Raw genomic sequence first — 88,039 nt, 5'->3', positions numbered from 1 at the left:
GCCGGCGTCGCGCACGCGGCGCTCGACCTTTCCGACGGTCTCGCCGGCGACCTGCAGCACATCCTGACGCGCTCGAACGTGCGCGCCGAGATCGACGCCGACGCGGTACCGCGCTCCGCGGCGCTCGCGACGCTGCCGGCCGACGTGCAGCGCCGCTGCACGCTGGCCGGCGGCGACGACTACGAGCTGTGCTTCACCGCGCCGGTCGCGGCCCGCGCGGCGGTCGAGGCAGCCGGCGCAAGCGCCGGCGTACCGGTCACGCGAATCGGTACAATACGCGCGTTGTCCTCGCCGGCGGAGCAGCCCGCGATCGCGTGGCGCGATGCCGCCGGCGCGCCCCTGACCCTCACGTTGCACGGTTTCGACCACTTCCATGCAGACTGACCCGACGCCCGCGCAACCCGCGGCCGCGCCCGACGCCGCCCGCAACACGCCGCCGCGCGTCACTGCGCGCTTCATGCTGTCGCACCCGGCGCACATCGTGTCGCTCGGCTTCGGCAGCGGGCTCGCGCCGTTCATGCCCGGCACGTTCGGCTCGCTGTTCGGCTGGCTGACGTTCGTCGTGCTCAACCGCTACCTGACGGTGCCGCAATGGTGGGCGCTGATCGCGGTCGGGTTCGTCGCCGGCACGTGGGTCACCGGTTTCACCGCGCGCAGGATGGGCACGACCGATCCGGGCCCCGTCGTCTGGGACGAAATCGTCGCGATCTGGCTCGTGATGCTGTTCGTCACGCCGGCGACCTTCGTCGGCCAGCTGTGGGCCTTCGTCGTGTTCCGCTGCTTCGACATGCTCAAGCCGCCGCCGATCCGCTATTTCGACCGCCGCGTGAAAGGCGGGCTCGGCATCATGGTCGACGACCTGATCGCCGCGTTCATGACGCTGCTCGTGATCGCCCTGTGGCGCTCCGTCATCGGCTGACCGATTTCCCGACTCCCGTTTCCCGACGCGCATGCCAACCGATTCCGTCGTCCACCAGCTTGCGATCCGCGCAGGCAACAAGCTGCGTGACGAGCACCTGTCGCTCGCCACCGCCGAATCCTGCACCGGCGGCATGATCGCCGCCGCGATCACCGACATCTCCGGCAGCAGCCAGTGGTTCGAGCGCGGCTTCGTCACCTATTCGAACCAGGCCAAGACCGAGATGATCGGCGTGCCGCCCGACCTGATCGACAAACACGGCGCCGTCAGCGAACCGGTCGCGCGCGCGATGGCCGAAGGCGCGCTGCGCAACAGCCGCGCGCAGGTCGCGCTATCCGTCACCGGCATCGCCGGCCCGGCGGGCGGCAGCGAGAAGAAGCCGGTCGGCACCGTGTCGTTCGGGTGGAGCAACCGGCTGCATACCGACGTCGAGACGCTCGTGTTCAAGGGCGACCGCGAGCAGATCCGCACGCAGGCGGCCGCACATGCGCTGCGCGGGCTGCTGAAGCTGCTCGACGAGCGCGAAGGCTGATCCGCCGCGGCCACGGCGGGGGCGGCCAGCGCCCCTGGCCGCTTACTGGATCGCGTCGGGCTTCACGACGATCCAGTTCTTGTCCGCCGTGACCGGCAGGCCGAGCGCCTTCTGCTGCGCGGCGGATTCGTCCGACCACGCGCGGATCTGCGCCATCTGCTTGTCCTTCTTGTTCACCCACACGCGCACGCCGCCGCGCGCGACGTCGGTCGCGTTCAGCAGCATGTAGCCGTCGGATTTCGGCGTGTCGCCCGCGACGAGCACCGGCTTCTTCCACTGATCGATCCAGCCGGCGATCGAGCCGAGCTTGCCTTCGTACCACGTCATCGGGTTCATCAGGAACGGCGTGATCACGAGCTCGCGGTTCGCGGCCTCGTCGTACTTGCCGGCCTTGATCTGCAGCCGTGACGTGGTCAGCGCGCCCGTCGCCGGGTTGCGCAGCAGCGTCGTCACGCCGATCACGTTCTGCGGCTTCACGTTGTAGCCGTATTTCGGATCGGCCAGCACGAGCCGCGCGAGCTCCTCGTGCGCGGCCGTCATCACGTAGACCTCGATCCCGTTCTCGCGCAGCGCGTTGTACAGCTCCTGCATCCCGCGGAAGAAGCGCGGCGGGTTCGCCGTGCCGTCGACGACCTTGTCGCCCTGCCAGTAGCGGATCGGCACCGGCTTGCCGTCGGCGAGCATCGCGTCGACGTGGCGCTTCAGGTCCGCGAGCGACAGCCCCGCGAACGCCTGCGCGATCCACGGGTAGCAGACCAGGTCGTCGATCTCGCAGAGCCGGTAGTAATAGCTCGTCAGCGATTCCTTGTAGTCGGCGGAATCCTTGAACGGGATCAGCTTCAGCGACGGGTCGAGCGACTCGCGCGTGAGCACGCCGTGGTTCTCGAGATACGGCAGCAGCGATTCCTCGAGGTCGTAGCGATAGGTCGTGTTGTCGGCGTCGAACACCGCGTAGTCGCCGCGATGCGCGTGCTCGGCGAGCATCGCGTTCAGCGCCTTCGCGCTGTCCGCCGGCCAGTGCGACAGGTCCGCCGCGTGGGCGAACGTCATGCACAACGACGCGGCAAGCGCGCTCAAAAGACGTCGGGACAGCTTGGGCATGGCGTCGCTCCCTTTCTTGACATTTTGGTTACGGATCGATGACAAACGGGAGCATCGCGCGACCAAATTGCCGACATGCGGTACGGAAGCGACGGGAAGTTGTTCGCGTGCGCCAGGGCGGCAAACACGCGAGGAAGGCGCGCGGCCCGCGAGCGCGGGCGCGGCGAGCGGCCACCCTGACGGGCGGCCGGTAGGTCAGCGATGCGCGTTGATCGTATCGCGCGTCTTCTGCGCGGCGAGCGCCGCGGCTTCGGCGAAATCCTCGCCGTTGCTCGCGTACAGGATCGCGCGCGACGAGTTGATCATCATCCCGGTGCCGTCAGCCGTGCGGCCCGCGTTGACGGTCGCCTGCACGTCGCCGCCCTGCGCGCCGATGCCGGGAATCAGCAGCGGCATGTCGCCGACGATCCCGCGCACGATCTCGATTTCGTTCGGGAAGGTCGCGCCGACCACGAGGCCGAGCTGGCCGTTCTTCGCGTTCCACTTGTTCGCCGCGAGATCCGCGACGACCTGGTACAGCGGCCGGCCGTTGGTGTCGAGGAACTGCAGGTCCGAGCCGCCCGGGTTCGACGTGCGGCACAGCACGATCACGCCCTTGCCGTCATGCTCGAAGTACGGCTCGACCGAGTCGTAGCCCATGTACGGGTTCACGGTGACCGCGTCCGCGCGATAGCGCTCGAACGCTTCGCGCGCGTACTGCTCGGCGGTGCTGCCGATGTCGCCGCGCTTCGCGTCGAGGATCACGGGCAGGCCCGGATGCTGGAGGTGGATGTGTGCGATCAGGCGTTCGAGCTGATCTTCCGCGCGATGCGCGGCGAAGTACGCGATCTGCGGCTTGAAGGCGCTCGCATACTGCGCGGTCGCGTCGACGATCTGCCGGCAGAATTCGAAGATCGCGTCGGGCTGGCCGTCGAACTGCACGGGAAAACGCGACGGCTCGGGATCGAGGCCGACGCACAGCAGCGAATTCGTGCGCTGCCACGCGGCGCGCAGCGATTCGATGAAAGTAAGCGGGGAAGACATGGCGGGTTCTCGCGGCAAACCGTTGGTAGACCGCGTATTTTACCCGCGTCGCCGGCGTCCCTCGCGCGCGGTCGCATCGACGCGCGCATCGGCCCGCTCGACGGTGAACGCGAAACGCCGCGTGAGCCGCTCGCCCGGCGCGAGCAGCGTCATCCCGTGCGCGGCCGCGCCGCCCGGCAGGTTCACCGCATTGATCGGATGATCGACCGGCTCGAAACAGAAGAACGCCTCGCCGGGCGGCGTATAGAGCACGTACGCATCGGCGTCGGCCGCGACCGTCAGCGACAGCCCGCGGCGCGGCCAGCTCACCGTCGCATGGCCGCCCCAGCCGGTGAATGCATGATTGACGAGCGTCGCCGGCAACGGATACGCGACGCCGAACTGCCAGGCCGGCGGCACGCTCACATGCCGCACCGGCAGGAAATCGGCGCCGGACAGCCACAACCCGCCGGCGGCCGCGGCCAGCTCGGTCGCGTCGTCGCGCACCAGGAACGGATGCACGCCGAGCCCGAACGGCAGCCGCGCGCGCCCCGCGTTCTCGATCGTCAGCGCGATCGACAGCGTCGCGTCGTCGAGCGCGAACGACTGGATCGCGCGGAACGCATGCGGCGCGCCGCTCGTGCGATCGAGCGACAGCTGCAGCGTCGTGTCGGTCGCGTCGTCCACCTGCCACGGCGCGAGCCAGCCGTCGCCGTGGATCGGCAGCGGTTCGTCGCGGCGGTTGCGCGGCACCGCGATACTGCGCCCGTCGCATTCGAAGCGGCCATTGCCGATCCGGTTCGAGTAAGGCAGCAGTGGATAGCACGCGAGCTCGTTCGGGTCCGTCGCCGTTTCCGGGTGCTCGCAGCGGCGGAACACCGGCTGCAGCGCGCCGTGGTCGCCGCGCCAGTCGAAGCGCGCGATGCCGCCGCCCAGGTGCGGCAGCACGTCGAGCCGCAGCGACGCGTTCGACAGCGTGACGGCCGCCGCATGCGCGGCGCCGATGCCCTGTGCGAACGACGCGGTTTGCGGGCCGGCGCTGACCGGCTGCGCGGCGGCGGCCAGGCGCGCGCGGCGCGACTGGCTCGTGGACGACGCGCGCGAGGACGTAGCGGTCATGGTGAGCTCCTTTCCTTCGTCGATGAAACGATACGGGTCGTCGCGCGGCTTCGCGCGAACGCGAACAGTCAGTCAGGCCCAGCCGCCGTCGACCACCACGTCCTGCGCGGTGATCATCCGGCTGTCGTCGGCCGCGAGAAACAGTGCCATGCGCGCGAGATCGTCCGGCAGCAGCTCGGCGTCGAGGCACTGGCCGGCCTTGATCGCCGCACGGCCCGCGTCGTCGAGCCACAGCCTGCGCTGCTTGTCGGTCATCACCCAGCCGGGCACCAGCGAGTTCACGCGAATCCCGCACGGGCCGAGATCGCGCGCGAGGCCGCGCGTGAGCCCCTGCACGGCCGCCTTCGCCATCACGTAGACGGGATAGCCGCCGTTCTTCAGCATCCAGCTGATCGAGCCGAGATTGATGATCGCGCCGCCGCCCTGCTGCTTCATGTCGTCGATCACCGCCTGCGCGGCGAAGAACTGGTGGCGCAGGTTCACCGCGATGCCCGCGTCGAACGAGGCAGGCGTCACGTCGCCGATCGCATGGCGCGTATCGTTCGCCGCGTTGTTCACGAGCACCGCGATCGCGCCGATCCGTGCGCGGATCGCGTCGATCGTGCGGCGCAGCGCGTCGATGTCGGTCAGGTCGCACGGGAGGAACAGCGGCGCATGGCGGACGTCCTGCTCATGCGCGAGGCGCTCCGCCAGCACGGCGCCCGCGTCCGCGTCGAGGTCGACGAACGCGACGCGCGCGCCCTGCCGCGCGAAATGCGCGACGAACGATGCGCCGATGCCGGTCGCGCCGCCCGTGATCAGCACCGCGCGATCCGCGAGGCTCGGGTAGCGCGCATAGCGCGCGTCGCTCGCGGCGCGCGGCTCCTGCGCGGAAGTTTCGATGGTCATGCGAATCGTCTCCGTGGAATCGGTCAGTCGCGTACGCCGCGGTTCTTCAACTGGTCGAGCAGCACGGCCGCGAGCAGGATCGCGCCGCGCACCAGGTACTGGTAGAACGCGTCGATGTTCAGCAGGTTCATCACGTTCTCGACGGTGCCCATGATCAGCACGCCGATCACGACGCCCGAGATCGTCGCGCGGCCGCCCATCAGCGACACGCCGCCGAGCACGCACGCGGAGATCACGTTCAGCTCGAAGCCCTGCGCGGCGTTCGGCTGGCCCGACGTGATGCGCGATGCGAGGATCACGCCGGCGAGCGCCGTCACCGCACCCTGGATCAGGAAGATGACCACGCGCGTGCGTTCGACGTTGATCCCCGCGAGCCGCGACGCCTCGGGGTTGCCGCCGATCGCGAGCGTGTTGCGGCCGTACACCGTCTGGTTCAGCAGCACGCCGAACACGATGAAGCACAGCAGCGTGACCCAGATCGGCAGCGACACGCCGAAGAGCGTGAGCCCGCCGAGCGCAATGAACGTATCCGACGACACGCCGACCGCCTGCCCCTTCGACACGATGAAGCCGAGCCCGCGCACGATTTCCATGGTCGCGAGCGTCGTGATCAGCGCGTTGATGCGCAGGTACGCGATCACCGCGCCGTTCACGAAGCCGATCGCGGCACCCGCCGCGACCGCCGCGACGATCGCGACGAAGGTGTTGTCGGTTGCGTTCAGCACCATCGCGCACAGCACGCCCGAGAACGCGACGGTCGAGCCGATCGACAGGTCGAAGTCGCGCGAGGCCAGACAGAACATCATCGTGCACGCGACCATGCCGATCTGCGAGATCGACAGCGCGAGGCCAAGCATGTTGTCGATCGAGAAGAAGTGATCGACCGTCAGCGACATCGTCAAGAACATCACCGCGAAGATCGCGATCAGGCTGTATTCGGCGAGGTGCTGCCACCACTTCTGGCGGTCGCTCTGCTGCGGAACCAGCGCGTCGGCCGACGGCTTCACGACTGCGCTGGCGAGGTTTTCCCTGACTTGCATGGTTGTGTCTCCTGCTCCTGCATCGCGCGGCCCGCGCCGCGCGTGATCGATTCGAATGTCGTGCGTCGCGCGGGGCGACCCAAAACCGCGTCAGGCCGCCTCGACGGCGCTCGTCTGCGGCAACGCGAGGCTCAGCACCGCGTGCTCGTTCGCCTGATCGCGCGGCAGCTCGCCCGCGATCCGCCGTTCCCGCATCACGACGATGCGGTCGGACACGCCGAGGACCTCCGGCAGTTCCGACGACACCATCACGATCGCGCAGCCGCGCTCCGCGAGCCGGTAGATCACGTCGTAGATCTCGTGCTTCGCGCCGACGTCGATGCCGCGCGTCGGCTCGTCGAGGATCACGACCTTCAGGTCGGGCTCCGCGAGCCAGCGCGACAGGATCGCCTTCTGCTGGTTGCCGCCCGACAGGAAGCGGATCTTCTGCCGCCGGTTCGGCGTCTTGATCTTCAGCCGCTGGATGAAGCGGTCGGCCGTTTCGCTTTCGGTCTTGCGGTCGATAAAGAGCCCTGCGCGCAGCGAATGACGGCGGCAGCTGATGTTGATGTTCTCCGCGACCGACGCCATCGCGATGATCCCTTCCTCCTTGCGATCCTCCGGGCACAGCACGATGCCGTGGCGGATCGCGTCGCCGGTGCGCTTCACGTCGATGCGCCGGCCGTCGAGCATGAGCACGCCCGCGCGCCGGCGGTCCGCGCCGTACACGAGCTGCATCAGTTCGCTGCGCCCCGCGCCGACCAGCCCGAAGAAGCCGACGATCTCGCCCGCGCGCACCGAGAAGCTCGCGGGTTCGCGCAGCGCGGCGCCGTCGACCCCTTCGGCGGAAAACCGCACGTCGCCGAGCGTGCGCGGCGCGTAATGGTAGATATCCGAGATCTCGCGCCCGACCATCTCCGCAACCAGCCGCTCGCGCGGCACGTCGTCGAGCGACGCGTGCGACGCGATCTTGCGCCCGTCGCGAAAGATCGTGCAGGCATCGCACAGCCGGTAGATCTCGTCCATCCGGTGCGAGATGTAGATCAGCGCGCGGCCCTGCGCGCGCAGGTCATCGACGAGCTTGAACAGCACCTCGGTCTCGCGATGCGACAGCGAGCTGGTCGGTTCGTCGAGCGCGATCACGCGCGCGTTGCGCATCAGCGCCTTGCAGATTTCGACCATCTGCCGCTGCGCGATCGACAGCCGCCCGAGCTTCGCGTCGGGATCGAGATCGACGCCCATCGCGGCCAGCCGCTCGCGCACGTGGCGCTTCGCCTCCCCCTTCCTCACCCAGCCGAGCGCATTCGGCAAGCGGCCGAGCAGCAGGTTCTCCGCGACCGTCAGGTCGGGCACGTACTGCAGCTCCTGGTGAATCACCGCAATGCCGGCCGCGATCGATGCGGCCGCACTCGAGAAATGCACGGGCTGGCCGTCGACCAGCACGCTGCCCGCATCGGGCTGGTATTCGCCACCGAGAATCTTCAGCAGCGTCGACTTGCCCGCGCCGTTCTCGCCCATCAGGCCATGCACCTCGCCCGCGTGCACGTCGAACGAGATGCCGTCGAGTGCGCGCACGCCGGGAAATACCTTGCCGATATTGTCAAAACGCAGTGCCGCTGACACGTCGTCTCCCCCACTTCCGGATCGATCGACCGCCGGCCGCCGCATCGCCGCGGCAGCCGGCGGGCCGCTTACTTCGATGCGAGCCCCATCTCGTCGCGCACCTTCGACACGTTGTCGCGCGTCGCGAGCATGCCCGTCGTCAGCGTCAGCGGCGCCGGTGCCTTGCCCTGCGTGATCCACGCGTACATCAGCTCGGAGGTTTCCTCGCCGTGGCGCTTCGGGCTGATGATCACGGTGCCGTAGAAGCCCGTCGGCTGCGGCTTCTTGAACTCGTTCAGCGCCGATTCGGAACCGCCGATGCCGATGCCGATCATGTTGTCCGCCTTGAAGCCGCGCCCTTCGGCCGCGCGCACCGCGCCGAGCACGGCCTCGTCGTTCAGGCCGTACGCGACCCAATGCTTGAACTGCGGGTTCTTCGTGAGCGCGATGTTCGCCGCGTTGAATGCGTTCTCGGTATCGGTCTTCGCCTGCGGCGCCGCGATCACGTTCGCCTTCGGGAAGCCGGCCGCGACCAGCGCGTCGGTCGCGCCGCTCGTGCGGTCGTGCGCGGTCGGCAGCTGCTCGTAGGTGATGTCGATCGCGCCGACGTCCTTCATGTTCCAGCCGCGTTTCTTGATCTCGGCCGCGATGCCGTCGCCGACCTGCTTGCCGATGTTGTAGGCGGAAATCCCCATGTGCGGGACCGCTTCGATCGGCTTGCCCGTGCCGTCGACAAGGCGGTCATCGACCGTCATCATCTTCAGGTTGTGCGACTTCGCCTTCGCGACGATGCCCGGCCCAAGCTTCACGTCGGGCGTGCAGATGATGAAACCCTGCGCCTTCTGCGCGGACAGGTTGTCGATCGCGCTCATGACCTTCTCGCCCGACGGCGCACCGATCTTCACGAGTGTGAAGCCCTTGTCCTTCGCGGCCATCTCGGCGAATTTCCATTCGTCCTGGAACCACGGCTCTTCCGGCTGCTTCACGAGGAAACCGATCTTGACCGGATCGGCCGCGTGCGCAACCGGGCTGCCCATCACCACCGCGGCCGCGGCGGCCAGCGTTACGAACGTTCTGCGTTTCATCTCCAGTGTCTCCTTGTCTTCATCGAACAGGATGCAGCCGCTTGTTGGTTTCGACGCAGCGTGCGCGCGGCCGTCGCACGTGCGGTCTTTCGAATCGTTGCGTCAGTCGTGGTACAGCGCCGCGCGCCCGCCGTCGACGGTGATGCACGCGGCATTGATGAACGGCGCCTCGTCGGACGCGAGGAACACGGCCGTCATCGCGACCTCCTCCGGCTTGCCGATCCGCTTCATCGGCTGCAGCGCGAGCGTCTCGGCGCGCGCCGCGGCCGGATCGGCCTGCGCATCCCACCAGTCGCGCGTGAGCTGCGTCTCGATGTAGCCCGGCGCGATCGCGTTCACGCGCACGTTGCGCGCCGCGTATTCGATGCCGAGCGCACGCGTGAGGCCCAGCACGCCGTGCTTCGCGACCGGGTACGGAAAGCAGCCCGGGATGATCCGGAACGCATGCGTCGACGCGATGTTCACGATGCTGCCGTGACCGCGCTCGACCATCCCTTCCAGCGCCGCGCGGCAACCGTGCCACACGCCGTCGAGATCGACCGCGAAGCAGCGGCGCCAGTCGTCGTCCGTCATCGTCAGCGGATCGGCGAACACGTTGATGCCCGCGTTGTTCACCAGCACGTCGAGCGGGCCGAACGCCGCTTCGGTCTGCGCGAGCGCATCGCGCACCGACGCCTGCCGCGCGACGTCCGCATGCAGCGCCAGCACGCGCGCGCCGTCGATGTCGCGCGCGATCGCGGCGGCCGTGTGCTGCGCCTGCGGGAAGTCGAGGTCGACGAGCGCGACGGCCGCACCCTCGCGCGCGAACGCGTGCGCGATCGCGGCACCGATCCCGCGGCCCGCGCCCGTCACCATCGCGACCTTGCCCGCGAGGCGTCCCATCATGCGACTCCGCCGCGCGCCGCGCGCAGGCCGGCCTGGAACGCACGCGCGTTCGCCGCGGTCGCGTCCGCCGACTGGCCGGGCCGGTACAGCGCCGAGCCGAGCCCGAAGCCATTGGCACCGGCCGCGAGGAACGGCTGCATGTTGTCCGGCGAGATTCCGCCGACCGGGATCAGCGGCACCGCACGGTCGATCACCGCGCGCCACGCCTTCACGACGTGCAGGCCGAGCTGCTCGGCCGGGAACATCTTCAGCACGTCGGCACCGTTCGCGAGCGCCGCGAACGCCTCGGTCGGCGTCGCGACGCCCGGCGAGCTCGCGAGGCCGCGCTCACGTGCGCGGCGGATCACGGCCGCGTCGCTGTGCGGCATCACGATCAGCGTGCCGCCCGCGTCCTGCACGCGATCGACGAATTCGGCGCGCAGCACGGTGCCCGCGCCGACGATCATGTCGTCCGGCAACGCGCGACGCAGCGCCGCGATGCTGTCGAACGGCTCGGGCGAGTTGAGCGGCACCTCGACGATCCGGAAGCCGGCTTCATACAGCGCATGGCCGTGGTCGGCCGCGTCGGCGGGCGTGATGCCACGCATGATCGCGATCAGCGGGCACGCGTCGAAGGCGCGCATCAATGCGGCGTGCGGCGTGTACGGCGCGGGCAGCGTAAGGTCGGACGACATCGGCAGTTCCTCTTCAAGCAGTTCATTGGTCGGCGCAGACGGGTTCGCCGTCCGCGCGCACGAGTCCGGCGCGCGACGCGATCCACCACATGCCGCGTTCGGTCGCCTGTGCGACGACGCGCGCATGCGTGCAGCCGAACACGCGCAGCGCGTCGACGTAGCGTGCACACAATCCGTCGTCGCCGATCAGCAGCAGCGGCTGGTTCGCGAGCGCGACGCCGCGCTCCGCGAGCATCGCGTCGAGCGCGTTGAGCTCATGGCCGATCAGCAGGCCGGACAGGTAGTCGCCCTGCGCATCGGGCGCGAGCCGGTCGGTCAGGCCAAGCGTGCGCGTGCTGAAGATCGTCGCGAGCAGCCCCGTGCGCTGCGCGCCGCGGGCTACCGCCACGCCGCGCGCGAATGCCGCTCGGTCGGGCGACGCGCTCGCCCGCATCGTGCGGCCGAGGATCGTGTGGTCGCGCAGCGCGGCGTACAGCTCGCCCGTCATGAAAGTCTGGAAGCGCTCGATGAGCCCGTCCTTCAGCCACGCCCACTTCGCATGGGTGCCCGGCAATCCGATCAGTACCCCTGAATGATCAGCGCCAAGCATGGGATCGTTCGCGAGTGCGCCGAATATCTGCGTTTCTTCGCCGCGCATCACGTCGGGCAACTCGCCCGTCACAATCACGCCGGGCACGATCGACACCGTCGTGCCACGCGACGTCGTCACCGTGACGAGGCCCGCGACCAGCGCGTCCGCGCCGGCCGGCACCGCGACGTACGGCGCCTCGCGCCAGCCCTGCGCGCTGCCGACCATCCCGGCGGCCAGCACCGGCACGCCCGGCGCGCGGTCGAGCCAGTCGCCGCACGCTTCCTCGAACACGACCTCGAACGCACGCGCGCCGCCGGCCGGCACGTGCATCACGCCCGCCGCGCGGCTGCGCGTGTCGATCAGCGCGCCGTGCGCGTCGAACAGATAGGCGCGCAGCGACGTCGTGCCCCAGTCGAGCGCGATCAGCGACGGGGCGGCGGAGTTGGCATCCGGAGCGAGCCGGGTCGAATTGGTCATCGTTTGATCCTGCGGGTACCCTGCGGCGGGCTCCAGCCCAGTTCCGCGGAAATGGCTCGCGCTTCGCGCTGCACGAGCGGAATCAGTTCGTCCATCCGGTCGTGCGGCATGTACGGAATCGTGCTCGCGACCGACACGGCCGCGACGACCGCGCCCGATGCGTCGCGGATCGGTGCGGCCACGCAGCGGATCGACGCTTCGTTTTCCTCGAGATCGAACGTGTAGCCGCCGGCCGCGTAATGCGCCATGCGCTGCAGGAACGCGCTCGTCTCGGGCCGGTTGTCCGGCTTGAAATTGACGCCGGCCAGCGCGCGCCGCGCGGCCTCGAACAGCGAGCGCCACAGGTCCGGATCGAGGTCGAGCATCATCGCCTTGCCGATGCCGGTCGACGCGAGCGGCATCCGGTGGCCGACCCGCGAACGCATCTCGAGGCCGCGCGTGCCGGGAATCTTGTCGATGTACAGCACGTCGTCGCCGTCGCGTACGCCGAGGTGGATCGTGTCGAGCGTCGCTTCCGCGAGCGCTTCGAGGTGCGGCCTCGCCACCGCCGTGAGCGGCATCTGTTCGAGCGCGATGGTGCCGAGCTCGATCAGCTTCGGGCCGAGCAGGTAGCCGCCCTGCACCTGGCGCAGGTAGCGCGCCTGCACGAGGCTGCTGACGAGACGGTGCGTCGTGCTGCGCGTCGTGCCGAGCGCGGCGCCGATCGCACGCATGTCGCGCGCACCGTTCGCGATCGCTTCGAGGATCGCGAGACCGCGCAGCAGCGTCTGCGTGCCGGCCTGCTGCGCGGCAAGGTCGAGCGGCGTGCTGGTCGCGCCGATGCTGTCGGTGAGCGGCGCATCGTCCGGCGTCGCGCGCCGGGCGTCGAAGGCAAGGGAATCAGGCATCTTGGTCATGGAACAGGCTGCTTCAACGGAATCGGTGAAGCCGCTGTCGCGAGGCCGGCACGGTGTCCGGCGTCGCGGCGAGGCGGCGGTCGATGCACCGAGGAAAGCGCCCGGCGAATTTCATGGAATGTGTCTCCGTGTGCGTCGGGCGCCGCGCGATGCGTGGGTCCGAAGCGGTCGATGTGCTTCGGATTGTAGGAGCGCACGCACTCGTCTCCAATATTTGAGTGCACTGTCCAGATAATGAGAATTTGGCGGAAAGCCGCGACAGCCACGGGAAACGGCCGCGCCATGTGCACGGGGGCGGAACCCGCCGCGTCGCAGGTTCCGCCCCCGTTTGCCCGCATGCGCCGCGCTTACTGCTGGTTCGTGCTGCGCGCCTGCATGTAGCGCTGCACGTCGGAGAACGACACGCGGCCGCTGCCGCTCGCGTCGATCTGCCGGAAGTGGTTCGCGACATAGCCGAGGCCGGCCGCGCGCGCCTGCGCTTCGGTGATCGAACCGGTGTTCTTCGAGTCGGCCGCGCCGAACTGCTGCGCGAGCTTGCGCACCACCTGCGCGTGCAGCGCGGCGCCGGTCGTCTGCGTGCCGGCAGTCGGCTTGCGCGCCGCCGGCGGCACGTACGGATCGCCGAGCTGCGCCTGGCGTGCGCGCGCCGGTGCGGCGGCGTCGCTCGCCTGCGCGAACGCGGACACGGATGCTGCAACGCCGGCGCATGCGAGCGCCGTGGCAACGACGATGAAACGTTTCTTCATGTCAGGCTCCAGTCTGGAATGAGGTCGTCGACGGCCGGCGACCGGCACCACCACGGGCGCGCGTCGCCAGGCCCGCCTGTCGCATCAGTGCGCGGCCGCGTTGTAGAAGGTCACGAGGTCGGCCTTCTCCTGCGGACGCGACGTATCGTCGAGATAGACCATGTGTCCACCCTGATAGTCCTTGATCGTCAGGTTCGGTTGCGACCCGAGCCGCGCGAGGTCGAGCTCGGTCTGGTAGAACGGCGTCGCGATGTCGTGATACCCGTTCAGCGACAGCACCTTCAGCGACGGATTCAGCGTCAGCGCCGCCGCGAGATCGGGAATCGTGTCGGGCATTGCGAGGCCGTCGTGCGTCCAGTCCCAGGTCTGGATCGCATTGCTGCTGAGCGAGTACGCCGTCTGCGCGCTGTACTTCAGCACGTTCGGCAGGTAGCTGCCGATCGTGTCGGTGAACGGCTTCGTGATGAACGTGCTCGACGGGTCGCCGTCCGCCGCGAGCGGGCTCGACGACGGCACGTTCACGCGCGCGTCGTAGCGGCCGATCAGCGTGCCCGGGATCAGCGCCACCTGGAAGCTGTTGTCGAAGAAGGTCGGAACCACGTTGAAGTCCGCATTCCACAGCGACTGCTTCACGCCGGTCGAATTCACCATCGTCGTGACGAGCGTCGGCGACGGCGGCGTGTGGCTCGCGAGATACGCGTTCACGGCGGGCGTGTAGCTGCCGGCCGTCAGCAGGCGCATCTGGTCCGCATACTGCGGCAGGCTCGACGGGTTCGGATTGTCGAGCTGGTAGTACGCGCCGACGGTGCCGTAGGACGGCACGAAGCCCGCGCAGCTCACCGGGCTCGACCCGTTGTTCGAGTTGCCGATATAGTCGCTCGCCATGTCGCAGTTCGCGTTGTAGTTCAGGATCGACGACTGCAGCACGATGCCGGCGAGCTTCACGCCGGCCGTCTCGAGCAGGTTCGCGAGCACGTCGGTGCGCGGCGTGCCGTACGATTCGCCGAACAGGTACTTCGGCGAATCGTTGCGCTGGTTCGCGGCGAGGTAGCGCGTCACGAAGTCGCGGAACGCGCCGCCATCCTGGTCGACGCCCCAGAACGTCTGGTTCGTGTTCGGCGCGATCGCCTCGGAGAAGCCGGTGCCGATCGCGTCGACGAACACGAGGTCGGTCGTGTCGAGCAGGCTCTCCGCGTTGTCGACGAACGGGAACGTCGACGCGTTCGCGTTCGGGTCACCGGTCTGGATCCGCTTCGGACCGAACGAGCCGAGATGCAGCCATACCGATGCCGAACCGGGGCCGCCGTTGTACAGGAACGTGACGGGTCGTTTCGCCGCAGGCTGGTTGTCGGCCGTGTAGGCGACGTAGAAGAACGATGCTTCGGGCGCACCCGTCTGCGGATTGCGTGCGACGAGATGGCCGGCGGTGGCCGTGTAACGGATCGTCTTGCCGTTCAGCGTGATCTGGTGATGGGTGATGGCGGCCTTTTCAACCGCGGCGGACGCGTCGAGCGATGCGGTCGCACTCGACGAATAACTGTTGGGATCGTTGTACGGCCTGTCCACCTGTGCGGCGGGATCGGCTGAATTGTCGGCACCTGCCGCGGCGGACGACGTCACGTCGTCGTTGCAGGCCGTCAGAATCAGCGAAGAGAACACAACCCCCAACAACAGCTTCGCTTTGCTCGCTGGCATCGTTGCTTTCCTTCTCTCGTATGTTTTTTGTGTCGAGCAGCCGGGTAAGCCGCCCCCCGCCTCGAATGCGGCCGATAAGCCGAGGCGCTGGCCAATATACGCGAGCGGGTGGGCTTTGAAAAATTTGGAAATATTTGATCGGCGCTCGGTGCAGTGCACACCTTTCAGGAATGCTTCGATTCACGAACCGTTGCATTTCACGTTGCTTTCAGCGGCTTTTGCGTTTACCCGGCAACACTAAAACCCCGCGATTTTCGCGCCATATCGGCAAACAAAGCCGCGCGGCCGCGGGCATTGCTCAGCAAACCGAAATAGACGATTTCGTCTAATGGATGCGACCCGAAACGGGGGCGGCGTGAATGCGCTGCAGCGCACCATCGGCGCGCCGGCGACAGAACGGACAATGCGACGGCGCGAGCGCGCCGCTCACTGCGATTGCGGAAGCTCGGCCGCGCCCATCCGGCGGGCAATCACGGCCGCGCGCTGCGCCTGGTAGGCCGAGCCGCGGTGCGCGTCGAACCAGCGCGGCTTCGGCAGCATCACCGCGAGGCGCGCCGACTGCCACGCGCCGAGCCGGCTCGCGGGAATCCTGTAGTAATAGCGTGCGGCGGCCTCGGCACCGTACACGCCGCGCCCCCATTCGACCGAATTCAGGTAGATCTCGAAGATCCGCTCCTTGTCGAGCACCGTCTCGAGCATCCACGTGATGATCAGCTCCTGCCCCTTGCGGATGTAGCTCTTCTCGCGCGACAGGAACAGGTTGCGCGCGAGCTGCTGCGTGATCGTCGAGCCGCCCGCGACGATCCGGCCGCGCGCCTTGTTCTTCTCCCACGCCTGCAGGATCGCGTCGACGTCGTAGCCGTTGTTGGTCGCGAAGGTCGAATCCTCCGATGCGATCAGCGCGCGCTTCAGGTTGCGCGAGATCTGGTCGTACGGCACCCACCGGTGCTGGATCTGCGCGGGCGGCTTGTCGCGCGACAGCCACCACGCATCGGTGCGCATGAACGCGGTCGAACCGGGATTCACGAACGACCACAGCGCGATCTGCACGAGATAGAACAGCTGCGTCGCGAGCCATGCGCCCGCGAACACCGAACCCGCATAGACGATCCAGCGCGTCGGGCTGATCGTCCGCGCGTGCTGCGTGCCGCTTACCGCCACCACCTGCCGTGCTCCGCTCAGGTCGCCGCGAGCGCCTGACGCAGCGCGGCCAGCACCGGTGCACCATCCGGCCGCACGCCGCGCCAGATGAAGAACGATTCGGCCGCCTGCTCGACCAGCATCCCCAGCCCGTCGGCCGTGCGCGCGCCGAGCGACGCCGCATGCTGCATGAACACGGTCGGCTGCGCACCGTACATCATGTCGTACGCGAGCGTGCCCGCGCCGAACGCGGCCGCGTCGCACTCCGGCAGCGCCGCATCGAGGCTGCCGGCCGTCGCGTTGATCACCACGTCGTACGGCTCCGCGCGCACCACGTCGGGACCGCCGCCCGCGAGCGTGCAACCCGCATCGTGCGCGGCCTGCGTGAACTGGCCGACGAGCGCCTCGGCCTTGCTCGCGGTGCGGTTCACGATCGTGATCGACAGCGGCGCGCGGTCGAGCAGCGGCAGCACGACGCCGCGCGCGGCGCCGCCCGCGCCGAGCAGCAGGATGCGCGCGCCCGCGAGCGACACGCCGAGATTCGACTCGATGTCGCGCACGAGGCCGACGCCGTCGGTGTTGTCGCCGTGGATGCGGCCGTCGGCGTCGATGCGCAGCGTGTTCACCGCGCCCGCCGCCGCCGCGCGCGGCGACAGTGTGTCGGCGAGCGCATGCGCGTCGAGCTTGAACGGCACCGTCACGTTCGCGCCGCGGCCGCCTTCGGCGATGAACGCGCGCACGGCGGCCTCGAAGCCGTCGACCGGCGCGAGCCGGTGCTCGTAGACGATCGCCTCGCCCGTCTGCGCGGCGAACTGCGCGTGGATGAACGGCGACTTGCTGTGCGCCACCGGATTGCCGAACACCACGTAGCGGTCGGCACCGCTCGTCGACGCGACTGCGCTCATGATGCGCGCCCCTCTTCGCTTGCCTGGCTGTTGGCGTTCGCGGCCTCGCCGCCTTCGGCCGTCACGCCGTCCGACTCGGCCAGCGCTTCGGCCTCGGATTCCGCCGACGCGTCTTGCGCATCGACCAGCGTATCGTCGCCGCCTTCAGTCTCTTCTTCTTCATCCGCCGCATCGCCACTCGTCACGGTCGGCGCGTCGAGCACGTTCAGCAGCCGCACCGACGCCTCGATCGTCAGCTCGTCGAGCGACATCACGTCGAGCAGAACGCGCGTGCCGCGCGCGTGCACGCCGAGGCCCGGCACGTGCAACAGCAGCGGAATTTCCTCGAGGCGCACGAGATCGCCCTTCACGACGCTCGCGACGACGTGCTTCTTCTGCTCCTGCGCGAGCCAGCGCAGGCACCAGAAATACTCCATCCGGCGCTGATAGTCGGCGTACGCGGAATAGGTGTCGTCGAAGCCCTGCACGACCGCGTACAGATCGGCGTCCTTCGGCTTGAACGGTGCGGCGAGCTTCGCGGTGACGCCGTGCTGCACGCACGCGAGCAGCTGCCACTGGTTCACGAGGTCGACATAGCGGCGCAGCGGCGATGTGCTCCATGCGTACTGCGCGACGCCGAGACCTTCGTGCGGCGCGGCCGACGTCTGCATCCGCGTGCGCTTCGGGCCCGGCGCGCCGAAGCCGCGCTGCGAGCGGTAGATGCCGGGCACCGTGTGATCGTGCAGGAACGCGCCCCACGTCGAGTTCGCGAGGATCGCGAGCTCCGACACGATCAGGTCGAGCGGCGACCCGCGACGGCGCGGCGTGATCGACACGCGCTCGCCTTCGACGTAGAAGTTGTAGTCGGTGTTGCGCTGCACTTCGCGCTTCAGCCCGTAGCCCGCGCGTGCGACCTGGCGCTTCTCGAACAGCGCCTGCGCGAGCGGCCACAGCACGGCGATGTCGTCCTTGTGCGGATAGTCGCCGGTGCCGGCCGCGAGCGTCTCTTCGTTGACGAGCTCGTCGAGCGTGTTGTGGCGCAGGTTGTTCTTCACGAACACGAGTTCGGCGCGCGTCTCGTTCGCGACGATGTCCTGCGTCTCGCGGTTGACGATGATGTACAGCGACAGCGCCGGGCGGTAATCGCCCTCTTTCAGCGTGAATACGTCGACGACGTCGTCCGGCAGCATCGTGATCTTGTCGCCCGGCATGTAGACGGTCGACAGGCGCGCGCGCGCGATCGCGTCGACCGCATCGCCGCGCACGACGCCAAGCGCCGGCGCCGCGATGTGCACGCCGATCCGCACGCGACCGTCGGACAGGTGCTCGACCGAGAAAGCGTCGTCGATTTCGGTCGTCGTGATGTCGTCGATCGAGAACGCCTCGACGTCCGCGCGCGGCAGGTCGTCCGGCAGCGGGCCGACCGTGACGGCCGGGAAGCCCGTGCCGTGCGGGAAGAATTCCGCGAGGAAGCGCGCCTCGTGCAGCGCACGCGGCGACTCGATGCCGCCGCAGTCCAGCATCAGCCGCGCCGGCGACACGCCGCGCGCGCCGGCCGCGGCCTCGAGCGCCTTGTATTCGATCGCGTTCTTGTCCGGCCGCGTCAGCATCCCGAGCACCTTGCCCGCGAACGCTTCCGGCAGCTTGCCGGCCTTCAGTTCCTCTTCATACTGCGCCTGGACGAGCGCCTGCTGACGCTTGCGCTCGAGCGACGCGAGCGCCATCTTGAGCTGCTCTTCCGGCGCGCGCTGGTACTGGCCACGCCCCTTGCGGCGGAAGTAGACGGGCGAGCCGTGCAGCCGCAACACCAGCGCCGCGCGCTCGACCGGGCCGTACGTCGCGCCGAAGTACTCGGCGGCCAGCGCCGTGTACGCGAACTCCTCGGCCGGCGCGCATTCCCACAGGAAATCCAGGTCGATCTGCTGCGCGGCCGTATCGGCTTCCTGCATCAGCTCGCCCGCGGCCGGCTTGTCGAATTCGATCAGCACGTCCTTTGCGCGCACCTTCGCCCGCCGCCCGCCGGGCAACTCGACCTGAAACGCGTCGCCCTGGCGCGACAGCACGCTGCCCGCCTTGAAACTGCCCGATTCCTCGAAGAAAACGTTCACTCAGTACTCTCGTTCAGACTGCCGGGCGCCGCGTCGGCGGCGCCGGATGATGATGGGAATTCGATCGGCATGACGCCGGGTTCATGACGTCGTTTCGTCGCAAAAGGCGAGAACGTCGTCGACATAGTCGGCAAATTCGCTGATTCCGTGATCGCTGCCGTCGATCACCCGCGTTTTCGCGCCCGGGTAATGGGCGAGCATCTCGCGGTAGTCCAGCACTTCGTCGCCGGTCGCCGCGAACAGATAGTAGCGTTCGGGGCGCGAAATCGCCGGCACGCGCAGCGCATCGAGCTCGCGCAGGTGATGGCGTTCGACGACGATCGACCCGCCGCCGTGCCACAGCGGCTGTTCGCCCAGATATTGTTCGAGATCGCGCTGCGGCACGATCGCCGGATTCAGCAGCACCGCCTTCCAGCCGTGCTTTTCGGCGAGCCAGGTCGCGTAGTAGCCGCCGAGCGAGCTGCCGATCACCGTCACGTCGCGCGCACCGGCCACCTCCGCTTCCGCGACGGCGATCGCGTCGAGCGGCGACACCGACAGCGACGGGCATCGCCACTCGTGCATGCGGCCGAGCTCGGCCATGCGCGCCGCGAGCAGCCGCGACTTCTGCGACTCCGGCGACGACCGGAACCCATGCAGGTACAGGATCACGCGCGGCTCCCGAGCGCGTCGAGCAGCTTCTGGTGCACGCCGCCGAAACCGCCGTTGCTCATCACGAGCACGTGGTCGCCGGGGCGCGCCGCCGCGACGACCGACTTCACCAGCAAGTGGAGATCGTCGAACGCGCGTGCCTTGTCGCCGAGCGGCGCGAGCGCGTCGCCCAGGTTCCAGCCGAGCGCGTCGCGCCCGGTCGGCGCGCCGTAGCCGAACACGAGATCGGCGTCGGCCAGACTGGCCGGCAGTTGCGCCTTCATCACGCCGAGCTTCATCGTGTTCGAACGCGGCTCGAGCACCGCGAGAATGCGGGAATTTTGGCGGCCGATGCGCGCACGAAGGCCGGCGATCGTGGTCTCGATCGCGGTCGGGTGGTGCGCGAAGTCGTCGTAGACGGTCACGCCGTCCACGCTGCCGCGCACTTCCATGCGCCGCTTCACGTTGCGGAACGCCGCGAGGGATTCCGCCGCCTGCGCGGGCGGCACGCCGACATGGCGCGCAGCGGCGATCGCCGCGAGCGCGTTCATCCGGTTGTGGTCGCCCTGCACCTGCCACGCGACTTCACCGACGCGCTCGGCCTGCGAATACACCGCGAACCGTTCGTCGACCGGCACGCCGTCCTCGGCCGGCAGCGCCTGCCAGCCGCCGTCGACGCCGAAACGCTCGACCTCGCTCCAGCAGCCGCGCGCGAGCACGCGCTCCAGCGCGTCCGAGCGGCCGTTCGTGACGATCCGGCCGACGCCCGGCACGGTGCGCACCAGATGATGGAATTGCGTTTCGATCGCGGCGAGATCCGGGAAGATGTCGGCGTGATCGAATTCGAGGTTGTTGAGCACTGCGGTGCGCGGCCGGTAGTGGACGAACTTCGAGCGCTTGTCGAAGAACGCCGTATCGTATTCGTCGGCCTCGATCACGAAGAAGCTCGAATCGGTCAGCCGCGCCGACACGCCGAAATTCAGCGGCACGCCGCCGATCAGGAAGCCCGGGTTCAGGCCGGCATCCTCCAGCAACCACGCGAGCATCGACGACGTGGTCGTCTTGCCGTGCGTGCCCGCGACCGCGAGCACCCACTTGCCGGCCAGCACGTGCTCGCCGAGCCATTGCGGACCCGATACATACGGCAGGCCGCGATCGAGGATCGCCTCCATCAGCGGGTTGCCGCGCGTGACGACATTGCCGATCACGAACAGGTCGGGCTTCAGGTCGATCTGCTCGGCGCCGTAGCCTTCGATCAGCGTGATGCCCTGCGCCTCGAGCTGCGTGCTCATCGGCGGATAGACCCCCGCGTCGCAACCCGTCACCGTGTGGCCCGCCTCGCGCGCGAGCACGGCGAGACCGCCCATGAAGGTGCCGCAGATGCCAAGAATGTGGATGTGCATAGATGAATGCTTTCGCGCCGCCGGGCGCCGTCGATTCGGAAAGGAAGGTCTGCGGCTCGCCGGACAGGCCGCCCGGCCAACGACTTTCGCCGCGACACAAAGACCGTCATTGTAACTGACGGCCCGTCGTGCCCGGCAGCCCGAACGATGCGCGCGGATGCCGCCGGGCGCGGCGGGCGGCGCGCAGCCGCACCGCGTTCGGGCGCTGCGGCGATCGAGTATGATTGCCGGATCATGTCTCGCAAATCTCTTGTCGACCCGCGGCGCGCCCGCGAGGAAATCGCCCAGTCCGCCGCCCGCCTGATCGCGGAGGACGGTCTCGATTACGCCGGCGCGAAGCGCAAGGCTGCGCGCCAGCTGTTCGGCGATTCGCGCGTTGCCGGCGAATGGCTGCCGGATAACGACCTGATCGAGGAAGAACTGCGCGAGTACCTCGCCTTGTTCCAGAGCGACACGCAGCCGGACGAACTGCGCCGCCTGCGCGAGATCGCGCTCGACTGGATGCGCCGGCTCGCCGAGTTCAATCCGTATGTGACGGGCGCGGTGCTCAATGGCACCGCGAACGAGCATTCGGACATCCATTTGCAGATATTCACCGACAACCCGAAGGACGTCGCGATCTACCTGCTGAACCAGAACGTCCAGTACGACGTCTCCGAGACGCGGCATTTCGCCGGTCGCGCCGACGTCGAGACGCTCAGCTTCCTGTGGCGCCCGCGGCGCGACGTGGACGCGATCGGCATTCATGTCGCGCTCTACGCGAGCGACGACCTGCGCGGCGCGGTCAAGGCCGACGCACGCGGCCGGGTCGCCCGCGCGGACGCCGCCACATTGCGCGCGCTGATCGAGGCAGGCAACGCCCCTTCCGAACCGGAATGATTCAACGATGATGATGAAACGCATGTTGGCGCTCGCGGTCGTCGCGGCCGCCGCCGTCGCCGGCGGGATCGCCGCCGGCCATTGGTTCCGCGTCGGCAGCGCCGACGACGGCGTCGCCGTCGCCGCTCCCGCCACGCCCGCCGCACAGGGCAGCCCCGTCGACCAGTTGTGGGCCGCGTCGCTGACGGGCCTCGACGGCAAGCCGGCCACGCTGGCTTCCTTCAAGGGCCAGAAGGTCGTGGTCAATTTCTGGGCATCGTGGTGCGGGCCGTGCGTCGAGGAAATGCCCGAGCTCGTCGCGCTGTCGCATCAATACAAGCAAAAAGGCATCCGCTTCATCGGGATCGGCGTCGATTCCGACCAGAACGTGAAGAATTTTCTGCAGAAGGTGAAGGTCGACTATCCGGTCTTCGTCAGCGGTTATGCGGGCGCCGATCTGGCCCGCAATTTCGGAAATACGGCCGGCGCGCTGCCGTTTACGGTCGTCATCGACGAAACCGGCAAAATTCGCGAGACAAAATTAGGACAAATCCAACCGGCCGAGCTGAAAAAGACCCTCGACGCGTTGTGATCGCCCTGAACGGTCGCCCGCACGTTGGCGGTGATTTATGCGTCGATCGCCGCAATTTCACGTGAATTCGCCGATACTTTGGATCCGCACCGGTAATTCTTGCAGGTCCGGCGCGTACGGCCGTTCGGCAAAACTAGACAAATTTCTCTAAATAGCGCTAAAGTTCGCGCAATTCCGCAGAAATAGAAGCGACCATGACACGATTGCTGGTGCTGCACGGCCCCAACCTGAACCTTCTCGGCACCCGGGAACCGGAGGTGTACGGCCGCGTCACGCTCGCGCAGATCGATCAGGCGCTTGCCGCGCGGGCGCAGGAAGCCGGTGCCGAACTGTCGTCGTTCCAGAGCAATCATGAAGGCGCGCTCGTCGACCGCATCCAGGCCGCGCGGGAGGAACAGACCGATTTCATCCTGATCAATCCCGCCGCGTATACGCACACGAGCGTCGCGATCCGGGACGCGATCGCCGGCGTTGGCATCCCGTTCGTCGAGGTTCATCTGTCGAACGTGCACCGCCGCGAAGCGTTCAGGCACCACTCCTACTTTTCCGACCAGGCCGAAGGCGTGATCTGCGGGCTCGGCTGGAAAGGTTATCTGTACGCGCTCGAGTACGCGCTGGACAAGCTGCAAAGCACGTCGCGCGGCTGATTTCGCGATCTAGATTCAGCGCCGGTCTCACCCGGCGCTTTCACGTATTGAAAGGGGAATTCCCGATGGATCTTCGTAAGCTGAAAACTCTGATCGACCTCGTTTCCGAATCCGGCATCTCCGAGCTGGAAGTGACGGAAGGCGAAGGCAAGGTGCGCATCGTCAAGAACGCACCGCCGGTCTACGTACAGCCGACGGCTGGGTATGCCCCGCAAATCAGCGCGCCCGCTCCGTCGGCCGCGCTGCCGACCGAAGGCGCCGCCGCGCCGGCAGCTGGCGCTGCCGCACCGGCCGTCCCGCAGGGCCACGTCGTGACGTCGCCGATGGTCGGCACGTTCTATCGCGCACCGTCGCCGGGCGCGGACCCGTTCGTCCAGGTCGGCGACACGGTCAAGGAAGGCCAGACGATCTGCATCATCGAAGCGATGAAGCTGCTCAACGAGATCGAGTCGGACAAAGCCGGCGTGATCAAGGAAATCCTCGTCGAGAACGGCCAGGCAGTCGAATACGGCCAGCCGCTTTTCGTGATCGGCTAAGTCCGCCGCGCGGCCTGCCGGCCGCGCGCCGCCGATGCTCGCCAGGCGCCGTTCGCGCGCCCCTCGAAGAGACGAATACTCGCTATGTTTGAAAAAATCCTCATTGCCAACCGCGGTGAAATCGCGCTACGCATCCAGCGTGCGTGCCGCGAGCTCGGCGTCAAGACGGTGGTCGTCTACTCGGAAGCCGACAAGGAAGCCAAGTACGTGCGCCTCGCGGACGAAGCCGTCTGTATCGGCCCGGCCCCGTCGAACCTGAGCTACCTGAACATGCCGGCGCTGATCAGCGCCGCGGAAGTCACCGACGCCGAAGCGATCCACCCCGGCTACGGCTTCCTGTCGGAGAACGCCGATTTCGCGGAACGCGTCGAGCAGTCGGGCTTCACGTTCATCGGCCCGCGCCCGGAAACGATCCGCATGATGGGTGACAAGGTCACCGCGAAGCAGACCATGATCAAGACCGGCGTGCCGTGCGTGCCGGGTTCGGAAGGCGCGTTGCCGGACGATCCGAAGGAGATCGTGAAGATTGCGCGCGCGATCGGCTATCCGGTCATCATCAAGGCAGCGGGCGGCGGTGGCGGGCGCGGGATGCGCGTCGTGCACACCGAGGCCGCGCTCGTCAACGCGGTCAACATGACCCGCGAGGAAGCCGGCCGTGCGTTCGGCAACCCGCAGGTGTACATGGAGAAGTTCCTCGAGAACCCGCGCCACATCGAAATCCAGGTGCTGTCGGACGCGCACAAGAACGCGATCTGGCTCGGCGAACGCGACTGCTCGATGCAGCGCCGTCACCAGAAGGTGATCGAGGAAGCGCCGGCACCCGGCATTCCGCGCCGCCTGATCGAGCGCATCGGCGACCGCTGCGCCGACGCATGCAAGAAGATGGGCTACCTCGGCGCGGGCACGTTCGAATTCCTGTACGAGAACAACGAGTTCTACTTCATCGAGATGAACACGCGCGTGCAGGTCGAGCATCCGGTATCGGAGCTGATCACGGGCGTCGACATCGTGCAGGAACAGATCCGCATCGCGGCCGGCGAGAAGCTCACGCTGCGCCAGCGCGACATCCAGTTCCGCGGACATGCGATCGAATGCCGGATCAACGCCGAAGATCCGTTCAAGTTCACGCCGTCGCCGGGCCGGATCACGTCGTGGCATACGCCGGGCGGCCCCGGCGTGCGCGTCGACTCGCATGCGTACAATGGCTATTTCGTGCCGCCGAACTATGATTCGATGATCGGCAAGCTGATCACCTACGGCGCGACCCGCGAGCAGGCGATCAGCCGGATGCGCATCGCGCTGTCGGAAATGGTCGTCGAAGGCATCCAGACCAACATCCCGCTGCACCGCGAGCTGATGATCGACTCGAAGTTCGTCGAAGGCGGCACCAGCATCCACTACCTCGAAAACCGGCTCGCACAGAAGCAGCAGGTCGCACCGGAAGAAGCGTAAGCATGAGTTACCGCGAACTCGTCGTCGAACTGGCCCGTGAGCATGCGGAGGCGCTGTCCGACGCGCTGCTCGAACTCGGCGCGCTGTCGGTGTCCGTCGAGGACGCCGACGCCGACACGCCTGACGAACAGCCGCTCTTCGGCGAGCCGGGCCTCGTGCCGGACCGCACCGCGTGGCAGCACTCGCGCGTGGTCGCGCTGCTGTCGCCCGATCACGAACCGGCCGTGCTGCTCGCGGCGGCCGCGAACGAGATCGGCATCGCGGAGACGCCCAGGTTCGACGTGCGCGAAGTCGAGGAACAGGACTGGGTGCGGCTCACGCAGTCGCAATTCGAGCCGATCCCGATCGGCGAGCGGATCTGGGTCGTGCCGTCGTGGCACGACGCGCCCGATCCCGACGCGCTGATCCTCGAACTCGACCCCGGTCTCGCATTCGGTACCGGCAGCCACCCCACCACGCGTCTGTGCATGGAATGGCTCGAGCAGTCGGTAAAGCCCGGCCAGTCGGTGCTCGACTACGGCTGCGGCTCCGGCATTCTCGCGATCCTCGCGAAGAAATGCGGGGCGAACCCCGTGGTCGGTATCGACATCGATCCGCAGGCGGTCGAATCGGCGCGGCAGAACAGCGAGCGCAACCACGCGGAAGTCACGTACGGGCTGCCCGATGCGTGCCCGGCCGACGAATTCGACATCGTCGTCGCGAACATCCTGTCGAATCCGCTGAAGCTGATGGCATCGATGCTCGCGTCGAAGGTGAAGCCGGGCGGGCGCATCGCACTGTCGGGCGTGCTCGCGCGCCAGGCGGACGAAGTCGCGGCCGTCTATGCACGCTACGTCGACATCTCGGTCTGGCGCGAACACGAAGGTTGGGTATGCCTCGCCGGGACCCGGCGGGAAAGCCATTAGAATAGCGCTGTCCTTCACTCTGGCCAGCAGGCCGCCCGGCTCGACATGCTTCTTGCGACGCGCTGCCCTCATTGCGAAACCGTCTTCCGGCTGCAGCAGGAACAGCTCTCGCTGCATGACGGGCTCGTGCGCTGCGGACACTGCCAGCAGGTCTTCAACGCGTCGCAGTCGCTCGTTCCCGAACTCGCGCAGCAGCCCGAGCCGACGCTGACCGAGGCGGCCGCCGCCGCCCCGCAACACGAGGGCGCGCCGGCCCGGCTCTTCACCGCCGACCTGCCGGCCACGCCGGCGTCCGATGCCGACTACAAGCCCGAAGGGTGGGACATGTGGGCGCCGTGGCTCGACGCCGGCGTCGATCCGTCCCTGCAGCACAACGTGCAGACCGTGCGCACCGAGCCGCTGGTGCCGCTGGCGCTGCCGGCCACGGAGGCTGGCGTCGTTCACCTGTCCGGCACACCCGCGCCGATCGCATCCGCCCCGGCCGAGCTGCACGCTACCGCCGCGCAACCGGCCGAACCGGAAGCGACACCGCACGAAACCGACGCATCAGCCACGCCGCCCGCCGAACGCGACCTGCGCGAACCGCGCTTCGTCGCGCACACGCCAGCGAGCGAAGAAGCCGCTGTCGATGGCGCCGAACCGGTCGGCAACGCGCGCTTCGCCGTTCCTGATGACGATCACGCGCCACGCGAACCGCGCTTCGCATTCGCGCCGGCGCAAGCCGCATCCGAACCCGACACCGAGGAACGCGCCCCCGCACCGGCCGCGGCCGCCAGCGAACCCGCCGCACCATTCCCTGCCGCACTCACCGACGACGACCGCCCGCACTTCGCCGTCACGCGCGAGGCGCGCGAACCGCAGCGGCGCGGGTTGCTCGGCGGCTTTTTCGGCGGCCTCGTCGCCGCCGCGCTCGCGGCGCTGCTCGTCGCGCAACTCGCGTGGTGGCAGCGCGAAACCGTGATGATCTACTGGCCCGTCACGCAGGGCTGGTTCCGGCAGGCATGCGCGCCGCTCGGCTGCACGGTCACGCCGCCGCGCGCGATCGACGGCCTGCGGCTCGACGCGACCGACCTGCGCCAGCTCGACGGCCCGCGCGTACTGGAACTGAAGGTGCCGCTGACGAACCGCTACCGCGTCGCGCTTGCCTACCCGTCGCTCGAGCTGACGCTGCTCGACGACACGAATCACGTGACCGTGCGCCGCGTGCTCGCGCCGCGCGACTACGTGCGCCCTGGCACGCCGATCGACGCCGGGCTGCCGCCCGGCACGACGCAGACGATGGTCGTGCGTCTCGAAACCAATGGCACGCCCGCCTCGAATTTCCGCGTCCAGATCTTCTATCCGTGACGCACCGCGGCGCGCGCATGCGCGCCGTCTCAACCCGCGCGCCCGAGCGGCGCGCTATTTCGGAGCACGAACATGAGCAAAGTTACGCTGGGTGGCAACCCGATCGATCTCGCCGGCACGTTCCCGGCCGTCGGCTCGCAAGCCCCCGACTTCACGCTGGTCGGCAAGGACCTCGCCGATCTGTCGCTTGCCAGCTTCGCCGGCAAGCGCAAGGTGCTGAACATCGTCCCGAGCCTCGACACGCCGACCTGCGCGACGTCGACCCGCAAGTTCAACGAAGCCGCGTCGTCGCTCGACAACACGGTCGTGGTCGTCGTGTCCGGCGACCTGCCGTTCGCCGCCACGCGCTTCTGCACGACCGAAGGCCTCGCGAACGTCGTGACGGCTTCGACGTTCCGCGGCGCCCGCGCATTCGCGAACGCGTACGGTGTCGACGTGACGAGCGGCCCGCTGAACGGCCTGACGGCCCGCGCGGTCGTCGTGCTCGACGCGCAGGACAAGGTGATCCACGCGGAACTCGTCGGCGAGATCAAGGACGAGCCGAACTACGACGCAGCGCTCGCCGCACTGAAGTAACCCGCTGGCGCCCGGCCCTGCCGCGCGAGGCCCGACGGTCTCCGCGCGTCGGCCGGGCGGCCACCTCCCTTTGCTCTCTACAGGAACGCACGCCTTGACTACGCTGATTTGCGGCTCGCTCGCCTACGACAACATCATGACCTTCGAAGGCCGGTTTCGCGAGCACATCCTGCCCGACCAGGTTCACCTTCTGAACGTGAGCTTCCTCGTGCCGACGATGCGTCGCGAATTCGGCGGTTGCGCGGGGAACATCGCTTACGCGCTGCACATGCTCGGCGGCGACGCGCGCATCATGGCGACGGTCGGCGCGAACGACGCCGACCGCTATCTCGAGCGTCTCGACAGCCTCGGCCTGTCGAAGGCGAGCGTATGCGTGGTGCCCGAATCGCACACCGCGCAGGCGATGATCACGACCGATCTCGACAACAACCAGATCACCGCATTCCACCCCGGCGCGATGATGCAGTCGCACCTGAACCGCGCGGACGAAGTGCCGGGCGTGAAGCTCGGCATCGTTGCGCCGGACGGCTTCGACGGGATGGTCCAGCACGCCGAGCAATTCGCGAAGGCCGGCATCCCGTTCATCTTCGATCCGGGCCAGGGCCTGCCGCTGTTCGACGGTGCGACGCTGCGCCGCATCATTGAACTCGCGACCTTCGTCGCGGTCAACGATTACGAGGGCAAACTCGTCAGCGACAAGACGGGCTGGTCCGAACAGGAAATCGCCAGCCGGGTTCAGGCGTTGATCATCACGCGCGGCGAGCACGGTTCGACCATTCTTCACAAAAACGGCGAAGAACAGATTCCGGTCGTGCAGGCAGAACGTGTCGTCGATCCGACCGGCTGCGGCGACGCCTTCCGGGGCGGCCTGCTGTACGGCATCGAGAATGGCCTCGACTGGGCAACCACGGGCCGCCTCGCGAGCCTGATGGGCTCGATCAAGATCGCCCATCAGGGGCCCCAGACTTACGCACTGACGCGCGCCGATATCGATGCGCGCTTCGAGGCTGCATTCGGTTACAGTCTCAAATGAATATTGTGGGAGAGCACAGATGTTGACCAACAAAACCCTCACGCTCGCGGCCATGCTGACGGCCACGCTGACGCTCGCCGGCTGCTTCACCGCGCCGGGCTCGGCGGATGTCTATAGCGTCGGCCAGGCGCAGCGCGAACAGACGGTGCGCATGGGCACCGTCGAAAGCGTCCGTGCAGTGCGCATCCAGTCCGACGGCGGCGGCAGCGCGATCGGCACGCTCGGCGGCGGTGCGATCGGCGCGGTCGCTGGCAGCGCGATCGGCGGTGGCAAGGGATCGATCCTGACGGCCATCGCGGGCGGTCTCGTCGGCGCGGTCGCAGGCAATGCGGTCGGCGAAAACCTCAGCACGGCGAACGGTGTCGAAATCACCGTGCGCCTCGATAACGGCGACCTGCGCTCGATCACGCAGGCGGCAAGCGGCGAAATGTTCCGCGCCGGCGAGCGTGTACGACTGCTGTCGAGCGGCGGCGTCACGCGCGTCACGCACTAACCTGCATCCTCAGCACGCGGCGCAAGCCGCGGTCAAACGCATGTGCGAAGCTGCACATGCGTTTTTTTTCGTCCGGGCTCGCCGCCGGCCGGCACCTGGATGAATCCGGACGAAAAAAATCCCGCCACCTGAGCCAGATGGCGGGATCGATTGAGTAGCGCTACTCAACCCGCGGACACCACGTAAGTGTCCGGGTAGTACGGGTCAGCCGCGATTACGGACGGCTGCCGGTCGGGAACGGCCATGCCGCTGCCGGGTTGAGCGCGGTCTTCACGCCCGATGCCGGCGCAACCGATGCGGTCGACGCGGTGGTTGCCGGTGCGGCCTTCTTCACGACGGCCTTCTTCGGAGCAGCAGCCTTCTTGGGAGCAGCAGCCTTCGGTGCAGCCGCCGGCTTCGCCGGTGCAGCAGCCGGCTTCGCAGGAGCAGCAGCCTTCTTGGCGGCAGGCGCAGCCTTCTTCGCAGCAGCCTTCTTCGCGGGCGCAGCCTTCTTCGCAGCAGGCGCAGCCTTCTTCGCAGCAGCCTTCTTCGCCGGCGCGGCCTTCTTGGCAGCAGCCTTCTTCGCCGGTGCGGCCTTCTTCGCAGCAACCTTCTTCACTGCGACCTTCTTGGCTGCAACCTTCTTCGCAGCGGCCTTCTTCGCCGGTGCTGCCTTCTTCGCGGCAACCTTCTTCACTGCGACCTTCTTGGCTGCGACCTTCTTGGCTGCAACCTTCTTCGCAGCGACCTTCTTCGCCGGTGCTGCCTTCTTCGCAGCAACCTTCTTCACCGCGGCCTTCTTCGCCGGTGCTGCCTTCTTCGCGGCAACCTTCTTCACCGCGACCTTCTTCGCAGCAACCTTCTTCACTGCAGCGGCCTTCTTCGCCGGAGCAGCAGCCTTCTTCGCAACGGTCTTCTTGGCAGCAACCTTCTTAGCAGCCGGTTTTTTCTTGGCAGTAGCCATGTTGTTCTCCTTCAGGTTCAGATGAGAGTCAGTTCAAACTACACCCTTCGTCAAAACCCGCTTCCCGCGGACGCTGTTCAGGACGTGCGCTTCGAAGCGGGCTATTCATCGGCGTACGCGGATACCACGCGCTTACGCTAATGAATACGGTATGGCGCGCGTGACCCCATGGCCTCGCGCGCCAAATCAAGTCGGTAGCCGGCGCACCTCGCACCGCCACCCCTAATCGCTTGATCAAGCGGACCGCCACACGGCCGTCCGCTTTTTCCGGAGGGAAGTTTGCCCATCCCACTGAAGGGTTCGCAAAGTGCCGATCATGTCGTTGGGCCGTTAAGGCACCGGGCATACTTTGCATCAGGCGTTCTTGCTCCTAAACCTTGGGCCGGGGCCGAGAGGCCGCCGGCTGCTCCATCATGTGACGGGTTCGCTGCTGCGGGTTATTCCCAGGACAGCGCGCCGCCCGTCTGATACTCGATCACACGCGTCTCGAAGAAGTTGCGTTCCTTCTTCAGGTCGATCATCTCGCTCATCCACGGGAACGGGTTTTCCTCGTTCGGGTACAGCGGGTCGAGGCCGATCTGCTGGCAACGGCGGTTGCTGATGAAGCGCAGATAGCTCTTGAACATCGACGCGTTCAGGCCCAGCACGCCGCGCGGCATCGTGTCCTCGGCGTAGCGGTATTCGAGTTCGACAGCCTGCTTGAACAGCTCGCGGATCTCGGCGCGGAATTCCGCGGTCCAGAGATGCGGATTCTCGAGCTTGATCTGGTTGATCAGGTCGATGCCGAAGTTGCAGTGCATCGACTCGTCGCGCAGGATGTACTGATATTGCTCTGCAGCACCCGTCATCTTGTTCTGGCGGCCGAGCGCGAGGATCTGCGTGAAGCCCACATAGAAGAACAGACCTTCCATGATGCAGGCGAACACGATCAGCGACTTCAGCAGCTTCTGATCCGCTTCGAGCGTGCCGGTCTTGAAGGCCGGGTCCGTCAGCGTATGAATGAACGGGATCAGGAATTCGTCCTTCGCGCGGATCGACGTGACCTCATGGTACGCGTTGAAGATCTCGCCTTCGTCGAGACCGAGCGATTCGACAATGTATTGGTACGCGTGCGTGTGGATCGCCTCTTCGAACGCCTGGCGCAGCAGGAACTGCCGGCACTCGGGCGCCGTGATGTGGCGGTACGTGCCGAGCACGATGTTGTTCGCCGCGAGCGAATCGGCCGTCACGAAGAAGCCGAGGTTGCGCTTGACGATGCGGCGCTCGTCCTCGGTCAGACCGTTCGGGTCCTTCCACAGTGCGATGTCGCGGGACATGTTGATTTCCTGCGGCATCCAGTGGTTCGCGCAACCCGCCAGATACTTTTCCCACGCCCACTTGTACTTGAACGGCACCAGCTGATTGACGTCAGTCTGGCCGTTGATGATGCGCTTGTCGGCGACATTGACCCGCGCTTCCGAACCGCCGGCGGGAACAGCCGATGCTTGCGGCGGCACCGCAAGATCGCCTTCGAAAATGTCACGGACCTGATGGGCGGCAGGCGCTGCAGCCTGCATTCCGACAGCCATCCCAGCGGAGGTGCGCATCGCGTTTTGCTGCGCTCCGCTCGCGGGGGTTACGGCAGTCTTCTCGTCATCCCAGTTGAGCATAAATTCTCACCATCAATTTAGAACGGTTTGTACCATCTTTTCCTGAGCGATAAAAGGGTTCGCTCACGAAAAATCCTTTTTTCGATTCGCGTTGCGACCTCGATACAACACTTTGAGCAACGCATCGTCGTTCATGCAGAGCGCGACGCGTGTCGCACATGTATCGCGAGGTGCGCTCGACGCATCGAACGCTGATCGAAACGCGACGTCGTCGGGGAAGTTTCGATCGCTTGTCACTGCCTGCAACGCGAGTGCCGCGTTACAGATTCCTTATCATTTTTTTAGTTGAGAGCGGCGCACACTTCAACCTCGATCGGTTGTCGTGCGCGCCGCCCGAACCTTCTTCAGGTCATGCGCGCCGCGTTACTGGCAGGCTTCGCACTCGTCGAAGCCAGGATCGCCCGGACGCATCGTGCACACCGGACCGTCTGCTTCGACCGGCGCCAGCGCCGCTGCCGCATTGACCGCACCCGACGATGCATCGCCGCCCGCTGCACCGAAGCCGCCTGCCGCGCCTTGCGCGCCGCCGCTGCTCGAGCCACCGCTCGTCGGCACTGCGTTCAGCGCGCCGTGTGCGACCGTCGACTTCTCGACGTGCGTCGCCGCCATCGTGCGGAGGTAGTAGGTCGTCTTCAGACCACGCAGCCATGCGAGCTTGTAGACCTCGTCGAGCTTCTTGCCCGACGCGCCGCCCATGTAGATGTTCAGCGACTGCGCCTGGTCGATCCACTTCTGGCGACGCGATGCCGCTTCGACCAGCCACGTCGGGTCGACCTCGAACGCCGTCGCGTAAATCGCGCGCAGGTCGGCCGGGATGCGATCGATGCGCGACAGCATGCCGTCGAAGTACTTCAGGTCGGCGACCATCACTTCGTCCCACAGGCCGCGCTCCTTCAGGTCGCGAACCAGGTACTCGTTCACCACCGTGAATTCGCCCGACAGGTTCGACTTCACGTACAGGTTCTGGAAGGTCGGCTCGATGCACGCCGACACGCCGATGATGTTCGAGATCGTCGCCGTCGGCGCGATCGCGACGCAGTTCGAGTTGCGCATGCCGTGTGCGGCGATCCGCGAACGCAGCGACGTCCAGTCGAGCGCCTCGGACGTGTCGACCTCGACGTAGCCGCCGCGCGCTTCCGTCAGCAGCTTCAGCGTGTCCTGCGGGAGGATGCCGCGATCCCACAGCGAACCGCGGTAGCTCGAGTAGCGGCCGCGCTCTTCCGCCAGCTCGGTCGACGCGTAGTACGCGTAGTAGCAGACCGCTTCCATCGAGCGATCGGCGAACTCGACTGCCGCTTCCGACGCGTACGGCGTGCGCAGCAGGTGCAGGCAGTCCTGGAAGCCCATGATGCCCATGCCGACCGGACGGTGCTTCAGGTTCGAGTTACGCGCCTTCGGCACCGCGTAGTAGTTGATGTCGATCACGTTGTCGAGCATCCGCATCGCGACGCGGATCGTGCGCTGCAGCTTGTCGTGGTCGAGCGCGTAGCTGCCGTCGGCCTGCTTCACCAGGTGGGCGACGAGGTTCACCGAGCCGAGGTTGCACACCGCGATTTCGGTGTCGCTCGTGTTCAGCGTGATTTCCGTGCACAGGTTCGACGAGTGGACGACGCCGACGTGCTGCTGCGGCGAGCGCACGTTGCACGGATCCTTGAACGTGATCCACGGGTGGCCCGTTTCGAACAGCATGCCGAGCATCTTGCGCCAGAGCTGCTGCGCCGGAATCTTCTTGAACAGCTTGATCTCGCCGCGCGCGACCTTGTCTTCGTAAGCCGTGTAAGCCGCCTCGAACTCCGCGCCGAACTTGTCGTGCAGGTCCGGGCAGGTCGACGGCGAGAACAGCGTCCAGTCGGCACCTTCCATCACGCGCTTCATGAACAGGTCGGGAATCCAGTTCGCCGTGTTCATGTCGTGGGTGCGGCGGCGATCGTCGCCGGTGTTCTTGCGCAGCTCGAGGAACTCCTCGATGTCGAGGTGCCAGGATTCGAGGTACGCGCACACCGCGCCCTTGCGCTTGCCGCCCTGGTTGACCGCGACGGCCGTGTCGTTGACGACCTTCAGGAACGGGACCACGCCTTGCGACTTGCCGTTCGTGCCCTTGATATGCGAGCCGAGTGCACGCACACGCGTCCAGTCGTTGCCGAGACCGCCGGCGAACTTCGACAGCAGCGCGTTTTCCTTCAGCGCTTCATAGATGCCGTCGAGGTCGTCCGCGACCGTCGTCAGGTAGCACGACGACAGCTGCGAGCGGTGGGTACCCGAGTTGAACAGCGTCGGCGTCGAGCTCATGAAGTCGAAGCTCGACAGCACGTTGTAGAACTCGATCGCGCGCGTCTCGCGGTCGATCTCGTTCAGCGACAGGCCCATTGCGACGCGCATGAAGAATGCCTGCGGCATTTCGATGCGGCTGCCTTCGACATGCAGGAAGTAGCGGTCGTACAGCGTCTGCAGGCCGAGATAGCCGAACTGCAGGTCGCGATTCGCGTCGAGCGCTTCGCCGAGACGCTTCAGGTCGAACTGCAGCAGCTTGTCGTCGAGCAGGCCGGCGTCGACGCCGCGCTTCAGGAACTGCGGGAAGTATTCCGCGTAGCGGGTCGACATCTCTGCCTGGACCACTTCCTCGCCGAGGATCTCGCGACGGATCGTGTGCAGCAGGATGCGGGCCGTGACCTGGCTGTATGCCGGATCCTTTTCGATCATCGTACGCGCAGCGAGGATCGCCGAGTCGTAGACCTGGCTCATCGGCACGCCGTCGTACAGGTTCTTCACCGTTTCCGCGACGATCGGGTCAGGGTTAACCGCAGCGCCGAGATCGTCGCATGCCGACACGATCAGCGCGCGCAGTGCATTCAGGTCGAGCGGGCGCGTGACGCCGTTGTCGACGACGTTGATGCCGGTGCTCGACTCGCCGCCCGCTGCCGCTGCTTCCTCGCCCGCATGCTGGCGCTCGAGGTGACGCTTCTCGCGATACAGCACGTACGCGCGCGCGACGTTGTGCTCGCCGCCGCGCATCAGCGCGAGTTCGACCTGGTCCTGGATGTCTTCGATATGGAACGTACCGCCGTTCGGACGGCTGCGCACGAGCGCGCGCACGACGTTGTGCGTCAGTTGCTCGACGAGTTCACGTACGCGCGCCGATGCCGCGCCCTGCCCGCCGTTGACGGCCAGGAAAGCCTTGGTCACCGCGATCGCGATCTTCGAAGGCTCGAACGACACTACGCTGCCGTTGCGGCGGATCACCTTGTAGTCGGCGAACGTGGCCTGCGGCGCGAGCGCCTGCGCGCCCTGTTCGGTCCCGCCGAGCGGACGGCTCGAGGCGCTCTCGTACTGGGACGTCGCGTTGTCGGTGGTTTGCATGTGCAAAGCTCCTGGTGTTGGATGGTGCGGAGAGAACCGCGGATTAAAACGAACGCTGCGCAATGCGGTGCGCGAGCGGTAAGAGGCGAGCGATGCGTCGGGGAAGCCGGTTCGGTCGATGCGCGACAACCGATCCGGTCGTGTGCTTCGTCATGTGTACCCTGCCCCGTCGAAGTTCGCTGCGCTTGATCGCGACGCCCGGACCGCCCGGCCTGGCGCGCCGCCCTGAGAACCCTGTCCGCCGGCGTTGCCCGCCGGCCGGTGCCGCTCGGGTTTCCCCTGCGACACACACTATATCTAGTGCAGAACCGCTCAACTGGCACCAAGTATAGTGGACATTCGGACGAGGTCAAAACGGATAATTTGCGATCGAGGTCTTGACATCGCTCGCGCGCAGGCACGGCAAGGCATTGGTCGGAGAAAAAACTTTCCCCGCTCAAAAAACCCTGCGCTCAGTGCTGACGGAAAGGAAAGTATCCGGCGGAAAGGCCGGCATCGCCTGCGAAGCGTTGCCAATCGAAATGCGGCCCGGGGTCGGTCTTGCGGCCCGGCGCGACGTCCGAGTGCCCGGCAACGGCATCGATCGGGTACCGCGCGGCGAGCGTGCGCGCGAGCACGCCGAGCGTCGCGTACTGCGCGGCGTCGAACGGCACGTCGTCCGCGCCTTCGAGCTCGATGCCGATCGAGAAGTCGTTGCAACGCGGCCGGCCGCGGAACTCGGACGCACCCGCATGCCATGCGCGCTCGTCGCACGACACGAACTGCACGAGCTCGCCGTCGCGGCGGATCAGGAAGTGCGCGGACACGCGCACGCCGCGCAGGTGGCTCTGGTAATAGGGGTGCGCATCGCAATCGAGGCGATTCAGGAACAGCGCTTCGATCGCGTCGCCGCCGAACTCGCCGGGCGGCAGGCTGATGTTGTGGACGACGACGAGCGTCGGCACCGCAGCCGCGGGCCGCGCCTCGAAATTCGGCGACGGCGCATGGCGCGCTTCGCGCACCCAGCCGTTCACGTCGACCGACAGCAACGTGGGTGCGCCGCTCATCGTGCGTCGTGGCCGCTCGCGCGTGCGCCGTGACGCTGCGCATGCTCGACGCTGCAGAAGTACTCGCCGCCGGCGGCGATCGCGTCGCCCTTCGGCGCATGCACGCCGCATTCGGCGCAGCGCACCATCGGTTCGGGCAGCGACCGCGCGTCGTCGTTCGGGCGTGCCGCACCGGCGCCGCCGTGACCGGGCGCACCGTCGTGGCCGGCGCCGCGGCCGGTGCGCGCCTGCGCGTGCTCCTGGGCCTGGCGTAGCTTGCGCGCGGCCCACGAACCCACGAAGAAAAGGAGAATCAGGAGAAGAATCTGTCGCATCGGAAACCTGCGTTCAAACCACGGAGCGGTGCAGCAGCACCTCTAAAACGAATCGGCTGCCGACATACGCGAGCAGCAGCGCGACAAACGACACGAGCACCCAGCGCGCCGCGCCGCGCCCGCGCCAGCCCGAGGTCTTGTGGGCGACCAGCAGGCCGCCGAACATCAGCCACGACAGCACCGCGAACACGGTCTTGTGGTCGAGCCGCAGCGCGCGCGCCTCGACCTGTTCGCTGAACAGGATCCCCGACGCGAGCGTCAGCGTGAGCAGCACGAAGCCGGCGCCGATCAGGCGGAACAACAGCTTCTCGAGTGTGAGAAGCGGCGGCAGCGTTTCGAGCCAGCTCGCGATCCAGCCGGTCGAGCCGTCGCGCCCGCCGCTCCGCAGCGACTGCAGGCGCCGCTCGACCATCAGCATCAGGACCGCGTGCAGCGCGGCGATCGCAAAGAGGCCGTACGCGATGTTCGCGATCAGGAAGTGCATCTTGAACAGCGGGGCTGCGGCATATGGCAGCACCCGCACGCCGCCGAACCCGAGCGGCAGCAGCGACGCGCCGCACGCGAGCGGCAGCACCAGCAGGCGCAGGCTGTCGAGCGGGAAGAAGAAGCTCTCGATCCAGTAGATGCCGGCGCCGAGCCAGAACATCGCGGACAGCGCGAACGCGAAGCCGAAGACCATCGCGTCGTGCGGGAAGATCGTCATGTGGAGCAGCACGCCGTGCGCCACGAGTGCCGCGAACAGCAGCGCGCGGCCGGCCCCGCTCATCCCCGACGCGGCGGACGCCGGAACCGGCACGGCCGGCACGCTCGCGACGAGCGGCGCCGCGCCCTGACGGTGCGTGCGCCAGCCTGCGACGGCGAGGCCGCCGTACAGGAATGCGGTGAGGGCATACAGTACAATATCCATGTTCGAAGTTTACACTAGGCCCCCTTCCCGCGACGGCTCCCTTTGTTCGGTTCCGTCGCGCCTTCGGGCCCCACTGTCCATCGCTCCCCATGCTCGACAATCTCACTCAACGGATGGCGCGCGTCGTCAAGACGCTGCGCGGCGAGGCCCGGCTTACCGAGGCGAACACCCAGGAGATGCTCCGCGAGGTGCGTCTCGCGCTGCTGGAGGCCGACGTCGCACTGCCCGTCGTCCGCGAATTCATCGCCAAGGTCAAGGAAAAGGCGCTCGGCGAGGAAGTGATCAGCAGCCTGTCGCCGGGTCAGGCGCTCGTCGGCGTGGTCCAGAAGGAACTGACCGCCGTGATCGGCGGCGACTACGAAGGCAAGGCCGCCGAGCTGAACCTCGCGGTCACGCCGCCCGCGGTGATCCTGATGGCCGGCCTGCAGGGCGCCGGCAAGACCACGACCGCCGGCAAGCTCGCGAAGCTGCTGCGCGAGAAGTACAAGAAGAAGGTGCTGACGGTGTCGTGCGACGTGTATCGCCCGGCCGCCATCATGCAGTTGAAAACGGTGAGCGAACAGGTCGGCGCCGACTTCTTCCCGTCGACGCCGGACCAGAAGCCCGTCGATATCGCGCTCGCCGCGGTCGACTGGGCGAAGCGCCACTACCATGACGTGCTGATCGTCGACACGGCCGGCCGCCTCGGCATCGACGAGGCGATGATGCAGGAAATCGCCGCGCTGCACGGCACGCTGAAGCCGGCCGAAACGCTGTTCGTCGTCGACGCGATGCTCGGCCAGGATGCGGTCAACACCGCGAAGGCGTTCAACGACACGCTGCCGCTCACCGGCGTCGTGCTGACCAAGCTCGACGGCGATTCGCGCGGCGGTGCCGCGCTGTCGGTGCGTCACATCACGGGCAAGCCGATCAAGTTCGTCGGCGTCGCCGAGAAGCTCGACGGCCTCGAGGTGTTCCACCCGGACCGGATGGCGAACCGGATCCTCGGCATGGGCGACATCCTCGCGCTCGTCGAGGAGGCACAGCGCGGCGTCGACGTGCAGGCCGCGCAGAAGCTCGCCGACAAGGTGAAGAAAGGCGGCGACTTCGACCTGAACGATTTCCGCGCGCAGATCTCGCAGATGAAGAACATGGGCGGCCTGTCGTCGCTGATGGACAAGCTGCCCGCGCAGTTCCAGCAGGCGGCGGCTGGCGCCGACATGGGCCAGGCCGAGAAGTCGATCCGCCGGATGGAAGGGATCATCAGCTCGATGACGCCCGCCGAGCGCGCGAAACCCGAGATCATCAAGGCGACGCGCAAGCGCCGCATTGCAGCCGGCGCGGGCGTGCCGGTGCAGGAAGTCAACCGGATGCTGAACCAGTACGATCAGATGCGTACGATGATGAAGAAGCTGAAGGGCGGCAACATGCAGAAGATGATGCGCGGCCTGAAGGGCATGATGCCCGGCATGCGCTGATTCCGCCCGTCGGCCGGCGCGCGGGTTTTTGCCGTAGCGCGCGCCGGCCGTTCTGCTTCATTCTTGTTTGTATACCGACTGTCCGCCAGAACACATGAACCGCGAAGAAGCCCTCCACATTTTCGACCACTCCGAAGAGATCGTCTCGGCAGATGCCGTCAACGCATCGATCGCCCGGATGGCCGACGCGATCCGCGCCGAGATCGGCGACGCGTTCCCGCTCGTTCTCTCGGTGATGGGCGGCGCCGCGGTGTTTACCGGGATGCTGCTGCCGCATCTCGATTTCCCGCTGGAATTCGACTACATCCACCTGACCCGCTACCGCAACACGACGCAGGGCAGCCCGGAGATGCACTGGCGCGTCGCGCCGCGCGAATCGGTGAAGGACCGGATCGTGCTCGTGCTCGACGACATCCTCGACGAAGGCGAGACGATGGCCGCGATCCGCGACCGCATCCTCGACATGGGCGCGAAACGCTTCATGTCGGCCGTGCTGTGCGAGAAGACGCTCGCGAAGGCGAAACCGCTGCACCCCGACTTCTGCGGCTTCTCGGTACCGGACCGTTACGTGTTCGGCTGCGGGATGGACGCAAAGGGCTACTGGCGCAACCTGCCGACGATCCGTGCGCTGACCACGAACGTCTGATCGCCCTGCCCGCCATACAAGAAAAAGCGGCGCTCCGGTTTCCCGGAGCGCCGCTTTTTTCGTCGGCCCGCGCCACCCGTGCTACAGCTGGTGCACGAACGCCCGGATGCCGGCCAGCAGCATCTCGACCGAGATCGCGACGAGCACGAGGCCCATCAGCCGCTCGAACGCCGCGACGGTCCGCTCGCCGAGCCACTGCTGGATCCGTTCGGCCAGCACCAGCGTGATCGCGCAGACGATCATCGTGACCGTCAACGCGCCAACCCACTCGAACATCTTGCCCGGCGCCTGCGACGTCAGCAGCATCACCGTCGCGAGCGCCGACGGCCCGGCGAGCGCCGGGATCGCGAGCGGCACGATGAACGGTTCGCCGCCCGCGCGCGGATCGCTCCCGAGCGCGCCGTCCGGATGCGGGAAGATCATCCGCAGCGCGATCAGGAACAGCACGATGCCGCCGCCGAGCCGCAGCGACAGGTCCGTGAGGTTCATCATCCGCAGGAAGCGGTCGCCGACCACCATGAAGAACAGCAGGATCACGAACGCGATCCCCACTTCACGCAGGATCAGCTTCACGCGCCGCTCGCGCGGCACCTCCCGCATCGCCGAAATGAACAGCGGGATGTTGCCCAGCGGATCCGTGATCAGCACGAGGAGCACGGTGGCCGACAGGAAGGTGTATTCCACCGTGTCCCCCGGTCGCAGTGTTTAGCGCGCGAGCGCGGCGCGGATCTTCTCCGCCACCGTCGCCGCCGCCGTGTCGGCCGGCAGCAGCGTCGCTTCGGCGTCGCGGCGGCCCTGGTACTCGATCTTGCCATCCTTCAGGCCGCGCTCGCCGATCACCAGGCGATGCGGCACGCCGATCAGCTCCCAGTCGGCGAACATCACGCCCGGGCGCTCGCCGCGATCGTCGAGGATCACGTCGATGCCGGCGGCGGCCAGTTCCGCGTACAGCTTGTCGGCAGCCTCGCGGACCATTTCGCTGCGATCGTAGCCCATCGGGCACAGCACGACCTCGAACGGCGCGATCGACTCGGGCCAGATGATGCCGCGGTCGTCGAAGTTCTGTTCGATCGCCGCGCCGAGAATCCGCGTGACGCCGACGCCGTAGCAGCCCATCAGCATCGGCTGCGGCTTGCCCGACTCGTCGAGGAACGTCGCGCCCATCGCTTCCGAGTACTTGGTGCCGAGCTGGAACACGTGGCCGACTTCGATGCCGCGGCAGATGTCGATCACGCCCTTGCCGTCCGGCGATGGATCGCCCTTCTGCACGTTGCGCACGTCGGCGACGTCCGGTTCCGGCAGGTCGCGGCCCCAGTTCACGCCCGCGATGTGATAGTCGACCTCGTTCGCGCCGACGACGAAATCGCTCATGTTCGCGACCGTGCGATCGGCGATCACCTTCACCGGTTTCTTCGTGCCGACCGGGCCGAGATAGCCCGGCGGCGTGCCGAACCATTCGACGATTTCCTGCTCGGTCGCGAAGCGATGGTTCTTCAGCCCCGGCAGCTTCGACACCTTGATCTCGTTCAGGTCATGGTCGCCGCGCAGCATCACGAGCCAGATGGTCGGCTCGGCGCCTTCGTTCTCGGTGGCAAGCACGATCGACTTGATCGTGCGCTCGAGCGGGATCTCCAGCAGCTCGGCGACGGCTTCGCACTTCGCCTTGCCGGGCGTCGCGACCTTTGCCATCGCTTCGGCCGGTGCGGCACGCTCCGCGATCAGCGGCAGCGCTTCGGCCGCTTCGATGTTCGCCGCGAATTCGGACGACGGGTTGTAGGCGATCGCGTCCTCGCCGGTATCGGCGATCACGTGGAATTCGTGCGAGAAGTTGCCGCCGATCGAACCGCTGTCGGCCGCGACCGCACGGAACTCGAGGCCAAGGCGCGTGAAGATGCGCACGTACGCGTCGTACATCTTGCGATACGACTCGTTCAGGCCCGCCGCGTCCTTGTCGAACGAATACGCGTCCTTCATGATGAATTCGCGACCGCGCATCACGCCGAAGCGCGGACGGATCTCGTCGCGGAACTTCGTCTGGATCTGGTAGAAGTTCACCGGCATCTGCCGATAGCTCTTGATCTGGTTGCGCGCGATGTCGGTGACGACTTCCTCGTGCGTCGGCCCGATCACGAAGTCGTTGTCCTTGCGGTCCTTGAAACGCAGCAGCTCGGGGCCGTACTGTTCCCAGCGGCCCGATTCCTGCCACAGCTCGGCCGGTTGCACGGCCGGCATCAGCAGCTCGATGGCGCCTGCCCGGTTCATTTCCTCGCGCACGATGGCTTCGACCTTGCGAATCGAGCGCAGGCCGACCGGCAGGTAGTTGTAGATGCCGCCGGCGACGCGACGAATCATGCCGGCGCGCACCATCAGCTTGTGGCTGACGATCTCTGCGTCGGCCGGTGCTTCTTTGAGGGTGCCGATAAAGAAACGGGAAGCTTTCATGCGGACGGTTCCAAATACGGCGCCCCCAGGCGGGGCGCCCGAAAAAGTTTCAAGGTGAAAAAGCTGCGCGCGACGAACGACGATGGCGCAGATGACGTAGCAGACAAATCAGGGACAATTCAGTCGGTGCACCCGCGCGGATTCGCTCCGTCACGGTGCGCAGCGCCCGTTATCTGTTTATAATCAAAGCAATTTTAAAGGATTCGAAGGTGGTTGTATGCTGGATCGTGAAGGCTTTCGCCCGAACGTCGGCATCATCCTCTTGAACGCGCGCAACGAGGTGTTTTGGGGCAAGCGGCTCCGCGAGCATTCCTGGCAGTTTCCTCAAGGTGGGATCAAGTATGGCGAGACCCCCATGCAGGCGATGTACCGGGAACTGCACGAGGAAACGGGCCTGCATCCGGAACACGTCAAGATAATCGGCCGCACTCGCGACTGGTTGCGTTACGAGGTGCCTGACAAGTTCATCAAACGCGAAGTACGCGGTCATTACCGCGGCCAGAAGCAGATCTGGTTCCTGCTGCGGATGGTTGGACGCGATTGCGACATTTGCTTGCGCGCGACCGATCACCCGGAGTTCGATGCGTGGCGCTGGAACGAGTACTGGGTGCCGCTCGATGCGGTGATCGAGTTCAAGCGGGATGTCTATCAGTTGGCGCTGACGGAACTGTCGCGCTTCCTGCGCCGCCCGGCGCAGCGAGCCGAAAAGCCGCGCGGGCCGCGTCTGTCGCGCTATCCGCGCGTCATCGGCGTACAGGCCCAGCAGACGCTGACGATTGTCGACACATCGGTAGTCTGTTCGGAGATCGAAGTGGAGGCGAGCACGCTCGACGAGATGCCGCCCCATGTGATCGTCGGCAAATGACGAGTCGGACTGCATGACCGGGCGCGACCTTGGTGTCGCGCCCTTTTTTTACGAGGAATGCATATTGAAAGCGATTGCTCTCGCGCTCGCATCGATTGTCGCGGCGGCCACGCTGGCTGGTTGCGCGAATTCGAAGACGCCGACCAACAAGGATGACAGCGAGTTCGTATATCTGCTCGACCGCCAGGGCAGCTGGAAGGAAAACGCGGTCGACACGCTGCCGCCGCTGCCCGAAGCAGGCAACCTCCTGCCGTTCAACGTCTCGCAGAACACCCCGCTCAAGTTCTCCGTCGATGCGAAGTCGCTCGCGGTCGGCACCGACGGCGTCGTGCGGTACGCAGTCGTGATCACGAGCCCGGCCGGCGCGCGCAACGTGAACTACGAAGGCATCCGCTGCGACACCTACGAATGGCGTCAGTATGCGGGCCTGAATTCGGATCACGACGGCTGGGACCGCACGGTCGAGAACGACTGGCGCCGCATCGAGAACGGCGAGCTGAACGCTTACCACTCGGCGCTGTACCAGGACTACTTCTGCTCGAACAAGATGCCGCAGGGCACGACCCAGCAGATCCTCGAGAACATCCGGTTCCACCGCACGGCGATGAGCCAGCTGCGCTGACCGTGCGACGCGGGCCACCTGCCCGCCGCAATGAAAAAAGCCCGCGCAATGCGGGCTTTTTTCATTGTCGTTCGACGTCTCGCCGGACGCTTACACCAGCACGAGGTTGTCGCGGTGAATCAGTTCCGGCTCCAGCATGTAGCCGAGCACCGTCTCGATCTCGCCGCTCGGCTTGCGGTGAATCAGCTTCGTTTCCGCGCTGCTGTAGTTCGTGAGGCCGCGCGCCACTTCACGCCCGTCGGGGCCGACACACGCGATCACCTCGCCGCGCGCGAACGCACCCTGCACACCGGTCACGCCGATCGGCAGCAGGCTCTTGCCGCCGGACGTCAGCTTCTCGACCGCGCCCGCATCGATCACGACGTGCCCGCGCACCTGCAGGTGATCGGCCATCCACTGCTTGCGCGCCGCCATCCGCGCGGTGCGCGCGATCAGCTGCGTGCCGATCGCCTCGCCTGCCGCCAGCCGCACCAGCACGTCGGATTCCCGACCGCTCGCGATCACGGTGTTCGCGCCGCTATGCGCCGCGCGTTTCGCCGCGAGGATCTTCGTCAGCATCCCGCCGCGGCCGAGGCTCGAGCCAGCGCCGCCCGCCATTGCCTCGAGTTCCGGCGCACCCGCGCTGGCCTCCGCGACCAGCGTCGCGTTCGGGTCCTTGCGCGGATCGGCGGTGAACAGCCCCGACTGGTCGGTCAGGATGATCAGCGCATCGCCTTCGATCAGGTTCGCGACGAGCGCACCGAGCGTGTCGTTGTCGCCGAACTTGATTTCATCGGTGACGACGGTGTCGTTCTCGTTGATGATCGGCACGACGCCGAGCCGCAGCAGCGTGAGCAGCGTCGACCGCGCATTCAGGTAGCGTTCGCGATCAGCCAGGTCGGCGTGCGTGAGCAGGATCTGCGCGGTGCGGATATCGTGCTCGGTAAAGCGGCTTTCGTAGACTTGCGCGAGCCCCATCTGGCCGACCGCGGCGGCGGCCTGCAGCTCGTCGATCTCGCGCGGACGCTTGCTCCAGCCGAGCCGCTGCATCCCTTCGGCAATCGCGCCCGAGCTGACGAGCACGACTTCCTTGCCCTGCGCGCGCAGCGCGGCGATCTGGGCAGCCCAGCGGCCGATTGCAGCATGATCAAGCCCCTTGCCATCGTTGGTCACGAGGCTGGAACCCACCTTCACCACCAATCGCTTCGAATCCGCGATGATCGAACGCATCGTGCGCTGTCTCCTGTATCTGATGCCTGCCCGGCCGGGCGCGATTGAATTCCGGCACCGGGCGTCATGCCCGGTGCGTTTCGGACTCGCTCAGGCGTCGTCGCCCGGCGTCGCACCGCCATCGGCGGACGGTGCATCGCGGAACCGCACGTCCGCGGCCAGATCTTCCTCTTCCGCCGCGCGATGCGCGTCCGAATGCTCGGCGAGGTAGTCGTAGATCGCGTAGACCAGCGCTTCGCAGCCCTGGCCGGTCAGCGCCGAAATCTCGAACACCGGGCCGTCCCAGCCGAAACGATCGAGGAAATCGGCGACGCGCGCCTCGCGCTCGTCCTCCGGCACCATGTCGAGCTTGTTGAGTACGAGCCAGCGCGGCTTTTCGTACAGCGCCTCGTCGTACTTGCGCAGCTCGCCGACGATCGCCGTCGCTTCCGCGACCGGATCGACGCTTTCGTCGAACGGGGCCAAATCGACGAGATGCAGCAGCACGCCGGTGCGCTGCAGGTGTCGCAGGAACTGGTGGCCGAGGCCCGCGCCTTCGGCGGCGCCCTCGATCAGCCCCGGGATGTCGGCGATCACGAAGCTCTTGCTCGGGCCGACCCGCACGACGCCGAGATTCGGCGCGAGCGTCGTGAACGGATAATCGGCGATCTTCGGCTTCGCGTTCGACACCGACGAGATGAAGGTCGACTTGCCGGCGTTCGGCATGCCGAGCAGCCCGACATCGGCGAGCACCTTCAGTTCGAGCCTCAGCATGCGCCGCTCGCCGGGCTTGCCGTCGGTCTTCTGGCGCGGTGCGCGGTTCGTGCTCGACTTGAAATGCAGGTTGCCGAGACCGCCGGCACCGCCCTGCGCGAGCATCACCTGCTGGTCATGCTCGGTCAGGTCGGCGATCAGTTCGCCCGTGTCCATATCGGTAACGACCGTGCCGACCGGCATGCGCAGCGTGACGTCGTCGCCGCCCTTGCCGTAGCAATCCGAGCCGCGACCGTTTTCGCCGTTGCGCGCCAGGTGCTTCTTCGCGTAACGGTAGTCGATCAGCGTATTGATGTTGCGGTCGGCGATCGCGTAGACGTTGCCGCCCCGGCCGCCGTCGCCGCCGTCCGGCCCGCCGAACGGAACGAACTTCTCGCGGCGCATCGACGCGCTGCCATCGCCTCCGTCGCCGGCGATGACTTCGATTCGTGCTTCGTCAATGAACTTCATTCGTCACTCCGACCAGTATTTCCGCTATTGTGCCGCGCACCGGCGTGCTTGAACAATCTGCCGTTCGGCTGATTGCGCGCCGGTTTCGCGACAGCCGCCGGCGCGCACATGCGCCCGGCGGCCAAATAAAAAAAGGCCCCGCGAAGACTGCGGGGCCTTTCGGCTACGAAGCCCGTGGGTGCCTGAACTTAGGCAGCCGCCGGGACAACGATGACCAGATGCTTCTTGTCCGCGCCCTTGGTCGCGAACTTGACGTGACCGTCGACCAGCGCGAACAGGGTGTGATCCTTGCCCATGCCGACGTTCTCGCCAGCGTGCATGCGCGTACCGCGCTGACGCACGATGATGCCGCCAGCGTTGATCGCCTGGCCGCCGTACACTTTCACGCCGAGACGTTTCGACTCGGAGTCGCGGCCGTTCCGGGAAGAGCCGCCTGCCTTTTTGTGTGCCATCTGATTGCTCCTTTACCGAGGCGCTTACGCGTTGATCGCGTCGATGCGCAGCTCAGTGTAGTTCTGGCGGTGGCCGCCGTGCTTTTGGTAGTGCTTCCGGCGACGCATCTTGAAGATGGTGACCTTGGCATGACGACCGTGCGACACAACGGTGGCCTTGACGGAAGCCCCACTGACCAGCGGCGTACCGAACTTAATCGATTCGCCTTCGCCCACTGCGAGAACCTGGTCGAGCGTGATTTCAGCGTCAATGTCAGCCGGTATCTGTTCTACTTTGAGTTTTTCGCCAACGGCAACCTTGTACTGCTTGCCGCCGGTTTTTATGACCGCGTACATTGAGAACCTCACTCTGGATCCAATTTTTCCGCACACCACGCGCGGAAAACACGTGATTATACATGGGCTTAGCACCCAAGTCAAAGCCGATCCACGATTGCCGCGCGCGCACCCTGGCCGGACGGCCAAAATCACGGCCCCGGCGCGTCCGACAGACCGGCATATCGCGGATTCGACTTATAATCCGCGGCATCACCCATTTCGATCATCATGTCGTCGTCCACCGCCTCCCCCACCCTCAGCGCCGCCCACCTGCTCGCTCCGATCACCAGCGACATGGAGCAGGTGAATCGCGTTATCCGGCAAAGCCTCGCGTCCGACGTACTGCTGATCAACCAGATCGCCGAGTACATCATCGGTGCCGGCGGCAAGCGGCTGCGTCCGGCCCTGCTGTTGCTCGTCGCCGGCGCGCTCGGCGAGACGTCGCACCAGCGGCACGTGCTGGCCGCCGTCGTCGAGTTCATCCACACGGCCACGCTGCTGCATGACGACGTCGTCGACGAATCCGAACTGCGGCGCGGCCGCCAGACGGCGAACGCGCTGTTCGGCAACGCGGCGAGCGTACTGGTAGGCGACTACCTCTATTCGCGCTCGTTCGAGATGATGGTCGGTGTCGGCAAGATGCGCGTGATGGAGATTCTGTCGGAAGCGACGACGATCATTTCCGAAGGCGAAGTGCTGCAGTTGCTCAACATGCACGACGCGGACGTCGACGAGACCCGCTACATGCAGGTGATCCGCTACAAGACGGCGAAGCTGTTCGAAGCATCGGCCCGCCTGGGCGCGGTGCTCGCGGGCGCAGATGCGCCGACCGAAGCCGCCGCGGCCGAATACGGCCGCCGGATCGGCACCGCGTTCCAGATCATGGACGACTGGCTCGACTACGCGGGCACGGCCGAAGCGATGGGCAAGAATGCCGGCGACGACCTGCGCGAAGGCAAACCGACGCTGCCGCTCATCTATCTGATCGAACGCGGCACGCCCGAACAGTCGGCGCTCGCACGCGAGGCGATCGAACAAGGCGGCACCGATCGCTTCGACACGATCTTCGACGCGATCACGCGCTCCGGCGCGCTCGACCATACGCTCGAATGCGCACGCCAGGAAGCACAGGCCGCTGCCGCGGCGATCACCGCGTTCCCCGATTCGATCTACAAGGAAAGCCTGCTCGCGTTGTGCTCGTACTCGACATCGCGGCAGTCGTAAACGTGCCGCGAACGAGAGGCGATACCTTGTCTCGAAAAATTTCTTCATCAAGGTATTCCCTTTTCGAAAAAACATCGTTATAGTTACGTTCTTGCTTGTGACAACGCAGCGATCTGAACGAAAGCAGCGAAGTCGGAAGAGCAAAAAATCGGGGTGTAGCTTAGCCTGGTAGAGCGCTACGTTCGGGACGTAGAGGCCGGAGGTTCGAATCCTCTCACCCCGACCAGATTTGAAAAAACCGTGCACCGTGTGCACGGTTTTTTTTTGCCTTCTTGCTGCCCGGTCGCGCAGGCCTCGTGCCATGCGCGACACATCCCGGCCGCCGGCCTCTGCTATATTCCCTCCATCCCTGTCCTTCACTGCCCTTCTGACGCGTGGACCAAATTCCCTTATGGGCGCAAATCAGCGCCGTCTTCCTGCTTCTCCTCTGCTCCAGCTTCTTTTCCATTTCCGAGACCGCGATGATGGCGCTCAACCGTCATCGGCTGAAGCATCTCGCCGGCCAGGGCGTGCTCGGCGCGAAAACCACGCAGGGCCTCCTCACTCGCACGGACCTGCTGCTCAGCGTGATCCTGATCGGCAACAACCTGTTCAACACGATCATCCCGGTCCTGACCACGTCGCTCGCGCTGCACACGTTCGGCCGTAACAACGTCGCGCTGTCGATCGCGACCGGCATCGTCGCGTTCCTGATCATCGTGTTCGCGGAAATCGCGCCGAAGATCGTCGGCGCGACTTTTCCCGAGCGCATCGCGCTGCCCGCGAGTCTCGTGATCGCGCCGCTGATGCGCGTATTCAAGCCGGTCGTCTGGTTCGTCAACGCGCTCGCGAACGGCGTGCTCTGGGTGCTGCGCATCAACACGAAGAAGGGCCGCGACCAGCGCATGTCGGCCGACGAGCTGCGCGCGATCGTGCTCGAGTCGAGCAGCTTCATGCCGACCAAGCACCGCAGCATCCTGCTCAACCTGTTCGACCTCGAGAACATCACGGTCGACGACGTGATGGTGCCGCGCCGGCAGATCGAGTCGCTCAACTTCTACGCGCCGCTCGACGACGTCCTGCATCAGCTCGAGACCTGCTATCACAACCGGTTGGTCGTCTACGAAGGCGATATCGACAAGGTGCTCGGCGTGCTGCACGTCCGCAAGACGCTCACCGCGCTGCACAACCAGGACTTCGACCGCGAAACGCTGCGCACGCTGCTCGCCGAACCGTACTACGTGCCGTCGGGCACGCCGGTCGTTCAGCAGCTCCAGTATTTCCAGGAAAGCCGGCAGCGCACCGCGCTCGTCGTCAACGAGTACGGCGAACTCGAGGGGCTCGTCACACCCGAGGACATCATCGAGGAACTGATCGGCGAATTCACGACGTCGATGCCGCGCGGCGAACGCGCGGGCGGCTGGGACGAGAACGGCGAATGCATCGTCGCCGCCAGCATGCCGCTGCGCGAACTGAACCGCTGGCTGCACCTGCAACTGCCGACCGACGGCCCGAAGACGCTGAACGGCCTGATCCTCGAGATCCTCGAGGAAATTCCGGAAGGCGACGTGTGCGTGAAAATCGGCGACGTGATGCTCGAGGTCATGCGCAGCGACGATCAGGCCGTGCGCACCGTCAAGCTCTTCAAGCCGCGCGGCACGCGCGCACGCACCGCCGCACGCTAGCCGAACGGCCGACTGTCGGCGCCGCTCGCGATACGCGACCATTTGCAGGTCACGATCAACAGGCGGCCGAGTGCCGGCTCACATGCATTTCCCTGCTTCCGGGGCGCCGCTGCATGCGCAGCGGCCGCCCGTTCCGTCCGACGCGTCGCCCGCCGACGCGCCCCGCCCGCTCGATGCGACGCAACTCGACGATTCACCCGCCGTACGGCTGCTGACCGACACGCTTCATGCCGCACGCGTGCGCGACGCATCCGACGTCCACGTCGAACCCTTCGAAGCCGGCTGGCGCATCCGCCTGCGCATCGACGGCATGCTGCATGAACACGCGCGACCGCCCGCTCATCTGCGCGACGCGCTCGTGACGCGGATCAAGGTGCTGTCACGCATGGACATCGCCGAACGCCGGCTCCCGCAGGACGGCCGGCTGCGCATCGCGGTCGACGGCGGCATGCGCGGCGACTACCGGGTCAGCTCGCTGCCCACGCTGTTCGGCGAGAAGCTCGTGCTGCGCCGCCTCGAAACGCTGCCGCCCGACCTCACGCTCGCGCGCCTCGGCTTCGACGCGCGGCAAGCCGCCGCGATGGAGGCCGCGATACGCGCACCGCACGGTCTCGTGCTCGTCACCGGCCCGACCGGCAGCGGCAAGACGCTGTCGCTCTACTGCGCGCTGCAGATGCTCGACCGCGACGCGCATAACGTATGCACGGTCGAGGATCCGGCCGAGATTCAGCTCGACGGAATCAACCAGGTCGGCGTCGCCGAAAAGGCCGGGCTCACCTTCGCCACCGCGCTACGCGCGCTGCTGCGGCAGGATCCGGACGTCATCATGGTCGGCGAGATTCGTGATGCGGAGACGGCCGACGTCGCGATCAAGGCCGCGCAGACGGGCCACCTCGTGCTGTCGACGCTGCACACGAACGACGCGCCGGCCGCCGTCGCGCGACTGCTCGACATCGGCGTCGCACCGTACAACCTCGCGGCCGCGTTGCGCCTCGTCACCGCACAACGCCTCGTTCGACGCCTGTGCACCGCATGTCGCGCGCATTCGGACGCGCCGCTGCGCGTGCTGCGCGAATCCGGCTGCGATACGGCAGCCCTGGAGGCCGGATGGCGCCCGTTCGTCGCACGCGGCTGTGCTGCCTGTCACGGCATCGGTTATCGAGGCCGGATCGGCCTGCATCAGACGATGCCGGTTTCATCGGAGATGGCGGAGCGCATCGTCGCGCGCGCAAGCGTTGGTGCACTCGCGCAATGCGCGGCGGCCGAGGGCGTGCGCAATCTGCGCGCCGCGGCACTCGCGCATGTTCGCGACGGCACGACGAGCGTGGCGGAAGCGCTGGCCGCGACGCCGGACGCGTGATCGCGATGCGCATGCCACCGCACGAAACCCGCTTCGCATGGCGCGGCCGTCGTCGCGACGGCACGCCATGTCGCGGGATCGTCATCGCATTCGATGCAGCCGCGGCACGCGCGGCGCTTGCGCGCGACGGCATCGCGGTGCTGTCGCTCGACGCCCGCGGCACGGCCCGGCCGCCCGCTGCCGATGCACAGGATGTCACGCGCTTCACGCGTCAACTCGCGAGCCTGCTGCAGGCCGGGCTACCGCTCGCCCCGTCGCTCGAGATGCTCGCCCGCACCCGTACGCGTGACGGGTTGCCGCGCATCGCCGCTGGCCTCGCGCGCGAGATCGTCGGTGGCGAGCGCTTCGCCGCCGCGCTTGCACGCTATCCGTCCCAGTTCGGCACGCTGTATCGCCAGTTGATCGAGGTCGGCGAAGCATCGGGTGCGCTCGGCACCGTCCTGACCCGCGTCGCGGAGCACCGCGAGCGCGCGGATGCGCAGTGGCGCAAGCTGCGCGCCGCGCTCGCCTATCCGGCTGCCGTCATCGTGTTCGCGCTCGCGATCTCGGCCGCGCTGATGGTGTGGGTCGTGCCGGCGTTCCGGCAGATCTTCGACGGCTTCGGCGCAGCGCTGCCGGCGCCGACCCGCGTGCTGCTCGCGCTGTCTTCCGCCACCTCGGCCTGGGGCGGCACGCTCGTGGCCGGCGCCGCAGCGGCGGGGTTCGCCGCGCGCCACGTGCTGCGGCGCTCGCCACCGCTGCGCCATGCGGCCGCGCGGCACTTGCTGGACGCGCCGTTGGTCGGCAACGCGCTCAGGCGATTCGCCACCGCGCGCTGGTGCCGCTCGCTAGCAACGTTGCTCGGCGCCGGCGTACCGCTCGCCGATGCATTCGCGACGCTCGAACGCACGGCCGGCCATCCGGTGTTCGAGCAGGCCACCGCACAGATCGCCACACGCGTGCTGCGCGGCGCGCGGCTTGCCGATGCGATGCATGCGGCCGGCTGCTTCCCGGACGACGTCGTGCAGCCGATCGCCGTCGCCGAGGAAACCGGCGCGCTCGACACGATGCTCGCCGACATCGCCGCGCTATGCGAGCGTCAGCTCGACGCGCGTCTCGATGCGCTCGCCGCGCTCGGCGAGCCGCTGATCGTGATCGTGCTGGGCGCACTCGTCGGCGGCCTCGTGATCGCGATGTATCTGCCCATCCTTCAGCTGGGCAACGTGGTGTAGCATCGCAACCGATTCTGTCGCCTTTCGAGCCCGAACCCGAGCCCCATGACGCCCGCGCCCCTGAACACCGTTTTCGATTCGCCCGACAGCACGTTGCTCGCGCTGGCGATGCTGCCACCCGCGGTGCAGTATGCGTTCGCCATCGTGCTCGGTCTGTGCGTCGGCAGCTTCGTGAACGTCGTCGTGCACCGGATCCCGGTGATGATGCAGCGCGCGTGGCAGGCCGAAATCGCCGAAGCGACCGGCAACGCGAGCGCGGCGCCGGACGACGGCTATCCGGCGCACTACGATCTGTGGCGCCCGCGCAGCGCATGCCCGCACTGCGGCCACGTGCTGCGCGCATGGGAAAACATCCCGCTCTTCAGCTACCTGATGTTGCGCGGGCGCTGCCGTCAGTGCGGCCACGCGATCGGCGTGCGCTATCCGCTGGTCGAGCTCGCGGGTGCGCTGCTGGCGGCCGGTTCGCTCGCCGCGTTCGGCCCCACCGTCGCCGCACTCGCCGCGTTCGGGCTGTGCGCCGCGCTGCTGGCGATGAGCGCAATCGATATCCGGACCGGCTACCTGCCCGATTCGATGACGCTGCCGCTGCTGTGGGCCGGGCTCGCACTGAACCTCGCCGGCACGTTTACGTCGCTGCGCTCGGCCGTGATCGGCGCGATGGCCGGCTACCTGTTCCTGTGGTCGATCTACTGGCTGTTCAAATGGCTGCGCGGCATCGAGGGCATCGGCTTCGGCGACCTGAAGCTGCTTGCCGCGCTCGGCGCATGGATGGGCTGGACCGCGCTGCCGCAGGTCGTGCTGTTCGCCGCGGTGACGGGCGCGATCGTCGGACTCATCGCGACCTGGCGCGGCCGCATGCGCTTCGAGGAGCCGATTCCGTTCGGTCCATTCCTCGCTGCGGGCGGCGTCGCGACGCTGTTTTTCGGCACCCCTTTTTATCTGACGCTCGGCGGCTGACATGATGCACCGCCCGCGTCCGCTTTGTTCGCTGCGCCGCGGGGAGGCGATGCGCTTCCTTGTGGCGGCCCGGCGGAGGCTGACATGTTTGCAATAGGACTCACCGGCGGCATCGGCAGCGGCAAGACGACCGTCGCCGACCTGTTCGCCGTACGCGGTGCATCGCTCGTCGATACCGATCTGATCGCGCACCGCATCACCGCACCGGCTGGTCTCGCGATGCCGGCGATCGAACAGGCATTCGGGCCGGATTTCATCGCGGCGGACGGCTCGATGGATCGCGCCAGGATGCGTGCACTGATTTTCAGCGACGACGACGCACGCCGGCGCCTCGAAGCGATCACGCATCCGCTGATCCGTGCGGAGACCGATCGCGAAGCCCGCGAAGCGCAGGGCTCTTACGTGATGTTCGTCGTGCCGCTGCTCGTGGAGTCAGGCAATTGGAAGGCGCGCAGCAATCGGGTGCTCGTCGTCGACTGTCCGGTCGAAACGCAGATCGCACGTGTTATGCGGCGCAATGGTTTCACGCGCGAACAGGTCGAAGCGATCATCGCGAGACAGGCGACGCGCGAAGCGCGTCTCGCGGCGGCCGACGACGTGATCGTCAACGATGCAACGACGCCCGATGCGCTCGCCGCACAGGTCGATGCACTGCATCAACGCTATCTCGGATTCGCGGGCGCTACACGCTGATCGGCGCGCGCAATCGTGATGGCGTACGAAATTGGCGCGTTGCTAGGGTAGAGAGTGAGCATTAGAATGTCCTGCATTGTTTCAATCCTTACCCGAGAGGCGAGCGCGCTTGATTCTTTACGAGTATCCGTTCAACGAGCGAATTCGCACGCTGTTGCGCCTCGAAGACCTGTTCGAGCGCTTCGCGTTCTTTTTGGCTCAGGAAGACCCGCGTGAACACCACGTCGCGCTGACGACGTTGTTCGAAATCGCCGAGGTGACAGGCCGCGCGGATCTGAAATCGGATCTGATGAAGGAGCTCGAACGTCAGCGCCAGACGCTCGCCCCCTTTCGCGGCAATCCGGGCATCGAGCAGAACGCGCTCGAAGCCGTGCTCGGCGAAATCGAGCAGACGCTCGCCAATCTTGCGCAGATGCAGGGCAAGACCGGGCAGCATCTGGTCGACAACGAGTGGCTCGCCAGCATCCGCAGCCGCGCAGTGATTCCCGGCGGCACGTGCAAGTTCGACCTGCCGTCCTACTATGCTTGGCAGCAATGGCCCGCCGAACAGCGGCGCCAGGACATCGCGAAATGGATCCTGCCGCTGCTGCCGCTGCGCGACGCCGCGGCGATCGTGCTGCGGCTTGCGCGCGAATCAGGCCAGGCGTCGAAGGTGATGGCGATGCAGGGCAGCTACCAGCAGATGCTGTCGGGGCGCACCTACCAGCTGATGCAGGTACGCGTGCCGCCGGAACTGCGCGTGATTCCCGAAGCGAGCGCCAACAAATACATGCTGTGGGTACGGTTCACCATGCAGGACGGCGACGTGCGGCCGCGCGCGGTGGACATCGACGTGCCGTTCCATCTGACCCTGTGCAATCTGTAACGGCCGCGTGCCGGTCCGACGCTTTCGTATGACTACTGTTGTGAAATGTCCTTCGTGCGGCGCAGAAGTGCGCTGGACGCCTGAAAACAAGTTCCGTCCGTTCTGTTCGGCCCGCTGCAAGCAGCTCGACCTCGGCGCATGGGCCGCGGAAAAGTACCGGATCGGAGGATCCTCCGACGAAGGTCCGTCGTCGGAGGAGGACGGCACCGACGGCCGCCGCGACAGCTGAACGGCGCACGGCACCGCCCGTCGGCGGATCTGGCCCGCCTTTCAGGCGGGCCGCCACGGCGTCATTGCGACGCCGCTTCCTTCTCGAGCAGTTCCAGCACCGGCAGCGCAGCCGGCAACAGCGGCGCGACGTCGACCGGCAGTTGCTGCCACACGAACGCCTGCCCTTCCTTGCTGTGCGGCTCGCCCGTCCAGCCCGTCACCTTGCAGAAATAGAGCCGCACGTACGCGTGCGGATAATCGTGCTCGAGCGTATGCCAGCGGTGGCTGGCGGTGACGACGATGCCGAGTTCCTCGTGCAACTCGCGCGCCAGCGCGTCTTCGACGCTCTCCCCGACCTCCAGCTTGCCGCCCGGAAACTCCCAGTAGCCTTCGTACGGCTTGCCCTGCAGCCGTTGCGCGAGCAGGTAACGGCTGCGGCCGACCGGCCCGTCCGGCTGCACCATCACGCCGACCGCGACTTCCGTCACCTTGCGGCCGTCGGGCGCGCGCACCGCGCCCGCTGCGGAATCCACACTCATGCCTGCTCCTTGCGGCCCGACCAGTCGCGCGCGAACTGCCACGCGACGCGCCCCGAGCGCGAACCGCGCTCGAGCGCCCAGACGAGCGCGTCGCCGCGCGCGGTCTCGATCTCGGCGTCCGCGCAGCCGAAATGACGCAGCCAGTGTGCGACGATGTCGAGGTAGTCGTCCTGCTTGAACGGGTAGAAACTGACCCACAGGCCGAAGCGCTCCGACAGCGAGATCTTCTCCTCGACGACTTCGCCGGGATGGATCTCGCCGTCCGGCAGATGCTTGTACGACTCGTTGTCGCTCATGTATTCGGGCAACAGATGACGGCGGTTCGACGTCGCGTAGATCAGCACGTTGTCGGACTGTGCGGCAATCGAGCCGTCGAGCGCGACCTTCAGCGCCTTGTAGCCCGATTCGCCCTCCTCGAACGACAGGTCGTCGCAAAACACGATGAACCGCTCCGGACGCTGCGAGATCAGCTCGACGATGTCGCCGAGGTCATGCAGGTCGTCCTTGTCGACCTCGATCAGGCGCAGCCCGTCCTTCGCATACGCGTTCAGGCACGCCTTGATCAGCGACGACTTGCCGGTGCCGCGGGCACCGGTCAACAGCACGTTGTTCGCCGGCTTGCGCTGCACGAACTGTCGCGTATTTTGTTCGATCAACCCTTTCTGCCGATCGATGTTGTGCAGGTCGTCGAGCGTGATCGACGACGCAGCCGGCACCGGCTGCAGATAGCCACGCCCCTGGCGCTTGCGCCAGCGGAACGCGGTAGCGGCATTCCAGTCGACGGCCGTCGGCGCGGGCGGCAGTATCCCCTCGAGGCGGCCGAGCAACGCTTCCGCGCGCGTCAGAAACTGTTCGAGCTTGTCCATGTTCTTCAAGCGCTCCGATCAGGAGCGGTAATCCGCGTTGATGCTCACGTAATCGTGCGACAGGTCACACGTCCAGACGGTTGCGTGCGCGTCGCCACGGCCGAGCAGCACGCGAATCGTGATTTCGCTCTGCTTCATCACGCGCTGGCCATCTTCTTCCTGGTACGCCGGGTTGCGGCCCCCGGCCTTCGCGACGAGCACGTCGTCGAGATAAAGATCGATCTTGCCCACATCGAGATCCGTGACGCCCGCATAGCCGATCGCCGCGAGAATTCGGCCGAGGTTGGGGTCGGATGCATAGAAGGCCGTCTTCACGAGCGGCGAATGGCCGATCGCGTACGCGATCTGGCGGCACTCGGCGACGTTCTTGCCGCCTTCGACCTGCACCGTCATGAATTTCGTCGCGCCTTCGCCGTCGCGCACGATCAGCTGCGACAGCACCTGGGCGACCTGCGTGACCGCGTCGCGCAGCGCCGCATAGGCCGGCGAATCGGTCGACGTGATCGCGGGCAGCGTGCTCTTGCCCGACGCGATCAGGATGAACGAGTCGTTCGTCGACGTGTCGCCGTCGATCGTGATGCAGTTGAACGAGCGGTCGGCCACTTCCTTCACGAGCGTATCGAGCACCGGCTGCGCGACATTGGCGTCGAATGCGAGGAAGCCAAGCATCGTCGCCATGTTCGGCTTGATCATGCCCGCACCCTTGCTGATGCCCGTCAGCGTGACCGTGTGGCCGTCGATCGTCACCTGGCGCGACGTGGCCTTCGGCAGCGTGTCGGTCGTCATGATCGCCTGCGCGGCGTCGAACCAGTGCGCGGCCTTGCGGTTCGCGAGCGCAGCCGGCAGCCCGGCCTTCAGGCGGTCGATCGGCAGCGGTTCGAGAATCACGCCGGTCGAGAACGGCAGCACCTGCGCGGCGTCGATGCCCGCGAGGCGTGCGAGTTCCGAGCAGGTTTCGCGCGCGTTCACGAGGCCCGGCTCGCCGGTGCCCGCATTCGCATTGCCCGTATTCACGACGAGCGCGCGGATGCCTGCGCTGCCCGCGCGCACCTTTGCCAGGTGTTCGCGGCACACCGTCACGGGCGCGGCGCAGAAGCGGTTTTCGGTGAATACGCCGGCGACCGTCGCCCCTTCTTCGACGGAAATGACCAGCACGTCCTTGCGATTCGGCTTGCGGATGTTCGCTTCCGCCCAGCCGAGCGTGACGCCGGCGACGGGATGCAGTTGGGCGGGATCGATCGACGGAAAATTGACAGCCATGGGGCACACCTGCCGGATGGAAAATGCCGGCACGCGCCGGCATCGATTGGAAGAACCGGCGGCCGCACGAGCGGGCCGCCGCAACTCACATCACTGACTCGAAGCTGCGAACGAAGCGGCACGCGCGATGCGCGCCGCCGCCGATCATGACAGCTTCCCGTGACATTGCTTGTACTTCTTGCCGCTGCCGCACGGGCACGGGTCGTTGCGGCCGACCTTCGGCATCTCGCCGCCGGGGCCGCTGTGGGTCATCGCGCTGCCGACCATGTCGGCCGTCGCCGTGGCCGCGGTGGCGGCCGCGACGTTCGCGACCGGCGCGCCGGATTCCGCATAGTCGGCGTGCTGGTATTCGACGTTCTCGAGATGACCGCCGCGCTCCTCGATCTGCTCGGCGGCCTCCTCGAGTTGCTCCGGCGACTGGATCTGCACGTTCATCACGATGCGCGTGACTTCCTGCTTGATCGCCTCGAGCATCGCGGCGAACAGCTCGAACGCTTCGCGCTTGTATTCCTGCTTCGGGTTCTTCTGCGCATAACCGCGCAGGTGGATGCCCTGGCGCAGGTGGTCGAGCGCCGCGAGGTGTTCGCGCCACAGGCGGTCGACCGTCTGCAGCATCACCGAACGCTCGAACGCGCTGAACGATTCGCGGCCGACCAGCGCGACCTTGGCCTCGTACTGCTCGTCGGCGGAGGTCGTCACGGCGTCGAGAATCTCCTCGGCCGTGATCGACGACGACTCGTTCACCATTTCCTGGATCGCGAGGTCGAGCTGCCAGTCGTTGCGCAGCGCTTCCTCGAGCTCGGGCACGTCCCACTGTTCCTCGATGCTGCCTTCCGGCACGAACTGGTGGACGACTTCGGCAATCACGCCGTGACGCATCGCGGAGATCGTCTCGGTGATGTCGTGGGCTTCGAGCAGTTCGTTGCGCTGCTGGTAGATCACCTTGCGCTGGTCGTTCGACACGTCGTCGTATTCGAGCAGCTGCTTGCGGATGTCGAAGTTGCGCGCTTCGACCTTGCGCTGCGCGGATTCGATCGAGCGCGTGACGATGCCGGCCTCGATCGCCTCGCCTTCCGGCATCTTCAGGCGATCCATGATCGAGCGCACGCGGTCGCCCGCGAAGATGCGCAGGAGCGGATCGTCGAGCGACAGGTAGAAGCGCGACGAGCCCGGATCGCCCTGGCGGCCCGCACGGCCGCGCAGCTGGTTGTCGATCCGGCGCGATTCGTGACGCTCGGTGCCGATGATGTGCAGGCCGCCCGCGGCCTTCACCTGTTCGTGCAGCGTTTCCCACTCGTCGTGCAACTGCTTGATGCGGCGTGCCTTTTCGTCGGCCGGAATCGCGTCGTCGGCATCGATGAACGCAGCCTGCTTCTCGGCGTTGCCGCCGAGCACGATGTCGGTACCGCGACCGGCCATGTTGGTCGCGATCGTGATGCGGTTCGGACGGCCGGCTTCCGCGACGATCGCGGCTTCACGCTCGTGCTGCTTCGCGTTCAGCACTTCGTGCGGCAGCCCGGCCTGCTTCAGCAGATGCGACAGCAGTTCCGAGTTCTCGATCGACGTCGTGCCGACCAGCACCGGCTGGCCGCGCTCGTAGCACTCGCGAATGTCGCGGATCACCGCGTCGTAGCGCTCCTTGGCCGTCTTGTAGATCTGGTCCTGCTTGTCGAGCCGCTTCGGCGGACGGTTGGTCGGGATCACGACCGTCTCGAGGCCGTAGATCTCGTTGAATTCGTACGCTTCGGTGTCCGCGGTACCCGTCATGCCCGCCAGCTTCGCGTACATCCGGAAGTAGTTCTGGAACGTGATCGACGCGAGCGTCTGGTTCTCGCTCTGGATCTTCACGTGCTCCTTGGCCTCGACCGCCTGGTGCAGGCCGTCGGACCAGCGGCGGCCCGCCATCAGGCGGCCCGTGAATTCGTCGACGATGACCACTTCGCCGTTCTGCACGACGTAGTGCTGATCCTTGTGGAACAGCGTGTGTGCGCGCAGCGCGGCGTACACGTGGTGCATCAGCGTGATGTTCTGCGGCGCGTACAGGCTTTCGCCCTCGCCGATCAGGCCCCACTCGCCGAGCAGCCGCTCGGCCTTCTCGTGACCCGATTCCGTCAGGAACACCTGGCGCGCCTTCTCGTCGAGCGTGTAGTCGCCCGGCTTCTCGACGCCCGTGCCGTCGGCCTTCTCCTCGCCGATCTGGCGCTCGAGCAGCGGCGGCAGTGCGTTCATCCGCACGTACAGCTCGGTGTGATCTTCCGCCTGACCCGAAATGATCAGCGGCGTACGCGCCTCGTCGATCAGGATCGAGTCCACTTCGTCGACGACTGCAAAGTTCAGTGCCCGCTGCACGCGAGCGTCGGTCTCGTAGACCATGTTGTCGCGCAGGTAGTCGAAGCCGAACTCGTTGTTCGTGCCGTACGTGATGTCCGACGCGTAGGCCTGCTGCTTCTGGTCGTGCTCCATGCCGGACAGGTTGATGCCGACCGACAGACCGAGGAAGTTGTAGAGGCGCGCCATCCATTCGGCGTCGCGCTGCGCGAGGTAGTCGTTGACCGTCACGACGTGCACGCCGCGGCCTGCCAGCGCATTCAGGTACACCGGCAGCGTCGCGACGAGCGTCTTGCCCTCGCCGGTGCGCATTTCCGCAATCTTGCCGTAGTGGAGCACCATGCCGCCGATCATCTGCACGTCGAAGTGGCGCATCTTCAGCACCCGGCGGCTCGCCTCCCGGCAGACCGCGAACGCCTCGGGCAACAGCTTGTCGAGCGACTCGCCGCCCGCGATCCGCTGGCGGAATTCATCCGTCTTGCCGCGCAACTGGTCGTCCGTCAGCTTCTCGATCTGCGTTTCGAGCGCATTGATCGTCGCGACGGTCTTTTGGTATTGCTTGACGAGCCGCTGGTTGCGGCTGCCAAAAATTTTCTGGAGAAAACCGGTTGTCATCGGATCGGATCCTGCGTCGCAGCACCGGCGCCCGGCGCGTAGTGCGCGCCCCGACGCCCGAGCCTCGGCGGCTTAGCGAATTAGTGGAATCAAACGAGGAATTTTAGCACGCGGGGACGCCTGCGCCCGTGTCCCGGCCGGACCCGCACCATGCGGGGAAAGGGCGCCGACAACCGCGCGGACGGCCCGAAAGCCGCGCGTGCGCGGGCCGGCGCGGGGTACAATCGGCGTCAACGTCCGCGCGCTCGCGCGCCCGAAGAATGCCTCGATGAATCGATTTTCCAAGCGTTTCGGCCCAGTCGCCGCGTATCGCCCGCAACCCGTGTCCGAAGTGCTCAACCGCACCGACGCGTTCGCGGCGCTGCGCGCCGGCGTCGAACAGGTCGCGTCGCTGCAACGCGACCTCTCCGCGCTCCTGCCCGACTACCTGGCGAATCATGTCGAACCGGGCTCAATCAAGGATGGCACCCTGACCCTCTTTGCCGCGCACAACGCGCTCGCAGCCCGACTGCGGCAGGTCGAGCCGCGGCTGCTCGCCGATCTCCAGAAGCGCGGCTGGCCGGTCGCCGCGCTGCGCGTGCGCGTCCGTCCGAAGGACGCGCCGCCGCCGCCACATGTAAAGCAGGCGCGGATGACGTCCGTCGGCGCCGCCGCGTTGCGCGACCTCGCCGACCACCTCGAGCCGTCGCCACTGCAGGCCGCGCTGGCGCGGATGGCCGCGCGGCACGGCGCGAAATCGCCACGCTGAGCACAGCGCAAACAACGGCCGACCAACAAAAAAAGCGACCCGAAGGTCGCTTTTTTTATCGCTTGCGCCGGACGCCGGTTACGCGAAGGCCGTCTGCGTGTCGAACGCGAAGCCGCTCGGTGCGGACTGCGGATCCTCGAACGTGACGATCTCGTACGCGTCTTCGTTCGCGAGCAGTTCGCGCAGCAGCGCGTTGTTCAGCCCGTGCCCCGACTTGTACGCCGTGTACGACGCCAGCAGCGGATGACCGACCACGTACAGGTCGCCGATCGCGTCGAGCATCTTGTGCTTCACGAACTCGTCGTCGTAGCGCAGCCCGTCGTTGTTCAGGATCCGGTATTCGTCGAGCACGATCGCGTTGTCCATGCTGCCGCCGCGTGCGAGGCCCAGCTCGCGCATCATCTCGACTTCATGGGCGAAACCGAACGTGCGCGCGCGCGCGATCTCGCGCACGTACGACGTGTTCGCGAAGTCGACCTCGAGTTCCTGGCCGGTCTTGTCGACGGCCGGATGACGGAAGTCGATCGTGAACTTCAGCTTGAAACCGAAATACGGATCGAGGCGTGCGAACTTGTCGCCGTCGCGGATCTCGACCGGCTTCTTCACCTTGATGAAGCGCTTCGGCGCGTTCTGCTCCTCGATGCCTGCCGACTGGATCAGGAACACGAAGGACGCGGCGCTGCCGTCCATGATCGGGATTTCCTCGGCCGTCACGTCGACATAGAGGTTGTCGATCCCGAGGCCGGCGCACGCCGACATCAGGTGCTCGACGGTCGACACGCGCGCACCATCCTTCTGCAGCACCGACGCGAGCCGCGTGTCGCCGATCGACATCGCGGATGCCGGAATGTCGACGGGCGTGGGCAGGTCGACGCGCGAGAAAACGATACCCGTGCCCGGCGCGGCCGGACGGAGCGTCAGTTCAACCTTGCGGCCCGAGTGGAGACCGATGCCCACGGTCTTCACGATCGATTTGATGGTGCGCTGCTTCAGCATGGTGTTCTTCATCTTGATTGAGAATATCAATCAGGAGTTATATTCAATAGGTGGGATTATAGCGTAATTCCCTATTCGACGCTGTTTGAAACTGCGTATCAATCTGTTTCGACTGTTTACCCGCGCCGATACGGGACGGGCCGATGCCCGGAACGGAGGCGTTTCCGGTCATCGGCCCGTGTTACAACTGTCCCGAGGCGGGTGAGCAGCGTTGCCGGCAGGCAACGGCGCACCGCACGATCAGGACTTCAACGTCGCAAGCACACTCGCCGCATCGCTCACTTCGAACTTGCCCGGCGCTTCGACGGCCAGCGTCTTGACCACACCGTCGTCGACCACCATCGCGTAGCGCAGGGAACGGATTCCCATGCCACGCGCGGACAAATCCTGCGTCAGCCCCAGCGCATGAGTGAAAGCAGCGCTGCCGTCCGCCATCATGCGCACCTTGCCCGCGGTGTGCAGATCACGTCCCCATGCGCCCATCACGAATGCGTCGTTGACGGACACGCACCAGAGCTCGTCGATGCCCGCCGAGCGCAGTTGCTCGGCGTACTCGACATAGCCCGGCACATGCTGCGCCGAGCAGGTCGGCGTGAAAGCGCCCGGCAATCCGAAGATCACCACCCGCTTTCCCGCAACCTGGTCGCGCACGCTGTAGGCATTTGGCCCCAGCGTGCAGCCTTCGCGCGCGTCGTCGATGAACTCGAACAGTTGCGCGTCGGGCAGCGCGTCGCCCACTTGAATCATGGCTGGTCCCTCATAGCGATTCGGTTTTTCGGCGTATTGCGGACAGCACGTCCCATCCCGCTCCGCTCATGCGAAGAGGGCACGTTTCCCGGCCCGGCGTCGCATCCGACGCGGCCTGTCGTGGTCCGTAGCATCCGTCACGCCGGCGTTACCGCGGCGACCCCGCCGCGGCTTCGCCTGTGTGTGCGTCGTCAGTCAGCCTGCTTGCGCAGGAAAGCCGGGATGTCGTACGTGTCGACACCCTTCTCCTGCAGCGCCTGCACGTGCGATGCCGCGGTTTCGCGCGAATTGCGCCACACCGCCGGCGTATCGAGCGCGCCGTAGTCGGCCGTGCTGACGTGATGCTGCTGTGCATAGCCGTGCGACACCGCGCTGACCGGCTGGTTGTCGGTACCGGTACGCAGCAGCGTCATCGGAGCCGATTGCTGCTTCTTCGCCGCACGGCCCAGACCCGTCGCCACGACCGTCACGCGCAGTGCATCGCCCATCGCGTCGTCGTACACCGCACCGAAGATCACCGTCGCATCTTCCGCCGCGTAGCTCTTGATCGTGTTCATCACTTCGCGCGTTTCCGACAGGCGCAGCGAACGGCTCGACGTGATATTGACCAGCACGCCGCGCGCGCCCGACAGATCGACGCCTTCGAGCAGCGGGCTCGCCACGGCCTGTTCCGCCGCGAGGCGTGCGCGATCGACGCCGGCGACCGTCGCCGTGCCCATCATCGCCTTGCCCTGTTCGCCCATCACCGTCTTCACGTCTTCGAAGTCGACGTTCACGAGGCCATCGACATTGATGATTTCAGCAATGCCTGCAACCGCGTTGTTCAACACGTCGTCCGCGCACTGGAAGCACTTGTCCATCTCGGCGTCGTCGCCCATCACGTCGAACAGCTTGTCGTTCAGAACGACGATCAGCGAGTCGACGTGATCCTCCAGTTGCTGCGAACCTGCTTCCGCGACGCGCATCCGCTTGCCGCCTTCGAACTCGAACGGCTTGCTGACGACACCCACCGTCAGGATGCCCATCTCCTTCGCGATCTGCGCGACCACCGGCGCTGCGCCCGTGCCCGTGCCGCCGCCCATGCCGGCCGTGATGAACACCATGTGCGCGCCGCGCAGTGCATCGGCGATGCGCTCGCGCGCTTCTTCCGCCGCGGCACGGCCCATTTCCGGCTTCGCACCGGCGCCGAGGCCCGTGTTGCCCAGCTGAATCACCGACGATGCGCGCGAACGCGACAGCGCCTGGGCATCCGTGTTCATCACGATGAAGTCGACGCCTTGCACGCCGCGGTTGATCATGTGCTGAACGGCATTGCCGCCAGCGCCGCCAACGCCGACCACCTTGATGATGGTGCCGTTGGTTTCGGTTTCCAGCATTTCGAATTCCATTGTTGCCTCCGTCAAGAAAATAAACCTACTCGGCCGTTATTCGGCAGGAGATCGGGCAACCCCCTGTCGCGCGCCAGCCGCCGGCACCAGCGCGAATTTCGATTCGGTCGGTCAGAAGTTGCTCAGAAACCATTCCTTCATCCGCGAGAAGACCTGCCCCGCGTTGCCGGACTGCACGGCGACCTTGCGGCCGCGCATGCGCTGCGCACTCCCTTCGACGAGCAGGCCCATCGCCGTCGAGTAGCGCGGATTGCGCACGACGTCGGCGAGGCCGCCTGCATATTCCGGCGCGCCGATGCGCACCGGTTTCAGGAAAATGTCTTCGCCGAGCTCGACCATGCCCGGCATCATCGAAGCCCCGCCGGTAATGACCACGCCGGAGCTCAGCAGTTCTTCGTAACCCGACTCGCGCACGACCTGCTGCACGAGCGAGAACAGTTCCTCGACGCGCGGCTCGATCACGGCCGCGAGCGCCTGCCGCGACAGCGTGCGCGGGCCGCGTTCGCCGAGGCCCGGCACTTCGACCATCTCGTCCGGATCGGCGAGCGCCTGCTTCGCGATCCCGTAGCCGACCTTGATGTCTTCCGCGTCCGGCGTCGGCGTGCGCAGCGCCATCGCGATGTCGCTCGTGATCTGGTCGCCGGCGATCGGAATCACCGCGGTGTGGCGGATCGCACCTTCGGCGAAGATCGCGATGTCGGTCGTGCCGCCGCCGACGTCGACCAGCACCACGCCGAGATCCTTCTCGTCTTCCGTCAGCACGGCCAGCGACGACGCGAGCGGCTGCAGGATCAGGTCGTTCACTTCCAGCCCGCAGCGGCGCACGCACTTGACGATGTTCTGCGCGGCGCTGACCGCGCCCGTCACGATGTGCACCTTCACCTCGAGGCGGATGCCGCTCATCCCGATCGGCTCGCGCACGTCTTCCTGGCCGTCGATGATGAATTCCTGCGTGAGGATGTGCAGCACCTGCTGGTCGGTCGGGATGTTGATCGCCTTCGCGGTCTCGATCACGCGCGCGACGTCGGTCTGCGTGACTTCCTTGTCCTTGATCGCAACCATCCCGCTCGAATTGAAGCTGCGGATGTGGCTGCCCGCGATCCCCGTGAACACGTTGGTGATCTTGCAATCGGCCATCAGCTCGGCTTCCTCGAGCGCGCGCTGGATCGACTGCACGGTGGCCTCGATGTTGACCACCACGCCCTTCTTCAGACCTTTCGATTCGCTCTGGCCGAGGCCGATCACCTCGTAATGGCCCTCGCCCTTCAGCTCGGCGACGATGGCCACCACCTTCGACGTGCCGATGTCGAGGGAAACCAGCAGATCCTTGTAGTCTTTGCTCATAAAGTGCTCTTGCGTGTGATCTATCGTTACTTCTTGCGCTTGTCGGTATCGGTCAGGAACCGCATGCCTGCCGCACGAATCGCGAATCCGTTCGGATAACGCAGGTCCGCGTACTCGATGTCGTTGCCCCAGCGCTCCGTGACGGCCGGCCACGCGGCGACGAGGCGCTGGCTCCGGTCATGCAGGGTTTCGCCGGTACGCTCCTTGCCCAGTTCGACCTGCATGCCGTTCGACAGCTTCACCGTCCACGCATAGCGCGCCGACAGCGTCACTTCTTCCGGCGCCGCCTTCAGCGGCGCAAACCAGTTCGCGAAGTCGCGATACCGCGTGACGACTTCCTTCGCACTGCCCTCCGGGCCGTCGAACGCCGGCAGCTCCTGATCCAGCTCGCCCTGGTTCGCGGTGAACAGCTCGCCGTCGACGCTCACGAGCTGCGCGCTGCCCCAGGTCCCGAGCGGTTTGTACTCCTCGAGCGTGACAGCCAGCGCATTCGGCCACACGCGGCGCACGCTCGCGTGGCGCACCCACGGCATCTGCTCGAATGAGGCGCGCGCCGTGTCGAGATCGACCGTGAAGAAATTGCCCTTCAGCCGGCCAACCACGCCCGCGCGCACCGTCGGCGTGTTGATGTGCTCGGTGTCGCCATCGATCCGGATTTCGCGCAGCGCGAACGTCGGACGCTGGATCAGCCAGTAGCAGCCGGCCGCCGCCAACACGAGCAGCAGCAGCGCGTACAGCGCGCTGGCGGCAAGGTTGAGTTGGCGAACGTTGTTCCACATACTTCGTTCCGTTCCTGCGTCAGTCGTTGAGCGTAAGCGACAGCACCTTCACGACCAGCTCCGAATAGCTGATGCCGATCGAGCGCGCGGCCTTCGGCGGCAGCGAGTGGTCGGTCATCCCGGGGGCCGTGTTCACTTCGAGGAAATACGCGTTGCCGGCGGCGTCGAGCATGAAGTCGGCCCGGCCCCAGTCGGTGCAGCCGAGCACGTCGAACGCGCGGCGCGCAATGCGCTTCAGTTCCGTTTCCTGTTCGGCCGGCAGCCCGCACGGGATCAGGTACTGGGTATCGTCGGCGACGTACTTCGCGTGGTAGTCGTAGAACTCGCCCGCCGGCACGATCTTGATCAGCGGCAGGTCGAGGTCGCCGGCGATGCACGCGGTGTATTCGCCGCCGCCTTCGATGCTCTTCTCGACGATCACGATCTTGTCGTGCGTCGCGGCTTCCGACAGTGCGGCGGGCAACGCGTCGGCCGTCTTCACCTTCAGCACCGCGACGCTCGAGCCTTCGCTCGCCGGCTTCACGAACAGCGGCAGGCCGAGCTTTGCGACGATTTCCGTCGCGCGCGTCGCGTAGTCGTCACCGCGCATCACCGTCTCGAACGGCGGCGTCGGCACGCCCGTCTGTTGCCACACGAGCTTCGTGCGGAACTTGTCGAGGCCGAGCGCCGAGCCGAGCACGCCGCTGCCCGTATAGCGGATCCCGTAGAAATCGAGCGCGCCCTGGATCTGGCCGTTCTCGCCGTAGCCACCATGCAGCGCATTGAACGCGCGCACGAAGCCTTCGTCCTTCAGCGCCGACAACGGCCGCTCGGCCGGGTCGAACGGATGCGCGTCGACGCCCGCGTCGCGCAGGCCCTGCAGCACGAGGCGGCCCGAGGTGAGCGACACCTCGCGCTCGGCGGATTCGCCGCCGAACAACACTGCCACCTTGCCGAAACGTTTCGGATCGATCCCGCTCATGTCATGCCTTCTGTTGTGTGTTCTGCACGACCTTCGCCGGCACACCGCCGATCGAACCCGCGCCCATCGTGATCACCACGTCGCCGTTCTGCGCGACCTTGGCCAGTGCGTCCGGCACGTCGTCGACCGTCGTGACGAACACCGGATCGACCTTCCCCACCGCGCGCAGCGCGCGCGACAGCGCGTCGCCGTTGGCCGTCGCGATCGCCGCTTCGCCGGCGGCGTAGACTTCCGTCAGCACCAGCGCGTCGACCGTCGACAGCACGTTGACGAAGTCGTCGAAGCAGTCGCGCGTGCGCGTGTAGCGGTGCGGCTGGAACGCCAGCACGAGGCGGCGGCCGGGGAACGCGCCGCGCGCGGCCGCGATCGTCGCGGCCATCTCGACCGGGTGATGGCCGTAGTCGTCGATCAGCGTGTACTGGCCGCCGTCCGCGGCCGGCACCTCGCCGTAGCGCTGGAAGCGCCGGCCGACGCCGTTGAATTCCGCCAGCGCCAGCTGGATCGCGTCATCCGTCACGCCGAGGTCGGTGGCGATCGCGATCGCCGCGAGTGCGTTCTGCACGTTGTGCAGGCCCGGCATGTTCAGCACCACCGCGAGCGGCGCACGACCTTCCCGGATCACCGTGAAGTGCATCCGGCCGTCGCGCGCGTCGATGTCTTCCGCGCGCACCTGCGCGTCCGGCGACAGCCCGTAGCGCACCACCGGCTTCGAGATGAACGGGATGATCTGCCGCACGTTCGGATCGTCGACGCACACGACCGCGCTGCCGTAGAACGGCAAGCGCTGCGTGAACTCGATGAACGCCTGCTTGAGCCGCGCGAAATCGTGGCCGTAGGTATCCATGTGGTCGGCGTCGATGTTCGTGATGACTTCGATCACCGGGTACAGGTTCAGGAACGAGGCGTCCGACTCGTCGGCCTCGGCGACGATGAAATCGCCGGTGCCGAGCCGCGCGTTCGCGCCGGCGCTGATCAGCCGGCCGCCGATCACGAAGGTCGGATCGAGGCCGCCCGCCGCGAGCACGCTCGCGACGAGACTCGTCGTCGTGGTCTTGCCGTGCGTGCCGGCAATCGCGATCCCCTGCTTCAGGCGCATCAATTCGGCGAGCATCACTGCGCGCTGCACGATCGGCACGCGCTGGTGACGCGCGGCCAGCACTTCCGGGTTGTCCGAGCGCACGGCCGTCGACACAACGACCGCGTTCGCGCCCTCGATGTTCGCTGCGTCGTGGCCGATCGCGATCCGCGCGCCGAGCGCCGCGAGACGATCGGTCACCGCGTTGCGCGACAGGTCCGAGCCGCTGACCTCGTAGCCGAGGTTGACGAGCACTTCGGCGATGCCGCTCATGCCCGCGCCGCCAATCCCGACGAAATGAATATGTTTGACGATGTGTTTCATTGCAGTGTTTCCAGGTTCGCGCCGGCTACCTTCGCGCAGATGCGCGCGACTTCGTCGGTGGCCTCGGGCTTCGCCAGTGAGCGCGAACGCTCCGCCATGTCCGCAAGCGAGGCCCGCGACTGGTCGTGCAGCCAGTCAGCGAGCAGATCCGCCGACAGGTCGCGTTGTTGCACCAGCACCGCGGCCCCCGCATCGGCGAGGAACGCGGCATTGGTCGTCTGGTGATCGTCGACCGCGTGCGGAAACGGCACGAACAGCGCCGCCACGCCCACCGCCGCGATCTCGGACACCGTCATCGCGCCGGAACGGCAGATCACGAGATCCGCCGCCGCGTACGCGCACGCCATGTCGTCGATGAACGGCACGAGCCGAACGTCGTCGCCGCCCGCGAAACCGGCGGCCTCGTAGTTCGCCTTCAGCGCGTCGATGTGCTTCGCGCCGGCCTGGTGCACGATGCGCGGGCGCTCGCCCGGCGCCAGCAGCGCTAGCGCGCGCGGCACGACTTCGTTCAGCGCGGCAGCGCCGAGACTGCCGCCGACGACCAGCACGTTCAGCGGACCGCTGCGCGCCGCATAGCGTGCTTTGGGCGTTTCCGTGCGCGCAAGTTCCGCGCGAATCGGGTTACCGGTCCATTCCGCGTGCGGCAGCGCGCCGGGGAAGGCGACCAGCACGCGCTTCGCGAATTTCGCGAGCACCTTGTTCGTGAGACCCGCGATCGAATTCTGTTCGTGCAGCACGAGCGGACGGCCCGACAGTGCGGTCATCACGCCCGCCGGGAACGTGATGTAGCCGCCCATCCCGAGCACGACGTCCGGCCGCACGCGACGCAGCGCGCCGAGGCTCTGCCAGCACGCGCGCAGCAGGTTGAACGGCAGCATCAGCTTGGTCTTCAGGCCCTTGCCGCGCAGCCCGCCGAAGCGCACGTATTCCATCGGAATGCCGTGCTTCGGTACGAGCGTCGCTTCCATCCCGGCCGGATTGCCGAGCCATACGACGCGCCAGCCCGCCGCTTCCATCCGGTGCGCGACCGCGAGCCCCGGGAACACGTGGCCCCCGGTGCCGCCTGCCATCACCATCAGCGTGCGTCGCGACGCGGTCATACCTTCCCTCCCCGCATCAGTACGCGATTTTCATAGTCGACCCGCAGCAGTACGGCGAGCGAAACGCAGTTCAGCAAGATGCCCGAGCCGCCGTAGCTCACCAGCGGCAGCGTCAGGCCCTTGGTCGGCAGCAGCCCGAGGTTCACGCCCATGTTGATGAACGTCTGCGCGCCGAACCAGATGCCGATGCCCTTCGCCATCAGGCCCGCGAACGTGCGGTCGAGCGCGAGCGCCTGGCGGCCGATCTCGAACGCGCGGCGCACGATCCAGTAGAACAGCAGGATCACGACCAGCACGCCGACGAAACCGAGCTCCTCGCCGATCACCGCGAGGATGAAGTCGGTATGCGCTTCCGGCAGGTAGTTCAGCTTCTCGACGCTGCCGCCGAGGCCGACGCCGAACCACTCGCCGCGGCCGAACGCGATCAGCGAGTGCGTGAGCTGGTACGCCTTGCCCTGCGCGTAGCGTTCGTCCCACGGATCGAGATACGCGAAGATCCGTTCGCGACGCCACGGCGACAGCCATACGAGCATCGTGAACGTGCCGACCGCCGTCGCGACCAGGCCGCCGAACAACTTGCCGTTCACGCCACCGAGAAACAGCACGCCCATCGCGATCGCCGCGACCACCATGAACGCGCCCATGTCGGGTTCGAGCAGCAGCAGCGCGCCGACGAGGCCGACCGCGAACGCCATCGGCAGGAAGCCCTTCGCGAAGCTCTGCATGTACTCCTGCTTGCGCACCGTGTAGTTCGCCGCGTAGATCGTCACCGCGAGCTTCATGATTTCCGACGGCTGCATGTTCGTGATGCCGAGCGGAATCCAGCGGCGCGCGCCGTTCACGCCCTTGCCGACGTGCGGGATCAGCACGATCACGAGGCCGACCAGCGCGATCAGGAAGAGATGCGGCGCGTATTTGTCCCAGGTCGACACGGGCACGCGGAACGCGATCACCGCCGCGATGAACGCGACGACGAGCGACACGCAGTGGCGCATCAGGAATGCGTAATCGTGATACGACGCGTATTTCGGCGAATCCGGCATCGCGATCGACGCCGAATACACCATCACGACGCCGAGCCCGAGCAGCGCGATCGCGACCCACAGCAGCGAGTAGTCGAAGTCGAGCATGCGCGAGCGGCTCGGCCGCACGCCGCTGACGACGCTCGCGAGGCCGCCGGTCGCAGCGCGCGTGGCCGAGGCGACGCGGCCGCCCGCGGCATTGCCGCCGGTGTCGCGCCGGTCGTTGAAACGGGAGACGAGGCGATCGGACCAGCTCATGGCGTCGCTCCTTTGTCGATGGCGATTTCGTCCACCGCCGCGCGGAATACGTCCGCGCGATGGGCATAGTTCCTGAACATGTCGAGGCTCGCGCATGCGGGCGACAGCAGCACCGCGTCGCCCGGTTCAGCGAGCTCGGCCGCCGCACGCACCGCGCCTTCGAGCGTTGCGTGGTCGGCGAGCGGCACGCCGGTTTCGGCGAGCGTGTCGCGAATCGCCGGCGCGTCGCGGCCGATCAGCATCACCGCGCGACACCAGCGCGCGACCGGCGCGACCAGCGGCGCGAAGTCCTGCCCCTTGCCGTCGCCGCCCGCGATCAGCACGATCTTCTGTGCGAGCCCATCGAGCGCGGCAACCGTCGCGCCTACGTTCGTTCCCTTGCTGTCGTCGACGTAGTCCACGTCGTCGATCGTCGCGATCACTTCGACGCGATGCGCTTCGCCGCGGTATTCGCGCAGCGCGTGCAACAGCGGCGCGGCCGGCAGGTCGATCGCACGTGCGAGCGCGAACGCGGCCAGTGCGTTCGCCGCGTTGTGCAGCCCGCGGATACGCAGCGCATCGGCCGGCATCAGCCGCTTTTGCGCGATGTCCGGCGTATGTGCGCCGTCGCGCTTGCGCCGGCGGCTCGTCATCGTTTCGTCCGGCGCGTCGCGATCGACCGCTTCGACCAGCCACGCGATGCCGTTGTCGCGCGACAGGCCGTAGTCGCCCTCCTGCGCCGGTTCGTTCAGGCCGAACGTGACCGTGCGCGCGGCATCTGCCGCGCCTGCAGCCGGCGCGAACTTCATCACGGCTGCATCGTCGCGGTTCAGCACGCGGGTCGTCGTCGCGCCGAAGATCCGGCCCTTTGCCGCCGCATACGCGTCGAAGCTGCCGTGCCAGTCGAGGTGATCCTGCGTGATGTTGAGAATCGCGGCCGCGTCAGGCGCGAACGTGCGCGCGGTCTCGAGCTGGAAGCTCGACAGTTCGAGCACCCAGACGTCGGGCAGCGCGGTGTCGTCGATCGCGCCAGCGAGCCGGTCGAGCATCGCCGGGCTGATGTTGCCCGCGACGGCGACCTTCTTGCCCGCGCGCTGGCACAGCAGGCCGGTGAGGCTCGTCGTCGTGGTCTTGCCGTTGGTGCCGGTGATCGCGAGCACCTTCGGCTGGTAGCCGCTCGTGCCGAGCGCGCGCAACGCCTGCGCGAAGAATTCCAGTTCGCCCCACACCGCGATCCCGCGCTCGTGTGCGGCCGCGACCAGCGCCGCGAGTGCCGGTTCGAGCGGCGACAGGCCGGGGCTCAGCCCGACGATCTCGACACCGCCGTCAAGCAGCGCGGGCGTGAACGGCCCGCCGACGAACTCCGCATCGATGCCTTCGGCCTGCAGCGCGGCAAGGTTCGGCGGCGCCTCGCGGGTATCGGCAATACGCAGCCGGCACCCGTGCCTCGCGCACCATCGCGCGATCGCAAGGCCCGACTCCCCGAGCCCCAGTACGAGCACCATCGGCCGCTGCCGATCTCCAAACATCTCGCCAGACATCCTTGTTACCTTTCCTTTACCGCAGCTTGAGGGTGGACAGACCGAACAGGCACAGCATCAGCGTGATGATCCAGAAACGTACCACCACCTGCGTTTCCTTCCAGCCGGACAATTCGAAATGGTGATGCAGCGGCGCCATCTTGAGCAGGCGCCGCCCTTCGCCGTAACGCTTCTTCGTGTACTTGAACCACGAAACCTGCAGCATCACCGACAGCGTTTCCGCGACGAAGATGCCGCCCATGATGAACAGCACGATTTCCTGGCGTACGATCACCGCGACCGTGCCGAGCGCGCCGCCGAGCGCCAGCGCGCCGACGTCGCCCATGAACACCTGCGCGGGGTGCGTGTTGTACCAGAGGAACGCGAGCCCTGCCCCACCCATCGCGGAACAGAAGATCAGCAGTTCGCCCGCACCCGGGATATGCGGGAACAGCAGGTATTTCGAATAGACCGAACTGCCCATCACGTACGCGAACACGCCGAGCGACCCGCCGACCAGCACGACCGGCATGATCACGAGACCGTCGAGACCGTCGGTCAGGTTCACCGCGTTGCTCGCGCCGACGATCACGAAGTAGGTCAGCACGATGAAGCCCCAGACGCCCAGCGGGTAGCTGATCGACTTCAGGAACGGCAGCATCAGGTCCGCGCGCGCCGGCAGCCCCATCGACAGGCCGCTCCTCACCCACGCCATGAACAGGTCGAACACGCGCACGTTGTTCGCCTCGGACACGCTGAACGCGAGATAGACGGCGGCGAACAAGCCGATCACCGACTGCCAGAAGTACTTTTCACGCGACGACATCCCGCGCGGGTCCTTGTAGACGACCTTGCGATAGTCGTCGACCCAGCCGATCACGCCGAAGCCGAACGTGACGAGCATCACGATCCAGATGAAACGGTTGGTCAGGTCGCCCCACAGCAGCGTCGCAACCGCGATGCCGATCAGGATCAGCACGCCGCCCATCGTCGGCGTGCCGGATTTGACGAGATGACTCTGCGGGCCGTCCTTGCGCACGGCCTGCCCGACCTTCATTTGCGTCAGCTTGCGGATCACCCACGGTCCGCACACGAGCCCGATACCGAGCGCGGTGATGGTGGCCATCACCGCACGGAACGTCAGGTACGTGAACAAGCGCAAAAAGCTTGCGTCTCCTTGCAGCCATTGCGCCAGCGCCAGCAGCATGCTTCCTTCCTTCTACTCAGTGTGCAGCGGGCGCCGTGCCCGCCGCGGGTTGGTTCATCAGCGCGTCGACCACGCGCTCCATCTTCATGTACCGCGAGCCCTTCACGAGCACCGTCGCCTGCGCGCCATAGCCCGCCGCGAGCAGCGCCTCGACCAGTGCGCCGACGTCGCCGAAATGGCGGGCCGTGTCGCCGTACGCCGTACATGCATCGCGCGACGCATCGCCGAGCGCGAACAGCGCATCGATTCCGCGCTCGCGCGCATACGCGCCGATCTCGCGGTGGAATGCCGGGCCTTCGTCGCCGACCTCACCCATGTCGCCGATCACCAGCACGCGCGGCGCAGGTTGTGCGGCCAGCACGTCGATCGCGGCACGCATCGAGTCGGGGTTCGCGTTGTAGGTGTCGTCGACGACCGTCGCGCCTGCGAGGCTGCCGACGGCCGCCTGCCGGACCTGCAGCCGACCCTTGACCGGTTCGAACGATTCCAGGCCCTGCTTGATCGCGGCCAGATCGATGCCGGCCGCGAGCGCCGCGGCCGTTGCCGCCAGCGCGTTGCGTGCGTTGTGCTCGCCGAGCGCGCGCAACCGCACCGTCACCGCGCCGGCCGGCGTATCGATCGCGAGTTCGCCACCGTGCAGGCGGCCCGTCACCTGGGCTTCGACTTGCCGCTCCGCGTCATGCAGCGCGAAATCGAGGATCCGGTTGCCCGTCGCCGCGACACGCCAGATGCCGGCGTATGCATCGTCGGCCGGAAACACCGCGACACCGTCCGGCGTCAGCGCGTGGATCACGGCCGCGTGTTCGAGCGCGACCGCCTCGACCGTCGCCATGAATTCCTGGTGCTCGCGTTGTGCGTTGTTCACGAGCGCGACGGTCGGCGCGGCGATGCGCGCGAGGATTTCGGTCTCGCCCGGGTGGTTCATCCCGAGTTCGATCACCGCGACGCGATGCGCGCCCGACAGGCGCAGCAGCGTCAGCGGCACGCCGATGTCGTTGTTCAGGTTGCCGGCCGTGGCCAGCCGTGCGTCGGCGCCGACTGCAGCGGCAAGGATCGACGCGATCATTTCCTTCACGGTCGTCTTGCCGTTGCTGCCCGTCACCGCGACGAGCGGTACCGCGAAGCGCTTGCGCCAGCCGTGGGCGAGCGCGCCGAGCGCGGCACGCGTTTCGCCGCCGTCGATGACCGGCATCGCGAGGCCCGCCGGCACGTGCGCGACGAGCGCCGCGGCTGCGCCGCGTGCGGCCACGTCGCCGAGGAAGTCATGCGCATCGAAGCGGTCGCCCTTCAACGCGACGAACAGGTCGCCCGGGCCGACCGTGCGGCTGTCCGTCGACACGCGCTCGAACGTGGTGTCCGGATCGCCGTGGACGGTGGCGCCGGGGATCAGGCGGGCGGCTTCGCCGAGACCGAGCATCGTCATTCGCCGCCTCCCTTGCCGTGCGTCGCACGTGCCGCGAGCGCGAGCCGCGCGTGATCCTGATCGGAGAACGTGCGCTTCTTGCCCATGATTTCCTGCGTCGCCTCGTGGCCCTTGCCGGCCAGCACGACGACATCCTCGCGGGCGGCGCCGCGCACGGCCTGCAGGATCGCGCTCGCGCGATCCTCGATGCGGCGTGCGTGATCGGGCGCGGTCATGCCCGCGATGACCTGGTCGATGATGTGCTGCGGATTTTCGCTGCGCGGGTTGTCGCTCGTGACGACGACCTCGTCGGCAAGCCGCTCGGCGATCGCGCCCATCAGCGGCCGCTTCGTCGCGTCGCGATCGCCGCCGCAACCGAACATGCAGACGAGCCGGCCGCCGCGCGCCGCCGCGATCGGGCGCAACGCGTCGAGCGTCTTCTCGAGTGCGTCCGGGGTGTGCGCGTAGTCGATCACGACCAGCGGTTCGTCGTTCTGCAGCCGGCCGCCGAGACGCTGCATCCGGCCGTTGACGGGCTCGAGTCGCGCAATCTCCGCCACGGCCGCGTCGAACGGCACGTCGGCCGCGAGCAGCGAGCCGAGCACCGCGAGCAGGTTGCTGACGTTGAACGTGCCGAGCGTGCCGACCTCGACGTCCGCATCGCCCCACGACGAGCGGAGGCGGAATGCCGTGCCGGTGGCGGTCGCGCGCACGTCGAGCGCGACCAGCTCGCGATCGGCGTCGGGCGTCTGCGCGTCACCGATCCCGTATGCGATCGTGCGCACGCGGCCGGCCAGCTTCTCGAGCAGGCGTCGGCCGGCTGCGTCGTCGCGGTTGACGACCGCCGCACGCAGGCCGCGCCACGCGAACAGCTTCACCTTTGCGGCTTCGTATGCGTCGAACGTACCGTGATAGTCGAGGTGATCCTGCGTGAGGTTCGTGAACACGGCGATATCGAATGCCGTGCCGTTCACGCGACCCTGATGCAGCGCGTGCGACGACACTTCCATCGCGACGGCCTGCGCGCCCGAGTCGCGCAGCTGCGCGAGGCTGCGCTGCAGCTGCGGCGCATCCGGCGTCGTGAAGCCCGTCGGCACCAGCTGGCCCGGCATGCCGCTGCCGAGCGTGCCGATCAGCGCGCACGGCTGGTGCAGCGCCGTCAGCGCGGCGGCGATCCAGTGCGTGCACGACGTCTTGCCGTTCGTGCCGGTCACGCCGATCGCAAGCAGGGTGTCGCTCGGGTCGCCGTACCATCCGCTGGCGATGTCACCCGCCAGCTGATCGAGCGCCGGCACGGCGAGCGCGACCGGCACCGACGGTGCGGCTGCGAGGCCGTCCGGCTGATACAGCACGGCGGCCGCGCCTTGAGCAACGGCGTCGGAAATGAAGGCGCGATTGTCGGCCCCGTCGACTGCATAGCCGAGAAACACGTCGCCAGCCTGCAGGCTGCGCGTGTCGGCATGCAGTTGCGCCGCGGGGGCCACATGCTGACGCAGCCACGCGAGCGCGGCTGCGATCTGCTGATGCGCCGGATGGGAACTGCGAGCGGCGCTCATCGAACAACTCCTGGTGAATTACGCGTCGTGCTGGATACGATCATATGCTTCGCGCCGCCGCCCGCGGCCAGCTTTTGCGGGCCCGTCGCAGCGGGCGCGCCCGGCGCGTCGTCGGACACGACGAGCTGCTTGATCGGCATGTTCGGCGGTACGTTGAGCGCGCGCATCGTATCGCCGGCGATCGCCGAGAATACGGGGCCCGACACCTGGCCGCCGAAGTGGCTGCCGGCGGTCGGTTCATCGACCGACACCGCGACGACGATGCGCGGATTCGGCATCGGCGCCATGCCGACGAACGATGCACGGTACTTGCGCGTATAGCCATGGCCTTCATGCTTGTACGCGGTACCGCTCTTGCCGCCGACGCGATAGCCGGGCACGGCGGCATCCGGCGACGTGCCGCCCGGCGCGACCACGGTCTCGAGCATCGTGCGCACTTCGCGCGCGGTGGTCGGGTTGAACACTTGCGTGCCCGTGATCTGCTGGTTGGGGTCAGTCTTGAAAATGGTCACCGGCATCATCTCGCCGTCGTGCGCGATCGCGGTGTACGCGCGCGCCAGCTGGAACAGCGACACCGACAGGCCGTAGCCGTACGACATCGTCGCCTGCTCGATGCGGCGCCAGCTCTTCCACGGACGCAGGCGGCCGGCCGCGGCACCCGGGAAGCCGACCTTCGGCGCTTGGCCGAGGCCGATGCTCGTATACATATTCCACATTTCCTCGGGCCGCATCGTCATCGCGATCTTCGTCGCGCCGATGTTGCTCGACTTCTGGATCACGCCGCCGACCGTCAGCGTGCCGAAGCCCGCATCGTCGGTGATCGGCGCGCCGTCGAGCACGAAATGCCCGTTGCCCGTCTCGACGAGCGTGTTCGGCGTCACGCGATGCAGGTCGAGCGCGAGCGACACCGTGAACGGCTTCATGATCGAGCCCGGCTCGAATACGTCGGTCAGGATCCGGTTGCGCAGTTGCTCGCCGGTCAGGCGCGTACGGTCGTTCGGGTTGTAGGTCGGATAGTTGACCAGCGCGAGCACCTCGCCGGTACGCACGTCGACGACCATCGCCGCGCCGGCCTTCGCCTTGAACTTCTCGACGGCGGCCTTCAGGTTCGCATAGGCGATGTACTGGATCTTGCTGTCGATCGACAGGTCGACGTCCGTGCCGTTGTGCGGCGGAATCTGTTCGGCGACGTCCTCGATGATGTGCCCCATCCGGTCCTTGATCACGCGGCGCACGCCGGACGTGCCGGACAGCATCTTCTGGTCGCCGAGCTCGACGCCCTCTTGCCCTTCGTCCTCGACATTCGTGAAGCCGATCAGGTGGGCGGTGATCTCGCCTTCCGGATAGAAACGCTTGTATTCGTTGCGCTGATAGATTCCGGGGATGTCGAGCGCGGCGACCTTGTCCGCGACGTCGATCGGCACCTGGCGCTTCACGTACACGAAACCCTTGTCTTCAGACAGCTTCACGCGCAATTCCTTCGGCGTCATGCCGAGGAGCGTGCCGAGCTGGCTGACCTTGTCCGCGCCGAGATCGTCCGGCACGGCGTCCGGAATTGCCCAGATCGCGCGCACGGGCAGGCTCGTCGCGAGCACGAGCCCGTTACGGTCGAGGATCTTGCCGCGCGTGGCCGGCAGCTCGATCGTGCGCTGGTAGCGGCTTTCGCCCTGCTTCTGATAGAACGCGTTGCCGGGCCCCTGGATCCAGAACGCCCGCGCGGCCAGCGCGACGAACGCCATGAACAGCAGGAACACGACGAATTTCGAGCGCCACATCGGCAGGTGCACGCCGAGCACCGGGCTCGCCGAGAATTTCACGTCCTGGCGCTTTTGCGACGGCTTCATCGCGCGCCTCCGTTGCCCTTGGCAGTCGTGTCGGCCGAAGCGGGAATCGGCGCGTCGATCGCCCTCGCGGCGCCCGGCGGCAGCGTCAGGTATTGCGTGCGGCCCGTTGTGACCGGCTGCATCTTCAGCGAGTCGTTCGCGAGTTGCTCGATGCGCGACGTCTTCGACAGCGCGCTCTGCTGATATTGAAGCTGCGCATAGTCCTGCTGGAGCTGACGCTCCTGCGACTGTGCGCGCTGCAGCTGGATGAAGATCTGGCGTTGCTGGTTCGTCGAATTGACGACCGACAGCGCGCATCCCATCACGATGATCAGCAGGAAGATATTGAAGCGGCTCATGGCGTGATGCGCTCCGCAATGCGCATCACGGCCGACCGGGCGCGCGGATTCGCAACGACTTCCGCTTCGCTCGGGAACTGACGGCTGATTATCTTGAGCGGCGGGCTCGGGAGGTCGACGGCACGGATCGGCAGGCGACGATCAACCGCAGGCGCACTCGCGTGCGCCTGCATGAATCGCTTGACGATCCGGTCCTCGAGTGAATGAAAGCTGATGACCACCAGCCGCCCCCCTTGCTCCAGCAACGACAATGCCGCGTCTAGTACGACTTGCAGGTCCGCAAGCTCTTGATTGACGTGAATCCGTATAGCCTGAAAGGTGCGGGTTGCCGGATCCTTGCCCTTCTCACGGGTTTTGACGACGTGACCCACGATTTGGGCAAGCTCGCCCGTGGTGTCGAGAGGCCCAAGACGGTCGGACTCTGCCCGGCGAGCAACAAGCGCCTTTGCAATCTGAAAAGCAAACCGTTCTTCCCCATAATCCCGTATCACCTCCGTCAATTCCTGCACCGAAGCCCGCGCGAGCCATTCGGCCGCCGACTCGCCGCGCGTCGGATCCATTCGCATGTCCAGCGGGCCATCGGCGCGAAAGCTGAAGCCGCGCGCCGGATCGTCCACCTGCGGCGAGGACACGCCCAGGTCCAGCAACACACCCGACACCTTCTCGATGCCACGCGCCGCAAGCGCATCGCGCATCGATGCAAAGCTGTCATGCACGATCGAGAAGCGCGCATCCTCGATGCGCTGCGCCGTCTCGATCGCCCTCGGATCCTTGTCGAACGCGATCAGCCGGCCAGCCGGCGCCAGCCGCGCGAGTACCGCACGGCTATGACCACCCCGCCCGAACGTGCCGTCGACATAAATGCCGTCGGGGCGCGTCACGAGCGACTCGACCGCTTCGTCCAACAACACGGTCCGATGCTGCAATTCATTTCCCATCGCGGGCGTCTCCGTCACCGCAATCAGAACGTAAAGTTTTTCAGCGCGTCGGGCATGCCCTGCGCCATCGCTGCCTGCTCCTTCGCGATGTAGGTCTGCGAATCCCACAGCTCGAAGTGACTACCCATTCCCAACAACATGACTTCCTTTTCCAGTCCGGCCGCCATCCGCAGCTCGGGCGATACGAGAATCCGGCCCGCGCTGTCGAGATCGACATCCATCGCATTGCCGAGAAAAATGCGCCGCCACCAGTGCGCGTCCATCGGCAGCGCGGCGATCTTGGCGCGGAAAACCTCCCATTCGGGGCGCGGAAACAGCAACAGGCAGCCGTCCGGGTGCTTGGTCACAGTCACCCGTCCTTCTGCCTGTCCTTGCAGCGCTTCGCGATAGCGAGCCGGCACCGACATCCGCCCTTTCGCATCGAGCGTCAGCGCCGACGCCCCTTGGAACACTTTCCGCTCTCCCGTTCAGGGCACCGAAGCACCCGCTCAACGCCTCAGAATTTAGCCGGAATGGCTCGCTAAATCACACAAAAATACACTTTCTCACACTGTCTCCCACTTTAGAGGAAGGGTTTGGCACGGTCAAGGGAGCGGCCCGGATTTTTGACGAATTTTGTTAGTTAGAACAAGGACTTACGCGCACATGCTCATGCCACCCCTCATTCTAAAAACCGTTATAAATGAATGAGCTAGTGCAACTTGTGAAGGTGATACGTGAGAAAGGTGGGCCAGACTGGCGTGCGGACGGGGCTTTCGGGGGCGGGAAAACGCGGAAAAAACGGGCGGTATCGGGAGCGGCGAACCGGAGCGGCGTCGTGCGCCGCCCCGGTACAAATGTCACAGATAGTATGCAGTGCTCGTCATGACTTTCGACGCGGCGCGCATCAGCATCCGCGCGGGCAGCGGCAGTTCGATCCCGCCGGCGTCGGTCGCTGCCTTGCCGTGCTTCACCTCGTCGAGTCGCATCTGCTCGACGATCGCACGCGATGCCGTATCGGTCGCCGGCAACTCGGACAGGTGCCCGTCGAGATGGCTCTCGACCTGACGCTCGGTCTCCGCCATGAAGCCAAGGCTGACCTTGTCGCCCAGCGTGCCGGCCGCGACGCCGATCGCGAGCGCACCGGCGTACCAGAGCGGGTTGAGGAGGCTCGGGCGCGAATCGAGTTCCTTCAGCCGGTGCGCGGTCCAGGCGAGATGGTCCTCCTCCTCGCGCGCGGCCTCCTCGAACATCGCCTTCGACGACGCCGAGCGCGCGGTCAGCTTCTGCGCCTGATAGAGCGCCTGCGCACAGACTTCGCCGACGTGATTCACGCGCATCAGCCCGGCGGCATGCGTGCGCTCCGCGGGCGTCAATTCGCCGGCCGGCGGCTCCGCCGGCATGGGCACCGCGCGGCTCATCCGGCTAATGCCGGTCAGCGATCGCAAGCCGCGATCGAATTCGCTGATCAGTTCATCCAACACCATCCTGTTCTCCTGGCTGCGTGTGCTGCCGCGGGCGGCAAAGGCACGTGTCCGGCTGCGTAACCGACTTGATTATTCAGCGGAAATTGCGGTTAACCCGTGATTTTAACCATTGTTGCATAAAGGAAACATGGCGGCCTTGCGCTACGGCATTTCGCTTTGTCGGAAAAATCGGCTTTGCTACATTACGAGCGACTTCTTGCGAAGTTGATGGGGCCCGTCAACACAACATAACTATCCGCCCCGCCAAAAAAATTCAGTGAATCTTGGAGATCCGTTAATGAAAAAGTCGCTTCTCGCGCTCGTCGCGCTGGGCGCGTTTGCTGGCGCAGCCCATGCGCAAAGCAGCGTGACGCTTTACGGCATCATCGATGAAGGCCTCATCTTCAACAACAACGCGAAGGGCGGCCATCTGTACGGTCTGGCAAGCGGCGTGATGCAAGGCAGCCGCTTCGGCCTGCGCGGTACCGAAGATCTGGGCGCCGGCCTGAAGGCGATCTTCGTGCTCGAGAACGGTTTTGACGTCAACTCCGGCAAGCTCGGCCAGGGCGGCCTGATGTTCGGTCGTCAGGCGTACGTCGGACTGTCGAGCCAGTACGGCACGGTCACGCTGGGTCGCCAGTACGACTCCGTCGTCGACTTCGTCGGCCCGCTCGAGGCAGGCGACCAGTGGGGCGGCTACATCGCTGCTCACCCGGGCGACCTCGACAACTTCAACAACGCGTACCGCGTGAACAACGCGGTCAAGTACACGAGCCCGACCTACGCCGGCTTCTCGTTCGGCGGCATGTACAGCTTCGGCGGTCAGGCCGGCCAGTTCTCGAAGAACCAGGTCTGGTCGCTCGGTGCCGGGTACAACAACGGCCCGCTCGTCCTGGGTGTCGGCTACTTGAACGCACGCACGCCGGCGAACTTCGGCGGCATGTTCAACACCGGCGCATCGGCTGCCGCGACGGCCGTGTCGTCGCCGGTCTACGGCGCGTACGCGAACAGCGCGAACACGTACCAGGTCATCGGTGCGGGCGGCGCCTACACGTTCGGCGCAGCGACCATCGGCGCAACGTACTCGAACACGAAGTTCAAGGGCTTCTCGGTTGGTCCGTTCGTGGACCAGACCGCGACGTTCAACAACGGCGAAATCAACTTCAAGTATCAGCTGACCCCGGCGCTCATCGTCGGCGCCGCGTACGACTACACGCAAGGCAGCAAGGTCGACGGCAACTCGGCAGCCAAGTACCACCAAGGCTCGCTGGGCGTCGACTACTTCCTGTCGAAGCGCACGGACGTCTACGTGATCGGCGTGTACCAGCATGCATCGGGCAACGCGCTCGACGCAGAAGGCAACGTCGTTCAGGCCCATGCTTCGATCAACGGTCTCGACCCGTCGACCACCAGCAACCAGGTCGCAGCTCGCGTCGGCATCCGTCACAAGTTCTAATCAGCTTGCCTGACAAGCCGCAGCATATTGAAGGCGCCTTCGGGCGCCTTTTTCTCTTGCGGTAGCGAAGCGTTAGCGTTGCGCCAGATGATCGTCGGGCGATGCGTGCGCGGTGACCCGGCACGTTCGCGGCACTTCGCCGATGGAGCGCCCCGCGGCCGCGTGCGCCGAAGTCTTGCACCGTTCGACACGCGAGCGGCCGCCGATGACCCGACCGAACCGTTTCGTCAGCCGCGGCGTCCGCCTTCGAACGCGGGTCGTTCAGGTCATAGCCGGCGACGCGGCCAAAGCTCCGCCGCCGCCCCAAACCGCGCCACAAACAAAAATCTATGGTCAGCCCGGCACAGGCCGGGCTCGTTCGTTCGACTTCGGTATTACGCGCGGCCGTCGCGCAGTTCGCGCCGCAGGATCTTGCCGACGTTCGTCTTCGGCAGCTCCGTGCGGAACTCGACGAGTTTCGGCCGCTTGTAGCCGGTGAGTCGCTCCTTGCAATACGCGAGGATGTCCTTGTCGGTGAGTGCCGGGTCCTTCTTCACGACGAACAGCTTCACTGCTTCGCCCGAGTGCTCGTCCGGCACGCCGACCGCCGCCACCTCGAACACGCCCGGGTGCGACGCCACCACGTCCTCGACTTCGTTCGGATACACGTTGAAACCGGATACGAGAATCATGTCCTTCTTCCGATCGACGATCTTCACGTAACCGCGCGCGTCCATCACGCCGACGTCGCCGGTCTTGAAGAACCCGTCCGGGCACATGACCTTCTCGGTTTCTTCCGGACGGTTCCAGTAGCCGGCCATGACCTGCGGCCCGCGGATGCAGATCTCGCCCGGTTCGCCGAGTGCGACATCGTTGCCCGCGTCGTCGCGGATCGCAACCTCGGTCGACGGCAGCGGCAGGCCGATCGTCCCGCTGTACTCAGTCGCCGTCACCGGGTTGCAGGTCGCGACCGGCGAGGTTTCCGACAGGCCATACCCTTCGACGATCGCCGTATGGGTCTTCTCATACCAGCGCTTCGCGACCCCTTCCTGGATCGCCATGCCGCCGCCGTTGGCGATCACGAGCTTCGACAAGTCGAGCTGGTTGAATTCGGGATGGTTCAGCAGTGCGTTGTACAGCGTGTTGACGGCCGGAATCGTCGAGATCTGGTACCCCTTCAACTCCTTGATCATCCCGCCGATGTCGCGCGGGTTGGGGATCAGGATACCCATGCCGCCCGTGCGCATCGTCAGGAAGCCGCAGACCGTCAGCGCAAACACGTGATAGAGCGGCAGCGCGACGACCGTCACGAACTGCTTCACGTCAGGGTACTTCTCGTGCGCGGGATGGTGCCACGCGCCGGCCTGCAACACGTTCGACACGATGTTCCGGTGCAACAGCGTCGCGCCCTTCGCGACACCCGTCGTACCGCCCGTGTATTGGAGGAATGCGACATCGTCGGGGCCGAGCTTCTGCGGCTTGAAGGTCTGCCGTGCGCCTTCCGACAGTGCAGCCTTGAAACGCGTGAACGACGGAAGCTGCCAGGCCGGCACCATCTTCTTCACGTTGCGCACGACGTAGTTGACGAGCCAGCCCTTGATGCCCAGCAAGTCGCCCATCGACGCGACGACGACGTGCTTGACCGCGGTGTTTGCAATGACGGCCTGAAGCGTCGACGCGAAATTCTCGAGGATGACGATCGCCTCCGCCCCGCTGTCTTTCAACTGGTGTTCGAGCTCGCGCGGCGTATAGAGCGGGTTCACGTTGACGACCGTGTAGCCCGCGCGCAGGACCGCGACGATCGCTACCGGGTATTGCAGCACGTTCGGCATCATGAGCGCGACGCGCGCGCCGCGCTTCAGACCGCGCGACTGCAGCCAAGCGCCGAACTGGCGCGACAGCGCATCGAGTTCGCCATACGTGATGCTCTTGCCCATGCAGACGAACGCCTTGCGGTCGCGATACTGCCGAAAGCTTTCGTCGAGGAGATCCGGGATGGAGGGATACGGGGACGCGTCAATTTCGGCTGGAACGCCGGGTGGGTACGATTTCAGCCAAATTTTGTCCATACTGCGCGTCTCCTCACAGATTTTCGAATGGTCGTGCTAAAACGCATCGTAGCGGCTCGTCCGTCGCGAGACAACAGGGTTAGATGACCACCTCGAACTCTCGGACAAATTCGTCCAATCATATCGAGATGTTCGGTCAAATCCGGTCAACTTCCACGAGGCAATCGTAAAACGTCGCCGAATTGCCGAGATCGGTCAGCGCCTGGCTCGTCACTTCGTTCGCGTTCCGGCCGTCCGCCGACAATTTCTTCCACCAGATCGACAGGCCGACGACGAGACCTTCGCGTGCGCGATCGGTAATTCTCGCCACCGCCTGCATCGATCCGCGGTCGTTGAAGATGCGTACGACGTCCCCATCCCCGATGCCGCGCGCCGCGGCATCTGCCGGGTGCATGTCGAGGTGCGGCTGGCCTTCCGTGCTGCGCAGGCTGTCCACGTTCACGAAGGTGCTGTTCAGGAAATGCCGGGCCGGCGGTGAAATCATCGCGAGCGGATAGCGCGCGGCCAGCTCGGGCGCGGCCTCGGCTGATTCGTACGGCGGCAGGTAATCGGGCACCGGATCCATGCCCATCTGCTCGAGTCGCGCGCTGTAGAACTCGCACTTGCCGGACGGCGTGCGGAAGCCGCCGTTCGCGAAAGGAGCATCCGCCAAATTGAGCTTCAACCAGCCGGCACGCTTCAGGGTGTCCCAGTCGCTGTCGAGCGCCGGATCGTCCCAGCGGAATGCCGCGCGCGCGACCTCTTCGTCGCTGTGATAGAGCGCGGGCTCATCGAGCCCCATGCTGCGCGCGATGCCGCGAAAGATCTCCGTATTCGGTCGCGCCTCTCCCACCGGGGGAATCGCCGGCAGATTCGCCATCACGTAGGTGTGACCATACGACTTGTGGACGTCGAGATGCTCGAGCTGCGTAGTAGCCGGCAACACAATGTCGGCGAAATCGGCCGTATCTGTCTTGAAGTGCTCGAGAACGACTGTGAAAAGGTCTTCGCGTGCGAAACCCGCGGCCACTTTCGACGAATCCGGCGCGACGGCCACCGGATTCGAGTTGTAGACGATCACCGCTTCGACCTTCGGCCCGAAAGTCGCATCGCCCGAATGCAGCAGCGCGTCGCCGATCGCGTTCATGTTGATGATGCGCGGCAGCTTGTGCGGCCAGCCGGGCATCAAATCGGGGCGCAGCAGCGCCGCCTGGTTGACCGGTGCGGATTCCGACGACGACAGCAGCAACCCGCCGGCCCGGTCGCGCCACGCGCCCGTCAGCGCAGGCAGGCTCGCGATTGCGCGCACGGCATTGCCGCCGCCGCGCACGCGCTGCATCCCGTAATTGAGACGGATCGATGCCTTGCGGGTCGCGCCGTAACGGCGGGCGAGTTCGATCAATTCGGATGCTTCGATGCCGCAGATCTGCGCGACCCGTTCCGGCGGATAGGAGAGGGCTCGCGCCTTGAGCGCATCGAAACCCAGCGTATGGTGCTCGATGTAGTCATGATCGAGCAGATCTTCGGTAATCAGCACATGCATCATACCGAGAGCGAACGCGCCGTCGGTGCCAGGCTTCAGTGCGATGTGCTGATGGCACTTCTCCGCCGTCAGCGAGCGATAGGGATCAATTGCAACCAGACGGGCACCGCGGCGCTTGGCTTCCTGCGCACGCGTCCAGAAATGCAGGCTCGATGCGATCGGATTCGCGCCCCAGATCAGGATCAGTTCGCTCTCCTCGAAATGCTCGAGATGCATTCCGACGCTTCCGCCATACGTATAGCGCAGCCCTGCCGCACCAGCGGCCGCGCAGATCGCGCGCTCGAGCCTGGATGCGCCGAGTTTGTGGAAGAACCGCTGCGCGATGCCCTCCCCCTGCACAAGCCCCATCGTTCCCGCATAGCTGTAAGGCACGATCGCCTCCGGCGCACGCGCGGCGATTTCACCGAGGCGGCGACCGATCTCGTCGAACGCTTCGCTCCAGCTGATCGGCTCGAAGCGGCCTTCCCCCTTCGCACCGACGCGCTTGAGCGGAACGGTGAGACGGTCGGGATGGTGAACGCGGTCGGCGTATCGGCTGACTTTCGTGCACAACACGCCTTGCGTCGGCGGATGGTCGGGATCGCCCGTGACCTTGATCGCCTTGCCGTTTTCAACGGTCACGCGCATTGCGCATGTGTCCGGACAATCGTGTGGGCAAACGGCCCGAGCTATCTGGGTGGCGACGTTCATCGTTCTGGATGCGGAAAGCGAGATTCGCAGATTTTACGTGGGTGTGCCCAATAAGGCTTCATTTCACGCGGGTTTCCTGCCTGCTTGGCGGAACAGCGGCAACGGGGAATCGTGAATATCGGCCCTGGGCCCGGCGTCGAACTGCCGGTGCGGCGATATCTATGCGGAGTTGGTGAGAGAAAGGCACTGCGTTTCGGCTTCGCCCGGCCGAAACGAATCGGTCTTGGGTCGAAGAAGATACGAGCGAATGAGCCAGGGGCCGGGGAATGGCTCGGGATGATGAATTTCGCCGCACAAATGCAAAAACCCCCGCCT

At 66.4% G+C, this 88,039-nt stretch carries 83 protein-coding genes and 1 tRNA gene; 29 read left to right on the top strand and 55 right to left on the bottom strand.

Annotated elements, in window-relative coordinates:
* The 3 genes from PI86_RS00410 to PI86_RS00400 all read left to right on the top strand — a co-directional run.
* Positions 1-384, top strand: a 384-nt coding sequence (locus PI86_RS00410; protein ID WP_039317452.1) for an AIR synthase-related protein, incomplete at its 5' end; no start/stop codon positions are given.
* Positions 374-919: a phosphatidylglycerophosphatase A family protein gene (locus PI86_RS00405; RefSeq protein WP_039317449.1), complete on the top strand. Its 546-nt coding sequence runs from the start codon at positions 374-376 to the stop codon at positions 917-919. The genes PI86_RS00410 and PI86_RS00405, both read left to right, overlap by 11 nt.
* Positions 920-950: 31 nt before the next feature.
* Positions 951-1,451: a CinA family protein gene (locus PI86_RS00400; RefSeq protein WP_014898121.1), complete on the top strand. Its 501-nt coding sequence runs from the start codon at positions 951-953 to the stop codon at positions 1,449-1,451.
* 42 nt (positions 1,452-1,493) lie between these two features.
* On the opposite strand, the gene PI86_RS00395 is transcribed toward PI86_RS00400, so the two are convergent.
* The 18 genes from PI86_RS00395 to mpl form a co-directional block, all read right to left on the bottom strand.
* On the bottom strand, positions 1,494-2,552 hold the full coding sequence (locus tag PI86_RS00395; protein WP_039317445.1) for a hypothetical protein: 1,059 nt from the start codon (positions 2,550-2,552) through the stop codon (positions 1,494-1,496).
* A 195-nt stretch (positions 2,553-2,747) separates the two neighbouring features.
* The gene (pyrF, locus tag PI86_RS00390; protein ID WP_014898123.1) at positions 2,748-3,575 is read right to left on the bottom strand and encodes an orotidine-5'-phosphate decarboxylase; all 828 of its coding nucleotides are present in this window, start codon (positions 3,573-3,575) and stop codon (positions 2,748-2,750) included.
* Positions 3,576-3,614: 39 nt separating this feature from the next.
* Positions 3,615-4,673: an aldose 1-epimerase gene (locus tag PI86_RS00385; RefSeq protein WP_039317442.1), complete on the bottom strand. Its 1,059-nt coding sequence runs from the start codon at positions 4,671-4,673 to the stop codon at positions 3,615-3,617.
* Positions 4,674-4,745: 72 nt separating this feature from the next.
* Complete coding sequence (locus PI86_RS00380; RefSeq protein ID WP_039317438.1) at positions 4,746-5,561, bottom strand: SDR family NAD(P)-dependent oxidoreductase; 816 nt, start codon at positions 5,559-5,561, stop codon at positions 4,746-4,748.
* 23 nt (positions 5,562-5,584) lie between these two features.
* Positions 5,585-6,601, bottom strand: coding sequence for an L-arabinose ABC transporter permease AraH (gene araH / locus PI86_RS00375; protein WP_039317435.1), 1,017 nt, complete (start codon positions 6,599-6,601; stop codon positions 5,585-5,587).
* A 90-nt stretch (positions 6,602-6,691) separates the two neighbouring features.
* A complete protein-coding gene (gene araG, locus PI86_RS00370) occupies positions 6,692-8,203 on the bottom strand; it encodes an L-arabinose ABC transporter ATP-binding protein AraG (protein WP_039317432.1) in 1,512 nt (503 codons plus the stop codon).
* Between the two features lie 68 nt (positions 8,204-8,271).
* The gene (locus tag PI86_RS00365) at positions 8,272-9,267 is read right to left on the bottom strand and encodes an arabinose ABC transporter substrate-binding protein (protein ID WP_039317428.1); all 996 of its coding nucleotides are present in this window, start codon (positions 9,265-9,267) and stop codon (positions 8,272-8,274) included.
* 102 nt (positions 9,268-9,369) lie between these two features.
* Positions 9,370-10,149 (bottom strand): SDR family oxidoreductase, encoded by a 780-nt coding sequence (locus PI86_RS00360; protein WP_039317424.1) that lies wholly within the window; start codon positions 10,147-10,149, stop codon positions 9,370-9,372.
* On the bottom strand, positions 10,149-10,826 hold the full coding sequence (locus PI86_RS00355) for a 2-dehydro-3-deoxy-6-phosphogalactonate aldolase (protein ID WP_039317422.1): 678 nt from the start codon (positions 10,824-10,826) through the stop codon (positions 10,149-10,151). The genes PI86_RS00360 and PI86_RS00355 overlap by 1 nt, the downstream gene beginning before the upstream one ends.
* A 22-nt stretch (positions 10,827-10,848) precedes the next feature.
* A complete protein-coding gene (locus tag PI86_RS00350; RefSeq protein ID WP_039317419.1) occupies positions 10,849-11,874 on the bottom strand; it encodes a 2-dehydro-3-deoxygalactonokinase in 1,026 nt (341 codons plus the stop codon).
* Positions 11,871-12,770, bottom strand: a complete 900-nt coding sequence (locus tag PI86_RS00345) for an IclR family transcriptional regulator (protein ID WP_039317416.1) — start codon at positions 12,768-12,770, stop codon at positions 11,871-11,873. Before PI86_RS00345 ends, PI86_RS00350 begins: the two co-directional genes overlap by 4 nt.
* A gap of 347 nt (positions 12,771-13,117) precedes the next feature.
* Positions 13,118-13,516, bottom strand: a complete 399-nt coding sequence (locus PI86_RS00340; RefSeq protein WP_039317414.1) for an EF-hand domain-containing protein — start codon at positions 13,514-13,516, stop codon at positions 13,118-13,120.
* Positions 13,517-13,600: 84 nt separating this feature from the next.
* Positions 13,601-15,211, bottom strand: coding sequence for a S10 family peptidase (locus PI86_RS00335; protein ID WP_014898134.1), 1,611 nt, complete (start codon positions 15,209-15,211; stop codon positions 13,601-13,603).
* Between the two features lie 426 nt (positions 15,212-15,637).
* The gene (gene mtgA / locus PI86_RS00330) at positions 15,638-16,375 is read right to left on the bottom strand and encodes a monofunctional biosynthetic peptidoglycan transglycosylase (protein ID WP_039317410.1); all 738 of its coding nucleotides are present in this window, start codon (positions 16,373-16,375) and stop codon (positions 15,638-15,640) included.
* Between the two features lie 14 nt (positions 16,376-16,389).
* Entirely contained in the window at positions 16,390-17,256 is an 867-nt protein-coding gene (gene aroE, locus PI86_RS00325) for a shikimate dehydrogenase (RefSeq protein WP_014898136.1), read from the bottom strand.
* A complete protein-coding gene (locus tag PI86_RS00320; RefSeq protein WP_014898137.1) occupies positions 17,253-19,343 on the bottom strand; it encodes an RNB domain-containing ribonuclease in 2,091 nt (696 codons plus the stop codon). The genes aroE and PI86_RS00320 overlap by 4 nt, the downstream gene beginning before the upstream one ends.
* Before the next feature lie 81 nt (positions 19,344-19,424).
* Positions 19,425-19,994, bottom strand: coding sequence for a YqiA/YcfP family alpha/beta fold hydrolase (locus PI86_RS00315; protein ID WP_039317408.1), 570 nt, complete (start codon positions 19,992-19,994; stop codon positions 19,425-19,427).
* Positions 19,991-21,376 carry a UDP-N-acetylmuramate:L-alanyl-gamma-D-glutamyl-meso-diaminopimelate ligase gene (gene mpl / locus PI86_RS00310; protein ID WP_039317406.1) on the bottom strand — a complete coding sequence of 462 codons (1,386 nt, stop codon included), beginning with the start codon at positions 21,374-21,376 and terminating at the stop codon, positions 19,991-19,993. Before mpl ends, PI86_RS00315 begins: the two co-directional genes overlap by 4 nt.
* Positions 21,377-21,610: 234 nt before the next feature.
* Here mpl and PI86_RS00305 point away from each other — a divergent pair, with 234 nt between their 5' ends.
* From PI86_RS00305 to PI86_RS00260, 10 genes are all read left to right on the top strand, one after another.
* Positions 21,611-22,255 (top strand): UDP-N-acetylmuramate--alanine ligase, encoded by a 645-nt coding sequence (locus PI86_RS00305; protein WP_039317464.1) that lies wholly within the window; start codon positions 21,611-21,613, stop codon positions 22,253-22,255.
* Between the two features lie 7 nt (positions 22,256-22,262).
* The gene (locus PI86_RS00300) at positions 22,263-22,826 is read left to right on the top strand and encodes a TlpA family protein disulfide reductase (protein ID WP_014898141.1); all 564 of its coding nucleotides are present in this window, start codon (positions 22,263-22,265) and stop codon (positions 22,824-22,826) included.
* A gap of 194 nt (positions 22,827-23,020) precedes the next feature.
* Positions 23,021-23,473, top strand: coding sequence for a type II 3-dehydroquinate dehydratase (aroQ, locus tag PI86_RS00295; RefSeq protein WP_014898142.1), 453 nt, complete (start codon positions 23,021-23,023; stop codon positions 23,471-23,473).
* A gap of 65 nt (positions 23,474-23,538) precedes the next feature.
* Positions 23,539-24,009 (top strand): acetyl-CoA carboxylase biotin carboxyl carrier protein, encoded by a 471-nt coding sequence (gene accB / locus PI86_RS00290; RefSeq protein WP_039317402.1) that lies wholly within the window; start codon positions 23,539-23,541, stop codon positions 24,007-24,009.
* Positions 24,010-24,093: 84 nt separating this feature from the next.
* Entirely contained in the window at positions 24,094-25,461 is a 1,368-nt protein-coding gene (gene accC / locus PI86_RS00285; protein ID WP_014898144.1) for an acetyl-CoA carboxylase biotin carboxylase subunit, read from the top strand.
* A gap of 2 nt (positions 25,462-25,463) precedes the next feature.
* Positions 25,464-26,366, top strand: coding sequence for a 50S ribosomal protein L11 methyltransferase (prmA, locus tag PI86_RS00280; RefSeq protein ID WP_014898145.1), 903 nt, complete (start codon positions 25,464-25,466; stop codon positions 26,364-26,366).
* Positions 26,367-26,411: 45 nt separating this feature from the next.
* Positions 26,412-27,713 (top strand): DUF3426 domain-containing protein, encoded by a 1,302-nt coding sequence (locus PI86_RS00275; RefSeq protein ID WP_039317399.1) that lies wholly within the window; start codon positions 26,412-26,414, stop codon positions 27,711-27,713.
* Between the two features lie 72 nt (positions 27,714-27,785).
* The gene (gene tpx, locus PI86_RS00270) at positions 27,786-28,289 is read left to right on the top strand and encodes a thiol peroxidase (protein ID WP_014898147.1); all 504 of its coding nucleotides are present in this window, start codon (positions 27,786-27,788) and stop codon (positions 28,287-28,289) included.
* A gap of 94 nt (positions 28,290-28,383) precedes the next feature.
* The gene (locus tag PI86_RS00265; RefSeq protein ID WP_014898148.1) at positions 28,384-29,322 is read left to right on the top strand and encodes a carbohydrate kinase family protein; all 939 of its coding nucleotides are present in this window, start codon (positions 28,384-28,386) and stop codon (positions 29,320-29,322) included.
* A 19-nt stretch (positions 29,323-29,341) separates the two neighbouring features.
* Complete coding sequence (locus PI86_RS00260; RefSeq protein ID WP_014898149.1) at positions 29,342-29,815, top strand: glycine zipper 2TM domain-containing protein; 474 nt, start codon at positions 29,342-29,344, stop codon at positions 29,813-29,815.
* A gap of 214 nt (positions 29,816-30,029) precedes the next feature.
* On the opposite strand, the gene PI86_RS00255 is transcribed toward PI86_RS00260, so the two are convergent.
* The 7 genes from PI86_RS00255 to PI86_RS00230 form a co-directional block, all read right to left on the bottom strand.
* A complete protein-coding gene (locus PI86_RS00255) occupies positions 30,030-30,758 on the bottom strand; it encodes a histone H1-like DNA-binding protein (protein ID WP_039317396.1) in 729 nt (242 codons plus the stop codon).
* Between the two features lie 28 nt (positions 30,759-30,786).
* Entirely contained in the window at positions 30,787-31,113 is a 327-nt protein-coding gene (locus PI86_RS15740) for a hypothetical protein (RefSeq protein ID WP_080599407.1), read from the bottom strand.
* An 82-nt stretch (positions 31,114-31,195) separates the two neighbouring features.
* Complete coding sequence (locus PI86_RS00250) at positions 31,196-32,407, bottom strand: ribonucleotide-diphosphate reductase subunit beta (protein ID WP_039317393.1); 1,212 nt, start codon at positions 32,405-32,407, stop codon at positions 31,196-31,198.
* Positions 32,408-32,770: 363 nt separating this feature from the next.
* Positions 32,771-35,764, bottom strand: a complete 2,994-nt coding sequence (locus PI86_RS00245; RefSeq protein WP_039317390.1) for a ribonucleoside-diphosphate reductase subunit alpha — start codon at positions 35,762-35,764, stop codon at positions 32,771-32,773.
* A 452-nt stretch (positions 35,765-36,216) separates the two neighbouring features.
* A complete protein-coding gene (gene ampD / locus PI86_RS00240; protein WP_039317387.1) occupies positions 36,217-36,810 on the bottom strand; it encodes a 1,6-anhydro-N-acetylmuramyl-L-alanine amidase AmpD in 594 nt (197 codons plus the stop codon).
* Positions 36,807-37,124, bottom strand: a complete 318-nt coding sequence (locus PI86_RS00235; protein WP_039317384.1) for a PP0621 family protein — start codon at positions 37,122-37,124, stop codon at positions 36,807-36,809. Before PI86_RS00235 ends, ampD begins: the two co-directional genes overlap by 4 nt.
* Positions 37,125-37,137: 13 nt before the next feature.
* Positions 37,138-38,031 carry a cytochrome C assembly family protein gene (locus tag PI86_RS00230; RefSeq protein WP_039317381.1) on the bottom strand — a complete coding sequence of 298 codons (894 nt, stop codon included), beginning with the start codon at positions 38,029-38,031 and terminating at the stop codon, positions 37,138-37,140.
* An 89-nt stretch (positions 38,032-38,120) separates the two neighbouring features.
* On the opposite strand from PI86_RS00230, the gene ffh reads away from it, so the two are divergent.
* Entirely contained in the window at positions 38,121-39,488 is a 1,368-nt protein-coding gene (gene ffh / locus PI86_RS00225) for a signal recognition particle protein (protein ID WP_039317379.1), read from the top strand.
* A gap of 94 nt (positions 39,489-39,582) precedes the next feature.
* Positions 39,583-40,134 (top strand): hypoxanthine-guanine phosphoribosyltransferase, encoded by a 552-nt coding sequence (locus PI86_RS00220; protein WP_014898157.1) that lies wholly within the window; start codon positions 39,583-39,585, stop codon positions 40,132-40,134.
* A gap of 81 nt (positions 40,135-40,215) precedes the next feature.
* Here the strand turns inward: PI86_RS00220 and PI86_RS00215 are convergent, their stop codons facing one another.
* A complete protein-coding gene (locus PI86_RS00215; RefSeq protein WP_014898158.1) occupies positions 40,216-40,818 on the bottom strand; it encodes a MarC family protein in 603 nt (200 codons plus the stop codon).
* Positions 40,819-40,839: 21 nt separating this feature from the next.
* Positions 40,840-42,576 (bottom strand): proline--tRNA ligase, encoded by a 1,737-nt coding sequence (locus PI86_RS00210; RefSeq protein WP_039317374.1) that lies wholly within the window; start codon positions 42,574-42,576, stop codon positions 40,840-40,842.
* A gap of 217 nt (positions 42,577-42,793) precedes the next feature.
* On the opposite strand from PI86_RS00210, the gene PI86_RS00205 reads away from it, so the two are divergent.
* Positions 42,794-43,441, top strand: coding sequence for an RNA pyrophosphohydrolase (locus PI86_RS00205; RefSeq protein WP_011350862.1), 648 nt, complete (start codon positions 42,794-42,796; stop codon positions 43,439-43,441).
* 13 nt (positions 43,442-43,454) lie between these two features.
* Positions 43,455-44,063, top strand: a complete 609-nt coding sequence (locus PI86_RS00200; RefSeq protein ID WP_014898161.1) for a CNP1-like family protein — start codon at positions 43,455-43,457, stop codon at positions 44,061-44,063.
* 90 nt (positions 44,064-44,153) lie between these two features.
* Here PI86_RS00200 and proB read toward each other — a convergent pair whose 3' ends face one another.
* The 4 genes from proB to rplU form a co-directional block, all read right to left on the bottom strand.
* Positions 44,154-45,272, bottom strand: coding sequence for a glutamate 5-kinase (gene proB / locus PI86_RS00195; RefSeq protein WP_014898162.1), 1,119 nt, complete (start codon positions 45,270-45,272; stop codon positions 44,154-44,156).
* Positions 45,273-45,362: 90 nt separating this feature from the next.
* Positions 45,363-46,475: an Obg family GTPase CgtA gene (cgtA, locus tag PI86_RS00190; protein WP_014898163.1), complete on the bottom strand. Its 1,113-nt coding sequence runs from the start codon at positions 46,473-46,475 to the stop codon at positions 45,363-45,365.
* A 188-nt stretch (positions 46,476-46,663) separates the two neighbouring features.
* Positions 46,664-46,927, bottom strand: coding sequence for a 50S ribosomal protein L27 (rpmA, locus tag PI86_RS00185; protein ID WP_006476999.1), 264 nt, complete (start codon positions 46,925-46,927; stop codon positions 46,664-46,666).
* Between the two features lie 24 nt (positions 46,928-46,951).
* A complete protein-coding gene (gene rplU, locus PI86_RS00180) occupies positions 46,952-47,263 on the bottom strand; it encodes a 50S ribosomal protein L21 (protein WP_006025184.1) in 312 nt (103 codons plus the stop codon).
* A gap of 210 nt (positions 47,264-47,473) precedes the next feature.
* On the opposite strand from rplU, the gene PI86_RS00175 reads away from it, so the two are divergent.
* The 9 genes from PI86_RS00175 to PI86_RS00135 all read left to right on the top strand — a co-directional run bounded on the left by PI86_RS00175 (position 47,474) and on the right by PI86_RS00135 (position 55,448).
* Positions 47,474-48,469 (top strand): polyprenyl synthetase family protein, encoded by a 996-nt coding sequence (locus PI86_RS00175; protein ID WP_006752232.1) that lies wholly within the window; start codon positions 47,474-47,476, stop codon positions 48,467-48,469.
* Between the two features lie 149 nt (positions 48,470-48,618).
* Positions 48,619-48,695, top strand: a tRNA-Pro gene (locus tag PI86_RS00170).
* Positions 48,696-48,843: 148 nt separating this feature from the next.
* Entirely contained in the window at positions 48,844-50,133 is a 1,290-nt protein-coding gene (locus PI86_RS00165; protein WP_082012091.1) for an HlyC/CorC family transporter, read from the top strand.
* 82 nt (positions 50,134-50,215) lie between these two features.
* Positions 50,216-51,493 carry a GspE/PulE family protein gene (locus PI86_RS00160; protein ID WP_039317351.1) on the top strand — a complete coding sequence of 426 codons (1,278 nt, stop codon included), beginning with the start codon at positions 50,216-50,218 and terminating at the stop codon, positions 51,491-51,493.
* A 5-nt stretch (positions 51,494-51,498) separates the two neighbouring features.
* A complete protein-coding gene (locus tag PI86_RS00155; RefSeq protein WP_039317461.1) occupies positions 51,499-52,704 on the top strand; it encodes a type II secretion system F family protein in 1,206 nt (401 codons plus the stop codon).
* Between the two features lie 45 nt (positions 52,705-52,749).
* Positions 52,750-53,661 carry a prepilin peptidase gene (locus PI86_RS00150; RefSeq protein ID WP_039317348.1) on the top strand — a complete coding sequence of 304 codons (912 nt, stop codon included), beginning with the start codon at positions 52,750-52,752 and terminating at the stop codon, positions 53,659-53,661.
* An 84-nt stretch (positions 53,662-53,745) separates the two neighbouring features.
* Positions 53,746-54,354: a dephospho-CoA kinase gene (coaE, locus tag PI86_RS00145; protein WP_039317345.1), complete on the top strand. Its 609-nt coding sequence runs from the start codon at positions 53,746-53,748 to the stop codon at positions 54,352-54,354.
* Positions 54,355-54,463: 109 nt separating this feature from the next.
* Positions 54,464-55,219, top strand: coding sequence for a cell division protein ZapD (gene zapD, locus PI86_RS00140; RefSeq protein ID WP_014898170.1), 756 nt, complete (start codon positions 54,464-54,466; stop codon positions 55,217-55,219).
* Positions 55,220-55,247: 28 nt separating this feature from the next.
* Positions 55,248-55,448 carry a DNA gyrase inhibitor YacG gene (locus tag PI86_RS00135; RefSeq protein WP_039317342.1) on the top strand — a complete coding sequence of 67 codons (201 nt, stop codon included), beginning with the start codon at positions 55,248-55,250 and terminating at the stop codon, positions 55,446-55,448.
* A gap of 61 nt (positions 55,449-55,509) precedes the next feature.
* Here the strand turns inward: PI86_RS00135 and PI86_RS00130 are convergent, their stop codons facing one another.
* The 4 genes from PI86_RS00130 to secA form a co-directional block, all read right to left on the bottom strand.
* Entirely contained in the window at positions 55,510-55,968 is a 459-nt protein-coding gene (locus PI86_RS00130; protein ID WP_014898171.1) for an NUDIX domain-containing protein, read from the bottom strand.
* Positions 55,965-56,834: an ATP-binding protein gene (locus PI86_RS00125; protein WP_014898172.1), complete on the bottom strand. Its 870-nt coding sequence runs from the start codon at positions 56,832-56,834 to the stop codon at positions 55,965-55,967. Before PI86_RS00125 ends, PI86_RS00130 begins: the two co-directional genes overlap by 4 nt.
* Before the next feature lie 18 nt (positions 56,835-56,852).
* On the bottom strand, positions 56,853-58,094 hold the full coding sequence (gene argJ, locus PI86_RS00120; RefSeq protein WP_039317337.1) for a bifunctional glutamate N-acetyltransferase/amino-acid acetyltransferase ArgJ: 1,242 nt from the start codon (positions 58,092-58,094) through the stop codon (positions 56,853-56,855).
* A gap of 144 nt (positions 58,095-58,238) precedes the next feature.
* On the bottom strand, positions 58,239-61,037 hold the full coding sequence (secA, locus tag PI86_RS00115; protein WP_039317334.1) for a preprotein translocase subunit SecA: 2,799 nt from the start codon (positions 61,035-61,037) through the stop codon (positions 58,239-58,241).
* 268 nt (positions 61,038-61,305) lie between these two features.
* On the opposite strand from secA, the gene PI86_RS00110 reads away from it, so the two are divergent.
* A complete protein-coding gene (locus PI86_RS00110) occupies positions 61,306-61,785 on the top strand; it encodes a DUF721 domain-containing protein (protein ID WP_039317458.1) in 480 nt (159 codons plus the stop codon).
* Positions 61,786-61,863: 78 nt separating this feature from the next.
* On the opposite strand, the gene lpxC is transcribed toward PI86_RS00110, so the two are convergent.
* The 18 genes from lpxC to coq7 form a co-directional block, all read right to left on the bottom strand.
* The gene (lpxC, locus tag PI86_RS00105) at positions 61,864-62,781 is read right to left on the bottom strand and encodes a UDP-3-O-acyl-N-acetylglucosamine deacetylase (protein WP_039317455.1); all 918 of its coding nucleotides are present in this window, start codon (positions 62,779-62,781) and stop codon (positions 61,864-61,866) included.
* Positions 62,782-63,021: 240 nt separating this feature from the next.
* The gene (locus tag PI86_RS00100) at positions 63,022-63,528 is read right to left on the bottom strand and encodes a peroxiredoxin (protein ID WP_039317331.1); all 507 of its coding nucleotides are present in this window, start codon (positions 63,526-63,528) and stop codon (positions 63,022-63,024) included.
* A gap of 191 nt (positions 63,529-63,719) precedes the next feature.
* Positions 63,720-64,916, bottom strand: coding sequence for a cell division protein FtsZ (gene ftsZ, locus PI86_RS00095; protein ID WP_014898178.1), 1,197 nt, complete (start codon positions 64,914-64,916; stop codon positions 63,720-63,722).
* A 111-nt stretch (positions 64,917-65,027) separates the two neighbouring features.
* Positions 65,028-66,260: a cell division protein FtsA gene (gene ftsA / locus PI86_RS00090; RefSeq protein ID WP_014898179.1), complete on the bottom strand. Its 1,233-nt coding sequence runs from the start codon at positions 66,258-66,260 to the stop codon at positions 65,028-65,030.
* Between the two features lie 26 nt (positions 66,261-66,286).
* Positions 66,287-67,039 (bottom strand): cell division protein FtsQ/DivIB, encoded by a 753-nt coding sequence (locus tag PI86_RS00085; protein ID WP_039317328.1) that lies wholly within the window; start codon positions 67,037-67,039, stop codon positions 66,287-66,289.
* Positions 67,040-67,058: 19 nt separating this feature from the next.
* Positions 67,059-68,000: a D-alanine--D-alanine ligase gene (locus PI86_RS00080; RefSeq protein ID WP_039317325.1), complete on the bottom strand. Its 942-nt coding sequence runs from the start codon at positions 67,998-68,000 to the stop codon at positions 67,059-67,061.
* A gap of 1 nt (position 68,001) precedes the next feature.
* The gene (murC, locus tag PI86_RS00075) at positions 68,002-69,399 is read right to left on the bottom strand and encodes a UDP-N-acetylmuramate--L-alanine ligase (RefSeq protein ID WP_039317322.1); all 1,398 of its coding nucleotides are present in this window, start codon (positions 69,397-69,399) and stop codon (positions 68,002-68,004) included.
* Positions 69,396-70,499 carry an undecaprenyldiphospho-muramoylpentapeptide beta-N-acetylglucosaminyltransferase gene (gene murG, locus PI86_RS00070; RefSeq protein ID WP_039317320.1) on the bottom strand — a complete coding sequence of 368 codons (1,104 nt, stop codon included), beginning with the start codon at positions 70,497-70,499 and terminating at the stop codon, positions 69,396-69,398. Before murG ends, murC begins: the two co-directional genes overlap by 4 nt.
* Entirely contained in the window at positions 70,496-71,779 is a 1,284-nt protein-coding gene (ftsW, locus tag PI86_RS00065; RefSeq protein ID WP_039317317.1) for a putative lipid II flippase FtsW, read from the bottom strand. Before ftsW ends, murG begins: the two co-directional genes overlap by 4 nt.
* Positions 71,776-73,287: a UDP-N-acetylmuramoyl-L-alanine--D-glutamate ligase gene (gene murD / locus PI86_RS00060; RefSeq protein WP_039317314.1), complete on the bottom strand. Its 1,512-nt coding sequence runs from the start codon at positions 73,285-73,287 to the stop codon at positions 71,776-71,778. Before murD ends, ftsW begins: the two co-directional genes overlap by 4 nt.
* Before the next feature lie 28 nt (positions 73,288-73,315).
* Positions 73,316-74,485: a phospho-N-acetylmuramoyl-pentapeptide-transferase gene (gene mraY, locus PI86_RS00055; protein WP_006752439.1), complete on the bottom strand. Its 1,170-nt coding sequence runs from the start codon at positions 74,483-74,485 to the stop codon at positions 73,316-73,318.
* Positions 74,486-74,501: 16 nt separating this feature from the next.
* Entirely contained in the window at positions 74,502-75,908 is a 1,407-nt protein-coding gene (locus PI86_RS00050) for a UDP-N-acetylmuramoyl-tripeptide--D-alanyl-D-alanine ligase (RefSeq protein ID WP_039317309.1), read from the bottom strand.
* A complete protein-coding gene (locus PI86_RS00045) occupies positions 75,905-77,443 on the bottom strand; it encodes a UDP-N-acetylmuramoyl-L-alanyl-D-glutamate--2,6-diaminopimelate ligase (RefSeq protein ID WP_039317306.1) in 1,539 nt (512 codons plus the stop codon). Before PI86_RS00045 ends, PI86_RS00050 begins: the two co-directional genes overlap by 4 nt.
* The gene (locus PI86_RS00040; protein ID WP_014898188.1) at positions 77,440-79,287 is read right to left on the bottom strand and encodes a peptidoglycan D,D-transpeptidase FtsI family protein; all 1,848 of its coding nucleotides are present in this window, start codon (positions 79,285-79,287) and stop codon (positions 77,440-77,442) included. The genes PI86_RS00045 and PI86_RS00040 overlap by 4 nt, the downstream gene beginning before the upstream one ends.
* The gene (ftsL, locus tag PI86_RS00035; RefSeq protein ID WP_014898189.1) at positions 79,284-79,625 is read right to left on the bottom strand and encodes a cell division protein FtsL; all 342 of its coding nucleotides are present in this window, start codon (positions 79,623-79,625) and stop codon (positions 79,284-79,286) included. The genes PI86_RS00040 and ftsL overlap by 4 nt, the downstream gene beginning before the upstream one ends.
* A complete protein-coding gene (gene rsmH / locus PI86_RS00030; protein WP_039317302.1) occupies positions 79,622-80,563 on the bottom strand; it encodes a 16S rRNA (cytosine(1402)-N(4))-methyltransferase RsmH in 942 nt (313 codons plus the stop codon). Before rsmH ends, ftsL begins: the two co-directional genes overlap by 4 nt.
* 23 nt (positions 80,564-80,586) lie before the next feature.
* Positions 80,587-81,015: a division/cell wall cluster transcriptional repressor MraZ gene (gene mraZ, locus PI86_RS00025; RefSeq protein WP_006400450.1), complete on the bottom strand. Its 429-nt coding sequence runs from the start codon at positions 81,013-81,015 to the stop codon at positions 80,587-80,589.
* 387 nt (positions 81,016-81,402) lie between these two features.
* Positions 81,403-82,029: a 2-polyprenyl-3-methyl-6-methoxy-1,4-benzoquinone monooxygenase gene (gene coq7 / locus PI86_RS00020; RefSeq protein WP_039317296.1), complete on the bottom strand. Its 627-nt coding sequence runs from the start codon at positions 82,027-82,029 to the stop codon at positions 81,403-81,405.
* Between the two features lie 277 nt (positions 82,030-82,306).
* Between coq7 and PI86_RS00015 the strand changes: the two genes are divergently transcribed.
* The gene (locus tag PI86_RS00015; protein WP_014898192.1) at positions 82,307-83,464 is read left to right on the top strand and encodes a porin; all 1,158 of its coding nucleotides are present in this window, start codon (positions 82,307-82,309) and stop codon (positions 83,462-83,464) included.
* A 374-nt stretch (positions 83,465-83,838) separates the two neighbouring features.
* Here the strand turns inward: PI86_RS00015 and PI86_RS00010 are convergent, their stop codons facing one another.
* Together PI86_RS00010 and PI86_RS00005 are read right to left on the bottom strand one after the other, a co-directional pair.
* Positions 83,839-85,512, bottom strand: a complete 1,674-nt coding sequence (locus tag PI86_RS00010) for a long-chain fatty acid--CoA ligase (protein ID WP_039317291.1) — start codon at positions 85,510-85,512, stop codon at positions 83,839-83,841.
* Positions 85,513-85,648: 136 nt separating this feature from the next.
* On the bottom strand, positions 85,649-87,724 hold the full coding sequence (locus PI86_RS00005; RefSeq protein ID WP_039317288.1) for a molybdopterin-containing oxidoreductase family protein: 2,076 nt from the start codon (positions 87,722-87,724) through the stop codon (positions 85,649-85,651).
* Positions 87,725-87,835: 111 nt separating this feature from the next.
* Between PI86_RS00005 and PI86_RS17560 the strand changes: the two genes are divergently transcribed.
* Positions 87,836-88,039: hypothetical protein (locus PI86_RS17560; protein WP_235362661.1), on the top strand; the 204-nt coding region annotated here is incomplete at its 3' end.

The sequence above is a fragment of the Burkholderia sp. A9 genome (assembly GCF_000801975.1).
The sequence above is the reverse complement of the archived record's forward strand: the minus strand, read 5'-3'. Positions and strand labels throughout refer to the sequence as shown.

Excerpts from the sequence above, each read along its gene's own strand:
- PI86_RS00405 (WP_039317449.1), top strand. The coding sequence starts at position 374 with ATGCAGACTGACCCGACGCCCGCGCAACCCGCGGCCGCGCCCGACGCC.
- PI86_RS00400 (WP_014898121.1), top strand. The coding sequence starts at position 951 with ATGCCAACCGATTCCGTCGTCCACCAGCTTGCGATCCGCGCAGGCAAC.
- PI86_RS00395 (WP_039317445.1), bottom strand. The coding sequence starts at position 2,552 with ATGCCCAAGCTGTCCCGACGTCTTTTGAGCGCGCTTGCCGCGTCGTTG.
- pyrF (WP_014898123.1), bottom strand. The coding sequence starts at position 3,575 with ATGTCTTCCCCGCTTACTTTCATCGAATCGCTGCGCGCCGCGTGGCAG.
- PI86_RS00385 (WP_039317442.1), bottom strand. The coding sequence starts at position 4,673 with ATGACCGCTACGTCCTCGCGCGCGTCGTCCACGAGCCAGTCGCGCCGC.
- PI86_RS00380 (WP_039317438.1), bottom strand. The coding sequence starts at position 5,561 with ATGACCATCGAAACTTCCGCGCAGGAGCCGCGCGCCGCGAGCGACGCG.
- araH (WP_039317435.1), bottom strand. The coding sequence starts at position 6,601 with ATGCAAGTCAGGGAAAACCTCGCCAGCGCAGTCGTGAAGCCGTCGGCC.
- PI86_RS00365 (WP_039317428.1), bottom strand. The coding sequence starts at position 9,267 with ATGAAACGCAGAACGTTCGTAACGCTGGCCGCCGCGGCCGCGGTGGTG.
- PI86_RS00360 (WP_039317424.1), bottom strand. The coding sequence starts at position 10,149 with ATGGGACGCCTCGCGGGCAAGGTCGCGATGGTGACGGGCGCGGGCCGC.
- PI86_RS00355 (WP_039317422.1), bottom strand. The coding sequence starts at position 10,826 with ATGTCGTCCGACCTTACGCTGCCCGCGCCGTACACGCCGCACGCCGCA.
- PI86_RS00350 (WP_039317419.1), bottom strand. The coding sequence starts at position 11,874 with ATGACCAATTCGACCCGGCTCGCTCCGGATGCCAACTCCGCCGCCCCG.
- PI86_RS00345 (WP_039317416.1), bottom strand. The coding sequence starts at position 12,770 with ATGACCAAGATGCCTGATTCCCTTGCCTTCGACGCCCGGCGCGCGACG.
- PI86_RS00340 (WP_039317414.1), bottom strand. The coding sequence starts at position 13,516 with ATGAAGAAACGTTTCATCGTCGTTGCCACGGCGCTCGCATGCGCCGGC.
- PI86_RS00335 (WP_014898134.1), bottom strand. The coding sequence starts at position 15,211 with ATGCCAGCGAGCAAAGCGAAGCTGTTGTTGGGGGTTGTGTTCTCTTCG.
- aroE (WP_014898136.1), bottom strand. The coding sequence starts at position 17,256 with ATGAGCGCAGTCGCGTCGACGAGCGGTGCCGACCGCTACGTGGTGTTC.
- mpl (WP_039317406.1), bottom strand. The coding sequence starts at position 21,376 with ATGCACATCCACATTCTTGGCATCTGCGGCACCTTCATGGGCGGTCTC.
- PI86_RS00305 (WP_039317464.1), top strand. The coding sequence starts at position 21,611 with ATGTCTCGCAAATCTCTTGTCGACCCGCGGCGCGCCCGCGAGGAAATC.
- PI86_RS00300 (WP_014898141.1), top strand. The coding sequence starts at position 22,263 with ATGATGATGAAACGCATGTTGGCGCTCGCGGTCGTCGCGGCCGCCGCC.
- aroQ (WP_014898142.1), top strand. The coding sequence starts at position 23,021 with ATGACACGATTGCTGGTGCTGCACGGCCCCAACCTGAACCTTCTCGGC.
- accB (WP_039317402.1), top strand. The coding sequence starts at position 23,539 with ATGGATCTTCGTAAGCTGAAAACTCTGATCGACCTCGTTTCCGAATCC.
- accC (WP_014898144.1), top strand. The coding sequence starts at position 24,094 with ATGTTTGAAAAAATCCTCATTGCCAACCGCGGTGAAATCGCGCTACGC.
- prmA (WP_014898145.1), top strand. The coding sequence starts at position 25,464 with ATGAGTTACCGCGAACTCGTCGTCGAACTGGCCCGTGAGCATGCGGAG.
- PI86_RS00275 (WP_039317399.1), top strand. The coding sequence starts at position 26,412 with ATGCTTCTTGCGACGCGCTGCCCTCATTGCGAAACCGTCTTCCGGCTG.
- tpx (WP_014898147.1), top strand. The coding sequence starts at position 27,786 with ATGAGCAAAGTTACGCTGGGTGGCAACCCGATCGATCTCGCCGGCACG.
- PI86_RS00260 (WP_014898149.1), top strand. The coding sequence starts at position 29,342 with ATGTTGACCAACAAAACCCTCACGCTCGCGGCCATGCTGACGGCCACG.
- PI86_RS00255 (WP_039317396.1), bottom strand. The coding sequence starts at position 30,758 with ATGGCTACTGCCAAGAAAAAACCGGCTGCTAAGAAGGTTGCTGCCAAG.
- PI86_RS15740 (WP_080599407.1), bottom strand. The coding sequence starts at position 31,113 with ATGCAAAGTATGCCCGGTGCCTTAACGGCCCAACGACATGATCGGCAC.
- PI86_RS00250 (WP_039317393.1), bottom strand. The coding sequence starts at position 32,407 with ATGCTCAACTGGGATGACGAGAAGACTGCCGTAACCCCCGCGAGCGGA.
- PI86_RS00245 (WP_039317390.1), bottom strand. The coding sequence starts at position 35,764 with ATGCAAACCACCGACAACGCGACGTCCCAGTACGAGAGCGCCTCGAGC.
- ampD (WP_039317387.1), bottom strand. The coding sequence starts at position 36,810 with ATGAGCGGCGCACCCACGTTGCTGTCGGTCGACGTGAACGGCTGGGTG.
- PI86_RS00235 (WP_039317384.1), bottom strand. The coding sequence starts at position 37,124 with ATGCGACAGATTCTTCTCCTGATTCTCCTTTTCTTCGTGGGTTCGTGG.
- PI86_RS00230 (WP_039317381.1), bottom strand. The coding sequence starts at position 38,031 with ATGGATATTGTACTGTATGCCCTCACCGCATTCCTGTACGGCGGCCTC.
- ffh (WP_039317379.1), top strand. The coding sequence starts at position 38,121 with ATGCTCGACAATCTCACTCAACGGATGGCGCGCGTCGTCAAGACGCTG.
- PI86_RS00220 (WP_014898157.1), top strand. The coding sequence starts at position 39,583 with ATGAACCGCGAAGAAGCCCTCCACATTTTCGACCACTCCGAAGAGATC.
- PI86_RS00210 (WP_039317374.1), bottom strand. The coding sequence starts at position 42,576 with ATGAAAGCTTCCCGTTTCTTTATCGGCACCCTCAAAGAAGCACCGGCC.
- PI86_RS00205 (WP_011350862.1), top strand. The coding sequence starts at position 42,794 with ATGCTGGATCGTGAAGGCTTTCGCCCGAACGTCGGCATCATCCTCTTG.
- PI86_RS00200 (WP_014898161.1), top strand. The coding sequence starts at position 43,455 with ATGACCGGGCGCGACCTTGGTGTCGCGCCCTTTTTTTACGAGGAATGC.
- proB (WP_014898162.1), bottom strand. The coding sequence starts at position 45,272 with ATGCGTTCGATCATCGCGGATTCGAAGCGATTGGTGGTGAAGGTGGGT.
- cgtA (WP_014898163.1), bottom strand. The coding sequence starts at position 46,475 with ATGAAGTTCATTGACGAAGCACGAATCGAAGTCATCGCCGGCGACGGA.
- rpmA (WP_006476999.1), bottom strand. The coding sequence starts at position 46,927 with ATGGCACACAAAAAGGCAGGCGGCTCTTCCCGGAACGGCCGCGACTCC.
- rplU (WP_006025184.1), bottom strand. The coding sequence starts at position 47,263 with ATGTACGCGGTCATAAAAACCGGCGGCAAGCAGTACAAGGTTGCCGTT.
- PI86_RS00175 (WP_006752232.1), top strand. The coding sequence starts at position 47,474 with ATGTCGTCGTCCACCGCCTCCCCCACCCTCAGCGCCGCCCACCTGCTC.
- PI86_RS00160 (WP_039317351.1), top strand. The coding sequence starts at position 50,216 with ATGCATTTCCCTGCTTCCGGGGCGCCGCTGCATGCGCAGCGGCCGCCC.
- PI86_RS00155 (WP_039317461.1), top strand. The coding sequence starts at position 51,499 with ATGCGCATGCCACCGCACGAAACCCGCTTCGCATGGCGCGGCCGTCGT.
- PI86_RS00150 (WP_039317348.1), top strand. The coding sequence starts at position 52,750 with ATGACGCCCGCGCCCCTGAACACCGTTTTCGATTCGCCCGACAGCACG.
- coaE (WP_039317345.1), top strand. The coding sequence starts at position 53,746 with ATGTTTGCAATAGGACTCACCGGCGGCATCGGCAGCGGCAAGACGACC.
- PI86_RS00135 (WP_039317342.1), top strand. The coding sequence starts at position 55,248 with ATGACTACTGTTGTGAAATGTCCTTCGTGCGGCGCAGAAGTGCGCTGG.
- PI86_RS00130 (WP_014898171.1), bottom strand. The coding sequence starts at position 55,968 with ATGAGTGTGGATTCCGCAGCGGGCGCGGTGCGCGCGCCCGACGGCCGC.
- PI86_RS00125 (WP_014898172.1), bottom strand. The coding sequence starts at position 56,834 with ATGGACAAGCTCGAACAGTTTCTGACGCGCGCGGAAGCGTTGCTCGGC.
- argJ (WP_039317337.1), bottom strand. The coding sequence starts at position 58,094 with ATGGCTGTCAATTTTCCGTCGATCGATCCCGCCCAACTGCATCCCGTC.
- secA (WP_039317334.1), bottom strand. The coding sequence starts at position 61,037 with ATGACAACCGGTTTTCTCCAGAAAATTTTTGGCAGCCGCAACCAGCGG.
- PI86_RS00110 (WP_039317458.1), top strand. The coding sequence starts at position 61,306 with ATGAATCGATTTTCCAAGCGTTTCGGCCCAGTCGCCGCGTATCGCCCG.
- lpxC (WP_039317455.1), bottom strand. The coding sequence starts at position 62,781 with ATGCTGAAGCAGCGCACCATCAAATCGATCGTGAAGACCGTGGGCATC.
- PI86_RS00100 (WP_039317331.1), bottom strand. The coding sequence starts at position 63,528 with ATGATTCAAGTGGGCGACGCGCTGCCCGACGCGCAACTGTTCGAGTTC.
- ftsZ (WP_014898178.1), bottom strand. The coding sequence starts at position 64,916 with ATGGAATTCGAAATGCTGGAAACCGAAACCAACGGCACCATCATCAAG.
- ftsA (WP_014898179.1), bottom strand. The coding sequence starts at position 66,260 with ATGAGCAAAGACTACAAGGATCTGCTGGTTTCCCTCGACATCGGCACG.
- PI86_RS00085 (WP_039317328.1), bottom strand. The coding sequence starts at position 67,039 with ATGTGGAACAACGTTCGCCAACTCAACCTTGCCGCCAGCGCGCTGTAC.
- PI86_RS00080 (WP_039317325.1), bottom strand. The coding sequence starts at position 68,000 with ATGAGCGGGATCGATCCGAAACGTTTCGGCAAGGTGGCAGTGTTGTTC.
- murC (WP_039317322.1), bottom strand. The coding sequence starts at position 69,399 with ATGAAACACATCGTCAAACATATTCATTTCGTCGGGATTGGCGGCGCG.
- murG (WP_039317320.1), bottom strand. The coding sequence starts at position 70,499 with ATGACCGCGTCGCGACGCACGCTGATGGTGATGGCAGGCGGCACCGGG.
- ftsW (WP_039317317.1), bottom strand. The coding sequence starts at position 71,779 with ATGAGCTGGTCCGATCGCCTCGTCTCCCGTTTCAACGACCGGCGCGAC.
- murD (WP_039317314.1), bottom strand. The coding sequence starts at position 73,287 with ATGTTTGGAGATCGGCAGCGGCCGATGGTGCTCGTACTGGGGCTCGGG.
- mraY (WP_006752439.1), bottom strand. The coding sequence starts at position 74,485 with ATGCTGCTGGCGCTGGCGCAATGGCTGCAAGGAGACGCAAGCTTTTTG.
- PI86_RS00050 (WP_039317309.1), bottom strand. The coding sequence starts at position 75,908 with ATGACGATGCTCGGTCTCGGCGAAGCCGCCCGCCTGATCCCCGGCGCC.
- PI86_RS00045 (WP_039317306.1), bottom strand. The coding sequence starts at position 77,443 with ATGAGCGCCGCTCGCAGTTCCCATCCGGCGCATCAGCAGATCGCAGCC.
- PI86_RS00040 (WP_014898188.1), bottom strand. The coding sequence starts at position 79,287 with ATGAAGCCGTCGCAAAAGCGCCAGGACGTGAAATTCTCGGCGAGCCCG.
- ftsL (WP_014898189.1), bottom strand. The coding sequence starts at position 79,625 with ATGAGCCGCTTCAATATCTTCCTGCTGATCATCGTGATGGGATGCGCG.
- rsmH (WP_039317302.1), bottom strand. The coding sequence starts at position 80,563 with ATGGGAAATGAATTGCAGCATCGGACCGTGTTGTTGGACGAAGCGGTC.
- coq7 (WP_039317296.1), bottom strand. The coding sequence starts at position 82,029 with ATGGTGTTGGATGAACTGATCAGCGAATTCGATCGCGGCTTGCGATCG.
- PI86_RS00015 (WP_014898192.1), top strand. The coding sequence starts at position 82,307 with ATGAAAAAGTCGCTTCTCGCGCTCGTCGCGCTGGGCGCGTTTGCTGGC.
- PI86_RS00010 (WP_039317291.1), bottom strand. The coding sequence starts at position 85,512 with ATGGACAAAATTTGGCTGAAATCGTACCCACCCGGCGTTCCAGCCGAA.
- PI86_RS00005 (WP_039317288.1), bottom strand. The coding sequence starts at position 87,724 with ATGAACGTCGCCACCCAGATAGCTCGGGCCGTTTGCCCACACGATTGT.